Here is a 111565-nt window from a genome sequence, read left to right as displayed (position 1 = left end):
GGCCCGTTAGGGTGGCAGGCGCCGGACCCCTCTTCGAAAGGCGGTCGCCGAGATGCGCCGTGCCGCAGCCATTCTCCTCGCGGGAACCCTCGCCCTCACCGGTTGCTCCGACGAGCCCGCCGAGGTCACGGACGGCGACGTCGCCCGCATCGAGGGCAGCCTCGCGCGCGGCTCGGAGCTCGCCTGGGAGCTGACCCAGGCGGAGACGAGGGTCGCGGCCATGTGCATGCAGGACCTCGGCTTCACCGTCCACGACCGCAACCTCTTGCACGGCATGATGATCCCGAACCGCTTCGAGGGCTTCGCCTCGCCCTACGCCCGCATCCCCACGGTCGAGCAGGCCGAGAGGTTCGGCTTCGGCCACTGGGTCAACGCGACCGACACCGATGCGGCCCAAGCCATGCGCGAAGACCTGGACTACCTCGACTTCGCCGGCGCCGAACTGGGTTGGAACGACCCGGCCGAGCACGAGGAGTATGTGGAGTGGAAGGACCTGGGCGAGGAGTACCAGCGGGAATGGCTCATCGCCTTCCTCGGCCCGGAACGCCTCGCTTACCAGGAGGCCTTGAGCCACGGCCAGTGGGACTTCGACGACCTCGGCTTCCTGCCCACCCATGAGACGGTCAGCCGGTTCTACGGCGGCACGGGCGAGGCGCTCCCCGAGGAGATCGAACCCGTCGAGGACCCGACCGCCGCCGAGTTCGCCATGGCCCTCGACTTCGCCGAGTGCGCCGAGGACGCGGGCCTGCGCGACGGCGCCGAGGAGATGTGGGGCCGCATGTACGTGGAGCAGCTGATCGACCGCGAGGCCGAGGTCTACGTCTGGGAGCAGGAGATCGAGGGCTACCTCGCCAACGCCCAGGACCATCTCGCAGGCGATTAGCTGCGAAAACGCATACCGATCGGTCGATCGAAATATAATATGCAACAAAAGGTTGCGCGTTGCTGGACAGTCCGCTAGTCTTTGAAGCAACCAAAGGTTGCGAGAAGTTGCGAAAGGCGGCTGACGACATGACCGACATGAAATCGAGCAAGGCACCGGGCGAAGAGCTCGGCACCATCGAGCGGGAGCTCCACATCGACGCCGACCCCGAGGTCGTCTTCGACGTGGTCAGCAGCCCCGAGCACCTCACCGAGTGGTGGCCCGACGAGGCCCGCTACTCGTCCGTCCCCGGCGAGGCCGGACGCATCGGCTTCCGCAAGGACGACGGCGAAGGCATCACCTGGGAGCAGTTCACCGTCGTGGACGCCGCGCCCCCGCGCCACTTCTCCTTCCGCTGGACCCATCTCGAAGGCGAGAAGGCCGCGCCCGGCAACTCGTTCCTGGTCAGGTTCGACCTCGAACCGGCCGGAACCGGCACCCGCCTGCGCATGACCGAGTCCGGGTTCCGCGAACGCGGCTGGGACGAGGCCAAGATCGCCGCCGAGTACCACGCGCACGTCGACGGCTGGGGCCACTTCCTGCCGCGCCTGGTCTCCTACGGCGCCAAGGTCGGTTCGTCCCGATGAGCGCGATGGTGGACGACGACCTCTGGTCGGCCGTCGGCGATCCGACCCGCCGCCGCATGATCGACCTCCTCCTGGGCGAGGGCGGCGGCACCGCGACGAGCCTCAGCGAGCACCTGCCGGTGACCCGCCAGGCCGTCGCGAAGCACCTCGCGGTGCTCGACCGGGTCGGCCTGGTCCACGCCAGCACCAGGGGGCGCGAACGCCACTACCGGGTCGACGAGGACCAGCTCGCCCGCGCCGTCGCCCAGTTCACCGAGGTCGGCAACGCCTGGGACGCCCGCATGCAGCGCATCAAGCGCATCGCCGAGCGCATCCAGCGCGGTAGGGACGGCCTGGACGGCAAGGGCGGCAAGAGTGACACGGACAGCCGGCGAGCCGACACGGGCGGCCGACTGGAAGAGCCGGAACAACAGGACCGGCAAGAGCAGTAGAACGGCAAGAAGACCAAGAGCAGCACGACCAGAAACGACGGACACGACGAGAAAGGAACAAGAAGATGGTCGACATCCTTCACCGCACCGGTTTCGAGAACACCTCGACCGAGAAGGTCTACGAGGCCCTCACCACCCTGGACGGGTTGCGAGGCTGGTGGACCGGCGACACCACCGGCAAGACCGACCTCCACGACGTGATCGCGTTCCGCTTCCCCGACGGCGGCTTCGACATGAAGATCACCGAGCTGGCACCGGGCCGACGCGTCGAATGGGAGGTCGTCGGCGGGACGCCCGAATGGATCGGGACGAAGGTGCACTGGGACCTCAAGCAGGACGGCGACTGGGCGATCCTGCTGTTCAAGCACGAGGGCTGGCGCGAACCGGTCGAGTTCATGCACCACTGCTCGTCGAAGTGGGGGACGTTCCTCATCAGCCTCAAGCACTTCGTCGAGACCGGCAAGGGCGAGCCCGCGCCGAACGACGTGAAGACCGACAACTGGTAGCCCGAGCAGGCGTCCATACCGCTCGAACGCAGGAGAAGAGCGGACGCCGCGAGGAGACCACTAGCGCCACAGGCGCATTGAACGGCCGGTGGTCGGTGTTCGGCAGTTGCCGACCACCGGCCGCCGGCTCACGCGTTCGGACTCAGGTACGCCAGCAGGTCGTCCACCAGTTCCTGCGGTCCCGCACCGCCCTTGCCCTCGGCGGCCAAGTGCCCGGCGACGGCGAGGTCGGCCGCCCCGTGCGCCAGCGCGCGGAGCAGCGACGCCACGCGGACCGGGTCCCCAGGCGGCAGCGCGCCGGCCTCCTGCGCTGCGGCGACGAGTTCGACGAACGCGCCCTGCGCCGCAGTCGCGGCCTCCCCGAGCTCTTCCGAGTCGATGGTCCACGGCCCGAACACCAGCTTGAACCGCGCCGGATGAGCCAGCGCCCAACCGATGTAGTCGTGCAGCACGGTCCGCAGCGCCGCCTGCGGCGAATCCCTAAGGGCCGTCTCGCGCAGTCCCGGCAGCCGCGACCGCAGCTCCTGCGCCGCGACCGCCGCGAGCAGGGCCTCCTTGCCCGCGAAGTGCTTGTACGGCGCGTTGTGCGAGACCCCCGCCAGGCGGCCGACCTCCCGCAGCGTCACCGCCTCGACGCCGCCCTCGTCCAGGAGCCGGGCGGCGGCCTGCACCAGCGCATCACGTGTGGTGGACATGAGGACTCCCCGAGGTTGACAATGTCAACCTCATTGGCATAGGTTGACGTTGTCAACATTACTGGCGTCGACCGAACGCCGACTCCAAGGGGAGGGACCATGCCGCACCCGAAGACCGCCGTAGTCACCGGCGCCACCTCCGGCATCGGGGAATCGATCGCCCGCAACCTCGCCGCGCAGGGCGTGCGCGTCGTCCTCGTCGGACGCGACGACGACAGGCTCCACCGGTCGCGCCGACGCATCGAAGCCGAAGTCCCCGAGGCGGATCTGCGACTCGAACGCGCCGACCTGTCCCTGCTCGGCGAGGTCCGCGGCCTCGCCGATCGCCTGGCCGACCCGCCTCCGGACCTCGTCGTCAGCAACGCCGCCGTCATCGCCGCCATCGCCGACCGCACCTCCGAAGGGCATCAGCGGACCCTTGCCACGAACCACCTCGCCCCGTACCTCCTGCTGCGCTCCCTGGTGGGGCCCATCGGAACGCGACCCGCACGGTTCGTGGTGGTGGGCGCCTCGCCGCGCGGCCTGCGGCGAGTCCCGGTCGACCTCGACGACCTGGAGCTGCGCCGCGGCCTCGGCGGACCGCCGAGCCTGCGGCCGATGATCGCCTACGCGCGCACCAAGAACATGAACGCGATGTTCGTCTACGCGCTGGCCCGGCGGCTCGAGGGCACGAACATCACGGTCAACGGCGCGCACCCCGGCATCATCCGGGGGACCCGTCTCGGTGTGGACGAGCTTCGCGGGATGCTGCGGGTCTTCGCGGCGGGCTCGCAGCTGATCTCACCGGGAGGGCCCGAGGTCGGTGCCGACACTCCCACGTGGCTGGCCACCGCGCCGGAACTCGAGGGTGTCACCGGGCGGTTCTACGTGAAGCGCAAGGCCGTCGCCACCGCCGCGCACACCACCGATCGGGAACGCTGCGACCGGCTCTGGAACGAAAGCGCCCGTCTCGTCGGTTTGCAGGAGGACTTGTAAGAGGAAAGGCCCGCTCGCCGGCCGCGATAGTCCGGCTGCGGACGGCACGCGAGGGCCGGTCGATCCCCACCCGGATCGACCGGCCCTGCTGTGGGAGGAAGGTCTTCGCTCCCTTTTATTGGGGGAGTGCCGTTGTCAATCGTCGCCGGGATCGGCGACCTTGGCCCGGGCCTGCTCGAGGATCCACGGGCACCACTCGTCGCCGTTCCAGGCGCGGTTCCAGACCGGGACGTCTTCGGGGTCGTCGGTGAAGCGGCAGCATTCGCGCGGGCCCGCGCCGTCGTTCACGTCGATGAGGTACTCGGCCGGGCCGGGCGTGTAGCGGTTCGGGACCGGGGAGACCTGGTAGACGGAGAACGCCGCCGGGCCTTTGCGGAAGTAGCCGAGATGGCCGTCCACGCCGGGTTCGCCGTCCGAGCGGAGGTTCCACCGGTCTTCGGGACCGGTGCCCGAGGACGCGTGTTCAGCCTTCACAGAACCGCACCTCTCCGGGTCGTTTGGCGGGCAGGTCCGTGGAGCGGTTTGAGCGGTCGGGACGCTCGCCGAGCTTGCTGCCGTTGTAGAAGACCTTGAAGGCGGTGTCCTCGATCCAGACCTTCCAGTCGGGAGCGAACGTGCGCCAGCCCTGGCCCCAGGTGGCGTGCAGGCTGCCGGAGTTCAGTCCGGAGACGATGAGGACGAGGTCCGCGCAGTTGCCGTTCGCATAGACCTGGAACGAATCAGGGGTGGCAGGACTGGAGGCGCGGACGCTGAATTCGCTGTGCCCATCGGTGAATCGCCCGCGGTGCAAAGGATCGGGCTCCACTGACGCGGTTCGAGTTGTGTCGGCCATTCTGCATCACTCCACTTCGGATTCTGTCGGATCACCGACAGTTCTGGCCCGACGCTTGCGAATTGCGCTGGCGCGTGTGTTCGCCGGGTTCTTCCACTGTTTCGAGGCCTATGGCCGAGCCTCGAACTCCTTCAACCTACGGGCCGTGCAAGCCTCTGAACAGGCGATTCGTTCTGCGAGTTTGCAAGGGGGAGCTAATCATCCATAGCTTTCAGGGCTTCTTTTGTATGGATGTTCTTCGAGGGCATGGTTCCGAAGGGGTTGCGATGACAGATGAGTATCGCGTCGCAACGCAGTGTCATCATTGGTGGCCAGGAATGATTCCGCTTAGGCAGGAGGCAATCCACCTTGTCATCATCGAAGCTCGCAAAGTGGCTTCCGGGTCGGGAAGTCCGAGTCCGCCGACTTCAAAGGAAGCTCAGCCAGGCCGCTGTAGGCAAGTTCGTCAAGCGCACCGATCAGACCGTGTCGAAGTGGGAGCACGGCCTGAAGTGCCCCGATGTCGGCCAGATGTGGGCGCTCGCGGCCAATCTCGGCATGGACGATGAGCTGCGCGATTACATGATTCAGATCGCCGAGAACGAGCACGAGCAGAACTTCCAGGCCGACCGCCGCTTCAACGCGCTGTGCCTCAGCATGGCCGAGCGAACGAATCGCGTGATCCTGAAGTGGGAGACCAACTACATCCCTGGCATCGCCCAGACGTGGGCTTACCATTTCCACTTCGTGCTACCCGCGGCAGACGGGACACTCGAGCAGGCGAACCGTGGCTGGACTTTCAAGGATGAGCGCCAGACCACGCTACTTTGCCGCGCCGACTGTCCGCAGGTAAGGCTGCTCATCTCCTCATATGCGTTGGATAACCTGCGCTACCTCAGCGCGGCCGACCGTGATGAGCAGCTCGCGCGACTGCACGAGCTCGATGCACTTCCCAACTGGGAGATCAGGATCGTCGATGGCCCATACCCTGAGGGTGCGAATTCCTTCGACATCTACAAACCTGGGGGCGCAGAGTTCGGCAGCCCGCCTTTTGTCTACGCGGAGGTGTGGGATGCCAGCTGGTGCATCGAGGAACCCGACCGGATCGCGCGTTACGATGAACTCTGGCAGTTCCTCTGGCGCAAATCGATACCGTTGAGGGAGTTTCTGAATGACTGATGTGACTGCTTGGCGCAAGAGCACCCGCAGTGGCGTTGACAACAACTCCAACTGCGTGGAACTACGCCGGGCATGGCGCAAGAGTGCCCACAGCGGTGGCACCAACAGCTCAAACTGCGTCGAGGTTTCGCTGTGCGCCGATTCTGACGGCTTCCATGTCCGCGACTCCAAGCTCGGTGACGGCTCCCCGGTCTTCGACCTCACCTCCGCCGACCTCCGGAGCCTGCTCAGCCACGCGGGCTGAGGCAACCCAACTCAGACAACCCGAAGCGGCGCCCCTCCCGAGACCCCAGTCTCCGGGAGGGGCGCCGCTTATTACCTTGGCGGACAAGGCGAAAGGCTCCGAGTCCTCAACCTCGGGGCCTGGCCCGGCGATGAGCCGGGCGGCGCTCAGCTACAGCCCGTACTGGTACCACAGCTTCCAGACCGTACGGCCGCTGGAGTCCTTGGCCGATTCGCACCAGGCGACGATGTTGAGATCGGGGTCGGCCTGGAGTTCGCGTTGCTCTCGAGCGCAGTTGGAGTACAGCCTGTAGGTGCCGAACAGGATGGCCTGGATCGTGTAGTCGCCGGAGGCGCTCGAAGTCGTCTCGGTCTCGGCGACGGCCGGGGCCGCCGAAGCGGTGCCCGCCACGGCGAGACCCGTGAGGGTCGTCGCCATCGCGAACCCGGCGAGCAACGCCGAAGCCTTTCGCACGTTCCCCTTGAAAACACTGTTCATGGACATCGCGTTCCTTCCGCTGCAATGGTTCAGCCAGCTGCCGACCGCCTGGTGCGGATCGGACAAAACGGGCTGTCAACGCGTTCATTCTGGTTGCGGAAAGTGACCCGTACAAGGCGGAAGACCGGCGGAACAGCGGCAGGAACTCTCGAGCGGGCCGCTGACCAGCCAGACGAACTCGAAGCACCCCTTCCAGGCGACCTGGTCCTAGGCGGGCACGGTGACCGAGGTCGCGCAGGCATTGCACATGAAGGTCAATTCCACGACCCTCTTGTCCTCGAACCGCACGCCCATCTCGATGTTCGGATCGTCGCAGTCGTAGCACAGCCACGGTCCGCTGTCTCCTTGCCGCCCCGACTCGATGATCTCGTTCCAACGCTCTTCGTCCATGGCCGGGACTCTATCGAACGGGGTCGATGACCTGGTCAGGGACAGCGGCGCGGTTGCCCAGGGGCGCCGAGGAGGTCCGGTCCTCGGCGGTCGTCGCCGGCAGGCGGACACGTCCGGAATCCGGAAGGGGGTCTATGACGGGGTCGACGCTACTGCGCTCTGGCGCGGGTGCGCTGTGCTCTCAATCCGACGCCGGGCCCGATCCCGTGTACTCGGGCCACTTCTCGCGGTTCAAGTGGTAGGCCACCAGCGCATTCGCGTGACCGTGCCCCAGGCCGTGCTCGGCCTTGAGCCAGTCGACGTGCGCCTTGTGCCCGGTGAGACCGGCCGTGTTCAGTTCTTCGAGCCAGTCGGGGATCGGTCGTCCGTACGTATTCTCGATCGAGGGGAAGTACGAGAGTGGGCCTTTAGGCTGCGAGGTCATGTCGTTCCTTCGGTGGTGTGGCCGCCTTGCCGATCGAATCCGTTGGGGCGGAATGAAGCAGGGTGATGGTCTGGCCTGGCCCGGTCGGTCGGACCCGGCCCGAGCGTCGCGCTCGAAGCCGGGTCGCCTATCCGAATCCGGGGCACTAGCGCCCGGATCGGAGCACCTGGAGTGAGACCGCCGAGGCCCACAGCCAGATGACCGCGCCGCCCGCGAGCATCCAGCGGTAGTCCGCCGCCGCGAACGAGGCCGCATTCAGCGCCACGTAGGCCACCGGCACGATGTAGCAACTGATGCGCCAAGCGGTCTGGCCGTCGCGGCGGAAGCGCCGCGCGATCACGAAGCAGGCCACGATGAGTGTGAGGCCCGCCCCGGCGGGTGCGAACGAGTGCAGGATGCCGTGCCAGCTCAGTGCCGCCGGAGCGCCGTCGGGCGTGCCGATCGGGTAGCCGAACGACGGGTCGGCGACGAACACGCCGGCCCAGATCAGGGCGATGCCGTAGATGCCGAACAGCCGCGGCGTCCACTTCGCTCCCGGTCCGTCGGCGAGCGCCCGGCGCAGGCCCACGGCTCCGGCGACGATGAGCAGGCCGGACACGACGAAGTTGGTGATCTGGATCCATCCGAGTCCGCTGAGGCTCAACAGGCTCAAGGGGTGGACGACCGGGTCGAAGCCGTCGCGGGTCGCGGCCTGCACGATGGCGGCGCCCACGAACAGCGGTGCGGCGGCGACGCCGCAGGCGAGCAGGCGGCGCTCGGAGACGGAGGCCGATCGTGCGACGAGAGTGTCGGGTGAGGTGAGAGATGTGGCAGTCATGACGGGTGCTCCTTGGGGGAGGGTGGTGGTTCTGCCCGTATAGACGAAGCTGCGGCCGCGAATTCATCGGTCGCGGCGGACCAGGGCACGCGAAAAGCGGGCCGCGTTTCGCGGCCCGCCTTCGGGTGTTTCCTGGTTGGTCTGTGCGCGTTCGCCTTCAGCTTTAGCGCTTGTTGAACTTCTTGCGGGAGATGGCGTAGCCGAGGATCGCGAAGGCCAGGGCCCAGGCGATCGTCAGGACCAGGTCCTGGCCGTCGACCGCGGTGCCCGACAGCAGGCTACGGGTCACTTCGATCCACGGGGTGAAGGGCTGGTAGTCGGCGAAGTACCGCAGGACGGTCGGCATCGAGTCGGTGGGCACGAAGGCCGAGCCGAGGAACGGCATGATCATCAGGAACATCGGCGAGTTCGAGGCGGTCTCGACGCTCTTGGCGGTGATACCGAGGGCCACTGTCAGCCAGATCAGGCCGAAGGAGACCAGCGCGACGACGCCGACCAATCCGAGCCATTCGAGCGGGCCGGCCTCCGGGCGGTAGCCCAGGGCCGCAGCGACACCCAGGACCACGGCGATGCCGAGGAACGACTGGATCATCGAGCCGAGCACGTGTCCGGTGAGGACCGAGACCCGGGCGATCGACATGGTGCGGAAGCGGTCGATGATGCCTTCGGTCATGTCCATGGCCACGCCGATCGCGGTGCCCTGCACGATTCCCGCGAGCGTCATCATCAGGATGCCGGGCGTCACGTAGGCGAGGTAGGCGTCGCGGCCGCCGGTCGGGCCGCCGAGCCCGTCGCCGAGCGTCCCGCCGAAGACGAAGACGAACAGGAGCAGGAAGACCACCGGCATGCCGATGAGCATGATCGTCAGCGACGGATATCGCTGCATGTGCTTGATCTGGCGGCGGAGCATCGTGGAGGTGTCGGTCAGTGCGTAGGCGAGGGTGCTCATCAGAGGTTCTCCTTCTGGGCTTGCTGAGCGGTACGGGCGGTGGTGTCGTCGATGTCGGTGGTGGTGCCTGGCGGCGGTCTGGGATCAGGCCGCTTCGGCCGCGTGGCCGGTGAGCGCCAGGAAGACGTCGTCGAGGTCGGGCGTGTGGACGGTCAGCTCGTCGACCTCGATCGCCTCGCGGTCGAGCGTGTCGAGGATCTTGCGCAGCGAGTGGACCGAGCCGTCCGAGGGGACCTCGACCGTGAGCTGGTCGGCGTCCGAGCCCGAGGCCTCCAGGAGCTGCGCGGTGCGGGCGACGTCCCCGGCCTGGTGCACGCGCAGCCGGATGTGGCCGCCGGGGATCAGGCGCTTGAGCTCCTCGGAGGTGCCCTCGGCGACTAGCGTGCCGCCGTTGAGGACCGCGATCTTGTCGGCCAGCTCGTCGGCCTCCTCGAGGTACTGCGTGGTGAGGAAGATCGTGGTGCCGGCCTTGACCAGCTCGCGGATCGCCGCCCACACCGTCCGGCGGCCGGCCGGGTCGAGGCCGGTGGTCGGCTCGTCCAGGAAGATCACCTTCGGGTTCCCCATGAGGCACATGGCGATGTCGAGGCGGCGCTTCATGCCGCCCGAGTAGGTCGAGGGGGCGCGCTTGGCGGCCTCCAGGAGGTCGAAGCGCTCCAGCAGCTCCTCGGTGCGGCGCACGGTCTCGCGCTTGCCGAGGTGGTGCAGGCGCCCCATGAGGTGCAGGTTCTCCCGGCCGGTGAGCAGGCCGTCGACCGCGGCGAACTGGCCGGTGACGCCGATGAGCTTGCGGACCTCGTCGGCCTGCTTGACGATGTGGTTGCCGCCGACGAACGCCTCGCCGCCGCTGGCGGGGATGAGGGTCGTCAGGATGTTGACGGTGGTGGTCTTGCCGGCGCCGTTCGGGCCGAGCAGGGAGTAGATGGTGCCTTCGGGGACGGCGATGTCGACGCCCTTGAGCACGGCGTTGTCGCCGTAGGACTTGGTGAGGTTCCGGGCTTCGATCGCCAGGGGCTTCTGGGTGTTCATCGTTCCTCGCTTCGGTTCGCTGTGCCGCTGGGCGGCGGTGCTTGGTGGTGCGGTTCGTTCGTTCCGGTTCGGCTCGGCCTCGCCGGGCATGTGAGAACTTTGGCCGGTGCCGCTGACACGGCGCTGACACCGGCCTGACGCGCCCGGGCCGGTGCTGTCAGGCGGAGGTCCGGCCTGGTCGGCGGCGGGTAGAGGGTGAGGATCATGCCGAGGTCGAACATCGGGGAGCCTCACGCTTTCTGTGCATTGTGGACAATAGTTGGACGGATTGCGGCCCTTGAGGATTCGGGTTCGAGGGCGGCGTGGATCGGCGGCGTCCTCGGGCCGCGCCGCCGCTGTACGGGCACGGTTCGAGGGCACGGTCGGGCACCGGCACGGTGCCGGGTTCGTGCGGTGGTCGCGGTGCCTAAGGCGCCGGTGGAAGCCGGACTAGCGGCTCGGTCAGATGTCGAGGTCCTGGACCGGCGGCGCCTCGGCGCTGGCGGCGACCATCGAGTACAGCTCGGGCGGGATCTTCGCCTTGAGCTCGGCGAGCGTCTCGACCACTTCGAGCGTGGACTCCCCGGTGGTCGACCCGTAGAACTGCTCGCCCAGGCCGAGGAACTTGCGCCAGCCGGTTTCGGCGGTGACCTGGACGAAGTCGGGCGTCTTCTCCGTGTGGATCACGAACTTGCCCGACCGGGCGCGGTAGACGCGGCAGATCTCGGCGGTGTTGTTGTCCGAGCGGATCCACTCGCCCAGCTTGACGCCGGTGAAGCGCTGGCGCTGCCGCTTGCTGCCGGTGCCCGGGCCGACGCGGACGGTGATCTCCTCGTAGCCTTCGAGCCTGCCCTCCTCGGCGTCGACGTAGCGCTTGAGCGCCGTCGAGATGGCCTTGGACAGATTGCCGCCCGCGAGTTCCTGTGCCCGGTTGTACAGGTCCAGGTCCTTGTCGGCGACGTAGATCGTCTTGTTGGGCATGACGGCATCTTAACCTCCTTCCAGGGGCGTGCCTTGGTATACGTATAGACTATACGTATACGTAGTCCTTGGCAAGTCGGATCCCCGAGTTTTTTCGCAGCGGGGCGCCGCCGGCCCCCGCGGGCACGGAAAAGGGCGACCCGGTGGTCACCCACCGGGCCGCCCTCACGCGTAACCGCTCAGATCACATGGGAAAAGGATCTTCCCCAATGGGATCGGGCGTCAGACGCCCTTCTGCGCCGCCAGCTGCGTCAGCTGGGCCTTCACCGTCTCGAGCACGTCCGTCGAGGCCGTCGGCACCGAGAAGCGGATCGTCGAGTTCAGGTCCGGGGCCAGCAGCTCGGCCGAGTTGTCGGCCGCGAAGACCACGTCCGTGTTCGCCTCGCCCACGACGAAGACGACCTCCAGCTCGCGGATGCGCTCGTGGAACTCGCCCTCGGTCGCCCAGAACTCGACCTCCTGGTAGAACGGCACCGTCGCCCCCTGGATGGTGCCCAGCTCCAGGTCGGTCTCCTGGAACGCGAAGCCCAAGGCCTCCAACGCCTCCCAGACCGCCTTGTGCACCGGCAGCGCCTCGACCGCCAGCCAGTCCAGATCGCCCTTGTCCAGGGCCTGGTCCAGCGCCAGATGCGTCGAGACGCCGAGCTTCATGCCGCCGACGAGCGGGCGCACGTCGACGTTGTTGAACGGGGTCTCCCAGGGCACCTGGACCTCGAACGTGATCGGGTGGGCCGTGCCCTTGGTGAGGTCGAACTTCCCGGAGATCTCGGCCTTGAAGTAGTCGTGGACCGAGCCGGCCGCGTCTTCTCCCTTGCTGTCGTCCTCCACCAGGGCGGTGAACTCGATCTCGACGCTCTCGACGGAGGCGTCCACTTCGGCGCCGGAGATGCGCACCTCGCCCTTGAGGACCCCGCCGGGGACGACGTGCTTCTCGTGCAAGAGCGTGTCGACTTGGATGCCACTACCGAGAATGGCCTTGAGCTTGCTGAACACCATTGGGGCGGTTCCTTTCGGAGGATCGCGGGAACGTCGCGGGGGAAGACGGACAGGGGGCAACCGCATCGTATCCCGAATGCCCAGGGTGACGTGTGACAGATCCCCTGCGGCGCGTTGAAACGCATGGGGCGCAAAAGGAACTAAACAGTGCAAGTTCGAAACGGCTGCGATCCACGGTGAACCGAGACGGCGCCGCAGCGGCACCGGCCCGGCACCGACCGCGCTCCGGCTAGGCCTCGCCGTGCTTCTGCACGACCGGGATCGCCGGATCGCCGGGAGAGAGTTTCAAACCCTCCCAAGGGATCGAGATCAGACGCTGGCGAAGCAGCTCGCGCGACTCCTCCAGCGTCGGCTGCGGCGTCAGCTCGCCGCCGCGGAACAGCGGCACCTGGAGCCACTTGTCGCCCGGCTGCGACTCCGGCTTCCCCTGCGAGACCACGACCTCCTCGACCGCGGTGCCCGTCGGCTTGTGGCGGCGCACCGAGATCTTCCGGCCCCCGTTGGTGCCCTTGTGCTCCGAGCGCTTCGCGACCGGGCGGCCCTCCACTTCGACCAGCTTGTACACCAGCTGCGCCGTCGGCGCGCCCGAACCGACCACGACGGCCGTGCCCGCCCCGTAGATGTCCACGGGGGCCGCGGTGAGCGCCGCGATGGAGAACTCGTCCAGGTCGCCCGAGACCACGATCTTCGTGTCGTGCGCGCCCAGTTCGTCGAGCAGTTCCCTTGCGCCGGTCGCCATCACGTCGAGGTCGCCCGAGTCGATCCGGATCGCGCGCAGGCGCGGGCCCGCCGCCTCGATCGCGTTGCGGATGCCCTGCGTGATGTCGTAGGTGTCCACCAGGAGCGTCGTCTCGGTGCCGAACGCGTCGATCTGCGCCTTGAACGCGCCGATCTCCGAGGTGTGCAGGAGCGTGAACGCGTGCGCGCTGGTGCCCGAGGTCGGCACGTCGTAGCGGCGCCCGGCCTCCAGGTTCGACGTCGCCGCGAACCCGGCCAGGTACGCCGCGCGCGAAGCCGCGATCGCCGCCGCCTCGTGCGTGCGGCGCGAGCCCATCTCCAGGATCGGGCGCCCGCGGGCGGCCGTGACCATGCGCGCGGCCGCGCTCGCGATCGCCGAGTCGTGGTTGAGGATCGAGAGCGTCAGCGTCTCCAGCAGCACGCACTCGGCGAACGTGCCGGTCACCGTGACGATCGGGGAACCGGGGAAGTACAGCTCGCCCTCGGCGTAGACGTCGATGTCGCCCTTGAAGCGGTAGTCCGACAGCCACTCGGCCGTCGACTGCTTCACGACCCTGCGGGAAGTGAGGTCCTCCAGGTCCGAGCCGTCGAAGCGGAAGCGCTCGATGGCCTCGCGGAGCCGGCCGATGCCGGCGACCACGCCGTAGCGGCGGCCCGTCGGCAGGCGGCGCCCGAACACCTCGAACACGCAGGGCAGCTCGGCGGTCCCGTCCTTGAGGGCGGCCTCCAGCATCGTGTACTCGTAGTGGTCGGTGTACAGGGGCGTGCGGGGGAGCGTGACGGACATAGGGGTGAGCGTAATGCACCCCGCACAGCAGCGGGCCCCGTGCGCGAGCGCTGTTCACACGGCGGCGCGAGCGCGGTGCGCGACGCCCGGTTTATTCCCTCCCGTCGCAGGTCGCGAGCCTCGTCTCACGCTCTGAGCGAGGCCTATCGGGGGAAGGGCGCCGCGTGTACGCTTGCTTGCGTGTTGCGGATCGCTCATGAGCTGGTCGAGGCGATGGTCGCGCACGCCCGGGCGGACCACCCCGACGAGGCGTGCGGCCTCATCGCCGGCCCCGAAGGCACGGGAGAGCCCCAGAGGCACATCCCGATGATCAACGCCGCCCGCTCCGCGACCTTCTACGAGTTCGACGCCGAAGAGTGGAAGCAGGTCTACGACCGGATGTGGGACAACGACGAGGAAGTCGTCGTGGCCTACCACTCCCACACCCACACCGAGGCCTACCCGTCGCGCTCCGACACCGGGATCGCCTCCGAACTGGGCCTGCCCGGCGCGCACTACGTGCTCGTGACCACCAAGGACCCCGACATCGCCGAAGTCCGGTCGTACCGGATCGCCGACGGCGTCGTGAACGAGGAGCCCATCGAGGTCACCGGAGCGCCCGAGGCGGTGCAGAGCTACAAGTTCGCGCACACCCCCGACTCCACGGTCTACGACTGTCCCTGAGTTTGCGCCGGGGCCCCGGGCCCGCGGCATGCGTCATGCAGCTGCACGGCTGCGAACCAGACAGATCGAGCGCCCCCGAGGGCGGCTCTTCGAGTAAAGGGAAAACCAGTATGTCCATTGAAGTCCGCGTCCCCACCATCCTGCGCCCCCACACCGGCGGCCAGAAGCTCGTCACCGGCGAAGGCGAGACCCTCGCCGAGCTGTTCGACAGCCTCGACGCCCAGCACACCGGCCTCAAGGCCCGCGTCGTGACCGACGAGGGCGCGCTGCACCGCTTCGTGAACGTGTACATCAACGACGAGGACGTCCGCTTCATCGGCGGCCTCGAGGCGAAGCTCGCCGACGGCGACTCGATCACCATCCTGCCCGCCGTCGCGGGCGGCATGTAGCACCGGAAAGGGGCGACGAGCCGTGGCACGCTTCGAAGACATCACCGCGACCGTCGGCGAGACGCCGCTGGTCGGACTGCCGCGGCTGTCGCCCTCGCCCGAGGTCCGGCTGTGGGCCAAGCTGGAGGGGGCCAACCCGACCGGCTCGGTCAAGGACCGCGTGGCCGCCAAGATGATCGAGGCCGCCGAGGCCGACGGCCTCCTGACGCCCGGCGCGACCATCCTGGAGCCGACCTCGGGGAACACCGGCATCGCGGTGGCGATGCTGGCGCGGCGCAAGGGCTACAAGCTCGTCGCCGTCATGCCCGAGAACACCTCGGTCGAGCGGCGGCAGCTGCTGACCGCGTTCGGCGCCGATATCGTGTTCTCCCCGGCCGCGGGCGGGTCGAACGCGGCGGTCGCCAAGGCGCGCGCGATGGCCGCCGAGCGGCCCGACTGGGTCATGCTCAACCAGTACGCGAACCCGGCGAACGCCGCCGCGCACTACGAGGGCACCGGGCCCGAACTGCTGCGGGACCTGCCCGACGTCACGCACTTCGTGGCGGGCCTGGGGACGACCGCGACCCTCATGGGGGTCGGGCGGTACCTGCGCGAATACGCGCCGGGCGTGCAGATCGTGGCGGCCGAGCCGCGGTACGGCGAGCTGGTGTACGGGCTGCGGAACCTCGACGAGGGGTTCGTGCCCGAGCTGTACGACGAGAAGGTGCTCGACCGGCGTCTGAGCGTCGGGACCGAGGACGCGCTGCGGCGCACGCGCGAACTGCTCAGCGAGGAGGGCCTGTTCGTGGGGCTCTCGACCGGGGCGGTGCTGCACGCGGGGCTGGCGCTGGCGCGCGAGGCCGTGAAGGCCGGGCGCAGCGCGGACATCGCGATGCTGGTGGCCGACGGCGGCTGGAAGTACCTGTCGACGGGCGCCTACTCGGACGGACTGGACGACGCGGCGAACGCCCTGGACGGCCAGGTCTGGGCCTGAGCCCGGCCCCCGGGGTCGGGTGTGGCGGAACGCGGCGCCCCCCGTTTTGAGAATGACGCGAGGGTGCGACATGGTCGCGGCCCAGACCGGCCCCCGAGGTCGGGTGCGTCGCGACGCGGCTCCCCTGTTACAAGGGTGCGCGGCGGGTGCGACAGTTCGCGGCCGCACTGCGGCCGCCGCCGGCAAGCGGCGGATCGTTTTCCACCTTCGGGGGCGTGGGTCGCTCCGTTCCGGTGCGATCCTGAGGCGTCCTCAGTGGCTTGCTAGCCTGGCCGCATGAGTTCCGGCGACCAGAGCACCTTCACCATCGGCCAGGCCACGGGCCTGCCTCGTCAAAGTGAAGCGCCGCCAAAGGAGACCGGGCCACTCGCCGCCGTCCGCGCCACCGCGGCCCCCGCGCCTCCGGTCGACCCGGACAAGCCCGAGGCCCCCGCGGTCCGCCTGCGCCGCCTCGCCGGCGTCGCGGCCTGGGCGCTCGTGCTCGTGCTCGCCGGTGTGGCCTCCGCGATCGTGGGCCTCTTCCAGATCTTCGGCGACGGACCCGACTGGTTCACGCCCGCGTTCATCTCCTGCGGCGTCGCCGGCATGATGCTCGCCATGATGGCCTTCGCGACCGTGCGCTTCCGCGGCGTGCCCTGGATGTTCATGGCCGCCTCCACGATCACGCTCCTGGCCGCGTTCGTGATGCTGCGCCTGGCCTGAGCCCGCCGAGCGCGGACGGAGTTCTCCCACCCAGGGTGGGTAAAAACTAGACAGAGCACCGAAGCGCACCGGGCCCAGCCTCTACCCCGGGTCCGACGATCGCGTCCCGCGCTTGCTGTTTGTGTGTCGATCGCCACGTTGTCATTTTGGCGACATTCCCGTGCCGAGCAGGGGCGATCCAGGCCCGAATGGACGTACTCTCGGAGCCCATGAACGACGCGCCCATCGGGATCTTCGACTCCGGTGTCGGAGGCCTGACCGTCGCCAGGTCGGTCAGCGAACTGCTGCCCGCCGAGCGACTCGTCTACGTCGGCGACACCGCCCATGTCCCGTACGGTCCCAGGTCCATCGCCGAGGTCCGCAAGCTTTCGCTCGACGTCTGCGACCACCTGGTCGAACAGGAGGTCAAAGCGCTCGTGATCGCCTGCAACTCGGCCTCGGCGGCGAGCCTGGCCGACATCCGCGACCGCTACGACATCCCTGTCGTAGAGGTCATCCGGCCCGCCGTCCGCCGCGCCGTCGCCACGACGCGCACCGGCCGGGTGGGGGTCCTCGGGACGGTCTCCACGATCTCGTCGGGCGCCTACATGGACGCGTTCAACGCCGTCCCGGACGTCAAGGTGACCGCCGTCGCCTGCCCGGCGTTCGTGGATTTCGTGGAACGCGGTGTGACAACCGGCCGACAGCTCCTGGGCCTTGCCCAGGGGTACCTTGAGCCGCTACAGCAGTCCGACGTCGACACGGTCGTGTTGGGCTGCACCCACTATCCGCTGCTGACCGGACTCATAGGATTGGTGATGGGGGAGGACGTGACCCTGGTGAACTCGGGGAGCGAGTGCGCGCGTGAACTGTACCGCGTGCTCACGGAGCACGACCTGCTGACCTCTCGCACCGCGCCCGCCGAACACCGGTTCTTCGCGACCGGCGACCCGGAGGCCTTCACCAGGACCGCGCGCCGGTTCCTGGGAAACCTGTTCCCGAACGCTGCGGCGGCCGTACTGGACAAGGTGTGATCTGCCATGAAACTCACGGTCATCGGATGCGCGGGCTCGTTCCCTGCCCCCGACACGCCCTGCTCGGCCTACCTGGTGGAGGCCGGAGGGTACCGGCTGCTGATCGACTTCGGCACCGGATCGCTCGGTGAGCTGCAGAAGCACCTCGACCCGCATCTGATCGACGCCGTCATCGTCACCCACCTGCACGCCGACCACTTCTTCGACGCGTGCGCCTACGCCGTCATGCGCCGCTACGCGCCCGAGGCGCCCACGCACGCGCTGCCGATGTACGGGCCCGCCGGGGTCGGCGAGCGCATCGTCGCCGCCTACGGCGGCCAGGGCGAACTGTGCCACCCGTCCCTGCGGGACGTCTACGACTTCCGCGAGCTGCGGTCGGGCACCTTCGACCTGGGCCCGCTCACCGTCACCGTCGACCGCGTCGCCCACCCGGTCGAGACCTACGGCATCCGCGTCGAGCACGCCGGGTCGTCCCTGGCGTACACCTCCGACTCCGGGCCCTGCCAGGCCCTCGAATCGCTCGCGGCCCACAGCGACGTCCTCCTCGCCGAGGCCTCCTACCTGGAAGGCCGCGACAACCCGAAGGACGTGCACCTCACCGGCAAGGAGGCGGGGGAGTACGCCACCAAGTCCGGCGCCGCCCGCCTGCTCCTGACGCACCTGGTCGAGCCGTGGAACTCGCGCGAGCAGACCCTCGCCGAAGCCCGGGCCGCCTACACCGGACCGGTCGACGTCGTGCGCCCCGGCCAGGTCTACGAGTTCTGAGACGCCGCCGGCACTCGTACACGGGGTGCCGTCAGGGCCCGCAGCGGCCCGATTGGCACATTCTCGGGATACGGACGATGCGCAGCGGCCGTAGCGTCGAAGGATGTCGAGCGATGCCAACCCCCAGCAGTACGCGGGCCAGGCCGGTGGGCCTCCCCCGCAGTACCAGCAGCAGCCCCAGTACGGGCCGCCCCAGCAGCCGCAGTACGCGCCGCAGCCCCAGTACGGGCCGCCCCAGCCGAACCCGTACGTAGAGCAGGGCGCCCCGCAAGGACCCGGGCAGCCCCCCTACGTGCCGCCGGGCGGGTACGTCCCCGTCCCGCCGCCGCCCCCCGGGCGCGGGCGAGGCCCCAAGATCGCGGTCGCCGCGATCCTGTCGGTCGTGCTGCTGGCCGCCGTCGGCGCGGTCGTGCTGTTCAAGTTCGTCCTCGTCAAGGGCCCCGACCCGGCCGAGGCCTTCCCGTCGACCGCGTCGATGTACATGGAGGTCAACCTCGACCCCTCGTTCGACCAGACGCCGAAGCTCCTCGAGCACCTCTCGAAGTTCGACGACCTCGACTACGACTCCACCGACGACCTGCTGACCGATCTCCTCGAGGAGTCCGGCCTCGAAGGCGTCGACGCCGAAGAGGACCTCACCTCCTGGCTCGGCAACCGCCACGGCGTCGCCATGTGGCAGTACGAGGACCAGCCCTACGCCGTCGTGAGCCTCGCCAGCACCGACGCGGGTGCGGCCGAGGACGGCATGGCCGACCTCCGCGCCGCCGCCGGCGTCGAAGAGGACCAGATGGCCTACACCGTGGAGGACGACCACGTCCTCCTCGTCGCGGGCGAGACCGGCGCGGCCGACGCGCTCACCGCCGCCCAGAGCGAGGCCGGCGACGAGCCGCTCTCCGCCTCCGGCTCCTATGAGGAGGCCCGCTCCTGGCTCGACGGCGACCAGCTCGTCGTCTACTGGGTCGACATGGCCTCCGTCGGCGCCGTCGCCGAAGGCATGGGCGAAGAGGTCCCCGAGGAGTTCCTCGACCTCTACTCCGGACAGCTCATCGCCGGGTTCTCCGCCTTCGACGAGGGCTTCGAACTCACCTACCGGCTCTTCGGGTCCGAGGCCGACGCCTGGACCGGCTCCGAGGACCTCATGTCCGGCATGGGCGACCTGCCCGCCTCCGACTTCGCCGCGACCGCGTACATCCCCGAGAACATCGGCGACCTCGCCGAGGAGTGGACCGGCGCGTTCGAGGGCCTCTACGGCGGGGGCGAAGCCACCGCCGAGGCCACCGAGCCGAGCGTGGACGCTCAGCCGCTCACCGACGCCGAGTACACCGAGTACCTCGAACTCCAGACCTCCTACTACGACGGCACCATCAGCGCCGAGGACGAGGCCCGCTACCTCGAACTCGACTCCCGCTACTGGATGTACGGCACCGAGGCCGAGCCCTTCGAGTACGAGGACGACTACACCGACTACGGCCCCGACTTCGCGGCCATCGAGGAAGCGGTCGCCCAGTTCACCGACCTCCTCGCCGGCTCCAGCCTCAGCGTCGCCGGCAACTTCGACCCCGAAGAGGACACCGACCCCGAGTCCCTGTTCTTCTCCGCGCACCTCGCCGAGGACCGCGCGCAGGAACTCGTCGACGCGCTGAACGAGTACGCCGGCGAGGAAGGCCTCCCCGACGGCGTCGAAGTGGACGGCTCCGACATCTCCTACACCGGCCCCGAGACCGGCTCCGGAACGCTCGCCGACGACGCGCGCTTCAGCGACTTCGCCGACGTCGCCCCCTCCGAGTCCGCCATCGGCCTGTGGGTCGACCTCGACGCCGCCGCCGAGACCTACCCCGAGGACTTCGAAGGGGCCGAACCGCTCTCGGCCTTCGCGTGGGCCCACGGCAGCCAGGACGGCGACGGCACCGGCGTTCTGCGGCTCTACCTGAACGATTAGCACCAGAGTGGCGGGATCGGTCGCGCTAGGCTCGACGCGTGACCGATCCCGTTGCCCATCCCCTGGCCAAGCGCTGGCCTTCAGCGGCGAGACTCGTGGCCGAACCCGGTTCGGTCCGCACCCCGTTCCAGCGCGACCGCGCCCGCATTCTGCACTCGGCGGGCTTCCGCCGCCTCGCCGACAAGACCCAGGTCCACACCGCCGGGACCGACGACTTCCTGCGCACCAGGCTCACCCATTCGCTGGAGGTCGCCCAGATCTCCCGTGAGATGGGTTCCGCTCTCGGCTGCGACCCCGATGTCGTCGACGTCGCGGGCCTCGCCCACGACCTCGGCCACCCGCCCTTCGGGCACAACGGCGAGGACGCGCTCCACGAGGTCGCGGGCCCCTGCGGCGGCTTCGAAGGGAACGCCCAGACCCTCCGCGTCCTCACCCGTCTCGAGGCGAAAGTGGTCGACGACGATGGCCGCTCGGCCGGCCTGAACCTCACCCGCGCCTCGCTCGACGCGACGTGCAAGTACCCGTGGCGGGCCGACGCGGGCCTGCGCAAGTTCGGGGTCTACGAGGACGACCTGCCGGTCTTCGAATGGGTCCGCGGCGGCGCCCCCCGCGGCGCGAAATGCCTTGAGGCGCAGGTCATGGACTGGTCCGACGACGTGGCCTACTCGGTGCACGACGTCGAGGACGGCCTCCACGGCGGCTACATCAACCTCGCCAAGCTCATGGACGACGCCGACGAGCAGGCCGCCGTCTGCGAGGACGTCGCCGACCGCTACGCCGAGGAGTCCACCGCCTCCCTCAACGAGGCCCTGCGCGAACTCCTCCACGACCCGGTCATGGAGTCCCTGCACGACTACGACGGCTCGTTCGGCGCGATGGTCGCCCTCAAGGACTTCACCTCGAACATGGTGGGCCGCTTCGTGAACGCCGCCGCCCGCGCCACCAGGGACCGCTTCGGCGAGGGGCCGCTGCGCCGCTACGACGCCGACCTCGAGGTGCCCGAGCGCGAACGCGTCCAGTGCGCCCTGCTCAAGGGCATCGCCTGGCGCTACGTGATGCGCCCCAGGACCGACGAGGCCTGGTACACCCGCCAGCGCGAGATCCTCCACGACCTGGTCGCGCTCCTGTGCGACCGGGGCCCGGACGCGATGGAGCCCATGTTCGCCGAGATCTGGCACGAGGCGGGGGACGACGCCGCGAGGCTGCGCTGCGCCATCGACCAGGTCGCGTCGCTGACCGACGCCTCGGCCGAATCCTGGCACCGCCGCCTCACCGGCTCCTGATCCGAGAAAAATTGTTCAACCCGGCGTGTCCTCCGCCGTGCTGTACCCTTGTGTATATACATTCGCGGCATGGTAGATATCAAAGGAGGTGCGGTCATGACCCGCACTGTGATCGACCTCGATGACGACCTGCTCGCCGAAGTGAGCAAGGCGCTCGGCACCAAGACGAAGAAGGAGACCGTCAACACCGCGCTCAGGGAACTTCTTGAGACCCGGCGCCGCGCGATGGCGCTGACCCGACTGCGGGAGCTGGTTGCCGACGGAGCGATCGACACCGAATTCCTCATGGACAAGAGGAACTATCGTCCGTGACCCCAGCGAATTTCCTCATCGATACCAGTGTATTGACGAGACTGCTTCTCCCTGAAGGCAATCACTATGGATGGGACCGGGCAGCGGAAGCCGGTCTCATTGCACTGTGCATGCCGGTAGAACTCGAATTCCTACGAACCGCGAAGTCGCGGGAGCACGGTCGCCAGATCGAGGAGATCTTCCTCGGTCTGCTCGGCTGGGTCCCCGCCGATGAGCGAATGTTCGCGAGGGCTCGTGAGGTGCAGAAGGAACTCCTGAATCGCGGCCAGCATCGCGGTGCGAGTCCGATCGACCTGCTCATCGCGGCGACCGCGGAGCTTCACGATCTCACACTGCTCCACCTCGACAACGACTTCGAGTGCGTCGCGGCCGTCACCGGGCAAGCTCTCGAAAGATTCGGCCCGGAACAGGGGAGCTTAGGCGGAAGGGTCCTTCCAAGCCTGCTCAGCAGCTCGATGCGCTTCCGTCGCCTGATCGAATTCGCCGCGCAGGCCTCGTTTCAAGAGGTCCTGCGCGGCCTTCGTCTTCCGTCAGAGCCTGCGGAAGACCAGGTCGAAGATGTCCCGGCCCGCTTTGACGCCGCGGCGCTCGAACTTGGTGATCGGGCGGCGGTCCGGCCTCGGCGCGAAGCCCTCGGCGGTGTTCTCGTACGCCTCGTCGGCGGTCAGGACCTGGAGCATCTGCTCGGCGTAGTCGGCGATGTCCGTGGCGCAGTGGAGCAGCCCGCCCGGGCGCAGCAGGCCCGCCATCGTCTCGACGTGCTCGGCCCGGATGATGCGGCGCTTGTGGTGGCGAATCTTCGGCCACGGGTCGGGGAAGTAGACCCGGATCTCGTCCAGGGAGCCCGGCGCGATCCCGTTCCACAGCAGCGGCAGGGCGTCGCCCTGGTAGATCCGCAGGTTGTCGAGGCCGCGCTCGTCGGCGCGGGCCATGAGGTCGGCGATGCCCTGCGGGTAGACCTCGACGGCGAGCAGGTCCCGGTCGCGGTCGGCGTCGCACATCGCGGCGGCCGCCTCGCCGTTGCCCGAGCCGATCTCCAGGATCACCGGGGCGGTGCGCCCGAAGAGCTTCGCGAAGTCGATCCTGCCGTCCTCGGGCGTCCACTCCACGCCGAAGCGCGGCCAGAGACGCTCGAAGGCCTCGTCGTGGCGGGGCTTGTTGCGTCCCTGGCGGAAGTTGAACGTCAGGATGTGTCGGTGCTGCGGTTCCTCATCAGGCATAACCGGGCAAGTCTAGCCGTGTGGTGCGGCCCTCAGCGCTCCAGCTTGGCCGGGGCCTCGTACGAGCGGCCGCGCACGCCGGCGGGCCCGTCGGGGCGCCTCGGGTCCGGCCGCGGCGGCGGCGGGGGAGGCTCCTCGTCGCGCAGGGTGCCGTTGTCGAACAGGTACGACTCGCGCGGCTCGTCGTCCTCGGTGAAGTCGTCGCCGTCGGGCTGCTCCGGGACGTACGTGGGCGGGCCGACCTCTTCGTGCTCGGGCTCGGCCGTGATCATCGCCTTCGGCCGCCGCGCGGGGCGGCGCGCCTGCTTGGCCCGCTCGCGCAGGAAGTACACGTAGCCGCCGAGCGCCAGGACCGCGATTCCGGCGCCGATCCAGAAGCCCGGTCCGGCGATCACGACGCCGATCAGCTCCAGCACGGTCAGTGCGATGAGCACGTAGAGGATGCGGCGATGGCGGCGCCTCCACCATTCGGCGCGCATCTGCCGGAGCCTGGCCTGCTCGTGCATCTCGGGGTCCTCGCCGGTCAACGACTGGAAGGTCTCCAACCGTACCGAGTCCCCGCGACGCGTGCCGCGCCGCTCCCACCCGCGTGACTTCCCCTGGGGCGGAAGGTCTTGCGCTTCCATCAACTCGTCGAGTGAATTGTCCGGATCATCCAGTTTCACGGTCTGGTGCGACGTGGGACGCGAGGGCGAGTGCCCTTCCCGGTCGAGCACGCGGGCGTCAGAGGAGGCCCGGTCGGCGATCATCCGCTCGTCCGGGTCGTACCGGCGCACCAGCGCCGGGGTCAGGGCCAGCAGGGCCGTCGCGGCCAGCAGGGCCAATAGGACCGATGCGGGCATCGCTCACCTCCTCTGCGTCGTTCTCGGCTCCGTGCGCGTTACCCCAAGGTACGCAATCGCGTGACGCATTTCCGACACTTGACTGGAACCAGAACCCAAAGTCCCAATACCATCACGCCTGGTCACAATCGCATCACAATTAACGACTATGGCAGGTTTTTGCCCTAAACTCGCTGCAATGTCCAGTTCGCGCCGAAGCCTTGATCCGAAGCGCGCACCGGGCGCAACCTGAGGCGCTCTCGATCGTTACCCCAAGGGAGACATCGAAAACTCCTCAACTCGAACACCTTGCCCACGAGCACGGCCCGAGCCCCCCGATGGTACGAGCACGGCGCAACAAGGAAGGAGCACCGGCGAACGATGCCCGAGACCGTTCCCGCCGGCGATCCCCGCGGCCGAGAGGCAGGCCCCGAGCCGGACTCCGACGAAGCCCCCGAGACCCGCTCCGACCCCGAGCTCATCGCCGCCACCCGCGGCGGCGACACCACGGCCTACGCCGTCCTCTACGAACGCCACGTCCACTCCGCGCGCCGCCTCGCCCGCATCCTCTCGCGCGACCCCGCCGGCGCCGACGACCTCGTCTCCGAGGCCTTCGCGAAACTCCTCCACACCTTCCGCGAAGGCGGCGGCCCCGACCTCGCCTTCCGCCCCTACATGCTCCAGACCCTCCGCAACACCTTCTACGACCGCGTCCGCCGCGACAAGCGCGTCGAGTTCACCGACGACCTCTCCGCCCACGACTCCGGCGAGATCTACGTCGACCCCGCCGTCGAGGGCCAGGAGCGCCGGTACGCCGCGCTCGCCTTCGGCAAGCTCCCCGAGCGCTGGCGGATGGTCCTGTGGCACACCGAGGTCGAGGAAGACTCCCCGGCCAAGATCGCCACCATGCTCGGCATGACCCCCAACGGGGTCTCCGCGCTGGCCTACCGCGCCCGCGAGAAGCTGCGCCAGAACTACCTGACCGAGCACGCGGCCGACTCCCCGCGCGAGGAGTGCCGGTGGACCGTCGACCGGATCGGCGCGCGCGTGCGCGGCAAGCTCGGCGACCGGGACGTGCTGAAGATCGACGAGCACCTCGACTCGTGCGTCACCTGCAACCTGCTGTTCGCCGAACTGACCGAGCTGAACTCGGGCCTGCGCGGCGTGGTCGCCGGGGTCTTCCTCGGCGGTGCGGCGGCGCCGTACCTCGCGGCAGGGACCGCTTCGGCGGCCGGGCTCGCGGTCGGCGGCGCGCTCGCGTTCATATTCGCGCCCTTCGTGAGGGCGCTGAACTGGATCCGGCGGATCTTCCAGCAGCTCGGCACCAAGGGCACGGTCGCGACCGGCACGGCCGTCGCGGTGGCCGCGGTCGTGGCGGTCTTCGCGCTGACCGGCGACGAGGAGGAGCCGCCCGCGGCGGCCCCCGAGCAGGAGTTCATCCAGCCCGCCGAGGAGGAGGAGCCCGGGCCCGACCCGGAGGACTCCGCCGATCCGGACGATCCGGAACCCGACCCGGAGGACCCGGCCGATCCGGACGACCCCGAGCCCGACCCGGACGAGGAGACCCCGTCTGAGGCCGAGCCGGCCGCCTACGGGATCGAGCACGGCCTCGGCACCACCGGCCTCGTCGCGGGCGGCGAGGCGATCCTGCCGATCCGCCTGGAGGCGCCCGACTCGGGCGGCACCGCGGGCGGCGGCTACGCGCCGACCACGCACCGGGCTGAATCACTGGACACGACATCGCCGAACACTGCCGACGGGGCCCCGCGCGGGCTGGGCCAGGCGCCCGCCTCCGACCGCGTCACGCTCGACATCACCCTGCCCGAGGGGATAGGGCTCGCGTCCGAGACCGCCGACCCGGGCTGGACCTGCACCGAGGGCGACGCGGCGATCCACTGCACGATCCCGGCGATGCCCGACCCGGCCGAGGCCAACGTGCGCATCACCATCGACGAGGACGTCAGCGGCTACCAGACCTTCGAGGTCACCGTCGAGGGCCCGGGCATCAGCGGCACCACCGCGTTGCAGATCCCGATCGCTCCCGCGGGCAGCGACGTCGGCTACGCGAGCCTTGACGCGACCGGTGTGACGGCCGCCGGGAACACGTGGCTGACCTGCTCGATCCCCGGCTGCCGGGACGTGTCGCTGCTGGGCGGCGGCGACCGCTGGCCCATGAAGGCGTACAAGCCCGAGAACGCGCCCGCCGGGCGCGAGGGCGAGGCAGCGTCGGGCGCGGTCCTGGACGTTCCGGGCGGCGCCGAGATCGCGTGGGCCGGCCTGTACTGGGCCGGGGCGCACGAGGACCTGCCCTCGGAGGTCTCGCTCGCGGGGCCGGGCGGGTCGTGGAGCGGCGTCTCGGCCGACTCGACGCGCGACACGAGCCCCGGGGTGCAGGCGTTCGCGGACGTCACGGACCTCGTCTCGGGCGGCGGCGAGTACTGGGTCGCGACCGACAACCACCAGCTGCCGACCTCGGAGTGCGACCACTGGCCGATCGGCGGCGACGCGCACTGCCTGGACCGCCACTTCGCGGGGTGGTCGCTGACGGTGGTGTACGCCGAGCCGGGCGCGGCGGCGAAGGAGGTCGCCGTGTACGACGGCGCCCCGTCGGCCGACACCGAGATCGAGGTGGAGGACGGCGGCGCGGTGGACATCGCGGCGACGCTGTGGGGCGGTTCGGCCTACAGCCGCGGCGACTCGCTCACCGCGGGCGGGCAGTACCTGGGCGAGCCCGCGACCTGCCTCGCGCAGGGTGCGGTGAACGGCGAGCACTGGTACGCGTTCGGGGTGGATGTGAGCGTGTACGGGGCCGACCTGGGCGAGGACGCGGTGATCCGCTTCGAGCGGGGCGACGACCCGTTCATCATCGGCGTGGTCGCGGTCGCGGCGCCACTGGGCGACGATATGACCGGATAAGTCCAGTACCCGGGGTCGGGTGTGTCGGTTCGCGGTCGCCCCCGAATCAACGATGGCGCGGGGGTGCGACAGTTCCGGGGACGGCCCGAGGAACGTAGGGGCTCGTCCGGGAAACGTCCGGCCCCCGAGGTCGGGCGGGTCGCAACTTGGCTCCCCTTGTCACAAGGGTGCGCGGCGGGTGCGACAGTTCCGGGACTTGTCCGGGGATCATCCCGGGACCGTCCGCCCCCGAGGTCGGGTGCGTCGAGATTCGGCCCCCCTTGTTACAAGGGTGCGCGGCGGGTGCGACGGTTCGGATTTTCGGCGGTACCGCTCCCGCGCCGCGCCGGGTATTCTGGCGCGTGATGCCGACCTCGACTGAAGCCCCGCCCCCGACCCGCCGCGGTCTCGCGGGCCTGTACGCGCGAGCCGCCGACCTGCTCCGGCGCCACGCCGCCGAGCTCACCCGCTTCGCCGGCGTCGGCGGCACCGCGTACGTGATCGACATCGGGTTGTTCAACCTCATGTACCTGGGCCTCGACTGGTCCTACTGGTGGGCCAAGATCATCTCCACGATCGTGGCGATGAGCGTCGCCTTCATCGGGAACCGCCACTGGACCTGGCGCGAGCGCCGCGGCAGCGCCGCGGCCCACCGCCAGTACGCCCTCTACTTCTTCTTCAACGGAATCGGCCTGCTCATCTCCCTGGGCTGCCTGTGGGCCAACGAGGGCCTCGCCCAGGTCTGGCCCCAGTACTTCGACAACGAGCTGGCCGTGAACCTCGCCGCGAACTTCTTCGGCGTCGGCTTCGCGACGATCTTCCGCTTCTTCGCCTACCGCACGTGGGTCTTCCGCCATCCCCCGAAACTCGCCGAAGTCCCCGCCAACTGACGTCCCGCGAGCGTCCCCGAGGCCGCCAACTCACGGCCCCCGAGCCGCAAAGCAAGAGGCCCGCACCTGATTCGGTGCGGGCCTTTCACGTCGCTTCGTCGAATGCGCCCTCAGGCGCCGTCGGCGGAGTCGCCCGCGCGGCGCGAGCGGTCGTCCTCGGCGAGCTGGTACAGCAGGGCCTTGGTCTTGTCGACCCTCGGGACGTCCACGAGGTTGATCTCGCCGTCGTCGGAGGCCGAGTCGATGTTCATGTCGCCGAAGCCGAAGATCCGCTCCCAGACGTTCTGGGTGTAGGACACGGTGTTGACGCGGGCGAGCGGGATGTGGCGGCTCTCGCGGGTCACGAGGCCTTCGCGCCACATGATGCGCTGGTCGGTGATCACATAATGGGTGGAGCGCCAGCGGATCCACGGAATGACGGACAGCCAGATCAGGAGCACGAGGAAGATGACGACCTCGGCGAGCACGAGCCAGATCGCCCAGGACTCGTCGATCCTGGTCGTATAGGTGACGGCGATGGCGCCGATGGCGAGGAAGACCACGAACCACAGGACGGGGCCGACGCCTTCTTTCCAGTGCGGGCGGGTGTGGAGCTTGACCTCTTCGCCGCGGGCGAGTTGGTCGTCGGGATATCCCACTGCGGACCTCCAGGAGTGAGAAACGGGCGGGGGCGGTGTGAATTGTTCAAAAGCACAGTACAACACCCGGACTTCGGACCCTGGTCCCCGATTCCGGGTAGGGGCCGCCGGGCGGGGGGAACAGCCCGATCGTTCGCGTTGGGGCGGCGGCGTTCACGCCCCTACGGCACCCAGCCGTTCTTCGCCGCGTGCCAGCCGAGCTGAATGCGGGTGTCCACATCGGCCAGGTCCATGAGCTCGCGGACGCGCCGCTGCACGGTCCGCAGACCGATGCCGAGCTTCGCCGCGATCGACTGGTCGGTGAGCCCGGCGATCAGGAGCCCCAGCAGGACCGCGTCGTCCTCGTGGATCTGCCCGGCGTACCGGCCCTCGGCGCCGGTGGCCGCGGTCGAGGCCGGGATCCCGTTGAGCCACAACTGCTCGAACAGGGCCCCCGCCAGTTCCACGATGGGCCGGCTCCCGGTGACGATCGCCTTCGGGCTGCCCGCGCCCGGCGCCTCGATCACGGCGGTCCGGTCGTCCACGAGCAGGAGCTTGAGCGGCAGCCGCTTGGCGAAGCGCACCTCGTCGCCCGAGGACAGGGCGTGGCGCAGGTACTCGGCGTACGGGTCGATGTCGAGCACCATGCGGTCGAACAGGATCCGGTGGTCCACGCCCCGCTGCTGGAGGCCCAGGTGCAGTTCCTCCTCGGGCACCGGGAGCACCATCGGCGGCCTGACGAACGTGCGCAGGTGCCGTTCGGCGCCCGCCTTGAGCTGGCGCAGGCGCGAGCGGATCGCGACCGCGCCGGTCACGACCTCCCAGCTGCCCTGGTCGCCGCCGTTCGCGCCCGGCCCGGCCCGGTGGATCTCGAGGAGTTCGCGCAGCGCCTCGTATTCGCCCAGGACCTCGCCGAGCTGTGAGGCGATGCGCCCGCCCAGGACCGTGTCGGGGCCGACCGCGCGGAAGCGCGAGTCCGCGATCATCGTGGCGAAGCCGTAGTCGACCAGGCGCATGAGGAGGCTGCGGACGCGGGCGGAGGGGAGCCCGGACTCGGCGGCCAGCTGCGACACCGAGGCGTCCGCTTTGGACAGCAGGAGGCGGTAGAGGCCCTCGCCCTCGGCGTCGAGGCCCGTCGGGCCCGGCGGCTGCCGGGCCGGCCGGGTCTCGGGGTCCTCGTTGTCACGCGCCTGATCGGCCAAAACGCTGCTCCTCCGTCGTGGAAGCCCCTCGTTCGGAAGCCCTGTGCCGCACCGGTTCAGTCCTGCGGCCGCAAGTGGACGATGTCGCCCGCGGCGACCGTCTCCACCGCGCCCTCGCCGCCGTCGGCGGCGATCTGCAGGCAGCCTTCGGCGTCGATGCCGACCGCACGCCCGGAAAGCTTGCGGCCGTTCGGGAACGATACCGCGACCAGTCGCCCCAACGTGTCGGAGTTCCGGCGCCACGACTCGATCACCGCGGCAGGGCCGCGCTCGTTCCAGGCCGCGTACAGGGCCCCGACGCGCGCCAGGAAGTCGGCGGCGATCGTTGCGCGGTCGAGCTCGGTCGCCCCGGCGATGAGCAGCGACGTCCCCGTGGGCACCGGCAGCTCCTCGTCCGTCAGCGAGACGTTGAGGCCCGCGCCGACGATCACGGCCCCGCCCTCGACCTGCGCGAGGATCCCGCAGACCTTCCGGCCCTCGACGAGGACGTCGTTGGGCCACTTGAGCTTCGCGTCCACCCCGCAGACCGCCGCGAGCGTCTCCCGCAGGGCCACGGCGGTCACGATGCTCAGCGTCCCCCACTGCTCGCGCGGCAGCGTGGGGCGCAGCAGGAACGACATGGTCAACCCCGCGCCCGCCGGGCTCGTCCACTGCCGGTCCAGGCGCCCGCGCCCGGCCGACTGCTCCTCGGCGATGAGGACGCGGCCCTCCCCGGCCCCCTCCTTCGCGGCGGCGGCCAGATCCGCATTCGTCGATCCTGTGACCGGAACCACTTCAACCCCGGTCCAGAAGTCGGACTTCTCCGACAACAGCGACCAGAGCGCCTGCCGGTCCAGTGGCTTTCTCGTCGGTGTGCTCACGCACATAGCGTAGCCACAGGGAAGGCCGATACGATCCGAGTCGTGACCGACATCGATTTCCACACGACCGCCGGGCGGCTCGCCGACCTGGCAGAGCGCCTCTCGGAAGCGGCAACGGGGAACCCCCTGGCGATCGAGAAGCAGCACGAGAAGGGCAAGCGGACCGCCCGCGAGCGCCTCGAGCAGCTGCTCGACGAGGGGTCGTTCGTCGAGCTGGACTCCCTGCGCAAGCACCACTCGACCAGCTTCGGCATGGAGGCCAACCGGCCCTACGGCGACGGCGTCGTCACCGGCTACGGCACCATCGAAGGCCGCGAGGTCTGCGTGTTCGCGCAGGACTTCACCGTCCTGGGCGGCTCCCTCGGGCAGGTCTCGGGCGAGAAGATCACCAAGATCCAAGACCTCGCGCTGCGCACCGGCCGCCCGATCATCGGCATCTCCGACTCCGGCGGCGCCCGCATCCAGGAGGGCGTGGCCTCCCTCGGCGGCTACTCCGAGATCTTCTTCCGCAACGTGCGCGCCTCCGGCGTCATCCCCCAGATCTCGCTCATCATGGGCCCGTGCGCGGGCGGCGCGGTCTACTCGCCCGCGATCACCGACTTCACGGTCATGGTCGACCAGACCAGCCACATGTTCATCACCGGCCCGGACGTCGTCCGCGCGGTGACCGGCGAAGACGTCGGCATGGAGGAGCTGGGCGGGGCCCGCACCCACAACGCGGTCGCAGGCAACGCCCACTACCTCGCCTCGGACGAGGACGACGCGCTCGAATACGTCAAGCACCTGCTCTCGTATCTGCCCTCGAACAACCTCGACGAGCCGCCCGCGTACGAGTCCAAGGACTTCGAGCTCGACCTCACCGCCACCGACCTCGAACTCGACACGGTCATCCCCGACTCGGCCAACCAGCCCTACGACATGCACAAGGTGCTGGAGTCGGTGCTGGACGACGGCGAGTTCCTGGAGACCCAGCCGCTGTTCGCGAAGAACATCATCACCGGCTTCGGGCGCCTCGACGGCAAGCCCGTCGGCGTGGTCGCCAACCAGCCCATGCACTTCGCCGGGTGCCTCGACATCGACGCCTCGGAGAAGGCCGCGCGGTTCATCCGCTTCTGCGACGCCTTCAACATCCCGATCATCTCCTTTGTCGACGTCCCCGGATTCCTCCCGGGCACCTCGCAGGAGCACGACGGGATCATCCGCCGCGGCGCGAAGCTCATCTACGCGTACGCCGAGGCCACCGTCCCCAAGCTCACCGTCGTGACCCGCAAGGACTACGGCGGCGCGTACTGCGTCATGGGCTCCAAGGGCGTCGGCGCCGACCTCAACCTGGCCTGGCCGACCGCCGAGATCGCGGTCATGGGCTCGCAGGGCGCCGTCAACATCCTCTACCGCCGCGACCTCGCCAAGGCCGACGACGAGCAGGCCAAGCGCGCCGAACTCATGTCCGAGTACGAGCAGAAGCTCAACAACCCGTACGTCGCCGCCGAACTCGGCTACATCGACGCGGTCATCCAGCCGCGCGAGACCCGGGCGATGCTCGTGCGCGGCCTGCGCATGAACGCCTCCAAGCGCGACGAGCTCCCCGCCAAGAAGCACGGGAACATCCCGCTCTGAAGACGACAGGGAGGGCGGCGGCGCCGCTCGCGGCGCCCCCGCCGGGCCGCAACGCGAGCGCGGCCGCCGCCCTCCTCACGTCTCCTCACCCGATCCGGTGAGCCTGACACGCGTCCGGTCCGCACTACCGGGCGAAACCGCTTTGCCACGCGGGGCGGTGCGCACCACTCCCATCCCAAGAGTCCGATCCGGGTACCGTCTTATACAGCTGGGGGAAGCGGGACGAATTGTCCCGCCGGATGTTGGGAGTGGGCCATGACACCAATCGGAGGGATGCTGCCCGGGCTGCCGTCCCGGCGGTACGCCATATTGATCGACGTCGGCTACCTCTACGCGGCCGCCGCCGAACTCCTGCTCGACGCCACCTCCAGGCGCGACTACCGGGTCGACGCCGAGAAGCTCATCAAATCGCTCATCGAACGGGCCGCGCACACCCTCTCCGACGGTGAACTGCTCCGCCTGTACTGGTTCGACGCCGCCCGCGACCGGGTGCCCACCGTCGACCAGCGCGTCATCGCCAACATGGAATACGTGAAGGTCCGCCTCGGCAACCTCAACTCGCGCGGACAGCAGAAGGGCGTCGACGCCCAGATCCGCTCCGACTTGGAACTGCTCGCCCGCCACCGCGCCATCCACGAGGCGATCCTCCTCGCCGGCGACGAGGACATGGTCCCCGCCGTCGAGGTCGCCCAGGCCTACGGCGTGCGCGTCCACCTCTGGGGCGTCGAACCCCCGTACGGCACCAACCAGGCCGAACGGCTCGTATGGGAGTCGGACACCGTCCAGACCATCGAGTCCGAGGACCTGCGCGCCTACTTCACCAAGAGCGGCACCGCCGCCGCGGCCACCCTCGGCATGGTCGGGGCCCCGATGGCGCAGCCCGAGGTGCGGGTGCCGAGCCCGGCCGCGGTCTTCGGCCAGCGCCAGTCCGTGGCCGTGACCATGAACGCCGCCGAGGCGCTGGCCCAGGCCGAGTCCGCTCGGCCGAAGTTCGTCCGCACCACCCAGACCGGTGAGAAGCTCGACCCCGAGACGGTGCGCCAGATCGGGGAGTACGTGGGCCACAAGTGGCTCTTGACCCGGGGCGCCGACAACATAGCGGACCTGCTGCCGGGGCCGCAGCTGCCGACGGTCATCGACAAGGAGCTCCTGGTGGAAGCCGAGAAGGAACTCGGATACTCTCTACGCGACCACCCCGAAGCGCGGATCTGGGTCCGCGACGGGTTCTGGGAGCGGGTGCACCGCGAGTTCGACATCGACGACTGAAACGTCGACGACCGGGACATTGACGATTGCAGCGGCGCCGGGCGACGGCGCCGCCGAGGCACGGGCAGGAGCAGCACGATGGGTCTGGAGCTGAAGGTCCTCCGCGGGAACCCCACGGACGAGGAGCTCGCGGCGCTCGTCGGGCTGATCACGGCCCTGCCGCGCCCCGAAGAGGAGTCCGAGGCCCCGAGCCGCCGGGCCTCCTGGTCCAACCCCGGATTGAAGCTGCGGGTGCGCCGCTCCTGGCGCGAGACCTCCGTTCCGGCGCGCAAGGGTCTCGACCGTTGAGCAGGCCTTTCGTACTGGCTTCGCAGTCGCCTGCGCGGCGCGAGCTGCTGAGGGCCGCTGGGATCGAGCCGCTGGTGATCGTCTCGGGCGTGGACGAGAGCCGCGTCATGGGCGAGGACCCGGCCGAGCTGGCGTCGACGCTCGCCGAATTGAAGGCGCAGGCCGTGCTCGACCTGGTCGGCCCGGACTCGCTCGTGCTCGGCTGCGACTCGGTGCTGCACTTCGGCCGCGAGATCCTCGGCAAGCCCGAGGGCCCTGAGGAGGCGACCTCGCGCTGGAAGCGGATGCGCGGCAACTCCGGGATGCTCTACACCGGGCACTGCCTCATCGACACGACCGCCGACCGCCAGATCGTGCGCGCTTCGGGCACCGTGGTCCACTTCGCGGAGGTCTCCGACGAGGAGATCGCCGCCTATGTGGCGACGGGCGAGCCGCTGCACGTGGCCGGCTCGTTCACGCTCGACGGCTACGGGTCGGCGTTCATCGACCGCATCGAGGGCGACCCCGGCACGGTCATCGGACTGTCGATGCCGCTGCTGCGCAACATGCTCGGCGAACTGGAGATCGCGCTCCACGACCTGTGGAAGTAGGCGGCCCGGTTTGGGGGAGTCCCGGCTTCCCGGAGTTCCGGTTTTCAGGAGGCCCGGTTTCCGGGCAGGAGTGAACCGGCTCGGGGCGGAGGCCCCCCGGTTTCAAGCGTGCCTCAGGGGTACGACAATCCGGACCCTGTGGCGATAACGCGACATTCACTCGCTTGTAGAGCGCCCCCCGTTTTCAAGCGTGCTTCGCGGGTGCGACAGGTCGCGGCCGTCAGCGGCCGTCGTGGGGAGCTGATCGCGGTCATGCGACGGCGGTCATGCGACGTTGACTCGCCTGCGGCGGGTCCGGGTCGCCTCGCGCGCGTCGACCGCCTCCAGCTGCCATCGCCGCGCCGCTTCCAAGGTCGGGCCGCGCCCGTCCTCCAAGTGCGTCAAGGAGATCGCGGCCGCCCGGTCGGGGTCGGCCGCTTCGAGCGCTTCGAGGAGCTCGGCGTGCTCGGCGCGCTGGCTCTCGGGGTCGCGTTCGACGGTGAGGTGGAACAGCCAGCGCATGCGGGCCTCCAAGGGCCCCATGATCTGTCCGAGGAGCGGGTTGCGGGCGGCGGCGACGAGTTCGCGGTGGAAGGCCGCGTTCGCCTCGGTGCGGGCCTCGTCGCCCTCGCGCGGGCGGACGCAGTCGCGCAGGCGCCGCAGCGCCTCGGGGTCGGCGTGCTCGGCGGCGAGGCGAGCGGCGAGCGGTTCGAGGCCGGCGCGGACGTCGAAGAGGTCCTCGATGTCCTTGGGGGTCGGCACGGTGACGATGCTGCCCTGGCCGGGGACGGTGGTGACCAGGCCGTCGGTCGCCAGGCGCTGGAGGGCCTCGCGCAGGGGGATGCGCGAGACGTCGAACTCGGCGGCGAGGTCGCGTTCGATCAGCCGCGCGCCCGGGCGCAGCCCGGCGGTGACGATGCGCTCGCGCAGGGCCTGGTAGACCTGTTCGGCTCGGGTCATGACCTGTCTCTCCTACGGAACCGGCGGGTGGCCGGACTGTCGTCAAAGGTATACCGTCGAGAATAGTGGTATACCGTTAACTGCGGGAACCTGAGGCGAGAGGAACTGCACATGACCGACCTGCTGCTGCGCGACGCCCGGCTCTGGGGCCGCCAGGGACGCGCCGACCTGCGCATCGAGGGCGGCCGGATCGCCGCCGTCGGCGACGCGCTCTCCGGCGAGGGCGCCCGCGTCGAAGACCTCGGCGGCGCCGTCGTCATCCCCGGCCTGGTCGACTCCCACGCCCACGTCGACAAGACCCTCTGGGGCGGCCCCTGGGTCCCGCGCACCGCCGGCCCCGGTCTGGCCGCCGCCATCGCCTACGGCCGCGACCGCCGCGCCGAATTCGGCGTCCCCAACCCCGACTACATCACCGCGCTGCTCACCAACATGGTCGTCTCCGGCACCACCCACGCCCGCTCGCACGTCGACATCGACCCGGGCATCGGCATCGGCGCCGTCGAGGCCGTCCGCGAAGCCGCCGAACGCCTCGACGGGCGCATCGACGTCGAACTCGTCGCCTTCCCCCAGACCGGCGTCCTCGTCAGCCCCGGCACGGCCGATCTGCTGGAAGAAGCCCTGAAAGCCGGCGTCAAGACCGTCGGCGGCATCGACCCCGCCGGCTTCGACCTCGACGCCGAGAACCACCTCGACCTCGTCTTCGCCCTCGCCGCCCAGTACGGCGCCGAGATCGACATCCACCTCCACGACGGCGGCGACCTCGGCATCCACGAGTTCGACCTCATCATCGAGCGCACCAGGGCGCTCGGCTACGCCGGCAAGGTCACCATCAGCCACGCCTTCGCCCTCTGCGACGCCGACGACGCCACCCGCGCCCGCCTCATCGCGGACCTCGCCGAACTGCGGATCGGCCTGACCTCCGTGGCCCCCAAGAAGATCCTGCCCCTGCGCGAACTCGACGCCGCCGGCGTGACCATGGGCATCGGCAACGACGGCGTCCGCGACCTGTGGAGCCCCTACGGCACCGGCGACATGCTCCAGCGCACCCAGTGGTTCGCCCGCAACGCCGGATTCAGCCGCGACGCCGACATCGAACTCGCCCTCGAAGCCGCCACGTTCGGCGGCGCCAGGCTCCTCAAGATCGACGGCTACGGCCTCGCCGTCGGCGACACCGCCGACCTCGTCGCCGTCCCCGGACGCAACCCGTCCGAGGCAGTCCTGGAACACCACAAGCGCACCCTCGTGGTCAAGAACGGTCAGATCGTCGCCCGAGACGGCGCCCTCGTCTGAGCCTCACGCCTCGCGCCACTTGATGCTGCAGCCCGTCGACGGGTAGTGCGGCACCGGAACCGGCTCGCCCCTGCGGACCAGCTCGATCGCGGACGCCAGGTACTCCCCGGTGACGGGCACGCCGTTGCCCGGAGTCGAACCGTCGAACGCGCCCCGGTAGGCCAGCTTGCGATCGGGCCCGTAGAGGAAGAAGTCCGGCGTGCAGGCCGCGCCGTAGGCCCGCGCGACCTCCTGCGACTCGTCCGTCAGGTACGGGAACGTCCAGTTCGCGCGGGCCGCCTGCTCGGCCAGGCCCGCCGGCCCGTCCTCGGGGTGGCTCGCCGCGTCGTTCGGGCAGATCGCCACCACGTCCAGATCCGTCTGGCCGGACGTGAACGCGCCGAACGTCTGCTCGATGTGCCGCACGTAAGGGCAGTGGTTGCAGGTGAACGCCACCAGCAGCGCGTGGGAGTCGAAATCGGACAGCGACCGCAGGCCGCCGTCGAGGTCCGGCAGCGAGAAGTCCGGCGCGGGCGAACCGAGCGGGACCATGGTCGAGTTGAGGGCCACGAGAATCGCACTCCTGGAAGTAGACGGCGGTGGACTCCATCGTAGGGAGTGCGAAGACCCGGCACCAGAGGCGCGCGTCCCGCGACCCCAAACCGCTTGCGGCGCCGCGAAGCACTTCCTAAGCTGCACGAATGCCCCAGACGCCGCACCGTTACACCTCCCCGGACGAGGACTCGAGCCGCTGGCTCGACTTCCCCTCCCGCCCAGGGGACATCGTCATCAGCACCCGCTCCAAGCACGGCACCACCTGGACGCAGATGATCTGCGCCCTGCTCGTACTCCAGACCCCCGACCTGCCCGCACCGCTGTCCGAGATCTCGCCCTGGCTCGACTGGCTCGTCGTCCCCCAGGACGTCGTGCTCGCGCGGCTCCAGGCCCAGACACACCGCCGCTTCGTCAAGACCCACACGCCCCTCGACGGCGTCCCCATCCGCCCCGACACGCGGTACATCGTCGTCGCCCGCCACCCCCTCGACGCCGCCGTCTCCCTCTACCACCAGAACCTCAACCTCGACCGCGCCCGCATCAGGGAACTGACCGGCGCCCCCGAACCCGCAACGGCCGACGGCGAGGCCCCGAAGCCGAAGCCGACCCTGCGCCGATGGCTCGCCGAATGGACCACAGAGGAGGCCGACCCGCGCGAATGGCTCGACTCGCTGCAAGGCGTCATGTGGCACCTCTCCGACGCATGGTCGCGGCGCGAGGAGCCGAACGTGCTGCTCGTCCACTACGCCGACCTCGCCGCCGACCTCGACGGCGAGATGCGCCGGATCGCGGCCTGGCTGGAGATCGAGGTGGGGGAGGAGCGCTGGCCCGCGCTGGTGCGGGCGGCGACGTTCACCGAGATGAAGTCGAACGCGGAGCGGGTCGCGCCGGACCCGGCCGGGATCATGCGCAGCCGCGACGCGTTCTTCAGAAGCGGCACCTCGGGTTCGGCCCGCGACTTGCTGACCGGGGAGGAGCTGGCCGCGTACCGGCGGCGCGTCGAGGGCCTCGCGCCCCTCGACCTGCTGGAATGGCTCCACCGGCCTTAGCGCGGGCGCCCCGCCGGAAAGAAGTGCGGCGGGTGCTCCGCGCCTGTGCTGCGCACAGGTCTCCAGGCCGAGGGCCATGCTCTTGCTCACCTGGCCCGCAGCCCCGCCGGAAAGAAGTGCGGCGGGGCTCCAGGCCAGGTGAGTGGAGCCCCGCCGCCGGCCGTCTCGGCTACCCCACGTTGCCGGACGGCCTCCTGGTGATGGCGACAAAGTCTCTTGTCGAGCAGGCTTCGTCTTTGTCGCCGCGCCATCAGGTGCGTTGGAATCAGCGTAGAACTACCCATTCGACTTGCGAAGTCAAAAACCCGACAAATGCAGACATTGCTATTTGAGCATGAAAGTGGACGGACCGTCGCGCCCGGCGGTCACAGGATCATTCCATTGGGGACTATCTATCCTCCTGGGGATCTCCATGCCGTTCCCCGCGTTGGAAGATCCTTCCCGAGATCTCGACCTGGGCGATGCGCCGCAGCGCCTCGAAGATCGCGTCGCCCAGGACCGTGCCGATGACCATCGCCTCGAGAATCTCGTCGCGCTCCTCGCGGGTGCCGAGCAGACGGACGTCGAAATCGGCCACGATTTCGGCCGCGCGCGCGTACTCGCCGGTCAGATCGACCATGTCGATCAGCCCGAACTCGCGCAGCCGGCCGATCGCGTCCGCGAGCGTCCAGATGTAGCCGTGGTCGGGGTCGACGGACGCCCAGCCCTGGCGGCGCACGATGCCGCGCGCCGTCTCCAGGTCCTCGGCCGCGGGCTCCGCCGCCGGCACGCGGTGCTGCGACAGCGCCCGGCTCGCCACCCCGAGGGTGCTGTCGAGGTCGCGCCCTGGGTCCTCGATCTCGGCCAGCACCTCGCGCACCTTCGCGATCGGCACCGACCCGACCTCGACCATCGCGCGCACCAACCGCAGGCGCCGGACGTGCTCCTCGCCGTATTCGACCTGGTTGTGGCTGCGGCGCTCGCCGCCGGAGAGCAGTCCCTCGCGCACGTAGTACTTGATCGTGGCCGCGGGGACCCCCGTCCTCGCGCTCAGCTCTCCAATTCGCATGGCTCCTTCTTACCCGAACCGCGGTTGACCGCCGCTCGACATTAATGATAGCTTCACTATCGATAGTGTTACTCACATCAAGGAGCACCCTCTCATGGCCGCCACCCTCGACACGCCCACCCGACCCCCGAGGAGGCGCGGCCGCACCGCGGTCGTCGTCGTGGCGGTCCTCAGCGTCGCGATCGTCCTCTACGCCGTGCCCGCCTACCTCGTCCCCGACGTCGACTCGCGCGTCGGCATCCGCGAGGACGTGCCGATCCACCTGCCGTTCCTGGTCGTCCACGCCGCCACCGCCGGCATCGCGCTCCTGGTCGGGCCGTTCCAGTTCTTCGGCTCGATCCGCCGCGACCACCCGAAGGTCCACCGGACCATCGGCCGGATCTACCTCCTCGCCGGCGTCCTCCCCGGCAGCCTCTCGGGGATCGTGGTCGCCGTGCTCACCACGGCGGGGCCGATCGCGCTGGTCACGTTCGTGCTCCTGGACGTCTTCTGGTTCTACTCGGCGCTGCGCGCCTACCGGGCCGTGCGCGCCCGCGACTTCGCCGGGCACGAGCGCTGGATGCTGCGCAACTTCGCCGCGACGTTCGCGGCCGTGAACCTGCGCGTCTACCTGGGGTTGTTCATCGCCGCCCAGCTCCCGCTGCTCGAGGGGTACTACGGCGGGGACTTCGACGCGCTGTTCGGCGTCGCCTACACTTCGGCGGTCGTGTCCTCGATCGTGCTCAACCTCGTGTTCATGGAAATCTACTTGCGGCGCAAGCGAACCCGTAGCACGCTCGGGGCGAACGCCTGAGCACGCACGGAGGTACCGCATGGGCAGCGAGGACTACACCATCTCGTCCGATCCCGACCGCCTCGACCGCGACTGGATCCACGAGGCCATCTCGACCGACACGTACTGGGCGACCGGACGCAGCCGCGAGGACATGGACCGGGCCATCGAGCACTCCCTCCCGTACGGCCTCTACGACGGGACCGGCCGCCAGCTCGCGTTCGCGCGCCTGGTCACCGACCAGACCTACTTCGCGTGGCTCAGCGACGTCTACGTGGACCGCTCCGCCCGCGGCAAGGGCGTCGGCAAGCTCCTCATGCGCCACCTCGTCGAGGAGACCGAGAAGATGAACCTCAGGCGCGTCATGCTCGCCACCAGCGACGCCCAAGGGCTCTACGGCCAGTTCGACTTCACCGAGATCGACGACGACTACGCGTGGATGTACCGGGTGCGGCCCGGCCGCGACTAGACCACTGCCGGGGTCCGGCCCGGCGCCCGGGCGCCCCCGTCCAAAGGGTCGCAGCTAACTCCCGGGCCTCGATCGCCGAACGGCCGTCACCCCGACGCGCTAAGCTGGTGCGTTCCCGAATTCGAGCGAGGAGCGCAGTGTCCCAGGAACCAGGCCCCGCCGACGACCGAGACCCGCAGGACGTCGACGACACGACCCACGCCGTGCCCGAACCCGACCCCGCCAACACCCCCGAGCAGGAGATCGCGATCGAGCAGGGGTTCGTCGACCGCGTCTACGACCGCGTCGACGTCCTCCGGGGTGAAGCCGAAGGCAACCGCGACTCCGGTTACGCCCACCTCGCCGCCACCGTCCCCGGCGCTCAGTACGAGCGGGACGTCTTCGTCTACCGCGCCGCCCGGCGCATCGCCGACCTCGACTCCCAGCACGAGGGCCTCGTCTTCGGGCGCCTCGACTTCGACAACGGCAGCGTCCGCCACGTCGGTCGCCTCGGCGTCCGCGACGACGTCTACCGGACCCTCCTGGTCGACTGGCGCGCCCCCGCGGCCGCGCCCTTCTACCGCGCCACCGCCGTCGACCGCCAGGAGGTGGCGAGGCGCCGCGTCATCCGCTCCTTCGACCGCAGCGTCGAGGAGATCAGCGACGACCTCCTGAACGAGGACGCCGCCGAACGGCTGCCCGTGATCGGCGACGGCGCGCTCATGGCCGCCTTGGGCCGCAAGCGGACCGGCCGGATGCGCGACATCGTCGCCACCATCCAGGCCGAGCAGGACGCCGCCATCCGCGCCCCCGGGCGCGGGGCCACCATCATCACCGGCGGGCCCGGCACCGGCAAGACCGTCGTCGCCCTCCACCGCGCCGCCTACCTGCTCTACCAGGACCGCAGCCGCTACGAAGCCGCCGGCATCCTCGTCGTCGGCCCGTCCGCGGTCTTCATGAAGTACATCGGCCGGGTCCTCCCCAGCCTCGGCGAGGAGACCGCCGCGCTGTTCTCGCTCGGCGAGCTGTACGCCGGCGTCGAGGCCACCCGCCAGGACCGGCCCGAGGTCGCCGCCGTCAAGGGCGGCACCATCATGCTGCCGATCCTGCGCCGCCTCGTGCGCCAGACCCCGCCGAGCGCGCCCGCGGAACTGCGCATCGTCTACCGCGGCGACGTGTTCAAACTGGACACCGCCGAACTCGGCGCCGTGCGCGCCCGCGTCTTCGAGAAGGAGCCGCGCCCCAACCTCGCCAAGACCGAGGCCGGACGCGCCCTCCTGATCGCCTTGTGGCGCAAGATCAAACCGGTCGTCCCCGAGGCCGAGCCGGCCAAGTTCTCCCGCGACGTCGGCTCTCGCGGCGAGTTCCTGACCTTCCTCGACCACTGGTGGCCCGACCTCGACCCGGCCGAAGTCCTCGGCTGGGGCGGCGACGAGCGCCGCCTCGGGTCGGCCGCCGAAGGGCACCTGAAGCGCCACATGGTCGAATCGGTGGCCGCGTCCCTCCAGGAGAGCGACTTCTCCATCCCGGACGTGGCGCTCCTCGACGAGCTGCGCATCCTCCTGGGCGTCAAGCCCCAGTCGCGCGGCCGCGACCGCATCCGCACGTGGGACGGCATCCAAGAGGTCTCCACGACCCAGGACCGCTACTACGACCGGCCCGAACGCCAGGCCCGCGACGCGTTCTACGAGGACTACGCCCACGTCATCGTCGACGAGGCGCAGGACCTCTCGCCGATGCAGTGGCGGATGCTCGGGCGGCGCGGACGCGCCGCCGGGTGGACCGTCGTCGGCGACGAGGCGCAGTCGAGCTGGCCCCGCCCGAGGGAGAGCGCCGACGCCCGGCGCAGCGCCGTCCCGCGCGGGCGCGTGCACGAGTTCCACCTGACCAAGAACTACCGCAACTCCAAAGAGGTCTTCGAGTACGCGGCCGCCTGGGCGAAGCCGCGCCTGCGCGACATCGACCTGCCCGAGGCGGTGCGCGAGACCGAGGTGCCCGTGCGCGAGAAGAAGGTCGACGCCGACGCGCTGCTGCCCGAACTCGCGGGCGCCGTCGCCGAAGCCCTGGAAGCGGTCGAGGGCACCGTGGGCATCATCGCGCCGTACAGCCGCCACGGCGAGCTGGCCGGTCTGGTGCACGACGACCGCGTGACCCTGGTGGGGCCCTTGGAGTCCAAGGGCCTCGAGTGGGATGCGGTGATCGCGGTGGACCTCGAAGCGGTGGCCGAGGCCCACGGCCCGGGGGTCGCCTACGTGGTCCTCACCCGTGCGACACAGCGCCTGACCAGGATCGACCCGGCCTGACAGGTGTGCGGGGCGGTCGGCGGCGGCCGCCCCGGCCTATTCCTCCGGCGCCGCGCCGGGCTTGCGGTCGCTTCTCCTGACCATCCAGACGAGGAGGGCCGCGGCGATCACCCCTGGTCCTATGTGGACGAGCAGGACGCCGAAGAGGCTCGGTCCGCCCCAGTCGGCCTCGTAGCTCGACGGGTCGGAGAAGTCGATCACGAACGGCTCGATCAGGGCGCGCACGATGAAGTAGCCGCCGACGACGAAGGCGAGCAGCCAGAGGACTCGTTTCATGCTTCGACCCTAGTCGCCACGGGCGCCGCCTGGAGTCTCGCGACGGCGCCGACGACCAGGAGGAGCTGCGCCGCCGCGTACGTGCTCATCACCGCGAAGCCCTCGCCCGGGAGGTCGAAGCCGGCCACGCCCATGCCGAGGACCAGGTCCGAGACCACGAACAGCAGTCCGCCCAGCCCGGACACGAGGCCGAGGCCGCTCGCCGCCGCGCCCATCGACACCAGCAGGAGGCTGTACACCGCGACCGGGATCGCGAGCCCCTCCAGCCGCGGCCACAGGACCACGTTGGCGCCCAACCAGAACGCCAGGTAGCAGGCCGGGACCACCCAGCGCCGCCGCAGCGTTTCGAGCGCGCCGAGCTTCGCGAAGACCGCGATGTAGGCGATCTGCATGAGCCCGAACAGCGCCATGCCCGTCAGGAACGCGGGCGTGCCCTCCACGAGCAGCGCGATGTCGGCCGCGCAGGCGAGCACGAGGCCCGCGCCGAGCAGGCGCGGCAGGCGGCGGCCGGGGGAGACCGAGACGATCAGATAGCCCAGGAGCAGGAGCGTCAACGCGGGCTTGGTGACCCACCGGGCCTCGTCGAATCCGGCGGCGATGGCGGCGAGGTCGCCGGCGATGGCCGCGAGGAACGCCCACAGCCACGCGCGCGGCGGAACGCGGACGAGCAGCGACCGGATCAACAGGAGGGGAGGGCTCATGGGTGACGGAGCGTACCAGAGCCCGCGCCTCGCCGGGGCCGCTCAGTCGAGGTGCAGGTTGTTGATCGTCTCGGCCTGGACGACGTTGGTCGGGCCGGCGCCGTAGTAGTTGTTCTGGAACTTGACCTGCTGCCCGGCCTGGTCGGTGACCTGGATCGGCCTGCCGGCGAGTTCGCTCAACTCGCGGCGGAACTCGGGGTCGTCGGCGCACGCCCGCTCGATGGCGGCCGCGAGGGTCTCGGCCGGGACCTTGCCGGTCTCGGCGCGGAGGAGGACGAGCTCCTGCCCCGCGTCGCCGCTGAAGCGCTCCTTGACGAACCGGCCGGCGGCCACGACGCCCTTGGCGGCCTCCCCGGCGAGCGTTCCGGCGGCGGCGGTGGCGATCGAGAGCAGCATCGGGTCCATGTGGCCTCCTTCGGGGTTCTACACAGGGTAGTCGGCCCGGGCCCGCGCCGCGGCGCGCGAACGTGTGTTGTCGACGCGTGCGGTCACGCGAGCGGGCGACACGAGGGTGCTCGGGCGCGGTTCTTGTCGCACCCCCGCGGGAAGCTGGGACTACCTTTCCCCGGGTGGGTGGGGGTTAGGGATGGCATCCGCGAAGCGCTGCGCGCCAGGCGGACGCATCGGTCGTCAGTCGGTCGCCGCGGGCGGGTTCGCGGTCGTCGGCGTCAGGTTCCACAAGGTGATCGCGTGGCCTCCGTGCTCGTAGCCCAGGGCCGCGATCGACGCGGTGTCGATCTTGAACTCGCGGCCGTCCCTCGCCGGGCGGCCCAGCCACCTCGCCGCCGCCACCCGCAGGCTGTGGCCGTGCGCCACGAACGCCACGTCCCCGCGGTCCAGGAGCGGCTCGGCCTCGACCAGCGCCCGGTCGAGCCGCGCCGCGACCTCCTCGGCCGTCTCGCCGCCCTCGCCCCGGCCCCCGTCGGTCCACAGGGACCACCCCGGCGCGTCGGCCTGGATCTCCTCGGTCGTCAGGCCCTCATAGTCGCCGTACGCCCACTCGGCCAGATCCGGGATCACCGCGGTGACCTCCAGTCCGGCCAGGTCGGCGGTCACCAGCGCCCGCTTGCGCGGACTCGACCACACCGCCGCGAACTCGCGTCCCGCGAGCAACGGCGCCAGCGCCTTCGCCTGGGACACACCGTTCTCGGTGAGTTCCAGATCCGTGACCGAAGTGTGCTGCCCCGAAGCCGACCAGGTGGTCTCGCCGTGGCGGATGAGCACGATCTCTCCCATGACGCCCACCTTAGTGGGCGCCCGGCGCGGGCACGCGCGATCGCGCGCTCACAGCGCCCGCGCGAGGAACACGCCCATGTAACCGCGCTCGTCGGTCCAGCACGCCGCCGGCTCGAACCCGGTCGCCTGGAGCTGGTTCTCCAGCTCGCCGCGGTGGAACTTGGTGGAGATGCCCGTGTGGATCTCCTCCCCGACGCTGAAACTGACGTCCAGCGACAGCGCCGACAGGTCCACCGCCATCGGCTTCATCGCGCGCAGCCGCATGTCGATCGTCGCGGTGTCGTTGTCCCACAAGGCGATGTGCTCGAAGTTGTCCGGCTGGAAGTCGGCGTCGAGGCGGTGGTTGAGGACGTAGAGGACGTTCCGGTTGAACTCGGCGGTCACCCCGGCGGCGTCGTTGTAGGCGGCCAGGATGACCTCGGGGTCCTTGACGAGGTCGGCGCCGAGGAGGAACCAGTCGCCCGGCCGCAGCGCCTCCCGCAGATCGCGCAGGAACTGGCTGCGCTCCATCCCGGTGAAGTTCCCGAACGTCCCGCCGAGGAACGCGACCAGGCGGGTGTCGTGGTGGTCGGGCAGGTGCTGGAGGTGGCGGGTGAAGTCGCCGACGATGCCGCCGAGGTAGGCGTCCGGGTAGGCCGTGGCGAGTTCGAGCAGCACGTCCCGGACCTCGCCCTCGGCGACGTCGAAGGGCCAGAACGCGTCCAGGCGGCCCTGCTCGGCGATCGCGTCCAGGATCGGGCGGATCTTCTCGGCCCGTCCCGCGCCCAGCTCGATCACCGAGATCGGCGCCTCTCCGAGCGCGCCGGCGATCGAGGCGGCGTTGTCGCGGAGGATCGCGCGCTCGCTGCGGGTCTGGTAGTACTCGGGCTGGCGGGTGAGCTCGCCGAACATGGCCGAACCGCGGCCGTCGTAGTGCAGGCGCATGGGCAGGTGCTTGGGGTGCGAGGTCAGGCCGCGCTTGGCGTCGAGCCGGAGCGCCGCGTCGAGATCGCTCTCGTCGAGGCAGATCCGCAATTCGGGAGCAGGCACCACATGATCCTATGCCGTCCTTGTCCGAGTTACGGGCGAGTGAACGACCGCGTCAGGGCGCGCCGGGGACCGTGCACGCCTGGGCCGCGATCTGGCTCGCGTAGCGCAGGGCCGCGCCGACCACGGTCGGGTTGCCCCAGGCCGCGAGGCGGTCCAGGCGCATCCAGCCGGCGGACGTGAGCCAGCCGATGAGCCCGGAGGTGTAGGCGTCGCCCGCGCCGATGCGGTCGACCACGTCGACCTGCGGGGCGGCCGCCTCGGTGACGTGGTTGCGGTGGAAGGCCACCGAACCGGCGTCGCCGAGCGTCACGACCACCAGCTCGGGCCCGGCGCCGAGCCATTCGCGGGCGATCGCGTCGACCGCCCTGCCGGGGTAGATCCGGGCCAGGTCGCGCTCGGAGACCCGCACGAGGGTCGCGAGGCCGATGAGGCGCTCGGTGCGTTCGCGGACCTTCGCGGCCTCGCCCATGGCGCTGAGGCGGATGTTGGGGTCGAAGGAGACCGGGACGGCGCGGCGGGCGCGGTTCACCCAGTGCTCGATCGCGCGGGCCGAAGGGTCGAGGTAGGCCGCGAGGGAACCGAAGTGGACCAGGTCGACGCGGGCCGGGTCGGGCTTGGGCAGGGCCCTGCCCTCCCAGGCGAAGTCGGCGGTGCCGTTGGTCCAGTAGTCGTGGTCGGCGCGGCCGTCCTCGCCGACGACCGCGAGCGCCAGGGTCGAGGGCAGGTCGGTGCGGTGCAGCCAGTCGCGGCGCACGCCGGCCGCTATGTGCCGGCGCCAGATCTGGCGCCCGAAGTGGTCGCCGCCGACGGAGCCGATGAGCGCGGTGGGGACGCCGCGCCTGGCCAGGGAGGCCGCGGTGTTCGCGGGTCCGCCGCCGCAGGTGGGCCGGAGCTGTCCGCCGGGGGCGGGGACGAGGTCGATGACGTTCTCGCCTGCCACGAGGATCAACGGGGGGCTCCTTCCGATCGGGCGCGAGTGCCGCTGCGGTGAGGGTATTGCAGAGCCCGGACGGTCCGGAAGTCGGATTCGCGCCTCGGTGGGGGACGCGTCCGGGTTCGCGACGCCTTGGCGCCGAACGGTGCGGCCGAGAGGGCCGGTGCGGGAGCCGGGGTCCGGTTGCGGTTCGCGGACCGGCGGACCGGTCCAGGGGCGGACGCGCGCACTCCCGGGCCGCCTGGGGGACCAGGCGAACCGGGGTGCCGTCCGCCTCAACGATGCGGCCGGTGCGACTGCTGGGCCACGCCCGGGCGGGGCGGTGCGCCGCGCGGGCGGGCGGTCGTTCACGATGGTTCCATGTCCACCGAAGAGGTCAAGGTCGAAGCCGGGACCGCAGCCGAGACTGCGCCCGAGGTCGACGGCGGACCCGGCGGTTCGCCGGGCAGCGCTCCCGACGCCGCTCCCGGCACTGCCCGCGGCACCGCTGACGGCACTTCCGGCGGCGCCCGCAACGGCACCGCCGACGACGCCCCCGGCGGCGACGCCGCGGCGCGGGCCGAGGCGGCGAAGTCCTCGCGTCCGAAGCAGCGGCGGATGCGCGACATGGCGCTGTCGCTGGCGGTGCTGCTGATCCCGATCGGGCTCTTCTACGTCGGCTGGAACTGGGTCGCCTCGGACCGGCAGGTCAGCGTGGTCGACACGACCGAGCACTACGCGACCGCGGCCAGCCTCGGACTGACGGTGATCGAGCCGCAGCTCGGCGAAGACTGGCAGACGATCTCGACCGACCTGGCGGTCGAAGGCGAATTCGTCACCCTGCGGACCGGCTGGTACTCGCCCGAAGGCGACGGCCTCCAGCTGGCGCAGACCACGGGTCCGATCGAGGACGTCAACGAGGAGCTGACCGGCGCGGGAACGCCCGTCGAATCCGGCGGCGTCTCCTGGGCCTCGTACGAGTTGAGCAGCGGCGAGGCCTGGGTGGCCGAACTGGCCGGCGCCACCGTGGTCCTGACCGCCGAGCCCGACGGCGTCAACGAACTCCCCGACCTCGCCGAAGGCGTGGCCGAAGCCGTCGACGGCTAGGCCGCGCCCGGCCCGGTTCAGCCCTCGTCTTCGGCGTCCGGCTCGGTGCGGGCCTTCAGGCGCTCGCGTGCGCCTTCGAGATGCGACTGGCACAAGTCGGCGAGGGCCTCGCCCCGCTCCCAGAGCTGCAGCGACTCCTCCAAGGTCGCGCCGCCCGCCTCCAGCCGCTCGACCGTGGCCACCAGCTCGGCCCGGGCCTCCTCGTACGTCAACCGCTCGTCGCTCACTGCGCGTCGTCCTCCCTTGTCTCCGTGACCGTCTGCACGACGGCCGCCCGCAGCGACCCCGCCGCGAGCCGCACTTCGATGGCCTCTCCGGCGTCGGCCGCCTCCCGCAGCACCGCCCCCGACTCGGTGTCGGTGACGATCGCGTACCCGCGGTCGAGCGTGGACTGGGGCGAAAGCGCCCGCAGCCGCGCGCGCAGGTGCTCCAGGTCGTCGATCGACCGCTCCAGGCGCGAGCCCATCCGCGCGCGCATCCGGTGCGCCAGGTTCGCGACGGCCTCGCCGCGCGCCTCGAGCATCGTCTCGGGCCGGGCCAGCACCGGGCGCGCCCGCAACGCCGCGAGGTCGTCGGACCCCTTGGCGAGCTTCACATGCAACGCCTGTCGCAGCCGCGTGCGTGCGATGTTCAGGCCGCGCTGCTCCTCAGCGAGGTCGGGGACGACCTTCTTCCCGGCCTCCGTGGGGGTCGAGGCGCGCCAGTCGGCCACGTAGTCGAGGATCGGCGTGTCCGGTTCGTGCCCGATCGCGGAGATCACGGGCGTGGCCGCCTCGGCGACCGCCCGGCACAGCGTCTCGTCGGAGAACGGCAGCAGGTCCTCCATCGAACCGCCGCCGCGCGCGATGACGATGACCTCGACGTCGGGATCGCGATCGAGCTCGGCGAGCGCCGCGCACACCTCCGCGACCGCGCGCGGGCCCTGGACGGCGACCTCCCGGACCGCGAAGTCCGCGGACGGCAGCCGGGCCTTGGCGTTCTTGAGCACGTCGCGCATCGCGTCGGACTCGCGCCCGGTGATGAGGCCGATCCGGTAGGGCAGGAACGGCAGCGGCTTCTTGCGCTCGGCCGCGAACAGGCCCTCGGCGGCCAGGAGCTGCTTGAGCCGCTCCAGCCGCGCCAGCAGCTCGCCGAGGCCGACCTGCCGGATCTCGCGCACATGCAGCGACAGCGACCCGTTCTTGTCCCACCACTGCGCCTGCGCGCGGATCACGACCTGCGCGCCGTCGCGCAGCGGCGGATCGCACGCGGCGACCGCGCCGGTGAAGTCCACGACCCGCATCGAGATCTCGGCCGACGGGTCGCGCAGCGTCAGGTAGACGGTGCGGCCGCGGTGGCTGATCTCGGTGATCTGCCCCTCCGTCCACACCTCGCCCAGGCGCGCGAGCCAGTCGCCGATCTTCTTGGACACCACTCGCAGCGGCCAGGGGTTCTCGGCGCTCATCGGAGCGCCCGGTCCCGTGGCCGGCCGGGCCCCGGCCCCCGCATCGGCCCCGGCGGCGGGCTTCGCGGTCCCGCTTCGCACCTCGTCGGTCACGTGGCCAGCCTAACTGTGGGGTGTGACGAAACCGGGCGGCCGGTTACCATCGAGGCGTGGCAGACCCGAAGCGAGTGTTGTTGGCCAAGCCGCGCGGGTATTGCGCGGGCGTGGACCGAGCCGTGGTGACCGTCGAGAAGGCGCTGGAGCTCTACGGTGCTCCCGTCTACGTGCGCAAGGAGATCGTGCACAACCGGCACGTCGTCGAGACCCTCGCGGGCAAGGGCGCGGTCTTCGTCGAGGAGAACGAGGAGGTGCCGCCGGGATCGGTGGTCGTCTTCTCCGCCCACGGCGTGGCGCCCGAGGTGCACGACCAGGCCGCCGAGCGCGGCCTCAAGGCCATCGACGCGACCTGCCCGCTGGTGACCAAGGTCCACCAGGAGGCCCGGCGCTTCGCGCGCGAGGACTACGACATCCTCCTCATCGGCCACGAGGGCCACGAAGAGGTCATCGGCACCTCCGGCGAGGCCCCCGCGCACATCCAGCTCGTCGACGGCCCCGACTCCGTCGACGCCGTCACGATCCGCGACCCCGAGAAGGTCGTGTGGCTCTCGCAGACGACCCTGTCGGTCGACGAGACGATGGAGACCGTCGACCGGCTCAAGAAGCGCCTGCCGATGCTCCAGAACCCGCCCAGCGACGACATCTGCTACGCGACCCAGAACCGCCAGCAGGTGGTCAAGGACATCGCCGCGGACTGCGACGTCATGCTCGTGGTCGGCTCCAAGAACTCCTCGAACTCGGTGCGGCTCGTCGAGGTCGCGGTGCAGCACGGGGCCCGCAGCGGCCACCTCATCGACTTCGCCCACGAGATCGAGGACGCCTGGCTCGCCGGCGCCGCCTCGGTCGGGCTCTCCTCGGGCGCGTCCGTGCCCGACAACCTGGTGCAGGACGTGCTCGCCCACCTGGCCGAGCGCGGGTTCACCAGCGTCGAGGAGTTCGAGCCGGTCACCGAGAAGCTCACGTTCTCGCTGCCGCGCGAACTCGTCAAGGACCTCAAGAACGCGGAGAAGGCGAAGGCCGCCGCCGCGAAATAGCGTCCACCGGAGGTGGCGCTCCGGCGGCGCCCGCGCCCGTTTCGGGGTGAGACGGGCACTTTTCGGGGGACAGGCTCCCTCTTTCGGGTGACAAGAGCGCCGCGCGCGGGGATTCCTGTCGCACCCGCGCGGAAGGATCGGACTACCTTTCCCCAGGGAGGGTGGGGGTTAGGGACGGCATGAGGGCCTCGGGTCGAACGGGGCCCGGCCCTACCCGACTCGGACCCTACGGCAGCTCCCGCTCCGCGACCGCGTCGTCCCACGCCGGCTTCCTCGTCGGCGTCACCACCGGGTCCAGCCGCTCCGGCGGCTCGCCCGCGACCTCCAGCTCGCTGAAGCGCCGCGCCGTCACCAGCAGCCGCGACTCCACACTCGCCACCGCCGCGTTGTACGAACCCACCGCCGCCTCCAGCGACGAACCCAGCCGCGAGAAATGCCCCGCCACCGAACCCAACCGCTCGTGCAACTCCCGGCCCAACCGGTGCACCTCCTTGGCGTGCAACGCCAAAGCCTCCTGCCGCCACGTGTGCGCCACCGTCCGCAGCAGCGCCATCAACGTCGCCGGCGACGCGATCACCACCCCCCGCCCGAACGCGTCCTCCAGCAGCGCCGGATCCCCCCGCAACGCCGCGTCCAAGAACGCGTCCGCGGGCACGAACAACACCACCATCTCCGGCGTGTCATCGAACGCCCGCCAGTACTCCTTGCCCGCCAACGACTCCACATGCCGCCGCAGATGCCGCCCGTGCGACTTCAGCAACTCGTCGCGCAGACCCTCGTCCTCCGACTCCAACGCCTGCAGATACGACTGCAAGGGCGCCTTCGCATCCACCACCAGCGTCCGCCCGCCCGACAACCGCACCACCAGGTCCGGACGCACCCCGCGCCCGTCGACCATGCCGCTGTGCTGCTCCGAGAAATCGCAATGCTCCACCATCCCCGCGGCTTCCACGATCCGCCGCAACTGCACCTCGCCCCACTGCCCCCGCACCTGCGGCGACCGCAGCGCACCCAGCAGCCGACCCGTCTGCTCCCGCAGATCCTCCGACGTCTCCGCGACCCCCGACAACTGGATGCGCAACTGCGCGTACGCATCCACCCGCGCCCGCTCCACGTCCCCCAGACGGCTCTCATACCGCGCCAGCGTCTCCGCGATCGGCGCCAGCACCTCGCCCACCGCCTGCCGCGAATGATCCGTCGCCTCGTACGCGACGTTCTTCAACGTCGACTCCAACCGCCGCTCGTTGTCCGACGCCGCCTCCAACCGCGCCGTCGCCGCCGCCAACTCCGCCGACTGCCGCGACCGACCCGCGAACCAACCGCCGAAACCGCCCGCTGCCAGGCACACCACCGCCAATAGGACCCACGTCATAGGGGCCAGTCTAGGCGCGCGAGCACAGGTAGGCTCAGTACATGGAGCTGTGGTTGACCCTGCTGGTCGTCGCGATCGTCGTCATCTTCTTCGTCGTCCAGTCCAACAAGAAGCGCGCGCTGGCCGAACTCGCCGACGCCGAGGCCGAAGCCCGCCGCCTCTACGAGCGCCTCGGCGGCCAGACCATGAACCTCGTCGCCCCAGGCGACAACCTCCCGGCCGGACAGGCCCTCGCCGACGCCGGCGAGCGCTACACCGCCGCAGGTTCCCAACTCGCCGGCGCCGATACCATCAACCAGTACCGGCTCGCCGCCGAGACCTCCATCGAAGGCCTCCACTACGTGCGCGCCTCCCGGACCGCCATGGGCATCGACCCCGGCCCCGAGATCCCCACCATGCGCGGCCAGCGCCGCACCGGCGCGCTCACCGAACCCGTCCACGCCGAGGTCGAAGGCCGCACCTACAGCGGCTCCCCCGACCCCAGCGACGAGAACCGCCACTACTACCCGGGCGGACGCGTCGACGGCCGCCCCGTGCCCTCGGGCTGGTACAACACGCCCTGGTGGCAGCCCGCGCTGGCGGGCGCCGCGGGCGTGTTCGTCGGCATGATGGTCTTCGACGCGATGATCGCCCCCGCGTACGCGATGGGCGCGGTCGAAGGCGGCGACGCCTCAGGCGATGCCGGGGGCGACTCCGGCGGCGACGCGGGCGACTCCGGAGGGGACACCGGCGGCGATTTCGGCGGCGACTTCGGAGGCGGCGGCGATTTCGGCGGCTTCGAGTAACCCCAGCTAGACCACACAGGTCAGACCACGAAGGCCCCCTGCCGCTCAGCGGCAGGGGGCCTTTCTCCATGCCGTAAATCACCGCGCATGCAACCCAGGCGGGCCTTCAGGGCGTACCGCTTTCGGGGACCCCAAAGTGGAGTTACCCCAGCGAACACGTCCATAGTCACCAAATTCCTTCCTCTCGGAGACCACCCCCGGTCCCGCTGAAGAGCGGGGCCACCCCCAACAAGGAGAGTTCGTGACAGTTGCACAGCGGCGCTCGCGCCGCATCCTCGCCGCCGCCTTCGCAGGCGCGCTGGTCCCGGCGGCGCTGGCCACCGGCGCCTCGGCCGAAACACCCGAAACCGAGATCCAAGTCCTCATCGAGCAGAAGGTCGACCCCGCGCTCATCGCGGAGATCGACGGCAAGGGCGACGCGGAGCTGTGGCTCCTCTTCGCCGGAGCCCCCGACTACACCTCGGCGTTCGCCGCCGACGCCAAGACCGACAAGGGCACCGCCGCCGTAGCGGCGGCCAAGGCCTTCGCGGAGACCTCGCAGGCCGAGGTCGCCGCGACCCTGGAGGAGTCCGGGGTCGCCTACGAGTCCTTCTGGGGCGCTTCGGCGATCAAGGTCGAAGGCGGTGACGACCTGGTCGCCGACCTGGTGGCCTTCGACGAGATCGAGGCCATCCTGCCCGCACCCGAGGTCGAGCGGGTCGAGCCGATCACGCCCGGCGACAAGGGCGGGGACGAGTTCCAGACCTGGGACGCCGTGCAGACGGCGGCCGTCGAATGGGGCGTCGAGGAGGTGGGCGCTCCCGACGTGTGGGAGCAGGGCTTCACCGGCGAGGGCATCGTCGTCGCCAGCATCGACTCCGGCGTCCAGTACGACCACCCGGCGCTCGCGGAGCAGTACCGCGGCAACAACGGCGACGGCACGTTCACCCACGACTACAACTTCTACGACGTCGCCGACATGTGCGATACCGAGGCGCCGTGCGACTTCGACGGCCACGGCACCCACACCATGGGCACCATGGTCGGCGCCGAGGGCATCGGCGTCGCTCCCGGCGCGGAGTGGATCGCCGTCAACGGCTGCTGCCCCGACGAGGAGACGCTGCTGCGGGCGGGGGAGTGGATCGCCGCCCCCACCGACGCCGAGGGCCGCAACGCCGACCCGCTCAAGGCCCCGCACGTGGTCAACAACTCCTGGGGCGGTTACGGGTACGACCCGTTCTACGCCCAGGTCGTGGACCTGTGGCACGCCGCGGGCATCATCCCGGTCTTCGCGGCCGGCAACGGCGGCGACGCCTGCCTCACCATGGGCAGCCCGGGGATCTACGAGAACGTGATCGCCGTCGGCGCCTACAACGAAGCCGGCGTGATCTCCGACTTCTCCTCGCGCGGCCACGGCTGGGAGGGCACGGTCAAACCGGACCTGGCCGCTCCCGGCGAGGACGTCTACTCGGCGCTGCCGGGCGACGAGTACGGGCTCGCCAGCGGCACTTCGATGGCCGCACCGCACGTGGTCGGCTCGATCGCGCTGCTCTTGTCGGCCTCGCCGACGCTGGAAGGGGACTACGAGGCCGTCTACGAGACGCTGACGGGCACGGCCAGAGACGTCGACGACGACCAGTGCGGCGGCGACAAGGAGCTCAACAACGTCTACGGGCACGGCAAGATCGATGTCGAGGACGCCGTGGACGAGGCCCCGGCCGGCAAGTTCGGGTCCCTCTCGGGCGCCGTGGCCGACCAGGACGGCGAACCCGTCGCGGGCGTCCGGCTCGTCTTTGAGGGCGCCACGGTCCGCGAGACCGCCACCGACGCCGACGGCCTCTACGCCTTCGAGCGCATCCCCGCCGGGCGCTACCACGTCACCGCCTCGAAGTTCCTGTACGAGACGGTGACCGGTTCGGTCCGCGTGAAGAACAACGGCGAGGCGGTCTTCGACGTCGAGCTGCCGAAGCTGGAGACGCAGGTCGTCGAGGGCGCGGTCGTGGACGGCTCCGGGCACGGCTGGGCGCTGGACGCGACCGTCGAGACCGCCGGAGGCGAGGCCGCGGCCGCGACCGACCCGTTCACCGGCGCGTTCAGCCTCGAGATCCCCGCCGACGGCGACTGGCCGCTGACCGTGACCACCGACTACCCCGGCTACGACGTGGTCGTGGTCGACCCCGCCGACGCGGCCCTGGTCGAGGTCCCGATCGCCGCGAGCTGCATGGCCCCCGGTTACGGCTCCGACGTGTTCGACGAGCGCTTCGAGTCGCTGGAGATCCCGGCCGGCTGGGAGGTCGTCAACCACGGCACCGGCGACCCGTGGCTGTTCGACGACCCGTACCTCTACGAGAACGTCACGCCCGGCTCGGGCGGGTTCGCGCAGGCGAACGCCGACGCGATCGGTCCCGGGTTCACCACCGACACCGACATGATCACCGCGCCGTTCGACCTGTCCGCCGCGGAGAGCACGACCCTGTCGTTCGCGAGCTTCTTCCTGGACGACGGGATCGGCGGCGAGGCCGACGTGTCGGTCTCGGTCGACGGCGGCGAGACGTGGGAGCAGGTCTGGCACACCAATGAGGACCTCCTCGACACCATCGAGGAGATCGACCTCTCGGCGTGGGCCGACCAGACCGCGGTCCAGGTCAAGTTCCACTACACCGACCACGGGACGTGGGCCTGGCTGTGGGAGGTCGACAACGTCCGCGTCGGCTGCGGCGAGCTCGAAGGCGGTCTGGTGCGCGGCACCGTGACCGACGCGGGCTCCGGCGAGCCGATCGCGGGCGCGGTCGTCACCGACCCGGCCACCGGCAACGCCGCGGTGACCGGCGCCGACGGCGAGTACGTCCTCTTCACGAGCGCGGGGGCCGCGGCCCTCGAAGCCTCCCTGGAGGGCTGGACGACCGGCACCGCCGAAGCCGACGTCGAACTCGACGCCGTCGTGGGCGCCGACTTCGCACTGGAGGCCGAGGCCTAACGGCGCAACCGAAGCAGGGCCCCGGCGCACCGCGCCGGGGCCCTCTCGTTCCGTGCGGTTCCAATCGCTGAGTGTCACGGTCTCGGCGGCTCGAGTTACCGTCCTGATGGGAGTGTCGATCGACGTCCGGACTCAGGGATGAATCATCGCAATTCATGGCTTCGCCGGAGGGTTCGAGCGGTTCCGCTTGTGGGACAGATAGGGCGAGTGATTACCAATCGCCATAATGGCGTTGTAGGCAGCGCTGAAACCCTGGCGTCATAACCCATCACTTGATGAAGCAAACCTTCTTAAGTGATCTTAGTCACAACACAAGCCGGTACATACTGTTTCGATTCGCTTGACGCAGCGTTACGAACGCATTCATCGAACCGATCGCGATCCACCGGAACGGGAATCGTCCGAGTTCAGGGCATCTGTCGGCTCCGCCCGACCCGTCCGCGGCGGGCGTTTCATTCACTTCGGGCCATGCGGCCGTCACCCGCAAACTGTGAAATCACGACCGAAGTGTGCAAAGTGGGGTCTTGTGCGTTCCTTTGCGGACTGGCACCGTGTTCTCCGTGCTCCCCTCGCATCCCGGGGGGAGCCGTATCACGACCACACCCGCTTCGGCGCCGGAAACCCCCGTCCCGAGGCACCCCCAACAGAACAGGAGCCGTCGTGATCAAGTTGCAACGACGCGTGACTAGGGCTCTCGCGGCCTCGGCAGCAGGAGTGCTGGTGACGGCACTGCCCGGCACCGCCGCCTTCGCCGAGTCCGGAACCGACGCCCTCATCGACGAGAAGGTGGCGGCCGGCCTGCTCGCGGCCATCGAAGCCGAAGGCGAGGCCGAACTCTGGGTGCGTTTCGAAGGAGCCCCCGACTACAGCCCCGCCTTCGCCGCCGACACCAAGACCGAGAAGGGGTCCGAAGCCGTTGCAGCGGCTCAGGACTTCGCGGAGACCTCGCAGAAGGACGTGATCGACCTCCTCGACGAGGCCGGTGCCGAGTACGAATCCTACTGGGGTTCCAACACCGTCAAAGCCGTGGGAGACAAGGACCTCCTGGAGGACCTGGTCCTCCTCGACACCGTCGCCGCGATCATCCAGGCCCCCGAGTACTCGCTGGTCGAGCCGGTGGAGCCGCTGGTGGCCGACCCCGAGCCGAACGCGGTCGAATGGGGCCTGGAGAACATCAACGCCCCCGACGTGTGGGACATGGGCTACGACGGGACCGGCGTCGTCGTCGCGTCCATCGACACGGGCGTCGACTACGACCACCCGGCCCTGGTGAACCAGTACCGCGGCAACAACGGCGACGGCACCTTCAGCCACGACTACAACTTCTACGACGTGCAGAACCGCTGCACCGGCGACGCGCCCTGCGACACCGGCACCCACGGCACCCACACGATGGGCACCATGGTCGGCGACGACGGCGGCGCCAACCAGATCGGCGTCGCACCCGGCGCCGAGTGGATCGCCGTCAACGGCTGCTGCCCGAGCGCCGAGGCGCTCATCGAGTCCGGCGAGTGGATCGCCGCGCCGACCAAGGCGGACGGCACCTCGCCCGACCCGTCCAAGGCGCCCGACGTCGTCAACAACTCCTGGGGCACCACCGCCTCGGTCGACGACCCGTTCTACGAGGACGTCGTCGCGCTGTGGCACGCCTCCGGGATCATCCCGGTGATGTCGCTGGGCAACAACGGCGAGGACGGCTGCGAATCGGCCGGCTCACCGGGCCTGTACCCCGACGTGATCGGCGTCGGCGCCTACGACGTGAACAACGAGATCGGCTACTTCTCCGCCCGCGGCCCCGGCCGCGACGGGCAGGTCAAGCCCGACCTCGCCGCCCCCGGCGTCACGGTCCGCTCCGCGGCCCCGGGCACCGGTTACGCCAACGGGAGCGGCACCTCCATGGCCGCTCCCCACGTGGCCGGCGCGGTCGCGCTGATGCTCTCGGCCGCACCCGCGCTCGACGGCGACTACGACGCCGTCTACGAGGCCCTCACCGGCACGGCCATCGCGACCCCGAACGACGAGTGCGGCGGCACCGACGAGCTCAACAACGTCTTCGGCAACGGCCGCCTCGACGCGCTCGCCGCGGTCATGGCCTCGCCCATCGGCGCGACCGGCGCCGTCTCGGGCACCGTCACCGACGGCGACGGCGCACCCGTGGAAGGCGCGAAGCTGGTCTTCTCGGGCGAGTTCACCCGCACCGCCACCACCGGCGCGGACGGCACCTACTCGGTGCCGGTCCTCCCGACCGGCGAGTACGCCGTGACGGGCACCAAGTTCGGCTACGCCGACCTGACCGGTTCGGTCACCGTCGCCGAGGACGAGACCGCCGTGTTCGACGGCGTGCTCACCGCCGTCCCCTCCAGCACCGTCACCGGCACCGTCGTGGACGGCTCCGGGCACGGCTGGCCGCTCCCGGCGACCGTCTCCACCGTCGGCGGCGAGGTCACGACCACGACCGACCCGCTCACCGGCGAGTTCTCGATGACGCTCCCCGAGGGTGAGTGGGAGCTGGCCGTCGAGGCCGACTACCCCGGCTACCAGGAGGTCACCGTCGGCGTCGTCTCCGCCGCGGACCTGGAGATCGAGGTCCCGATCGCGGAGGGCTGCGTGGCCCCCGGCTACGGCTACGACCCGCTCGGCTCGGTGTTCGAAGGCGGCGCCAAGCCGACCGGCTGGACCGTGGTCGACCGCGGCACCATGGGCTGGGAGTTCGACAACCCGGGCGGGCGCAACAACCTGACGCCGGGCTCGGGCGGCTTCGCCATCGCCGACTCCGACGAGCAGGGCTCGGGCGGCAACCTCATGGACACCGACCTGATCTCGCCGATCTTCGACCTGTCCAGCGCCGACACCCCGACGCTGTCGTTCGGGACCGACTACTACAAGGGCTCGTACAACACCTCGGCCGAGGTCCTCGTCAGCGGCGACGGCGGCGAGACCTGGGAAGTGATCTGGGCCCCGACCGCCAACGCGCGCAACCAGACCGTCGAACTCGACCTGTCCGAATGGGCCGACTCGACCGAGGCGCGCCTGAAGTTCCACTACACCGACCGCACGACCTGGGCCTGGTGGTGGCAGATCGACGACGTGGTCGTCGGCGGTGCTTCCGGCTGCGGCCCGGTCGAGGGCGGCCTGGTGCGCGGCACCGTCACCGACCTCGACACCGGCGACCCGATCGAGGGCGCCGTGGTCACCCACAGCGCCTCGGGCAACACCGCGGTGACCGGGGCCGACGGCGGCTACTGGATGTTCGCCGCGGGCTCGGGCGCGTCCGAGTTCTCGGTCGTCGTCGAGGAGTTCGGCTCGACCACCGAGGAGGTGGCGGTGGTCCCCGACGCGGTGGTCAGCGCCGACTTCGCGGTGGGCTCGCCGAACATCACCGTCAACGCCACGACCCTGACCTCGTATGTGCAGCAGGGCGGTTCGTGGACGCAGTACCTGCGGATCACGAACACCGGCTCGGGCGACGGCGAGGTCAGCCTCGACATCGGCCACGGCAGCTTCACCATCCTCGGACACGAGAACCCGGACGACACGTCCTGGCTCACGGTCGCGGACGACTCGATCCTGGTCCCGGCCGGGGAGACCGTGCGCGTCGCGGTCAAGTCGAGCGCGACCGAGGAGGCCGGCGTCGACCAGCCGGGCACGTACGCGGCCCTGCTGACGCTGGACGTGGTCAGCCCGCACCCCTCGCCCACGGTGGCCGTCTCCATGGTGGTCGTGCCGAAGGCCGAGGAGGGCAAGCTCCTGGGCACCGTCTCCGCCGAGACCTGCGAGGGCACCACGGTCGCCGTGGCGGACGCGCAGGTCCAGATCCGCGTGGACGGCGGCGGCACCGAGCACCTGCTCGCCGGTGACGATGGACTGTACGAGTTCTGGTTCGAAGAGGACACGTACACCGTGATCGTCTCCAAGGACGGCTACGCGGCCGACTTCGCCACGGTCGACGTGCTCGCCGGCGAGGAGGCCGAATTGAGTTTCACCCTGGAGGAGCTCGGCTGCTGACGAACACCTGAACACCTGAACACCGGGCCCCCGCCGCAGCAGCGGCGGGGGCCCGTTCGCGCAGTCGCCCTTCGGCAGTCAGGCGCCGGGCACCGCGCTCACCACTCGGCGAAGGCGCCGTCCCTGCGGCGCCAGACGTCGTTGCGCCAGCGGTGGGGGTCCCGGGCGGCCTTGCGGACGGCGGCCTCGTCGACCTCGACGCCCAGTCCCGGCGCGGTCGGGCGCCGCACGTAGCCGTCGGTGAACGCGAAGACCGACGGGTCCACCAGGTAGTCGAGCAGGTCGTTGCCCTCGTTGTAGTGGATGCCGAGGCTCTGCTCCTGGATGAGGAAGTTCGGCGTCGCGAAGTCGACCTGGAGGCTCGAGGCGAGCGCGATCGGCCCCAGCGGGCAGTGCGGCGCGATCGCCACGTCGTAGGCCTCGGCCATGGCCGCGATCCGGCGCACTTCCGAGATGCCGCCCGCGTGCGAGAGGTCCGGCTGCGCGACGGCGATCCCGGTGGGCAGCACGTCGCGGAAGTCCCCGCGCGAGAACAGGCGCTCGCCGGTGGCGATCGGGATGGAGGTCGAGGCGGTGATCCGGGCGAGGTCGCGGGAGAACTCGGGCAGGACCGGCTCCTCCACGAACAGCGGCAGCAGCGGCTCCAGCAGGGGCAGGAGGCGCCGGGTCATGGCGGTCGAGAAGCGGCCGTGGAAGTCGAGGGCGAAGTCGAAGTCGTCGCCGACGGCCCCGCGCAGCTCGGCGAACTGGTCGACGATGCGGTGCACGACGGCGGGGGAGTCGATGTGCTCGAGCTGCGCCGCGGCGTTGCACTTGACGGCGTCGAAGCCGTTCTCCTTGGCGCGCAGCGCTTCTTCGGTGAGCGCCTGGACGGTGTCGCCGCCGATCCAGGAGTAGACGCGGACCTTGTCGCGGACCGGGCCGCCGAGCAGTTCGTAGACCGGCACGCCGAGGGCCTTGCCCTTGAGGTCCCACAGGGCCTGGTCGATGCCGGCGACGGCGCTGGAGAGGACGGGCCCGCCGCGGTAGAACCCGCCCTTGGTCATGACCTGCCAGTGGTCCTCGATGCGGCCGGCGTCGGCGCCGACGAGCCGTTCGGCGAAGGTGGCGACGACGCTCGCGACGGCCTCGGCGCGCCCCTCGACGATCGGCTCGCCCCAGCCGACGAGGCCGTCGTCGGTCTCGATGCGGACGAAGAGCCATCGGGGCGGAACGAGGAAGGTCTCGATTCTGGCGATGTTCAAAAGAACCTCATTCTCTTGTCGGATCGTCGCCGAGGGGATGGGTCCTCGCAGCCTCGACACGCCTCAGGGGCATCGGTCGGTCCCGTCCCGACGGGGATCGGCGGCGGGTCGACCATGGGCCAAGATAACCGCTTGCCACGCTTTCGGCCAGCCGAGGACGCGCCTTCACGGCGGCGGACCGAACGGCCGGCGAGGGCGTCGGTTCGGCGGCCCTCCTCGATCGCCGTCCGGCCGTTGACGAACACGTACGGCACCCCGGCGGCCTGCTGCCGCGGCTCATCGAACGTGGCCCGGGCGTCGACCGCCTCGGGGTCGAAGAGCACCAGGTCGGCCGCGAAGCCCTCCTTCACGAGGCCGCGGTCCTTCAACCCGAGAACCGCCGCGGGCCTGCCGCTCAGGTGCGCCACGCACTCCTCGACGCTCAGCAGCCCCAGCTCGCGGGTGTAGTGCCCGAGGTACCTGGCGAACGAGCCCCACGCGCGCGGGTGGATCTTGTCCCCGGCGAGCACGCCGTCGCTCGATCCGGTGTGGACGCCGTGCCGCATGATGGCCCGCACGTTCTCCTCGTTGCCCACGTGCATGAGGCAGCCGGTCCCGAAGTCGTCGCGCACCAGCAGGTCCAGGTAGAACTCCGCAGGCCGCCGCGCCCCGGCGGCCTCGGCGACCGGCCTGCCCACGAACCCCCGCAGCTCGGGCTTCGTGACGCTCGCGATCTCGTACCGCGACCAGTCCGCCGGGACGCCGTTCGCGCCGTCGGTGCCGGTCACGTCGAGTTCGTGGACGATCCGGGCCCTGGCCTCGGGATCGTTCAGCCGCTCCCTCAGGGCCGCATAGCCTCCCGCGAGCGACCAGCTCGGCAGCAGCGCCGCCAGCATCGTCATGCCCGGCAGGTACGGGTAGGTGTCGAGGCTGATCGCCAGGCCCGAGTCCAGGCCCTCGTCCACCAGCTTGAGGAGTTCCGCGGCCCTGCCCTCGTTGACCCGGTAGTTCAGGGTCGCGTGCGCCAGGTGCAGCGCGCAGCCCGACTCGGCGGCGATCTGGATCATCTCCGCGTAGCCCTCCATCGCGCCCGCGCCGTAACTGCGCTGGTGCGGGCCGAAGTAGCCGCCGTACCGGGCGACCACTCCGCACAGCTCCACGAGTTCGGCCGTGTCCGCGTACATGCCCGGCGTGTAGGACAGGCCCGCCGAGAGCCCGAACGCGCCCTCTTCCATGCCCTGGGCCACCAGCGCCTTCATGGCCGCCAGCTCGTCCCCGGTCGGCGCGCGGTCCTCCCATCCCATCGCCGCCATGCGGACGGTGCCGTGGGGGACCAGGTAGGCGGCGTTCACCGGGACGCCCCGGTCGAGCCGGTCGAGGTACTCGCCGACCGTGCGCCAGTCGTAGTCGACGTCCGGGCGCCCGTTCCAGGCGGCGATGGCCTCCCACATCTGCGGCGCGGTCGACTCGTCCACCGGCGCGTACGAGAGCCCGTCCTGCCCGAGCACTTCGAGGGTGCAGCCCTGGCCGAGCTTCGCGAGATGGTCGTGGTCGTCGAGGATCGCCAGTTCGGAGTGGGCGTGCATGTCGATGAACCCGGGGGCGAGGACCAGGCCGCCCGCGTCGATCACCGCGGCGCCCTCGAGCCGCCCGCCGATCGCGGCGACGCGCCCGTCCTTGACGCCGACCTCGGCCGCGAAGCGGGGCGCGCCCGTCCCGTCGGCGATCTCGGCACCGCGGATCACGAAGTCCATTGCGGCCACTGGACGCCTCCCTCACCTGGCACGAAGCGTCAGTCTACGTAGGCGAGGGCGTCGACCTCCACCAGCATCTCGGCCCTCGGGAGGGTGCAGATGACGGTGGTCCGGGTCGGGAACGGGACGCCCTCGGGGGTCTTCTCGGCCAGGAACGCCTCGTAGACCTCGTTCATCGCGGCGAAGTCGCCGCGGTCGGCCAGGTACACCCGAAGCGCCATCACGTCGCCCACGGTCGCGCCGCCCGCTTCGAGGATCGCCGCGACGTTCTCCAGGGTCCGGCGCGTCTGCGCCTTCACGTCGCCCGGGTGGAGGTACTCGCCGCTGGCCGGGTCGACCGGGCCCTGCCCGGAGACGGTCAGCAGCGGGCCCCTGCGGACGCCCTGCGGAAAGGCATGGGCGGGAGCGGGAGCGGCGTCGGTGCGAATCGCGAGTTTCTCGGTCATATAGTAAAGATACATTTCAGTTAAGGGCGGTGAGCGATGGACGAGACCCGACTGCGCGACCTCTACGACGACGTGCTCGACTGGCGCTTCAAGGGGATGCCCCCCACCCACCCCTCCCTCCAAGGCCCGGCTTCCCGCGGCCCCACAGTCGCGGAGTGGCTCGCCACCGGACCGCTCGCCGCCGAACTCGAAACCCCCGTGGTCCTCCTCTCCGCCCAAGCCCTCGACCACAATCTCGAGGCCATGGCCGCCTGGTGCGCCGCACGCGGCCTCGCCCTCGCACCCCACGGCAAGGCCACGATGGCGCCCCAGCTGTGGCAGCGCCAGCTCGGCGCCGGAGCCGTCGGCATCACCGTCGCGAACCCCTTCCAAGCCGGTGTGGCCCACCACTTCGGCGTGCCCCGCATCCTGATCGCCAACCAGGTCGCCGACCCCGCCGCGGTCGCTCGATGCAGCCTGTGGGCGCGCGAAGGCACCCGCATCGGGCTCTTCTCCGATTCGACGCAGTCGACCGACCTGCTCTCGCGCGCCGCGACCGCGCCGATCGACGTCCTCGTCGAGCTCGGGACCCCCGGCGGCCGCGCCGGCGCCCGGACCCGGGCAGCCGCCCTGGAGGTCGCCGCCGCGATCGAGGCCGCCCCCAACCTGCGCCTCGCGGGCGTCGCCGGATACGAGGGCGCGGTGACGGCCGGGACCGACGCGGCCGCGCTGGCGGCCGTCGACGACTATCTCGGCGAACTCGCGGCGCTGTTCGGGGCCTTGGACTTCGCGACCGACCGTCCGGTCGTCACCGCCGGCGGTAGTGCCTACTTCGACCGGGTCGCGGCCGTGCTCGGCCCGCTCGCGGACCGCGCCGAGGTCGTGCTGCGCTCGGGCTCGTACCTCGTCCACGACCACGGCTGCTACGCGCGCTGGACCCCGGCCGCGCGCGGCGGCGACGGGCCGGAGCTGCGACCGGCCCTCCAGGCCCGATCGCGCGTGCTGTCGCGCCCCGAGCCGGGCCTGGCGATCCTCGACGCTGGACGGCGCGACCTCCCGTTCGACCAGGACCTCCCGATCCCGCTGGGGCTCGAGGGCGACCCCGGTGCCGAGCCGGCGCACTGCCCGCAGATCAGCGACCAGCACCTGTTCCTCAAGGGAGCGCCCGGGCACCTGGCGGTCGGCGACACCGTCGCGTTGGGACTCTCGCACCCGTGCACGAGCTTCGACAAGTGGCGGCTGATCCCCGTCGTGGACGAGGAGACCGGCCGAGTGGTCGACGCGATCCGCACCTTCTTCTAATGCGGACCGTGTTCTAGCGAGGTTCGACCGACGATTCCCGGATCGCCTCGACGGCGGGCCGGTTGCCCGGCAGCCACGGCACCGAGTCCAGCGCCTCCGGCGCGAGCCAGCGCAGCTCGGCGTGCTCTTTCGCACGGGGCTCGCCGCCTTCGAGCGTCGCGAAGTAGATCCGCAGCAGGAACCGGCCGCCGCCGGTGAGGAGGTCGCCGCAGGCGCGGGGGCCGACCGCGATCTCGACGCCCAGCTCCTCGCGGCATTCGCGGCGCAGCGCCTCGGCCTCGGTCTCGCCGGGTTCGACCTTGCCGCCGGGGAACTCCCATAGTCCGGCGAGTTCGGGCGGGTAGGCGCGGGCGGCGGCCAGGATCTCCCGCCCGGCGCGGATGGCGGCGCCGACGACGACGCGCGGTTCGGCGGTGCTGGCTGCGTTCACCGGCCGGAGTCTATCGGCGGGCACGCCGCAGGCCTCGGCCGCGACTGGGGGAGGCCCCCGGTTTCCAACGCTAGCGGGGGGAACCTGAAGGGGAGCTGAAGAAGCGGGCCCGTACGAGTGACGGCAGGGCCGGGCGGGCGCCGTTGCCAGTTTGAGGGTGTTTCGTTATCTTTCGCGCGGCAGATTACGAACAGTGAGCATTACTGAGCAACCTGTTGTTCATACGTTCGGATGATGTCGCATGGACCGGGCGGACAGGAATCGTGTCCGGCGGCACAAAACCAGGCTGAAATCGCCTTAAAAATACCTGTTTGACCGGTTAATCCCATTTGCGAGTCTGGACAGAAGCTGAACGACGCGTAAGACTCGGTACAGAAATGATAAAGATCCGGCGACAATTCAGACACGAACGCCCCCCGTGTCCGTCGGAGCCGAATCAGACCAACCTTACTGATCGGTCGCAGCCCTGCTCCGGCAGGGCGCCGTTTTGCCCACCACGGCAGAACGGAAGGCGCCCAGGACGAATGGCGACGGTGCCATATGGGGAGAACGGAGCAAGACGACAACGTGCTGCTGGACGCACTGAGGGAGCTCAACAGTTGGGTAGCGGACGACGGCCGTCTCTCGCGGTCGCTGCCGCTCGACGATTCCCAGCACGCAGAGCTCGCCGAGCAGATCAAGATTTTCGCCGACACCCTGGGCGTCAGGCCCGACGTGTCGCGCACCGATGAGGCGACGCTCATCGTCCTCGCCCGTGAGGGCGGGTTCAGCCTCACCGACGTGACCTTCGCGGGCCGCGTCGAGACCGCCTACATCACCATCGCCGGAGACATGGCGGCCCAAGAGGACACGCATCTGTCCAAGGGCCGCTTCCGCTGGCTCAGGCGCAGCGAGTAATCCGCAGACCGACGGCGGATCGCGGGGACCCCCACCTCCCGGCGATCCGCCGCCGTCGTTCACCAGGGCCCGGCCGCTCGCGGCGGGGCCCGCCGGTCACGCCGGCGCCCTGACCTCCGGATCGGCGCCCTGCGCCGAACGCGCGCCGTCCACCGGCACCACCGCCCCGCTGATGAACGAGGCCCGCGCCGAGAGCAGGTACGCGACCGCCTCGGCGACCTCCGCGACGTCCCCGGCCCTGCCGATCGGATGCAGGTCCGCCATCGCCCCCGCGACCCGCGAGTACTCCTCCTCGCCCGCCTCCGTCAGCATCCGCAGCCGCTCGGTCGCGATCGACCCCGGTGCCACCGCGTTCACCCGGATGCCCCACGGGCCGTAATCGACCGCCAGCGCGCGCGTGAGCCCCTCCACGGCCGCCTTGGCCGTCGCGTACGGCAGCGCCCCGCGAACGGCGCGCTGCGCCTGATGCGAGGAGACGTTGACGATCGCCCCGGCGGTGCCCGCGACCCGGAACGCGGCCACCGCCGCGCCCGCCCCCGCCAGGCACGGCTGCAGGTTGCGCCGCACCAGCTCCGCGACGGCCGCCCCGCCCCGCTCATGGAGCCACGCGTCCTCGAACACCGCGGCGTTGTTGACCCAGCCGGTCAGCGTCCCGAGCGTCCCGGCGGTGGCCGCGGCCTGCGCGGCGACCGCGTCGTCCGCCGCGTCGCCGACGATCACCCACGCCAGCCCGTCGCGGATCGGGCCGTCGAGCCATCCCAGCCCTTCGTCGCGCAGCTCCACGACCACGACCGCGTGCGCGTCGGCGAGCAGCCGCTCGACGACCGCCCGTCCGATGCCCTGTCCGCCTCCGGTCACCACGGTGACTTCACGGTTCATCCCAACACCTCCGAGAGGGCGCCGCGGCGCGGATCGCGGCGGCGTCACGCATCACCGTGCCCGGAAACCGCCTTTCCTACACGCGGCCCAGCTCAGGGGATGATGTCCGACCGGCCCTCCCACGAGCCGTGCTCGGACAGCGGCCGGAAACGCAGCGTCGTGAACTCGTGGTGGAAGTCGCGCCGGTCCCGCTCCGCCATCGCCTCGCTGTGGCGGCGGGCGGCGTCGCCCTCGCCCCGTCCGAAGACCATGCCCGTCATCGCGCGGGCGCTCGTCCAGACCGAGAACGTCGAGACGGTTCGGAACGGCCGCATCGCCGCGAGCGCCAGCGTCGTCTCGGGATGGTCCCGGACCTGGCGTTCGACCGGCCTGCCCCAGCGGATGAACCGCGGCAGTTCGGGCAGGCGCACCCGCGCGAGCGTCACCGCGACGATCGGCTCGCCCGGATCCGCGCGCTCGGCCTCGGCGGGAAGGTGCGCCAGTTCCCCGACCGCGCCCCAGCGGCGCAGGAACTCGAGCCTGACATGCCATCCGCCGCTGAGCGTCCGGCCGAACGCCCGCTGCGCGAGGAAGTCCTCGAGCGCCGCCTCGTCCTCCCACTCGGCGAACACCGCGAGGTGGCGCAGCTGCATCCGGCGCGGGGACACCACGGGCGCGCCCAGCTGCATCCCGACGAGGACCTCGAGGTGTCGCAGGCCCGGTGCCGAGGGCGGACGAAGGAGCGCGCCGAGGGACTCGCGCAGCGGCGCCCGCACGAGATGGAACGAGTGAATGCTCATGGAGACGATCCAACCCGAGATCGCGCCGGATTGCGAGGCGCCGACCGCCGCAATGCGCCGAGGCGCCGTCCCCGCCCCGCATTTCGGCGGCATTCGGCAGCGTCCCTTCACGGAGCATCGACAGAGGTCGCGCCTCCCGCCCGACCGCTCGGGGCCGTGCGGCACCGGCTCCCCGGCCGTGTCTCGCGGGCGATCGGCGTACAGTCGAGGCAGGAGCTGACTTGAGTTCCCTGATGATGGGAATCCGGATGTCCGGCACCACTCGCACTTCCTCCGCCGCGCCCGCCGTGTCATCGAACGGCTCGCCGAGCGACGGCCTCCTCACCCTCGGACTGCTCGCGGGCTCTTCGATGGAGAACGAGCGCCGCCTGCCGATCCACCCCCACCACCTGGACCGGATCGACCCCGAACTGCGCGCGCGGATGACCGTCGAGCGCGGCTACGGCGCCGACTTCCAGCTCGAATCCGGCTACCTCGAGTCGCGCGTCGGCAGGGTCGCCGAACGCTCCGAGGTGCTCGAATCCGCCGACGTGCTGCTGCTGCCCAAACCGCAGGCCGTGGACGTGGCGGCGATTCCCGAGGGCCGCGTGCTCTGGGGTTGGCCGCACTGCGTGCAGGACGCCGGCATGACGCAGACGGCGATCGACCGGCGGCTCACGCTGATCGCCTTCGAGGCGATGAACCACTGGACCAAGCGGGGCGACTTCAGCCTGCACGTGTTCCACAAGAACAACGAACTCGCCGGCTACTGCTCCGTGCTGCACGCGTTGAGCCTGGTCGGCTCGACCGGCGACTACGGGCCGCGGCTCAGCGCGGTCGTCATCGGCTTCGGCGCGACCGCGCGAGGCGCCGTGACCGCGCTCAAGGCGCACGGCATCCACGACATCCAGGTCCTCACGCAGCGCGGCGTCGCGGCGGTCGGCTCGCCGATCCACACCGCGCACATCACCCAGCTCAACACCGACGAAGGCCCGACCCACCTCAGCGAGGTCCTCACACCGGCGGGCGACGTCCTGCTCCCGGAGTTCCTGGCCTCGCACGACATCGTCGTCAACTGCACGCTCCAGGACGTCGCCGCGCCGCTGACCTACCTGAGGACCGAGGACCTCAAGCGCTTCGCCTCGGGAAGCCTGATCGTCGACGTCTCGTGCGACCTGGGGATGGGTTTCGACTGGGCGAGGCCCACCACCTTCGACGAGCCGATGTTCACCGTCGGCATGGGAGTGGACTACTACGCCGTCGACCACAGCCCGTCGTACCTGTGGAACTCGGCGACCTGGGAGATCAGCGAGGCGCTCCTGCCGTTCCTGCGCACGGTCATGGAAGGGCCGGCGGCGTGGGCGGAGGACCTCACCGTCTCCCGAGCGATCGAGATCCACGACGGCGTGATCCGGAACCAGAGCATCCTGAGCTTCCAGGACCGCGACCCGGCCTATCCGCACGCCCGGGCCGCCTAGGCGCCGCGCGCCGGCGGCACCCGGTGGCGGGCGCTACACGTTGAAGCGGAACTCCACCACGTCGCCGTCGACCATCACGTAGTCCTTGCCCTCCATGCGGACCTTCCCGGCGGCCTTGGCCGCCTGCATGGTCCGGGCCTCCATGAGGTCGTCGAACGAGACGATCTCGGCCTTGATGAAGCCGCGCTGGAAGTCGGTGTGGATCTCGCCGGCGGCCTCGGGCGCGGTGGCGCCCTTCTTGATCGTCCAGGCGCGGCTCTCCTTCGGCCCGGCCGTCAGGTACGTCTGGAGCCCCAGGGTCTCGAACCCCACGCTCGCGAGGCGGTCCAGGCCCGGCTCGCTCTGACCGGTCGACTCGAGCAGCTCGCGGGCCTCGTCCTCGTCCAGGTCGATGAGCTCGGACTCGAACTTCGCGTCGAGGACGACCGCCTGCGCCGGGGCCACCATGGCGCGCAGCCTCGCGGCCAGGTCCTCGTCGGCGACCTGGTCTTCGTCGACGTTGAACACGTAGATGAACGGCTTGGCCGTCAGCAGGTGCAGGTCGTACAGCAGCTCGGTGTCGAGCCCGGCGGCGAAGACCGTCTTGCCGGCGTCGAGCACCTCCTGGGCGGTCTTGACCGCTTCGAGCTTGGCCCGGGCGTCCTTGTTCATGCGCGCCTCGCGCTCCAGGCGCTTGACGGCGTTCTCGACCGTCTGGAGGTCGGCCAGGATCAGCTCGGTGTTGATCGTCTCGATGTCGTCCACGGGAGAGACCTTGCCGTCCACGTGGGTGACGTTGCCGTCCTCGAAGACCCGCACGACCTGGGCGATCGCCGAGGTCTCGCGGATGTTCGACAGGAACTGGTTGCCCTTGCCCGCGCCCTCGGACGCGCCTTTGACCAGGCCGGCGATGTCGACGAAGGTGACCGTCGCGGGCAGGATCTTCTCGGATTCGTAGATCTCGGCGAGCTTCGGCAGCCGGTCGTCGGGGACGGCGACCACGCCGACGTTGGGCTCGATCGTCGCGAACGGATAGTTCGCCGCGAGGATGTCCGAGCGGGTCAGCGCGTTGAACAGCGTGCTCTTGCCGACGTTGGGCAGGCCGACGATACCGATGCTGAGTTTCACGAGGGTCAAGTCTAGGCGGCGCCCCGCCGCGGCGGCGAGGCGCGAGGGCTGAATGGAGTGGGCGCCCACCCCCGGGGCCGGGGTGTCGGGCGGCGGGTTCGCACTCGGCCGGGGCCGGGCGCCCACGAACGGGGGCGGCGTCAGGCCGCCAGCAGGCCGATTCCGAGGGTGAGGGTGCCGGCGGCGAGGCTTGCGGCGCCGACGAACAGGAGCGCGACCGCCTTGTTCGGTTCGGTGCGGCCCTTGCCCGCCATGGCGGCGAAGAACCCGCCGGACATGAGGATCGCGGCGGCCGGGATCGCGGCGCGGGCGACCCAGCCCCAGAAGCCGGCGAGGCCCGAGGCGTCGGCGAGGACCAGCGCGACCAGGCTGAGGATGACGAGCACGCCGGCGTGGGCGTGACCGGCCCGGGAGAAGGACTTCTGGAACTCGGTGAAGGGCACCTTGCCGCTGGCGACCCGGACCAGGAACGTGCCGCCGAACTCGATGGTGACGACGGTGAGGAGGACGACGCCGGCCAGGATCCGGGAGGCGTCGCTCAGCGCGATGGACGTTTCGAACATCAGGGGCTTCCAATCGTGAGTGGCTCTGGAGACCAACGTACGCAGCGGTCTTGACAGTGTCAAGTTGTTCCGGGAGATCGCCCTCGTGTTGTTTGACACTGTCAAGATTCGCGCTAGGGTGGTGCCGTGACCGATCGCTACCATCACGGCGACCTCCGCCGCGCCCTCATCGACGCGGCCGTCGAGGCCGTCGGCGAGGCCGGGCCCAGCGCCCTGAGCCTGCGCGCCGTCGCCAAGCGGGCCGGCGTCTCCCACGCCGCCCCGGCCCACCACTTCGGGGACAAGGCCGGGCTCCTGACCGCCGTCGCCGCCGAGGGCTTCGACCGGTTCGCCGACGCGCTGGAAGCGGCCTGGAGGGACTTCGGCGAATTCGGCGCGGTCGGCGCCGCCTACGTCCGCTTCGCCATCGACCACCGGCCCTATTTCGAGGTCATGTTCCGACCCGAGCTCGTCCACACCGACGACCCCGACCTGCTGCGCGCCGAGGCCCGGTCGAGGGAGGCGCTCCACCGCGGCTCGGGCGGGGCCGGTTCGGGCGCGGCGTTCAACGCGGCCGCGCTGGGGGCCTGGTCCCTCGCGCACGGCTTCGCCGAACTGCTCATCGCGGGCAACTTCCCGCAGGCGGTGAAGGACGACCCGGAGGCGGCCTTCAAGGCGGTCGCGAGGGCGACCGGCGAGATCCGCGACTGACACGTCACACCAAACTAAGTTGCGCACAACTGAGTTGTGCACTATTGTTCTCTTCATGGACGCGACACCACGACTGGGCGAGCAGGCCTGCTTCGCGCTGTACACCGCCTCCCGGGCGGTCATCGGGCTGTACCGTCCGATGCTCGACCGGCTCGGGCTGACCTACCCCCAGTTCCTGGTCCTCATGGCCCTGTGGGAGGCCGACGGCCGCACCGTCACCGCCCTCGGCGACGCCCTCCAGCTCGACTCCGGCACCGTCTCGCCGCTGCTCAAGCGCCTCGAGGCCGCCGGCTTCGTCGAGCGCCGCCGCGGTTCGACTTCCAGCGGTGGCGACGAGCGCCGCGTCACCGTGCACCTCACCGAGTCCGGCGCCGAACTCGAACGCCGCGGCTGCGAGATCACCCAGGTCGTCGGGACCGCCTCCGGCATGTCGTACGAGGACCTGATCGCCCTGCGCGACAAGCTCAACGAGTTCACCGAAGCCATCCGCACCCGCGAGAACGCCACCGACTGACCGCCGGCACTCCGGCCGACGCCAACCGACCAAAAGGGGAAACACCATGGAACCGCTCTACGTCGCACACGCCACCTCCTCGGGCGCAGGCCGCGAGGGCCACGTCGCCACCGACGACGGCCTCATCGACCTCGACCTCGCCATCCAGAAGGAGCTCGGCGGCCCCGGCGGGAAGACCAACCCCGAGCAGCTGTTCGCGGCCGGCTACGCCGCCTGCTTCCACAGCGCGCTCCAGGCGGTCGCCCGCGCCGCCAAGGCCGACCTCGGCGCCTCCACCGTGGAGGCCAGCGTCGGCATCGGCAAGGAGGGCGAGGGCTTCGGCCTCAACGCGATCCTCGAGGTCTCGACCCCGGGCGCGCCCCGCGAGGTCGCCGAGGCGCTGGTCGCCAAGGCCCACGAGCTCTGCCCGTACTCCAACGCCACCCGCGGCAACATCGTCGTCGAGATCGACCTGGTCCAGGTCGCCGGCGAGTAGTCCTCTCCAGGGGACGGTGAAAGGGGCGGGCCATCGCGATGCGATGGCCCGCCCCTCGAACGTGAATGCGGGTCAGTCCTTCGCGCTCGGGGCCTTGCCCTTGCGGAAGATCTTGCGGCCCAGCCACACCAGCGGGTCGTAGCGGTCCCCGGCGACGCGCTCCTTCATCGGGATGATCGCGTTGTCGGTGATCTTGATGTGCTCGGGGCACACCTCCGTGCAGCACTTGGTGATGTTGCACAGCCCCAGGCCCTGCTCGTCCTGCGCCGCCTCGCGCCGGTCCTCGCGCGCGTCCAGCGGGTGCATGTCCAGCTCCGCGGCGCGGATGAACAGGCGCGGACCCGAGAACGGCTCCTTGTTGTCCTCGTGGTCGCGCACCACGTGGCAGGTGTTCTGGCACAGGAAGCACTCGATGCACTTCCTGAACTCCTGGCTGCGCTCCACGTCGACCTGGCTCATCCGGTACTCGCCCGGCTTGAGGTCGGCGGGCGGCGAGAACGCGGGCATCTCCCGCGCCTTCGCGTAGTTGAACGACACGTCGGTGACCAGGTCGCGCACCACCGGGAACGTCCGCAGCGGCGTGATCGTGACCGTCTGCCCCTCCTCGAAGAGGTTCATGCGGGTCATGCACATCAGCCGCGGCATCCCGTTCACCTCCGCCGAGCACGAGCCGCACTTGCCGGCCTTGCAGTTCCACCGCACGGCCAGGTCCGGCGCCTGCTCCGCCTGGATGCGGTGCACGACGTCGAGGATCACCTCGCCCTCGTTCTCCTCGACGTCGAACTCGGCGAAGTCGCCGCCGTCCGCGTCGCCCCGCCACACCCGGAAGGTCCTCGTGCTCATCAGGCGTCCTCCACCGTCGTCGTCGAAGGGTCAGTCGAAGGGTCGGTCGTCGAGGAGCCGTACTCCTCGGGGGTCATGTACTTGGACAGCTCGGTCGTCTCGAACAGGCCCAGCAGCTCCGGCGTCATCGTCGGGACCGGCTGGCGCGCCAGCCGAACCCCGCCGTCGGCGAGCGTCGCGACCAGGTTCGTCTTGCGCCACTCGGGGTTCATGCCGGGCGCGTCCTCGCGGGTGTGCCCGCCGCGGGACTCGTCGCGCTCCAGGGCGGCCATCGCGGTCGCCACCGAGCAGACGTACATGTTCCGCAGGTCCAGGGCCAGGTGCCAGCCGGGGTTGTACGCCCGCCCGCCCGCGGCCGTGACGTTGTCGATGCGTGACTTCAGCGCCGCCAGTTCGGTCAGCGCCTCCTCGAGCTCGCCCGCGCGGCGGATGATGCCCACGAGGCGGCCGTTGATCGCCTGCATCGCGTCCTGCAGCGCGAACGGGTTCTCCCCGTCGTTCCCGAAGGGGCGCAACGCGTCCTCGCTCGCGGCCGCGATCTCCTCGTCGGTGAGCTTCGGCGGCTCGGCGGCCGAGGCGTGCGCGGCCGCGTACTCGCCGGCCCGCTTGCCGAACACCAGCAGGTCCGAGAGCGAGTTCCCGCCCAGGCGGTTCGAGCCGTGCATCCCGCCCGAGACCTCGCCCGCGGCGAACAGGCCCGCCACCGACGACGCCGCCGTGTCCGGGTCGACCTCGATGCCGCCCATGATGTAGTGGCAGGTCGGGCCCACCTCCATCGGCTCGGCCGTGATGTCGACGTCGGCCAGCTCCTTGAACTGGTGGTGCATCGACGGCAGCCGCTCGCGGATGTAGTCGGCGCTGCGCCGCGACGCGATGTCGAGGTAGACGCCGCCGTGCTCGGTGCCCCGGCCCTCCTTGACCTCCGAGTTGATCGCCCGGGCGACCTCGTCGCGCGGCAGCAGCTCCGGAGGCCTGCGATTGTTGTCGGGGTCGGTGTACCAGCGGTCGGCCTCCTCGGGGTTGTCGGCGTACTGCGCCTTGAACACCTCGGGGATGTAGTCGAACATGAACCGCTTGCCCTCGGAGTTCTTCAGGACCCCGCCGTCGCCGCGCACCGACTCGGTGACGAGGATGCCGCGAACCGAAGGGGGCCAGACCATCCCGGTGGGATGGAACTGGATGAACTCCATGTTGATCAGCGACGCGCCCGCGCGCATCGCCAGCGCGTGCCCGTCCCCGGTGTACTCCCACGAGTTCGAGGTGACCTTGAACGAGCGCCCGATCCCGCCGGTCGCGAGCACGATCGCCGGGGCGGCGATGGCCGTGAAGCGGCCGGTGCCGCGCCGGTACCCGAAGGCGCCCTTGACGGCCCCGCCGTCGGTGAACAGCTCGGTGATCGTGGTCTCGTCGATGATCCGCAGCCGCTCCTCGGCCTCTCCGGCGGCCTCGTCGTCCTGCTGGAGCGAGACGAGCTTCTGCTGGAGGGTGCGGATGAGTTCGAGGCCGGTGCGGTCGCCGACGTGGGCGAGGCGCGGGTACTCGTGGCCGCCGAAGTTGCGCTGGCTGATCTTGCCGTCGGCGGTCCGGTCGAACAGGGCCCCGTAGGTCTCCAGCTCCCAGATCCGGTCGGGCGCCTCCTGCGCGTGGAGTTCGGCCATCCGGTAGTTGTTGAGGAACTTGCCGCCGCGCATGGTGTCGCGGAAGTGGACCTGCCAGTTGTCGTTCGCGTTGACGTTGCCCATGGCGGCGGCCGCGCCGCCTTCGGCCATGACGGTGTGCGCCTTGCCGAACAGGGACTTCGAGATGACGATGACGCTCTTGCCGGCCAGGCGGGCCTCGACGGCGGCGCGGAGTCCGGCGCCGCCGGCGCCGATGATGAGGACGTCGCAGGCCAGGTGCTCGACGTCGTTGATGTCGTTGTCGCTCATGCCGTCCCCTTATCCGATGAAGCGAAGGTCGTCGATCCAGCCGGCGGCTACGGCCATGACGTAGAAGTCGGTGAGCGCCAGGGAGGCCAGGGTGATCCAGGCCCACATCATGTGGCGGCCGTTGAGCGCGCTGGAGATCGTCCACAGCCGGTACCGGACCGGGTGCTTGGAGAAGTGCTTGAGTTTGCCGCCCATGATGTGGCGGCACGAGTGGCAGCCGAGGGTGTAGCACCACAGCAGGACGACGTTGGCGATCAGGACGAGGTTGCCCAGGCCGAAGCCGAAGCCGTCGGGGGAGTGGAAGGCCAGGACCGCGTCGTACGTGTTGACCACGGAGATCGCGAAGGCGAGGTAGAAGAAGTACCGGTGGAGGTTCTGCCCGATGAGGGGGAAGCGGGTCTCGCCGGTGTACTTCGCGTGCCCGTCGGGGACGGCGCACGCGGGCGGCGAGAGCCAGAAGGACCGGTAGTAGGCCTTGCGGTAGTAGTAGCAGGTGAGCCGGAAGGCCAGCAGGAACGGCAGGCTCAGCGCGGCGAAGGGGATGAGGGGGTGGTCGGGCAGGAACCGTCCGAAGTGGGCGGAGTCGGGGACGCAGCCGTCGGAGACGCACGGGGAGTAGAACGGCGTCAGGTAGTGGTAGTCGGCGACCCAGTAGTCGCCTTGGTAGAAGACCCGGAAGGTCGCGTAGGCGACCCAGGCGGTGATGCCGAGGACCGTCAGGATCGGGCCCTTCCTCCAGTTGTCGATCCGGAGGTTCCTCGCGCCGATGGCGGCGCGCGGTGGTGAGGAGACGGCAGTGTCGTCCGTAGTGGTCATCGGCGCCCATCCTTGGCGAAGCTGGCGGGCCGCGTGACGGGCCCAGTGCAGTTGTCCTTCATCGAGCACGGGCTGCGGCCCGTCAGCGCAGAATAGCCCCATTACCGCACTCAGGAACCATGGGGTGCATCACAATTGCGAGCATTCTTCTTGGTGGGACAGTAGATTGCGAAGTTTGCTTCGATGGATCCATCGTGGCCGGTGGGGCTCGAGTGCCGCGTGTTGTCGGTGCGCGCGGCTAGGCTTGGCCGCATGAGCGCTCGCGGGATCATGTTCGTCCACGCCCACCCCGACGACGAGACCGTCGGCACCGGCGCGACCCTCGCCCACTACGCCGCCCGGCCCGAGGTTCACCTGACCGTGGTCACCTGCACCCTCGGCGAGGAGGGCGAGGTCCGCGTCCCCCGCCTCGCCGGTCTCGCCGCGGACGAGGCCGACCAGCTCGGGGGCTACCGCTACTGGGAGTACCGCCAGGCCACCGCCGCGCTCGGCGTGACCGACACCCACTTCCTCGGCGGCCCCGGGCGCTACCGCGACTCCGGCATGATGGGCCTGCCCTCCAACGGCCACCCCCGCGCCTTCTGGGGCGCCGACGTCGACACCGCCGCCGCCGACCTCGTGGCCCTCGTCCGCGACCGCGCCCCCGAAGTCCTCGTCACCTACGACCCCGACGGCTTCTACGGCCACCCCGACCACATCCAGGCCCACCGCGTCGCCATGCGCGCCGTCGACCTCGCCGCCGACCCCGCATGGCGCCCCGACCTCGGACCGGCCCACGACATCCGCAAGGTCTACTGGACCACCATGCCCCGCAGCGTCATCGAAGCCCAGTTCGCGGCGTTCGCCGGCGCCACCGACAACCCCTTCGCCGACGCCGCCTCCGCCGACGACCTGCCCTTCGGCGTCCCCGACGGAGAGATCGACGCCTGCGTCAGCGCCGACGAGGAGGCCACCGCGAAGAAGCGCGCGGCCATGGCCGCCTACGCGACCCAGATCGCCCCCGGCGACTGGCTCGACGTCATCGGCGACAAGCTCGGGGACGCCGCGCTCGCCGCCGAGCACTACCGCCTCGTCAAGGGCGAGCGCGGCCCCGGCGCGGGCGAGCACGGCTGGGAGGCCGATCTCCTGGCCTGAAGGCGGTTCGCGAACCGCCGGCTCGGGTATCCTGACGCCCGATATGGACGATATACTGGCACAACTCGCCCCCCTCGGCCTCGCCCTGCTCCTCGGCATCCTCGTGGGCGCCGAACGCGAATGGCAGGGCAAGCCCGCGGGCATGCGCACCCACGCCCTCATCGCCGTCGGCGCCTGCCTGTTCGTGCTCGCCGGACGCTACGGCTTCGGCGGCATCGAACCGGGCACGCCCGGCGTCGACCCCGCGCGCATCGCCGCGCAGGTGGTCACCGGCGTCGGCTTCCTCGGCGCGGGCGTCATCTTCTTCCACCGCAACCTCCTCCACGGCATGACCACCGCCGCCTCGATCTGGTCGACCACCGCGGTCGCCATCGCGTGCGGCGCGGGCCTGTACTGGGCGGCCGTGGCGGTGGCCGTCGCACAGCTCGTCGTCGTCGCGGGACTCGCTCCGGTCGAGAACGTCATCGCCCGCCACGCGAGGCACACCGGGCGCCTGCGCGTGCGCTACTCGGCCCCCATGAAGCTCCGCGACCTGCTCGCCGCGTGCACCGAGCGGGGGTTCAACGTCACCGAGATCGACAACGAGGACGAGAACGGGGACACCGACGGCGACGGGGACAGCGACGCGCGCTCCACGCAGCTGACGCTGAACGGGCGCGGCTCGATCCGGGACCTGACGGCGCACCTGACCGCGAAAGAGGGCATCGAGCGCGTGAAATACCAGGAGGAGATCACCAACGGCGGCGTGTGAACGGCGCCCGGGTTCCCGATGCGACTGCCTCTGACCTGGGGCTTCGGCGCCCCAGGCAGGATTCGAACCTGCGACCATCGGATTAGAAGTCCGGTGCTCTATCCAGCTGAGCTACTGAGGCACGGCGGGGACGCACCGATGGCGCCGCGCCGGTGCAAGAATACCCGGCCGTCGGCCGCTTCGGGGAATTGGGGAGACGAATCCAGGGCACGGATACGGGGCGTCGCAAGAACACCCCAAACGATTCTCCACGACGCCCCGGAATTGCTGACCCACATCAATGAGTAGTCCCTGCGGCCGTGAGTGTCAAGCGCCGCGCGAGGGGTTGACGCCGATTCGTTACCTCGACCTATGTGGGCGGCAATGCCCGCTATGCGTCCCGACTGGTTGGGCCCCTTGCGGACAACGAGGGTGAAATCCGGCACCTACCGGCCGGTCACCCTGCGTCGCGGACCCGGAGCGGCTGCGGCCCTGCCGGTCGCGGGACCGAACGCACCTGGCGTCGGCGTGCCACACTTGCACCAGATCCAACCGTGAGGAGCGGGCATGAGCGACGAGCAGCCGAACACCGGAGACGGATCGACGCCGGAAGAGGACACCCCGGGCGGCGAGGACGCGCAGGCCGACAACCGCGTGGCGGAGGTCCGCGACACCCCCCGCGGCCCGATCCACCTGCGCGGCATATCGACCCGGGCCTGGGAGCACCCCGCCGACCGCGGCGCGCTGGTCGCCCTGCGGGAGCTGAAGGGTTTCGACCTCGTCGTGCGCAAGTTCTCCGGCGCGATCTCCGAGCGGGCGCTGCGCCTGAGCCTCGTCGGCTCCTCGATCCGCGTCGACCGCCACCAGTACTCGCGCGTCCACGCCGCCTACCTCGCCGTCGGCGCGGCCCTGGACGCCACCGACCTGCCCGACCTCTACGTCACCCGCAACCCCGACCTCGGCGGCATGTGCATCGGCATCGACAAGCCGGTCATCGTCATCAACTCCGGCTCGCTCGACCTCCTCGACGAGACCGAGCTGAAGTTCCTCCTCGCCCACGAACTCGGCCACGCCCTCTCCGGCCACGGCCTCTACCGGACCCTCCTGATGGTCCTGCTGCGCCTGACCACCTCGGTCGCGTGGATCCCCGTCGGCGTGGTCGGCCTGCGCGTCATCACCGCCGCGCTCTACGAGTGGAGCCGCAAGTCCGAGCTGTCGGCCGACCGGGCCGGCGCGCTGGCCGTCCAGGACCCGGCCGCGGCCGTGCGCTTCATGGCGAAGATGGCCGGCGGCGGCGACCTCCACGACGTCGACACCGCGGCGTTCCTGGAGCAGGCCAAGGAGTTCGAGACCGGCGGCGACCTGCGCGACAGCTTCCTCAAGCTCATGCTGCTGGAGCAGCGCAGCCACGACTTCGCCGTCGCCCGCGCCGCGGCCCTGAAGACCTGGATCGACGACGGCGAGTACCGCGACTACCTCGCTGGGGACTACCCCAAGCGCGACGACGACGCCGACGCGTCGATCACCGCCGAGGCCAAGGCCGCCGCGAAGTCGTACAAGGACCTCTTCGAGACCTCCGGCGACCCGCTCGCGAAACTGATCCGCAAACTCGGCGGCCGTCCCTGACGGCAACCCTGACAACGAGGAACGGGGCCCGGCTCGATGCCGGGCCCCGTTCCTCTCTCGTCGCTAGCGCCGGAGCTTCTGGAGCAGCAGCGTCTCGGCCACGCAGACCCGCTCGAACATCGCGATGTCGAGGGACTCGTTGGGGCCGTGCGGGTTGGAGTACTGGTCCTCCACGCCCGTGACCAGGATCGCGGCCTCGGGGAACAGCTCCTGGAACGTCGCGATCATCGGGATCGAACCGCCGATGCCGATCTCCACGGGCTCCGTGCCGTCCCACGCCTCGGCGAACGCCTCCCGCGCCGCGTCGTAGGCGGGCCCGGTCGTGTCCACCGCGCACGGGTCGCCCAGGCCGCCCTCGGGCGTCACCGTCACCGTCGCACCCCACGGGGCGTTCGCCTCGAAGTGGGCCCGCACCGCCTTGAGCGCGTTCGCCGCCGAGTCGCCCGCGGCGAGCCGGAACGAGACCTTCGCGCGCGCCGTCGGCTGGAGCGCGTTCGCCGACTCCGCCGCCCCCGGCCCGTCGATGCCGAGCACCGTCGCGGTCGGCTTCGACCACAGGCGCTCGGTCAGGCGCCCGGTCCCGATGAACTCGGTGCCCGGCAGCATCCCCGCCTCGTGGCGCAGCGCGGCCTCGTCGTAGTCCAGGTCGCTGCTCTTGCCCGTGACCAGGCCCTCCACGGCCACATCGCCGTGCTCGTCGTGCATGGTGGCGACCAGGCGCGCGAGCGCGGTGAGCGCGTCGGGCACCGGCCCGCCGAAGATTCCCGAGTGCACCGCGACCTTGAGGACCGCGACCTCGACGTACACGTTGACGACTCCGCGCAGGGTCGTGGTCAGCGCCGGGACCTCGGTCCGCCAGTTGGTCGAGTCGGCGATCACGACCACGTCGGCCGCCAACAGCTCGCGGTGGTCGCGCAGCAGCCCCTCCAGGGTCGGCGAGCCGAACTCCTCCTCGCCCTCGATGAGGAGCTTCACGCCCACCGGCGGCTTCCCGCCGAAGGCGCGTAGCGCGGCGACGTGCGCCATCACCCCCGCCTTGTCGTCGGCGACGCCGCGCCCGTACAGGCGCCCGTCCCGCTCGACCACCTTGAACGGGTCCGGCTGCTCCCACAGCGACTCGTCGCCGACCGGCTGGACGTCCTGGTGGGCGTACAGCAGCACCGTCGGCTGGCCCGCGGGCGCGGGGAAGTGCGCGTACACGCTCGGCTGCCCCGCACCGTGGACGAGCTGCCGCGTCTCGGCGGCGCCGGCCTCCTCGAGGAGGCGCTGGACGGCGCTCGCGCCCCGACGGACCGGCTCGTGGTCGAGTCCTTCGAAGGCGATCGCCGGGATCTCGACGAGGGCCTCCAGGTCGGCGCGCACCGCGGGCATCGCGGCGCGCACCGCATTCACTACATCGCTCATGAGGCGCAATCCTATGCCCGTCTAGACTCGGCCGCGTGATGCAGCGATACCGGTTCGTCCTCGCCCCGCGCTGGGTGGGCCTGACCCTGGCGGGCGTGGTCGTCATGGTCGTCTGCGCGCTGCTCTCGCAGTGGCAGTGGGACCGCGCGGTCGGCCGCGCCGCCGCCAACGAGGTCATCGCCGAGAGCCGCGAGGCCGCCCCCGTGGACGAGACCCTCCCGGCCGGGCAGTCCCTCGACCCCGACGTCCGGTGGACGCTCGTGGAGGCCACCGGCGTCTACGACGCCGAGCGCGAGACCGTCTTGCGGGCCCAGACCAACAACGGCCTCAACGGCTTCGAGATCGTCACCCCCCTGGTCCTGTCCGACGGCACCGCGATCCTGGTGGACCGCGGCTTCGTCGCCTCCGAGAGCACCGGCGAGGTCCCCGACTACCCGGCCCCGCCCTCCGGCGAGGTCACCGTCACCGGCCGCGTCTACGAGTACGAGGACGAGGGCGGCTCGGTCACCGAGGCCGACGGCCGCCTCGAGTCGCGGCGGCTGAGCGACACCATGCTCCAGCCGCACCTCGACCACGAGCTGCGCGCCGCCTGGATCGCCGACCTCGAGCCGACCGAGGGCCTCACCGCCCTCGAGACGCCCGCGTTCAAGGACTGGCAGAACTACTCCTACGCCGTCCAGTGGGCGCTGTTCGCGGCCATGGTCCCGGTCGGCTGGATCGTGCTCGCGCGCCGCGAGCGCAAGGAGCTCGACGCCGAAGCCGCCGCCGAAGGCGAAGAGCCCGCGGACGGCGAAGCGGCCCCGCCGGAGACCGGCGAGGCCGCTGCGACATCCGCGGAGACGGCCCTCAGTCCTTCCCCTCGAACTGGATCTGACGCGACGGGGCCTTGAACGATTCCACCGGTTCGCCCTCCAGCGCCTCCCTGAAGATCGTCCCGGCCGTCTCCTTCGAGACGGTCGAGTTCGACTTGCCCACCGAGTTGAAGATGTAGTCCGGGTCGGCCATGAACGCGCCCACCGTCAACTGGGGCGTGTACCCCAGGAACCACGAGGTCCGGTCGTCGTCGGTGGTGCCGGACTTGCCCGCGACGGGCCGGTCGGCCAGCTGGCCCACGACCGGCGAGGTGCCCCACGCCCCGCACTGCGCGCCCGACCGGGCGGTGTCGGTGACGCACCGGCCCGCGTCGGTCGCGGCCCGGGCGACGTCCTCGTCCAGCTCCTGGTGGCAGCGCGGCGTGGCCGCGTCGAGCTCCTGGCCGTTCGGGTCGATGATCCGCATGGCCGGAATCGGCTCGCAGTACTCCCCTTCGGCGGCGAGCGTGTTGAACACGTTGGTCATCTCGATCGGCTGCACGTCGGAGACGCCGAGCGTGAACGGCCCCCAGCCCGAGCGCCGCTCCTCCGAGGCGTAGTACGCGTCGCCCTCGCTGCGCCACTGCAGGCCCATCCGCTCGGCCATCTCCACGGTCTTGTCGGCGCCCACGCGGTCGATGAGCTGCGCGAAGTACGTGTTCACCGACATGCCGAACCCCGACCACATGTCGCGGTTGCCCGCCATCGCCGCCGAACTGTTCTTCGGGCACCAGTTCCCGCCGCACGCCGTCGTCGCGGACACGAAGCTCGTGCGCACCTGGTTGGGGGAGTTGATGTTGTAGTCGAGCGGATAGCCCGCGTCGAGCGCGGCGAGCATCGTGAAGATCTTGAACGTCGACCCGGCCTGGTAGCCGCCCGTCGAGCCGCCGCCGAGCACCGGGTTCACGGTGTTCGGATAGTTGCCCTTGCGGTCGAAGGACGGGTTGGAGTGCGGGCCGTTGTCGCTCTGGTCGTACGAGAAGACCCGGTTCAGGCCCATGGCCTTCACCCTCCCGGTGCCGGGCTCCATCACCACCGCGCCGTGCGCGAGCTTGGAGTCGGCGTCCTTCGCGTCGTTGACGGTGTCGTCGGCGATCTGCTGGATCTCGGGGTCGAGCGTGGTGATGATCGTGTACCCGCCCTGGCGCAGCTCCCGCTCGCGGTCGGCCGGGGTCGGCCCGAAGGCGTCCTGCTCCCTCCACCAGCGGCGGAAGTAGTCGCAGAAGAACCCGTACTCGGCCGCGGAGCCCTCGGAGCCCATGCACGAGTTCGGAGGGTCGGAGACGTCGAGCTCGATCGGCAGGCCGCGCACCTCCGAGGCGTCGCCGCGCGACAGGTAGTCGATGTCGACCATCCGGTCGAGCACCCAGTTGCGGCGGTCGAGCGCGTCGGTGCCGTCGGCGCTGATCGGGTCGTAGGCCGAGGGCGCCTGCACGAGCCCGGCGAGCATCGCCGACTCCTGGAGGTTCAGCTCCGAGGGGTGCTTGGAGAAGTAGACCTGCGCCGCGGCGAAGATCCCGTACGCGTTGTGCCCGAAGTAGGCCTGGTTGAGGTAGCGCTCCAGGATCTCGTCCTTGGTGAGCTGCTCCTCGACGGCCATCGCCAGGCGCGCCTCGGTGAGCTTGCGCGTCGCGGTCTGCTCGGTCGCGGCGATGACCTCGTCGATGGACTCGGCGTTGAGCTGGAGCGCGCCGCGCACGTACTGCATGGTGATGGTCGAGGCGCCCTGCTCGACCCCGCCGGAGTTGTTGTTGGCGACGAAGGCGCGCACGATGCCCCGGTAGTCCACGCCGTTGTGGTCGTAGAAGCGCGAGTCCTCGGCGGCGACCATGGCCTGCTGCATGACCGGCGCGACCTCGTCCAGCGTGACGTGGCGGCGGAACTCGTCGTAGAACAGGCTGATGAGCGTCTCGCCGTCGGAGGCGTAGACGTAGGAGGTCAGCGGCGGGTCGGTCTCGGTGACCTCGACCGAGAGCGTGTCGATCTGGCTGAACCCGGCCTTCGCGCTCAGGCCGGCCATCGCCGCCAGCGGAAAGAGCAGGGCGGCTATCGCCAGTCCGGCGAGCAGACTGGTGCGCAACAGGGCGTATACCCCCTCGGCGGGCGGTCCGGGACTGTCGCTCCCGTGTGCGGACAGTCCGGGCACACGGTGCTGGCGGGGTCGATCGCGCATATATCCAGCCTAGGTCACATGCGCGGCCGCAAGGTGAAAAAACTCATGTGGGCCGGTATCGCTTTCATGAAGGGCCCGAATGCAAAAGGCGCTCACATCACTCCTGCCTGTCCCGCACCGCCGGTTTCGCGTAACAGGCTCGCAACGCGCCGGTTAGATGTCCGCGATGAAACCTGCCTACGCTTGTCGCAGTTTCACGGGCCGCCGGTTCTCCAGACGGCGCCCGAGGTGAGTGCTGAGGAGGCACACGTGTCGGTCTACGAGGTCGGTCTGCGCTTGCGCGGCAAGACGGTGCTCGTCGTCGGCGGCGGCTCGATCGCCGGACGCCGGGTCCCCCGCCTGCTCGCCGCGGGCGCGCGCGTCCGCCTCGTCGCCCCCGAGGCGACCACCACGCTCACCGACTACGCCGCCGCCGGCGAGCTCCGGTGGGAGCGGCGCGAGTGGCGCTCCGGCGACGGCGACGACGCCTGGTTCGTGCTCGCCGCGACCGACGACCCCGCCGTCAACGCCGCCGTCGCCGCCGAGGCCGAAGCCGCCCGCACCTGGTGCGTCCGCGCCGACGACGCCGAGGCCTCCGACGCCTGGACCCTCGCCCAGACCGCGTTCGACGGCGTCTCCGTGGCCGTCTCCGCCTCCGGCGACCCCCGCCGCGCCGCCTCGATCCGCGACGCGATCGGCGCCGCCCTGCACGCCGGCGACCTCGACGCGCCCCGCACCCGCACCGCCCCTCGGGCGGGCGTCGCCCTCGTCGGCGCCGGCCCCGGCGACGCCGACCTCATCACCCTCCGCGGCCTCGAACTGCTGCGCCGGGCCGAAGTGGTCGTCTCCGACCGCCTCGCCCCCCAGGAACTGCTCGACATGCTCGGCGACGACGTCGAGATCGTCGACGCCGCGAAGCTCCCCTACGGGCGCCACACCACCCAGGAGCAGATCAACGCCGTCATGGTCGAACGCGCCCTCGAAGGCAAGTTCGTGGTCCGCCTCAAGGGCGGCGACGGCTTCGTGTTCGGCCGCGGCGCCGAAGAGCTCGACGCCTGCGTCGAGGCCGGCGTGCCCGTCGAGGTCGTCCCCGGCCTGTCCTCCTCGATCGCCGGACCCGCCGCCGCGGGCATCCCCGTCACCGAGCGCGGCGTCGTCCACGACTTCACCGTCGCCACCGGCCACGTCCCGCCCGGGCCCCAGAGCAAGGTCAACTGGGAGGCGCTCGGCGCCGGGAACGGCACCGTCGTGCTGCTCATGGCCGTCAAGAACCGCGGCGCGATCGCCGAGGCGCTCATCGCCGGCGGCCGCAGCCCCGACGCCGCCGTCCGCATCGTCGAGAATGCGACCACCAAGAACCAGACCGTCCGCGAATGCGTCCTTTCCGACCTCGGCGTCACCGAAGCGCACCACCCGGCCGTCATCGTCATCGGCGACGTCGCCGCCCGCGCCCGAACGCTCCCGAGGACCGACCGGGATCGGTGAGTATTCGCAGGTAGGACCCGATTTCGCGGCGGCGCCGGAGTTTCACTCCGATGCCGCCGCAGTTTTACCTAATCCACTCTTTACAAGGACGAACACAGGCCGTAATATTCGTCCATCAACAGCGCGGCGATCGCCGCGTCTGCCACCGTGGTCACCTTCTGTACCACCGGTGTACTTCCATTCGGGCGGGCGCTCCCGCTGACCCTTTTTGTCCTTTTTGGAGTGTGCATGCGCATCCGTGAGTTCCCGGCCGAGCTCGCTTCGCGGCTCAAGGTCGCCTACGCGGTCCGCAACGTCGACCTGACGCTGCCCGGCCTGACCCTGGTCGACGAATGCGCGCCCCGACCCGGCCATATCCTGGTCGCACGGGTCGACGCCATCGGCCACCACAACTGGCTCGAGCTCGCCACCGGCCGCAAGGCCGCCATCTACCCGGGCGACGAGGTCCTCCTCGCCTTCGGCGAGCGCTACGCGCCCGACCAGTACGAGTCCCGCATCCCCGACGTCCTCGGGACCTCCGTGGACCTGGTCGCCGCCGGCGGCGTCGCCGGCGAAGTCCTCTCACGCCACGGCGACATGCGCCCCCCGACCCGCCTGGAGCCCGTCGGCGTCCTCGCCGACCGCGAAGGCGTGCCGATCGACCTGCGGCGCTTCAACATGCTCGCCCCGTTCGGACTCGGCGACCACCCGCCCGTGGTCTGCGTCGTCGGGACCTCCATGAACGCCGGGAAGTCCACCACCGCCGCCTCCGTGATCCGCGGCCTGTCCCGCGCGGGCCGCCGCGTCGCCGGCATCAAGATCACCGGCACCGGCGCCGGCGGCGACCCCTGGATGTTCCGCGACTCCGGGGCGGTCGTCGCCGCCGACTTCACCGACGGCGGCTACCCGACCACCGCGGGCGTCCCCGTCCCCGAACTGGCCGAACTCGCCCAGACGCTCTACCACCACGCCGCCGCGCACGACGTCGACGCCGTGGTCATGGAGATCGCCGACGGCATCCTCCAAGCCGAGACCTCCGCGCTCCTGGAGCACCCGCTCGTGCGCGAACTGGTCGACGGCGTGGTCCTGGCCGCGGCCGACGCCGCGGGCGCCCGCTACGGCGCCCAGCACCTGCGCGGCCTGGGCCTGCCGGTGATCGCCGCCTCCGGGAAGCTCACCCAGTCCCAGCTGGCGATCCGCGAAGCGCTCGCCGGCATGGACAGCCCGGTCTACACGCCCGGCGACCTCGCCGAAGCGCACGTGGCCCTGGAGATCCTGGCCCTGGCCGGAGTCGCCCGCGCCCGCCGGGCGGGAGTCCTCGAACTCGGCGAAGCGGCCTAGCGCCGGCCCTTGAAAGCGGTTGTCGGCAGTGCCGCCTCGGCGGCGTTCGCGAACGGTGAACGAGCGGAGCGCGCTGCCACGGCACGAGAGAACACTGCATGAAGAACGACTGAACGAACACCGGGCGGGCGGCGCGGCCGACGCGCCGTCACGCCGACTCCGCGGCGGTCCGGGCCGCGGCTGGCGCTACGTGTCGGTAACCTGACCGGCTTGCGCCACTTCGGGAGACCCGCGACCGATACCGTCTTGTGACAGTGGCAGCCTAGTCCCTATTGCGCACGCGAATTAGGCTCGGGTCCGTGTGGTGTCCTCACGGGCGCCGACCAGGGCCCGAACGGCATCCTCGCTCCCGCCCCCAGCGGGTCCGCGAACCGCCGACGCCCGGACAAGCTGATCCCGCAGAGGAACCCCCCGTATGACCACTCGCAACGTCGACGCCCGGCGACTCAACGTCAAGGGCCTGCTCATCGCGATCGGACTGCCGGTAGTACTCGTCGGCGCCCTCGTCGCCACACTCCTGGGCACCGGTGCCTTCAGCCGGGAGAACCAGGGCGAGGACGCCAGCCTCTGGCTGTGGACGACCCCGGCCGGCGAACTCGCCCGCGTCAACGGCCTCACCGCCGCCACCGACGTCCGCTTCGAACTCGAGGACGCCGCCGGCAACGCCGTCCAGGTCGAGCAGACCGACTCCCACCTCATGCTGCGGGAGATCGCCACCGGCAAGGTCTCCGCGATCGACCTGTCCACCCTCGAACTCACCGGCGAGGCCGAGACGGCCCCCGGTGAAGGCGTCCGCCTCGCGCTCGCCGACGAGGGCGCGTTCATCATCGACCAGACCCAGGGCCTGGTCAACCAGGTCGACCCGTCCACGCTCACCGCGATCGGCGACCCCCTCCAGTTCCCCGCGGGCCTCACCGGCGGCGCGTTCGACGCCGCCGGCAAGCTGTGGATCGGCGTTCCCCGCGAAGGCACCATCGTCCAGATCGAGCCGCGGGAATCCGGCGCGAAGGCCCTCGGCACCGAGGTCGTCGCCGAGCCCCGCCAGGAGCTCGCGCTCACCGTCCTCGGCGACGGCGTGGCAGTCCTCAACTCCACGGTCAAGAAGATGACGACGATCCGCTCCGACGGGCGCCGCTCCGAGACCGACATCGAGCTGGCCGGCCCGGCCGAGACCGCCGACACCAGCCCGGGCACCATCGCCTCGGTCACCGTGACCGACCCGCCCTCGGTCGTCACCGTCAACGACGACCAGACCCGCACCTTCGACATCGCCGCGGGCGCCTCGAACCTGCTCGGCGCCTCGGTCGAATTCCACCAGCGCATCTACGTCCCGGACGGCGCCTCGGGGCTCGTCTGGGTCTACGACCTCGACGGCAACGAGCTCGACCGGATCGAGATCGACTCCGGCAACGGCCCCGTCGAGCTCTACCACACCGGCGACACGCTCTTCGCGAACGCGGTCAACACGAACGCGGCCGTCGTCGTCTCCTCCGACGGCAACGCGCGCCAGGCCGACAAGGACCGCGACGACATCCTCGGCGGCGACGCACCGCCCGAGGACGAGACCGGCGGCGACGAAGGCGACGAGGACGGCAACGACGAGTCCGCCCCCGAGATCGGCCCGCCCGGCGCGGTCACCAACCTCGACGGCACCGTCGGCGACGGCCTCATCAACCTCTCCTGGGACGCCGCGCCCAACAACGGCTCCGCGCTGACCAAGTACGTGGTCGAGGGCGCGGGCGAGACCTGGGAGATCTCCCCGAGCCAGCGCGTCCTGGAGATCGGCGACCTCGACAACGGCTCGCCGTACACCTTCACCGTGACCGCCCACAACGCCGAGGGCGCGGGCGACACCGTGACCTCGCCGTCGATCACGCCCTCCGCGGACGTCCCCGACCCGGTCGGCGCGGTCGAGGCCACCGCGAACCCGGACGGCACCGTCACCGTGAAGTGGGACGAGGCCGACGGCCAGGGCAACGACGTCTCCGGCTACCAGGTCGAGTCGGTCTCCGGCAACGGCGAGCGAACCGTCGCGGGCCAGTCCGACGGGACCGAGTTGGTCGTCCCCGCCGGCTCGCTCGAATACGGGGTCCAGTACGCCTTCCAGGTCACGACCCTTTCGGGTGCCGCGGCTTCGGCGCCCTCGCCCTTGTCGGCCTCGGTCGTGCCGTTCAATGTGCCCAACGCGCCCGGCGATCTGATCGCCCAGACCTCGGGCTCTGCCGCCGGCACGATCGACGTGGCCTGGAGCCAGCCGTCCAACAACGGCCGCGACATCCAGAAGTACATCGTGCGAGCCGGCACGCAGACCGTGGAGGTCCCCAGCGGCACCACGGCGAGCCTGTCCGGCTTCGGCAACAACGAGCAGGTGAGCGTCTCGGTCACCGCCGTGAACGAGGCGGGCGAGTCCGAACCGGCGCAGACCACCTCGAACACCATGAGCGCGCCGACGGTCCAGATCCAGAACCACGAGTCGCTGGCCAACCAGATCAACCTCACCCTGGCCATCGACGACGGCGGCAGCAGCGACGCGCAGTGCACGCTGCTGAGCGACGGCGTGAACGAGCAGACCGGCAGCTGCCCGGACGTCTTCGCGGTGACCGGCCTGTACGCCTCGACGGGCTACTCCTTCCAGATCCGGATCTCCAACCCGGCGGGCGAGGCCACCTCGTCCACCTACAACGCCTCGACCAAGGCCATCAACGGCAAGGTCTACTTCAGGTGCGATGAGGGGTACGACACTCCTTCCGGCTACTGCGACTCGGTCGACGGGGTCAGTGTCTACTCGCAGCCCAGCCAGTCCGGCAACTCAATCGGCACGACCAACACTCCGACCAGCTACAAGGCGTACTGCTGGACCACCGGCGATGCGAGCATCCCGCCCCGTGGAACCGAGAGCGGCCAGGAGGTCGACTATCACCCCGGCAAAGACGCCTCGAACAAATGGGTGAAGATCGACTACGCTTCCAACGCGTACATCCCCTTCGTTTGGTTCAACATCGACGGCGTCGGGAAGAACTCCACCGGGGACCTCCCGGAGTGCTAGCAGGAGAGATGAATGCACGACACCGAGCAGACCCACCCGCTGCGAGTGCCTAGGAGCATGCAGCAGCAGCAGGTCACGCTGGGCGCCGCGCAGGCCGAATCGTTCGCGACCGCCTTCGAGCGGCTGGGCGCGGCGATCGACACCGTCGTGCTCGGCAAGCAGGAGGTCGTGCGCCTGGCGCTGACCGCCATGTTCGCCGAAGGCCACATCCTCCTCGAAGACGTGCCCGGGACCGGCAAGACCACGCTGGCCCGGGCGATCGCCGCCGCCGTCTCCGGACAGTGGCGGCGCATCCAGTTCACGCCCGACCTCCTGCCCTCCGACGTCTCGGGCGTCACGATCTTCAACCAGGCCAGCGGGGCCTTCGAGTTCCATCCCGGCCCGGTCTTCGCCAACATCGTGATCGCCGACGAGATCAACCGGGCCAGCCCCAAGACCCAGTCAGCGCTCCTGGAGGTCATGGAGGAAGGCCGCGTCACCGTCGACGGCAACCCGCACTCGGTGCCCCAGCCGTTCCTGGTCGTCGCGACCCAGAACCCCGTCGAGATGGACGGCACCTACCGGCTCCCCGAAGCCCAGCTCGACCGCTTCCTCGTCAAGCTCTCCGTCGGCTACCCCGTCGAGGCCGCCGAGATCGAGGTCCTGCGCGGCACCCACCAGCGCAGCCCCGAGCACCTGCCGTCCGTGGTCGACACCGACACCGTCGCGCAGATGGCCGAGATGGCCAAGCACGTCTACATCGCCGAGCCGCTGTACGCCTACCTCGTGCAGCTCGCGAACGCGACCCGCAACCACCCGCAGACCGCCGTCGGCGTCAGTCCGCGCGGGCTCATCGCCCTGACCCGGGCCGCCAGCGTGTTCGCGCTGTCCCAGGGCCGCACCTACATCATCCCCGAGGACGTGAAGGCCCTCGCCGGACCGGTGTTCTCGCACCGCATCCAGCTCGCCCCCGACGCCGCCATGCGCGGGGCCACCGGCGCCGGCGTCGTCGCCGACGCCTTCGAGCAGGTGTCGGTCCCGCTCCCCGCCTCGGCGGCATGAGCGACGCCGCTCCGGCCACCGTGCCCGAGCCGGACCCCGCCGACCCGACCGCGGCGTCCGGTCGCGCCGAACGCCTCGGGAACCTCGCCCTGGCGGTGCCGGTCACCGGGCGCGGCGTCGGCCTCGCCGTCGCCGCCGCACTGCTCCTGGCCGCGGGCTGGGTCTGGGGCTACCCCGAACTCGCCGCCGTCGGCGCGGCCGCCGCGCTCGCGTGCGTCGCCGCCGGCTCCGTGATCGCCGCCAGGCCGCGACTCGAGGTCCAGCGCGAGGTCGTCCCCGACCGCGTCTCGGTGGACCAGACCGCCACGGTCCGCCTCACCGTCCGCAACACCGGGCGCTGGCGCTCGGTCAACGCCCGGGCCGTGGACGCCTACGGGGGGACCGGCATCGAGACCCGCCGGGTCGCCGTCCCGCTGGCGCGCCTGCGCCCCGGCAAGAGCGCCGGGGCGAGCTACCCCGTCAACGCCGAGCGCCGCGGCGTGGTCGACGCCGGGCCCCTCGGCATCGGCAAGCGCGACCTCCTCGGCCTCGCCGCGACCGCCGGGAACTTCGGACCGACCGCGCGCCTGTGGATCCACCCGCGCCTCCACCAGCTCGGACGCACCCCCGACGGCCTCGCCCGCTCCCTCGAAGGGACCGCCGACAAGGTCGAACAAGGCTCGCTCACCTTCCATGCGCTGCGCGAATACGTCATCGGGGACGAACTGCGCCACGTCCACTGGCGCACCTCCGCGCGCATCGGCAAGCTCATGGTCAAGGAGCACCTCGACACCTCGCTGCCGACCGTGGCCATCGCGATCGACGACCGCGCAGCCAGCTGGCCCGACCCGCCGCCCTTCGAGGCCGCCTGCGAGGCCGCCTACTCGATCCTCACCGCCTGCTTCCGCGCCGAATACCACGCCGCCCTCGTGCCCGCCTCCGGCGCCCAGGTCTCCGGCGCCGGGCGCGACTCCTACGGCGACCTCCTCGCCGAACTCAACCCCGACGCCGCCGACAGCCTCGACGTCTACGTCGCCCGCCTCACCGCCGCCCGCTACGGCGACACGCTCGTGTGGATCACCGGGACCGAGCCGCCCACCGACCGCCTCGCGTCCCTCAAACGCTCCTATCCGACGGTGATCGCCGTCCACCTCGCGACCGGACTCCCCACCTCGGCCGCGCTCGCGGGCGGCCTGCCCACCATCCGCGCCGCCGACGGCGAGCAGTTCGCCGCGGCCTGGAACAACGGCGGGACCCGGCTGTGAACGAGACCCTGCCCCCGCCGCTGATCGAGCGGACCCCGCCCGCGCCCCGCCGCGCCAGGCGGGCCCGCTACCGCCTGCGCGTCGCCACCGTCGCGGTCTGCCTCACGCTCATGTGCGCCCTCGCCGGCGCCGTGGCCGGGCGCATCTACCACGGGCAGCTCCTCGCCCTCCTCGTCGTTGGGGCCGCCTTCGCGGCCTTCGCGATCGGCTTCGCGCTGCGCAACCGGCCCGCGTTCCTCGCGCCGAGCGCCTCCGCCACCGGACTGGCCGCCTACCTCCTCGGCGCCATCGTCCTCACCAGCGACGGCGCCGACCCGCTGGGCACCGAGATCGTCGACGCCCTCGTCAACGCCGTGCCCCGCACGCTGACTGCGCTCATCCCGGTCGAGCCCGCACCGGACACCGTCGTCGTCCCGGTCTTCCTCTCCTGGCTCGCCGCGACCCTCGCCTGCGAGTTCGCGATCCGCTACGGCCGCACGCTCCTGGGCTGCCTGCCCCCGACCCTGCTGTACGCCGCCGGGCTCTACCTCGTCGGCCCGAACGCCGCCCCCGGGACCCTGTACGCCGTCGCGTTCTGCGTCCTGGCCGCCGCCGCGCTCGCGGTCACCGCCGCCCCGCCCGAGCGCCGCCCCGACCGCGACGCCCAGGTCGACGGGCCCGCGCCCTCGCGCACCCCCGCCCTCATCGGCGCGGTCGTCACGACCACCGTGCTGGTCGCGGCCGTCGCCGTCCTCGGCCCGGCCGTCGCCCGGCTCGTCACCACCAGCCCCGGCGACCCCCGCGAGTTCGTCGAGCCCCCGCAGCTCACCGACATCGACCTCAACCCGCTCGTGCGCATCGCCGAATGGGCCAAGTACCCCGACCAGGAGCTGTTCATCGCCGACACCAGCGCGGACGCGTGGATGCGCCTGGCCGTCCTCACCGAATACGACGGCACCACCTGGCAGGCCACCGGCGACTTCCGCACCGCCGGGACCGTGATCCCCGGCGCGGGGGAGGCCGACTACAGCGCCGACGTCGAGATCATCGAGCTCGGCGGCAAGCTCGTTCCCGCCGCCGCCGACCCCGCGACGGTGACCGACCTGCCGATCGCCGTCAACCTCTACACGAGGTGCCTGCTCACGCCCGACGGCCTCGCCACCGGCTCGAAGTTCCACGTCGACTCCGCGCTGGTGCACACCGATCCGGCCGCCGCCGAGACCGCCCGGGCCGACCTCTCGGACGCGGCCACGGTCGCCGTCCCGATGGGCACCCCCGAGATCATGGCGACGATCGCCGACTACATCAACACCGAGTACGACACGCCCTATGCGAAGGCCCAGGGCCTCGCGGACTTCCTCGGCCAGCACTACGCGTTCGACCCCGAGGCCCCCTCGGGGCACGACCTGCCCGCCCTGGGGTTCTTCCTCGCCAGCCCGGTCGACGCCGGCGGCCAGCGGGGCACTTCGGAGCACTTCGCCGCGGCCTACGCCGTCATCGCGCGCCTCATCGGGCTGCCCAGCCGCGTCGTCGTCGGCTTCGACGTCCCTGAAGGCGCCAGCACCGTGACGGCCGCGCAGGGCCTGGCCTGGCCCGAGATCGCCTTCGACGGCGTCGGGTGGGTCCGCTTCGACCCCATGCCCGCCGCGGGCGCCGTCCCCGTGCCGCCCGAGGACACCCTCGAGCAGATGGAGGAGGAGACGCCGAGCCCCGAGGAGGCGTCCGGGGGCGGCGGCGAGGCCGAGGACTTCAACGATGAGGCGCTGGAGCAGGACGGCGACTTCAACGACGAGGCCGGCCAGGAGGACTCGGGTCTGCCGGTCTGGGTCTGGTACGCGGCGGCCGCGCTGCTGCTGGCCTGCGTGCCGCTCGCGTTGAAGGCCCGCAGGGCGCTGCGGCGCCGCCGCAGGCTCAGCCGGGGGAGTCCCGCCGAACGCGTCGCCGGAGCCTGGGCCGAAGTGCTGTCCGAGGCGGCCCGCGCGGGCGTGAAGGTCCCGGGCCACGCGAACGCCGAGGAGGCCGCCGCCCGGTTGGCGGTCCTCGCAGCGGACATCGGCGTATTGCCCAGATTGGTCAACGCCGCGGCTTTCGCCCCGGGGGCGGTCGCGGAGGAGGACGCCCGCGCCGCGGCACAGGTGGCCGAGGCCTATCCGCGGAGCGTCCGGCACCAGGTAAAACGGTGGAAACGCTTCCTTACTTGATTTGTGCCGCTTCGTGCTTGACAATTCCATACAAATGCCGCTTGAGGTGGGGCGATCCCAGTCCGTGGCAATCACCTGGCAGACTGTGACGTATGGAGAACCCCTTCTTCTCTGTCCGTTTTCGCGGATACGACCGAGCCCAAGTCGACCGTGCCGTCGCCAGAATCCGCACCGCAACGGATGCCGGCGCGCCCCCACACCCCGATTCGCTGACCAATCTCGGCTTCCAGCTGACCATGCGCGGATATGACACGGGGGAGGTCGACGAGTACTTCGCCGAAGTCGCGAGATCGCTGCGCGGCAGCTAGTCTGGTTGCGTGACCGCCCAGGACCCGTACCCCAGCACGCAGCAGCCCGCAGGCCCGCCGAACGCGGCGCCGCAGGGCCCCCCGCAGGTCCAGGGCCAGTACATGCAGTACCAGGCGCCCCCGCCTTATTACCACCCCTACCCCGCACATCCGGTCTGGCAGCCCGTCCCGGCGCCGGTCATGATCGACGGGTACTACATGGTGCAGCCGCGGCTGCGGCCGATCTTCTCCGGCCCGGCGATCGGTTCGCTGGCGGCGGGCATCGGCGGCGTCGTCGGCGCCTTCGTCGGACTGGTCTCGGCGGCCTTCAGCCCGTGGACGGGCGTGGCGTTCTTCATGTTCGGCATGCTCTTCGGGATCGGTTCGGTGTCGCTCGCGGTCTTCGCGACGCGGCAGATCCGCGCGTCGCAGGGCGGCGTCTCGGGCCGCGGCGTCGCGATCACCGGGCTCGTGATGGGCCTTGTGGCGTGCCTGTTCGCGGCGCTCGCCGGCCTGATCGCGCTGATCGGCCTCAACTGACGAACGCGAACGGCGGCCGTCCCCACTCGGGGCGGCCGCCGTTTCGCCGTGCTCAGCAGTAGGTGTCGAGGTGCGATTCCATCGCGGAGGCCTCGGCGGAGTCCACGCTCAGGTCGTAGAGGTGCTTGACGTGGATCCAGGCCTTGACGTAGTCGCAGCGCAGCCCGGCGGTGTCGACGGGCATCCACTCGGCCGGGTCGTAGTCGCTCTTGGAGCTGTTCGCCGAGGTGGTGGCGACCCACAGCTGCGGGGAGTCGACGTCGTTGGCGAAGGCCTCGCGCTCGGCGGTGGTCCAGGCCCACGCGCCCGAGGCCCAGGCCTCCGACAGCGCCACGACGTGGTCGATAGTGGCGTTGGAGACCGTGGAGGTCCAGGAATTGTCGAAGTCCGACTGCCACGAGCCGGAGTCGGGCTGGCAGTCCGAGCCGGTCTCGACGTCGGTGCCGTCGCGCTTGAGCACGTACTGGCGGGCCGTGCAGCCGTCGCCGACGCTCGACCAGTGCGGGAAGAGGTCGCGGTCGTAGGAGTCGCCGTGGGACTCGGCGGCGACGGTGAGCCCGGCCAGTTCGGTGTAGGCCGTGGCGGTCGAGGGGATGCCCGGGGGCCGGACCGCCTGGGCCGGAGCCGAATCGAGGACGAGGACCGTGATGACCGCGACCGAGGCCGCCGCGAGGAGTGCGACGGCGCGCTTCGCGGCGCGCTTGGCTGCTTGCATGGATGCTCCTGTGGGGGAAGGGATCGCTGCGGACTCAGGGGGACCATTAGATCGACGGACGCGAATGCTCCGGCCGACCAGGAATCATCGAATCATGGGATGTCAGCCTGACGCAAGGGGCGAAGGCAAACTTTTACGTACGAGACATGGCAAACTTACGCAAGTGTTGGAATGCGGACATTCCGGCTCGCGGACTTGCGATTGCGAAGGCGGGCAACTGGGTACAATCTCGACATGACGATCAGCGGTTCTGAAGCCCTCCTCGACGGCCTGGCCATCGGCCACCTGCCCGACCGCCTGGGGGCGGCCTCGGACTTCGAGTTCGAATGGGGCGAGGTGCAGTTCGTCCAGCGCGTCTGGGAGACCGAAGTGGACCCCGGCGTCTGGCGCGTCGACCTCCAGGTCCAGGTGCTGCGCGGCGCCGGCCTCACCGACCTCGACGCGCTGCGGGACTTCCTCGTGGAGTACCACGAGCGCGGGGACGACTGGAAGGCCGAGCCGTTCGGCGCCGACGGCCTCGCCTCGGGCCGCGAGGTCGCCCGGCTCCTGGCGCCGTCCCTCGCGGTCGAGGTCCGGGACCCGTTCGAGCGGCAGGGGATCGACGCCGTCAAGACCGTCGCCGCCGCCGTCAGGCCCGCCTGAGGCGAGTCGGGTCAGTCGAGCTCGCCGCGCCACGGCGGGTTCGCGCCCGCCCGCGAGCAGGTGATCGCCGCGACCTTCGAGGCGAACCGCACGGCCTCGCGGGCCTCGTCCGCGGTGAGGAGGCCCAGGTCATCGGGCCGCAGCCGCCCGTTGCGCGAGAGCCAGTCGAGCAGGGCCCCGCTGAAGGAGTCGCCCGCGCCGACCGTGTCGACCATGTCGGCCTCGGCGGCCGGCACCGCGAACGACTCGCCGCCGGCCCGCACGAGCGAGCCCTCGCCGCCGCGGGTGACCACGACGAGCTTGCGGCCCTTCCGGATCCAGCCCTCAGCCAGCTCGCCCGGGTCGGCGCCCGGGTAGATCCACGCCAGGTCCTCGTCGGAGACCTTCACGATCGCGCTGAAGGCGAGCCACCGCTCCAGGCGCTCGCGGAACGCCGCCCGGTCGCCCAGGAGCGCGGGCCGCACGTTCGGGTCGAGGCTGATCGTCGCGCCCGTGCTCTGGCCCGCGAGCCATCGCTCCACAGTGGTCCCGCCCGGGTCGAGGGCGAGCGCGAGGGAGCCCGCGTGGATCGCGTCCAGGCCCGGCTCCTTCGGAAGCTCGGCGATACGCCACTGCCAGTCCGCGGTGCCGTCCACGTGGAACGCATAGCTCGCCCCGCCGCCCTCGGCGACCGACACGATCGCCAGGCTCGTCGGCTCCTCGGCGTCCACGATCCAGCGCAGGTTCACCTCGGACTCGGCCAGGTGCGTGCGCAGGAGCCTCCCGAACGCGTCCGAGGACAACCGCCCCAGGAACCCCACGTCGGAGCCCAAGCGGCCCAAGGTGACCGCGACATTCATGGGACTCCCGCCCGGGTGCGCCACGGGATGCCGGGCGTCGGCCGCGGCGACCTCCAGGTCGATCAGGGCCTCCCCGATCACACCGATCATGCGCGCACCAGCCTCTCGATCCGTCCCGCCGTCGCGGAAGCCGATGATAACCGCCCTCCCGCCCCGAGGGGCGCGACGCGAATCATCGGGGGACTCGCGACCGACAGGGAGGGAGCTTCCATCAAGGCCCTTGCAACCCGCTCGCCTGGCCGGGCGGGTTCCTGGCGAACAGGTTGCGGCGGTAGGCCTCGCCTAGGCCGAGCACCCGGACGGTGCCGGCGTCGGGACGGCGCAGGCCGTCGACGCACTCGACGGTGGTTGTCTTCCCCGCGCCGTTCGGCCCGAGGATGCCGAAGATCTCTCCCTTGTCGACGGTGAACGACACTTCGGCCACGGCGACCTTGTCGCGGTACTGCTTTCGAAGGCTCTCGACCTCTATGACGGACATGTGCTCGCCCTTCTGCGCGATGCGGTGATGACACCGTCAACGATGCTGGTCGGCGCCGTCCGCCGCATCGCTCCACCGACTCCTGGATCGGACGACGGGCCGTATCGCCCGAACGGCGCGGCCATCGCCCGAACGGGCGATGCGGCGGCGTCGTGTCGCACGCGCGATTCGGGGGCGACCGCTCGACCGGCGGGTTCAGTGCGCGGGAACGGAGACGCAGACGAGCGCGGTGTCCTCCAGCGCCTCGACCTCGCCCGGTGAATCCTCCGGGACATGGAGGAAGCCGCCCGGACCGATCTCCACCTCGCTCCCGGCGCTGCGGATGCGGATCCGGCCGTGCACGACGACCCACACCTCCTCGTAGGGGGCGGGGAGGTCGGCGCGCTCGCCGCGGCCGAACCGCGCCGAGTACGCGCTGAGCGGGCCGCCTTCGGCCTGCTCCACCGCGGGGGTGATGGAGATCCGGCGATCGCCGAAGCGCAGCGTCCGGTCGTTCTCCTCCGTATCGAAAACGCGAACGAGGGCATCGGTCATGGCCACTCACCTCTTGCGGGTCGTGTCGGTCAGTTCTGGGTGCATCGCAGGTCGGATGCGGCCCGGTCGAGGAGGCGGGGGCCGGGTTCGGCAGGACCTTCGGCCCCCTCGTCCCGGGGTCGGTCGCCCTCGTCGAGACGGGCCCGTCGCAAGCCCCAAAAAGCCACGGCGGCAAGCAGAGTGAATCCGACCGCGGCGACGATGTAGGTGTCCCGGGTGGCGATCGCGAACGCCGCGGCGGCGGCGTCCGCGACCTGCCCGGCCAAGTCGGGCGGCAGCGCCTCGGCAGCGGCGAGGGCCCCGCCGATGCTCTCGGCGCTCTGGCCCGCCGTCGCCGCGTCCAATCCGGTCGGCAGCGAGTCGCGCACCGCGCCCGAGTAGCTCAGGTACGCCACGGTGCCGCCCATGGCAAGCCCCGCCGTGTTGCCCAGACTGCCGCTGACGTCCTGCATCCCCTGCGCCGTACCGGTCTGCGAGGCCGGGGCGCTCGCCAGCACCACGTTCGTGCCGATCGCGAACACCGGCGCCATGCCGATCGCCACGACGCAGGAGGCGCCGACCAGCGCCGCGGTCGACGCCTCGGGTCCCGCGGGCACCACGAACAGGACCCCGACCGCACCGACCGCGGCGGTCAACGCGCCCAAGCCGATCGCGTGACCGGGGCGGAGCCGGCGCAGCAGCACCGGCGAGGCGGCGGTGGCCGCCACCGACACCAGCGCCGGCACCACCAGCCACGCCCCGGCGGTGAGCTGCGAGTGGCCGGACACCACCTGGAGGTGCTGCGCGAACTGGAGATCGGCCCCGGCGCTGGCGGTGATCACCAGCCAGAGGCACAGCAGCGCCGTCGAGAACGACGCCGACCGGAACAGGGCCAGGTCCAGCAGCGGTTCGGCCAGCGTCCGCTGCCTGCGCAGGAACGCCGCGATGAGGACGACACCCGCCGCGACGGCGAGGCCGCGCCACGGGCTCCATCCGTGGGCCGCGAGTTCCTGTCCGCCGTAGACGAAACCGGCGATGCCGAGCGCCGACAGGCCGATGCTCGCGCCGTCGATCCGCCCCTGTCCGGTGCCGCCGGCGCCCGGCAGCAGGCGCCAGGCGCACGCGACCCCGAGGGCGATCGGCACGTTGAGCAGGAAGATCGCGCCCCACCAGAAGTGCTCGAGCACGAGTCCGCCGAGCGGCGGCCCGAGCGCCATGCCGCCCGAGAACGCGGCCATGAGCAGGGCCACGGCGACCGAGAACCGCCGGTCGGAGGGGAACATCCGCCGCAGCAGCGCCACGGCCGCCGGTGCGAGCGTCACCGTGGCGGCCCCGAGGAGCATCCGGGCGAGGATCAGCACCTCGATCGAGGGGGAGGCGGCGGCGAGCGTGGAGGCGGCGCCGTACGCGAGCAGCCCCACGAGCAGCAGGCGGCGGGGCCCGAAGCGGTCCACGAGGCGGCCGGCCGTCAGCACGAGGCTCGCACCGGCGATGTCGCCGATGTGGAGGACCCACAGCTGCTGCGTGCCGGAGGGGAGGAGTTCGGCGGCGATGGTCGGCATCGCCAGGAAGAGCACCGACATGTCCACGGCGGTCATGAAGATCGGGATCGACAGGACGCCGAGGCCGATCCAGGCGGCGGATCCGGCGCGGTCGACCGGGGGTACAGGGGATGGGGGTGCTGCTCCGCGCATCATTGCGCCTTCCGTCGATTTACGGTACGCTACGTACCGTATTGATTATATCCGGGGAGGCGTCGTGCAAGCAGCTCTTCCGGCCCGGGGCCGACCTCGCAACGAGCACATCGACGCGGCGGTCCTCCAGGCCACCGCGTCGACGCTCGACGAGATCGGCTACCGGGGCGTGGCGATCGAGGACGTCGCGCGGCGGGCGGGCGTCAGCAAGAGCGCGATCTACCGCCGCTGGCCCAACCGCCGCCGCCTGGTGCTCGCCGTGCTGGAGGACCGGCTCGGCCGCATCGAGCCGCCCGACTCCGGCTGCACCCTGTGCGACCTCCACGAGTGCCTGGTGCTGGTGACCCAGGCGTTCTGCCGCCTCGGCGCGGGCACGCTCGCCCAGCTCGCCGCCGACGGCGCCGGCGACCCCGACCTGCACGACGAACTCATTGAAGTCGTCTTCGAACCGCCGCGCCGCGCCGTCCACCGCACGCTGTTCGAAGCGCGCCGGCGCGGCGACCTCAGAGATGACGTCGACCTCCCGCTGACCGTCGACGTCCTGTCCTCGCTGACGTTCTACGGGCTCCTGCTCGGCCGCGACCCGATGGAGCCCGACGAGATCGAAACCGTCGTCACCACCATGCTCCGCGGCATCGCCGCCGACGCCGATCTCCTGCTGCGCGAATACGTCCGGCACGAGCGGCACGAATCCGCTCCCTGACAGGCGGCCACGGGGCGGTGGGCCGCGTTCGCCGCGGCGGACGGCGCGACGAGGGGGCCGGGATGCGCTACGGCTGGGAAGCGGTGTCGGTGCCCGTCCCCCGGTCGGGGGCCCGTCCGGGGCGCCCGCTGCTGCAGAACTCATGTTTCATCTATTGCTCATTCGTATGAGGAGATGGTAAGAATATTGAGGCGAGCATCAGTGACGGTGCTTCCGTACTCAATCAGAACGATCGCGAGGCAGAGTGAGCGGCGATGGCGAGTAGAGGGCGAGCTCCCCGGCAGAGCGACATTGCGCGGGTTGCGGGCGTCACGCAGTCCACGGTCTCGCTCGTGCTCAGCGGTCGGGCCGTGGCGGAATCGATCCCGCGGGCGACCCAGGACCGCGTCTTCGCGGCTGTGAAGGAGCTGCAGTACGTCCCGAACGTCGCGGCGACCTCGCTGCGCGGGGGACGCACGGGCCTGATCGGCGTTCATACGTTCGAGCCGGTGTTCCCCGTGGCGTCCGACGACTACTACAACCCGATTCTGGTGGGGATCGAAGAGCAGGCCGTCGAGCTGAAAGTCGACCTCGTGCTGTTCGCGTCCACGCAGGGGAATGACGGCATCCGCAGGATCTATGCGAATGGGACGAACCGCCTCCGCCTGGCCGACGGCGCGGTGATGCTGGGTATGGAGCAGAACGAAGAGGACCTGGTTCGCCTGGCGGCTGAACAGTACCCGTTCGTTTTCATCGGGCAACGAGGCGGCGCGAGTGCGCAGCGGCCTTATGTGGCTCCGGACTATCACAAGGCACTCGCCTCGGCGCTCGATCCGCTCGCCGAGGCGGGGCATCGTCGCATCGCATACCTCGGCGAGTCCGTACGGCGCAGCCCGCAGGAGGCGCGCTATGAAGGCTTCCGCGCGCATGTCGCACGTCTGGGTCTCTCCTCCGGCGAGCCTCGGTTCCTCGCGCTCGACGAGCTGAACGCCGACGTTCTCCACGACATCCTCCGGGACGGCTCCACCGCGTTGGTGATCGAGCACCACGACCCCGCAACGCGCGCCGCCGCGATCGTTCGCGAACTCGGCCTCGACATCCCCCGGGACCTGTCGATCGTGGTACTCGACACCGTGCCCGACGGATCACCGGCCCGCGCCTGGAGCCAGATCCGGATGCCGCGCCGTGCCCTCGGCCGCCGCGCCATCTCCATGCTCGTGGAGTTGCTCGACGGATCGATCCCCAACACCTACCACGAACTGCTGCCGGTCGATCCCCCCTCGACGGCGAGCATCTCCAGCCCCTAGACGTTCCGACCATCCCGATTTGAACGGGCTACACCCCGAACCAAGACCGAGTAGTCCGTACTCATACGAAAAAGGAGATCCGATGAAGACACACCTACCAAGACGAGCCCCCCGGTGGAGGAGCGTCGCCGCGCTGGCTCTCGGCGGAGTCCTGCTGGCCGGATGCACCTCGCCGCCCTCGGACGGCGGTGGGATCGAGGGCGAGACGTTGACCGTGTGGTTCCCCGGGACCAATCAGGCCGAGATCGACCTCGTCACCGGCCCGATCGCAGAGGCGTTCGAGGAGGAGACCGGCGCGAAGCTCGACGTCACGTTCGTGGACTGGGGCGACCTGTCCACGAAGCTGAACGCCGCGTTCGCCGCCGGGACCGCCCCGGACGTGTTCGGACACGGTCCGGCCGCGATCGCCGACTTCGTCGTCAACGAACGACTCGAGCCCCTCGACGACTATCTCGCCGAACTCGAGCCGGCCGACGTCGAGGACATGGCCGCCGCTCTACCGGGAGGTCAGGTCGACGGTGCGCAGTACCTGATGCCTCTGTCCATGCAGGGCAGCCTGATCGTTTACGACGCGGCCGACTTCACCGACGCCGGCCTCGACCCCGACGCACCGCCGACGACGTGGGAGGAAGTGCGCGCCGTCGCGGAGGACCTCACAGTGCGTGACGGCGACACCATCACCCGCTCCGGCCTGCTGATGCCCAGCCAGGCGATCGGGCGGCAGCAGACCTTCGCCGCGCTGCTCGGATCGGCGGGGGGATCCCAGCTGAACGAGGAGGGCACCGAGGCCGCATTCGACTCCGAGCAGGGCGTTCAGGCGCTCGAGTTCTTCACCGAACTGTTCGCGGGTCCCGACGCCGTCTCGGCGGACCTCGGCGCGGACTACATCAACGCGCCCGCCGCGCAGCAGCCGATCGTGCTCGACACGGCGGCGATGATGATCCAGTCGGCCAGTGGCGCGAACCAGATCATCGCCGCAGCCCCCGAACTGGACCTTCGCGTGATGGACGCGCTGCCCTTCGAGGGGCAGGATGCGGGTTCCGCCCTGGGAGGATCCGGTCCCGGTCTGATGATCAATGCCGACAGCGAGCTGAAGAACCTCGCGTGGGCGTTCATCTCGCACCTGCTCGAGCCTGAGGTCAGTGCCGAGTACACCGAAGGCATCGGCGCGGTGCCGGTACGCGCATCCGCGGCGGAGACCGCCTACGTGCAGGACAGTCCGGCGCTCCAGGTGTTCATGGCGAACGCGTCGGACTTCGAACCCAACCCGAACGTTCCGGGATGGGTCCAGGCACGCGACACCTTGGACAAGTATCTCGAGCAGGCGTTGAACGGTGTCCTTTCGGCACAGGAAGCGCTGGACCAGGCGGCCCAAGAGGTCGACATGGTCCTCGAATCGAGCCGGTAGGAGCTTCTCGTCGTGTCGACAAGCACACCGTCCCCCATGGGCGAGGCGACGACCTCGCCCGTGGGGGGCGTACCCAGCCCCCCGGCGTCAGGACGGCGACCCCGCCGCTGGAGCCGCATCCAGATCGTCGGCCTGCTGTTCGTGCTTCCAGCGGGCCTGTACATCCTGATCTTCCAGATGATCCCCGTCGTCTACGGGTTCGTCCTCAGCTTCACCGAGTACAACCCCATCCGCCGAGGCGGGCCCGAGTTCACCGGTCTCGACAACTACGCCGAACTCGTCGGCGACCCCGAGTTCGGCAAGGCACTGCTGATGACCGGTCGGTACGTGCTGCAGGTGCTGCCGGCGACCGTCGTGATCGCCCTCGTTCTCGCGCTGTTGGTGAACCGACCGTTCCGCGGAGTGGGCCTGTTCCGTTCCGCGCTCTACCTTCCGCACATCGTCTCCCTCACCGTCGTGAGCATGGTCTGGCTGTGGATGTACTCCCCGAGCGGCCTGTTCAACGACATCCTCACCAGGTTCGACTTTTCTCCGCAGACGTGGCTGCTGGATGCCGACACCGCCCTCAACGCCGTGTCCGGCATGCGGATCTGGAAGGCGCTCGGCAGCAACATGGTGCTGTTGCTGGCAGGGCTCCAGTCCATCCCCCGCGACCTGTACGAGGCGGCTCGCGTCGACGGTGCCGGTCGATGGAAGACCTTCCGCTACGTGACGCTGCCGGGGCTGCGGCCGATGCTCGTGTATGTCGTGGTCATGGACATCATCTTCCTTGCGCAGGGCTTCGCCGAGGTCTACGTCCTCACCAAGGGCGGGCCTCTGGGGTCGACGACGACCGTGAACTTCCTGATCTACACCGAGGCGTTCCAGTACAACCAGTTCGGATCGGCGTCGGCGATGGCGTTCGTGCTCTTCGCGTTCATCGTCGGGTTCTCCGTGCTCTCCGTCCGTTCGCTTGTGGGGAGGCAGAAGTGACAGGCACCCGATCGGCGGCCATGACGTCGCCGCGCACGAGGAGGATCAAGGGCACGTCGCAGGTGCCGGCGATGATCTTCCTCTACATCCTGTCGTTCTTGGTGGTCATACCCTTCGTCTGGATGATCAGCCTGGCGTTCACCCCGAACCATGAGGCATTCGGCTCGGTTTCGCTGATCCCCGCCAATCCCACCTTGGAGAACTTCGGCACGGCGTGGATCGACGCGAACCTCGGGCGGGCCATGTTCAACTCGCTGCTCGTCGCCGTCGCCGTCGTGGCATGCAACTGCGTGTTCTCGGTTCTCGCCGGCTACGCGTTCGCGCTCATGCCCTTCCCAGGCAGCTTCGGGATCTTCCTCGGGATCCTCGCCACCACGGCGATCCCCGTCTCCGTGACCCTCATACCTCTGTTCCTGATGGCGCGCGGGATACCGCTGGCGGGAGGCAACGACATCCTCGGGCAGGGCGGCAGCGGACTCCTCGACACCCTGGTCGGCGTCATGCTCCCCTACCTGATCCTGCCGATGAACATCTTTCTCGCCCGGCAGTACTTCAGCACCTCGCCCCCGGAGCTCGCGGAGGCCGCTCGAATCGACGGTGCCAGTGAGTGGCGCATCTTCCGCTCCGTCTACCTGCCGCTGGCGAAACCGCTGGTCGCCGTCGTCGCGATCTTCTCCTTCGTCGGAGTGTGGGACGACTTCCTCTGGCCGCTGGTCGTGACCAACACGGAAAGCTCCCAAACCGTGCAATTGGCGCTCGCCCGGTTCCTCGCCAGCGGCAACATCCAGTACGGCCCGCTGATGGCCGGCGCTGTCATCGCGACGATCCCGGTCGTCATCCTCTTCCTGTTCAACCAACGCGCCTTCGTGTCCGGACTTGCCGACGGCAGCGTCAAGGGCTGACCGGTCCGATTCCTCCCGAAAGGAAACCTTGTGCATACCAGTGCCATCTCCACCGATCTCCTCGTCGTCGGCGGGGGGCTCGGAGGCGTCGCGGCGGCGTTGACCGCCGCGAAGCTCGGACTCCGCGTCGTCCTCGCCGAGCGTTCGACTTGGCTCGGCGGGCAGTTGTCCACACAGGCCGTGCCGCCCGACGAGCACCAGTGGATCGAGACCTCCCTGACCTCGCCCAGCTATCGGGCGTTGCGGGAGACGATCCGCGGCCACTACCGCCGTGCGTACCCCCTTACGAAGCAGGCCGCCGACATCGAGCACCTCAACCCGGGGATGGGCTTCGTCTCTCGCCTCTGCCATGAGCCGCGGGTGGGCGCCCTGGCGATGGAGGAGACCCTCTCCGCGCACATCGCCTCCGGAGCGATCACGGTACTGCGTGAGCACACCGTGATCGAGATTCTCCGAGAAAGCCGACGAATCACTGCGGTGACACTGAGCGGGCCGAGCGGTGATCGGATCGAGGTGCACGCGATTGTGGTCGCCGACGCCACGGAGGAGGGCGATCTCATCGAGCCGGCAGGGCTCCCGGTCGTCATCGGTGCCGAAGGGCGGGACGAGACGGGGGAACTGCACGCCCCCGACGTCGCCGACACCCTCGACCAGCAGGCGGTCAGCTGGTGCGTCGCCCTGGAGTTTCGGCCGGGGGAGGACCACACGATCGCCCGGCCCGACGACTACGACCACTGGCGGGAGACCAGCGACCCCCGCTGGCCCGGCTCCCAGCTGTCGTGGACGGACGTCGTCCCCGAGACCCTCCAGCCGCGGGTGCGTCCGCTGTTCGCGCAGTCTCCCGAGCAGGCGATCCACACGCGCGCCGAGGACCTCTGGCAGTACCGGCGGATGCTGTCCAGGCACATGTTGGACGCGTCGTTCACCGGTGGGGAGATCACTCTGGTGAACTGGCCGCAGATCGACTACTGGGAGCTGCCGCTGCACGGTGTGAGCCCGGAGGAGCGCGAGCGGGCGCTGGAGGGCGCACGATCCCTGACCCGCAGTTTCCTGTACTGGATGCAGACCGAGGCACCCCGCCACGACGGAGGGACCGGCTACCCGGAGCTGCGTCCCCGCGGTGACGTCACCGGTACCGCCGACGGATTCGCGAAGGAGGTGTACGTCCGGGAGTCGCGGCGCATCCGTGCGCTGTTCACCGTCACCGAGGGGCACATCGGCCGCCAGATGCGCGGTGTCGACGCGGGAAGCGAGATCTTCGCAGACAGCGTCGGCACCGGCTACTACCGGATCGACCTGCACCCCAGCACGTCTGGACGCAACTACGTCGACATCGACTGCTTCCCGTTCCAGATCCCCCTCGGCGCCCTGATCCCGGCGGACGCCGACAACTTCGTCGCCGCGAACAAGAACATCGGCACCACCCACATCACCAACGGCGCCTACCGGCTGCACCCGGTCGAATGGTCGATCGGCGAAGCCGTCGGCGCCCTCACCGCACGGGTCGTGGCGACCGGGCTGAACCCGGCGCAGATCCGAGAGGACCCGCAGCAGCTCGCGCAGTTGCAGCGCGTCCTCACCGACGACCTCGGGGTGACGCTCGCGTGGCCGGAGGAGATCCGTACCGGCGGACCCGCGTTCGACCGCGTTCCGACGAACGCTGTCGCCGAGGCTCCGGCGCACCCGCAAGTCTCGGTGTAGCGGCAATGCTCACCGAGCACTACTGCACGCGTCCGTACCGCGCCGTCTTCGACCGCGACAAAGGAAGAAGCACGTCATGAAGATGCAGCGAACCGACCTCCGAGACGGCTGGACCCTGGCCCACCTGGATGGACTCACGCCGGCCGGCATGCCTGTCGCGCAGGTCCCGGCAGAGGTTCCCGGCACCGTGCACACGGCGTTGCACGCCGCCGGATGCATCGAGGACCCGTACCTGGACGATCAGGAGGCCGCGCAGCGATGGATCGGCCGGTCGCGCTGGCGGTACCGCACCGCGTTCGATCTGGATGACCTCGGCCCGGGACTGGACCTCGTCTTCGAGGGCATCGACACTGTCGCCGCGGTCCGACTGAACGGCAAGGAACTGGGCCGCTCCGAGAACATGCACCGCAGCTACCGGTACGACATCCGCGACGCCGCCCGGCACGGGCCGAACCTGCTGGAGGTCGACCTCGAGTCGCCGGTTCGGGAGGCCGATCGACGCTCGCTGGAACTGGGATACCGCCCGCACGTCAATCCGCACCCGTTCAACGCGCTGCGCAAGATGGCCTCCAGCTTCGGGTGGGACTGGGGCATTGACACGGCGAGCGTCGGCATCTGGCGTCCGGTGCGGGTGGGGCGATGGACCGCGCGGCTGAACGACGTGCGCCCCGTGACACGCGTCGACGGCCCCCGCGGACACGTCGCCCTGCACGTCGAGGTCGACCGCACCGACCGAGACCGCCGCCTCGCCGTCGCCGTCACGGTCGGCGACCGTACGACTCGCGCCGAGCTCGGCACGGACACCGATCGCACCGTGGTCGAAGCCGAGATCCCCGACGTGCAGTTGTGGTGGCCGCGGGGACATGGTGATCCGACGCTCTACGACGTCCATGTCGCGCTGCTCGACCTCAGCGACCCCGCAGGCGAGACCGTGCTGGACGATCGCAACCACCGCATCGGGTTCCGCACCGTCCGCCTCGACACGACGCCCGACGATCACGGCACCCCCTTCACTCTGCGAGTCAACGGCCGTCGAATCGAGGTGCGCGGTGCCAACTGGATCCCGGACGACGCCTTCCCGCATCGCGTGACCCGCGACCGCTACGCGACCCGGATCGGCCAGGCCGAGTTCGGTGGACTGAACCTGCTGCGCGTCTGGGGCGGGGGCATCTACGAGTCCGACGACTTCTACGACCTCTGCGACGAGAGGGGGATCCTGGTGATGCAGGACTTCCTGTTCGCGTGCGCGGCCTATGCCGAAGACGAACCACTGCGCAGTGAGGTCGAAGCCGAAGCACGGGAGGCGGTCACCCGACTCGCCTGGCATCCGTCGCTGGTGATCTTCAACGGCAACAACGAGAACCTCTGGGGTCTGCACGAATGGGGGTACCTCTCCCGGCTGGACGGCGCCACCTGGGGCGCCTGGTACTACTACGATCTGCTGCCGAGGATCGTCGCCGACCTCGCACCGCAGATCGGATATACGCCTGGAAGCCCTTTCACCCCGGCAGGCAGCGGACTGGGCGACGACCCGGATCACAACGATCCGCATCAAGGCACGATGCACATCTGGGACGTGTGGAACGAGAAGGACTACACGGCCTATCGGGACTACACGCCGCGGTTCGTGGCCGAGTTCGGCTGGCAGGCCCCACCGACCTGGGCGACGCTGACACGCGCGATCTCCGACGACCCGCTCACCCCGGAATCGCCGGGCATGATCGTCCATCAGAAGGCGGTCGGCGGCAACGACAAGCTCACCGACGGGTTGCTCCCACATCTGCGACTGCCGAACGACATGTCGGATTGGCACTGGGCGATGCAGCTCAACCAGGCGAACGCCGTCCGCACCGGCATCGGGTGGTTCCGCTCCCGTGCACCGGTCTGCTCCGGCAACATCGTCTGGCAGCTCAACGACAGCTGGCCGGTGACCTCGTGGTCGGCCGTCGACGGCGACGGGCGCCCGAAGCCGCTGCTGTACGCGCTGCGGCACGTCAACCGGGAACGGCTGCTCACCGACCAGCCCGCCCCGGACGGTCTCGAGGCGTCGATACTCAACGACACCGACCGGCGATGGACCGGCGAGCTGCTCCTAGAGCGCAGAGACTACGACGGCGTCGTTCTGGCGGGTACCGCGGTGCCGGTCGCCGTCGAACCCCGCGGCGCCCAGCGGGTCCCGATCCCGCGCGAGATCGGCACCGCCCTCGCTCCCGAACGGGAACTGGTCGTCGCATCCCTTCACGGGACCCGAGACCTCTGGTTCTTCGCCGAGTACCGAGACAGCGAGCCGGCGACGTTCGACGCCCAGGCGATCCGGGTTCCAGAGGGGTATGAACTGACCGTCCGGGCCCGGACACTGATCCGCGATCTCACGCTCCTGATCGACAAGCTCGACCCCGCCGGGTTCGTCGACGACGCTCTCAACACGCTGCTGCCCGGGGAACACGTGAAGCTGCGGATCGAAAGCGACGCAGCACTCGATCTCGAAACCCTTGTGGCCCCGGACGTGCTCCGGTCCGCGAACCAGTTGGCCTCCCCCGGCCCGGAACGCGGCTGAGCGACCGGGTTTGGAGACCGCACCCCGCACGACCCTTGCCCGGCACAACACCGTAACGACCCAATCGATGCACCCCCACCCTCTAGGAGGTTGATCATGGAAGATCAGTCCGTCCCGTCAGTGTTTCGCTCGTCGACGACCCGCAGGCAAGCCCTCATCGGCATGGCCACGGGAACCGTGGCATTTGCACTGGCGCTGAACACGCCACCGTCCGCGGCCACGGCTGCTGCCGCGGGGCCGCTGGCCGACGTCGCGCCGCTGCCGGCGGGCGCCCCCGATCGCGCGCTCTTCGCTGCGGCCGAACAACGTCTGGCTCCCTACCTGGCAGTGCTGGCCCCGCTGGCCAACGGTGTGGAGGACGCGGATCCGGACACCTACGGGTTCATGCGGGGCGGGTTCTGGCGATCGCCGGCGCCGACCTTCAACGCCCGAGTGCAGGAGAACGTCTTCACGCTCTCGTGGTTCCACGCGAACACCCGCAGCTGGAACCCCTACGCGGGGGATCCGGCACTGCTGGCGCGCCTGGACGCCGCCATCGGCCACTACCTCAGACTGCAGAAGCCGCAGGGGTGCTGGCCGGAGTACTCGGCCGGAGAACTGTCGCGGCCCGCCACCGCGTTCGCGCTCGGCTTCCTCACCGTCACGCTCATCGAGCTCCAACGTGCCGACGCCCTGCCCGATACTCAGGCCGACATCATCACCGCGCTCCGCACCGCCGCGGACTGGTTCCTGGATCCCGCCAATCCGACCGTCTGGTCGAACCCCATCCCGTACACCAACCAAGTCGCCGGTGGGCTGCTCGGAATCGCAGAGGCGCTGCCGCTGCTCGGCGATCCCACACTGGCAGACCGGCTGAACGAGCGGATCGACGTGCTCGCCCGTGACGGCCTGAGCCCCGTCGGCTACTTCTACGAGCAGAACGGCAACGACTTCGGCTACTCGGTCGGCGTCATGACGCCCGACCTGGCCGCACTGTACGAGACCACCGGCTCGCCCGTCGTCAAGCGACTGCAAGAACGCTACTTCGAGTGGGTCCGGTACAACTTCGTTCGTGAACCCGACGGCGCGGGCTGGTTCTGCAACGTCGCGACCTCTTCGCGCACATCACTTTTCATCCTCGACGACGTGAAGGACGACAGCTACAAGGCCGATATCAACGCGCTGTGGACATCCAGCATCCCGATCTCCGCCGCCTTCACGACGTCACGAGAGGACAAGGCGGCGCTGAGGGCCGCCTGGGCGGCATCGACCGCGCCGGTCGCCCCGCCGCCCGCCGCTGGGACCGATCCTCAGGTGGTGCGCCTGTCCACCTACCCGGAGGGGTTCCCCACCCGTGCCAAGAAGAACGCCGCCATCAGCACCATGCCCTACCTGGCCTCGGACGACTTCGTGGAGTTCCGCACCGATCCCCGCGGACAGCAGCACCTCTTCGTCCGCAAGCCGAAGTACTACTTCGGCGGCTTCTTCGGCACTCGCCCCACATCGCGGGTGCAGGCCGGCTTGAGCTTCCTCTGGCATCCGGATGCCGGGATGGTGTTGTACGGCTCGAACAACGGCGTGGAGAACTGCTGGGGCACCCACCGCTCCAACCAGTACACCAGCATCGACTCCAACGGGAACCTGGCCGCCCGCTACTTCGAGGGCGATCCGGCGCGGAACGACGAGCTCGCACTGGACGAGGTGAACACGGCCGTGAGCCTCGGCGTCCGCTACGCACCGCTGGACGGCCGACTGACCAAGGACGCCCAGTTCCGTGCGGACGCCCTCCGGATCAAGGTGACGGCGCGTGAGCATTCGACCGAGCGCCTGCCCTTCGTCCTGCGCAGTGATGACCGACTGACGTTGCTCGGTGCGAGGGAGACCGAGTGGGTCCCGGGCGTCGACGTCTCCGGTGAAGGCACCGGGCTGCGCGTCCGTCGCGGGAACACCGATGTGGTCATCAAGTGGAACACGACACTGCTGGTTCGGCTGGTGCCGAAGACGCAGACCTACTTCAAGGACGCCTCCCGACGCCAGCACATGCTTCTCCTGCCGTTCGGCACCGCGTTGGAATACACCATCCGCTTCGCGCCGGTTCGGCCGCCGGCGGGAGGCCTGCGTCTGGGATCGCCCCCACCGCCTCCTACTCTCTAAGAACTGGTTTCAAGTTCGTTGGCGATCGGACTGGTTGTCCGGTGCAGGGTTTCGGGTTTGCTCGTTGAACGGGCATGGCGAAGCCTTGGGAGATTGATGAAGGCCTGTGGGCGCGGATCGCGGCGCTGTTGCCTGAGCATCGCCCCGGGTCACGTGGTCCGGTGCCGTTGGATGACCGGAAGTGCCTGCAAGGCGTCCTGTTCGTGCTCTATACCGGGATCAACTGGAAGCACCTGCCACCTGAACTCGGCTTCGGATCCGGCATCACCTGCTGGAGGCGGTTCCGCCGCTGGTGCGAGGCCGGAGTCTGGGACCGGCTCCATCGTCGCTTGCTGTCCGAG

Annotated in this window: 105 protein-coding genes, 1 tRNA gene and 3 pseudogenes; 61 read left to right on the top strand and 48 right to left on the bottom strand. The window is 70.3% G+C overall.

Annotation, left to right across the window (positions count from 1 at the left end):
• Positions 1-52 precede the first annotated feature (52 nt).
• From BLQ63_RS24085 to BLQ63_RS24070, 4 genes are all read left to right on the top strand, one after another.
• Positions 53-883 (top strand): hypothetical protein, encoded by an 831-nt coding sequence (locus BLQ63_RS24085; protein WP_091040083.1) that lies wholly within the window; start codon positions 53-55, stop codon positions 881-883.
• A 128-nt stretch (positions 884-1011) separates the two neighbouring features.
• A complete protein-coding gene (locus BLQ63_RS24080; RefSeq protein ID WP_218125472.1) occupies positions 1012-1509 on the top strand; it encodes an SRPBCC domain-containing protein in 498 nt (165 codons plus the stop codon).
• Positions 1506-1940, top strand: coding sequence for an ArsR/SmtB family transcription factor (locus BLQ63_RS24075; protein ID WP_091040082.1), 435 nt, complete (start codon positions 1506-1508; stop codon positions 1938-1940). The genes BLQ63_RS24080 and BLQ63_RS24075 overlap by 4 nt, the downstream gene beginning before the upstream one ends.
• Positions 1941-2005: 65 nt before the next feature.
• A complete protein-coding gene (locus tag BLQ63_RS24070) occupies positions 2006-2446 on the top strand; it encodes an SRPBCC family protein (RefSeq protein ID WP_091040081.1) in 441 nt (146 codons plus the stop codon).
• 128 nt (positions 2447-2574) lie between these two features.
• On the opposite strand, the gene BLQ63_RS24065 is transcribed toward BLQ63_RS24070, so the two are convergent.
• Complete coding sequence (locus BLQ63_RS24065) at positions 2575-3141, bottom strand: TetR/AcrR family transcriptional regulator (protein WP_091040080.1); 567 nt, start codon at positions 3139-3141, stop codon at positions 2575-2577.
• Positions 3142-3240: 99 nt separating this feature from the next.
• On the opposite strand from BLQ63_RS24065, the gene BLQ63_RS24060 reads away from it, so the two are divergent.
• Positions 3241-4116 (top strand): SDR family NAD(P)-dependent oxidoreductase, encoded by an 876-nt coding sequence (locus BLQ63_RS24060; RefSeq protein ID WP_091040079.1) that lies wholly within the window; start codon positions 3241-3243, stop codon positions 4114-4116.
• Between the two features lie 135 nt (positions 4117-4251).
• Here BLQ63_RS24060 and BLQ63_RS24055 read toward each other — a convergent pair whose 3' ends face one another.
• The gene (locus BLQ63_RS24055) at positions 4252-4590 is read right to left on the bottom strand and encodes a hypothetical protein (RefSeq protein WP_091040078.1); all 339 of its coding nucleotides are present in this window, start codon (positions 4588-4590) and stop codon (positions 4252-4254) included.
• Positions 4580-4948, bottom strand: coding sequence for a hypothetical protein (locus tag BLQ63_RS24050; protein WP_143015063.1), 369 nt, complete (start codon positions 4946-4948; stop codon positions 4580-4582). Before BLQ63_RS24050 ends, BLQ63_RS24055 begins: the two co-directional genes overlap by 11 nt.
• Before the next feature lie 348 nt (positions 4949-5296).
• On the opposite strand from BLQ63_RS24050, the gene BLQ63_RS24045 reads away from it, so the two are divergent.
• Positions 5297-6106 (top strand): Scr1 family TA system antitoxin-like transcriptional regulator, encoded by an 810-nt coding sequence (locus BLQ63_RS24045; RefSeq protein ID WP_091040076.1) that lies wholly within the window; start codon positions 5297-5299, stop codon positions 6104-6106.
• Complete coding sequence (locus tag BLQ63_RS24040) at positions 6099-6350, top strand: DUF397 domain-containing protein (protein WP_091040075.1); 252 nt, start codon at positions 6099-6101, stop codon at positions 6348-6350. The genes BLQ63_RS24045 and BLQ63_RS24040 overlap by 8 nt, the downstream gene beginning before the upstream one ends.
• Positions 6351-6500: 150 nt before the next feature.
• Here the strand turns inward: BLQ63_RS24040 and BLQ63_RS24035 are convergent, their stop codons facing one another.
• The 9 genes from BLQ63_RS24035 to BLQ63_RS23995 form a co-directional block, all read right to left on the bottom strand.
• On the bottom strand, positions 6501-6827 hold the full coding sequence (locus tag BLQ63_RS24035) for a hypothetical protein (protein ID WP_143015062.1): 327 nt from the start codon (positions 6825-6827) through the stop codon (positions 6501-6503).
• A gap of 207 nt (positions 6828-7034) precedes the next feature.
• Positions 7035-7217 (bottom strand): hypothetical protein, encoded by a 183-nt coding sequence (locus tag BLQ63_RS24030; protein ID WP_091040073.1) that lies wholly within the window; start codon positions 7215-7217, stop codon positions 7035-7037.
• A 181-nt stretch (positions 7218-7398) separates the two neighbouring features.
• Positions 7399-7641, bottom strand: a complete 243-nt coding sequence (locus BLQ63_RS24025) for a DUF4287 domain-containing protein (RefSeq protein WP_091040072.1) — start codon at positions 7639-7641, stop codon at positions 7399-7401.
• A 145-nt stretch (positions 7642-7786) separates the two neighbouring features.
• Entirely contained in the window at positions 7787-8458 is a 672-nt protein-coding gene (locus BLQ63_RS24020; protein ID WP_091040071.1) for a DUF998 domain-containing protein, read from the bottom strand.
• Positions 8459-8621: 163 nt separating this feature from the next.
• A complete protein-coding gene (locus BLQ63_RS24015; protein WP_091040070.1) occupies positions 8622-9407 on the bottom strand; it encodes an ABC transporter permease in 786 nt (261 codons plus the stop codon).
• 84 nt (positions 9408-9491) lie between these two features.
• Entirely contained in the window at positions 9492-10436 is a 945-nt protein-coding gene (locus BLQ63_RS24010; RefSeq protein WP_091040069.1) for an ATP-binding cassette domain-containing protein, read from the bottom strand.
• Between the two features lie 441 nt (positions 10437-10877).
• Positions 10878-11396 carry an EXLDI protein gene (locus BLQ63_RS24005; protein ID WP_091040068.1) on the bottom strand — a complete coding sequence of 173 codons (519 nt, stop codon included), beginning with the start codon at positions 11394-11396 and terminating at the stop codon, positions 10878-10880.
• 222 nt (positions 11397-11618) lie between these two features.
• On the bottom strand, positions 11619-12392 hold the full coding sequence (locus BLQ63_RS24000; RefSeq protein ID WP_177155082.1) for a sporulation protein: 774 nt from the start codon (positions 12390-12392) through the stop codon (positions 11619-11621).
• A 229-nt stretch (positions 12393-12621) separates the two neighbouring features.
• Positions 12622-13917, bottom strand: a complete 1296-nt coding sequence (locus BLQ63_RS23995) for a nicotinate phosphoribosyltransferase (RefSeq protein WP_091040066.1) — start codon at positions 13915-13917, stop codon at positions 12622-12624.
• Positions 13918-14097: 180 nt separating this feature from the next.
• On the opposite strand from BLQ63_RS23995, the gene BLQ63_RS23990 reads away from it, so the two are divergent.
• From BLQ63_RS23990 to BLQ63_RS29900, 10 genes and pseudogenes are all read left to right on the top strand, one after another.
• Positions 14098-14580: a M67 family metallopeptidase gene (locus BLQ63_RS23990; RefSeq protein ID WP_281188178.1), complete on the top strand. Its 483-nt coding sequence runs from the start codon at positions 14098-14100 to the stop codon at positions 14578-14580.
• 110 nt (positions 14581-14690) lie between these two features.
• Positions 14691-14969, top strand: coding sequence for a MoaD/ThiS family protein (locus BLQ63_RS23985; RefSeq protein WP_091040064.1), 279 nt, complete (start codon positions 14691-14693; stop codon positions 14967-14969).
• Between the two features lie 22 nt (positions 14970-14991).
• A complete protein-coding gene (locus BLQ63_RS23980) occupies positions 14992-15942 on the top strand; it encodes a PLP-dependent cysteine synthase family protein (protein ID WP_091040063.1) in 951 nt (316 codons plus the stop codon).
• 276 nt (positions 15943-16218) lie between these two features.
• Positions 16219-16644, top strand: a complete 426-nt coding sequence (locus BLQ63_RS23975; RefSeq protein ID WP_091040062.1) for a hypothetical protein — start codon at positions 16219-16221, stop codon at positions 16642-16644.
• Positions 16645-16853: 209 nt separating this feature from the next.
• Positions 16854-17657 carry a glutamate racemase gene (gene murI / locus BLQ63_RS23970; protein ID WP_091040061.1) on the top strand — a complete coding sequence of 268 codons (804 nt, stop codon included), beginning with the start codon at positions 16854-16856 and terminating at the stop codon, positions 17655-17657.
• Positions 17658-17663: 6 nt separating this feature from the next.
• A complete protein-coding gene (locus BLQ63_RS23965) occupies positions 17664-18422 on the top strand; it encodes an MBL fold metallo-hydrolase (RefSeq protein WP_091040060.1) in 759 nt (252 codons plus the stop codon).
• 103 nt (positions 18423-18525) lie between these two features.
• On the top strand, positions 18526-20361 hold the full coding sequence (locus tag BLQ63_RS23960) for a hypothetical protein (RefSeq protein ID WP_143015061.1): 1836 nt from the start codon (positions 18526-18528) through the stop codon (positions 20359-20361).
• A gap of 38 nt (positions 20362-20399) precedes the next feature.
• On the top strand, positions 20400-21644 hold the full coding sequence (locus tag BLQ63_RS23955) for a deoxyguanosinetriphosphate triphosphohydrolase (protein ID WP_218125471.1): 1245 nt from the start codon (positions 20400-20402) through the stop codon (positions 21642-21644).
• 96 nt (positions 21645-21740) lie between these two features.
• Positions 21741-21956 (top strand): type II toxin-antitoxin system VapB family antitoxin, encoded by a 216-nt coding sequence (locus BLQ63_RS23950; protein ID WP_091040058.1) that lies wholly within the window; start codon positions 21741-21743, stop codon positions 21954-21956.
• Positions 21953-22372 (top strand): annotated as a pseudogene (locus BLQ63_RS29900) (PIN domain-containing protein); the annotation flags it as partial. The gene BLQ63_RS23950 and the pseudogene BLQ63_RS29900, both read left to right, overlap by 4 nt.
• 114 nt (positions 22373-22486) lie before the next feature.
• On the opposite strand, the gene trmB reads toward BLQ63_RS29900, so the two are convergent.
• Both trmB and sepX read right to left on the bottom strand, forming a co-directional pair.
• A complete protein-coding gene (gene trmB / locus BLQ63_RS23940; protein WP_091040057.1) occupies positions 22487-23176 on the bottom strand; it encodes a tRNA (guanosine(46)-N7)-methyltransferase TrmB in 690 nt (229 codons plus the stop codon).
• 32 nt (positions 23177-23208) lie between these two features.
• Complete coding sequence (sepX, locus tag BLQ63_RS23935) at positions 23209-24018, bottom strand: divisome protein SepX/GlpR (RefSeq protein ID WP_143015060.1); 810 nt, start codon at positions 24016-24018, stop codon at positions 23209-23211.
• Positions 24019-24378: 360 nt separating this feature from the next.
• Between sepX and BLQ63_RS23930 the strand changes: the two genes are divergently transcribed.
• Together BLQ63_RS23930 and BLQ63_RS23925 are read left to right on the top strand one after the other, a co-directional pair.
• A complete protein-coding gene (locus BLQ63_RS23930) occupies positions 24379-26913 on the top strand; it encodes a sigma-70 family RNA polymerase sigma factor (protein WP_091040055.1) in 2535 nt (844 codons plus the stop codon).
• Between the two features lie 344 nt (positions 26914-27257).
• A complete protein-coding gene (locus BLQ63_RS23925) occupies positions 27258-27782 on the top strand; it encodes a GtrA family protein (RefSeq protein WP_091040054.1) in 525 nt (174 codons plus the stop codon).
• Positions 27783-27892: 110 nt separating this feature from the next.
• Here BLQ63_RS23925 and BLQ63_RS23920 read toward each other — a convergent pair whose 3' ends face one another.
• The 3 genes from BLQ63_RS23920 to BLQ63_RS23910 form a co-directional block, all read right to left on the bottom strand.
• Positions 27893-28420 (bottom strand): PH domain-containing protein, encoded by a 528-nt coding sequence (locus BLQ63_RS23920; RefSeq protein ID WP_091040053.1) that lies wholly within the window; start codon positions 28418-28420, stop codon positions 27893-27895.
• Between the two features lie 161 nt (positions 28421-28581).
• Entirely contained in the window at positions 28582-29601 is a 1020-nt protein-coding gene (locus BLQ63_RS23915; protein ID WP_091040052.1) for a hypothetical protein, read from the bottom strand.
• A 56-nt stretch (positions 29602-29657) separates the two neighbouring features.
• Positions 29658-30461, bottom strand: a complete 804-nt coding sequence (locus BLQ63_RS23910) for a biotin--[acetyl-CoA-carboxylase] ligase (RefSeq protein ID WP_218125470.1) — start codon at positions 30459-30461, stop codon at positions 29658-29660.
• A 33-nt stretch (positions 30462-30494) separates the two neighbouring features.
• Between BLQ63_RS23910 and BLQ63_RS23905 the strand changes: the two genes are divergently transcribed.
• From BLQ63_RS23905 to BLQ63_RS23890, 4 genes are all read left to right on the top strand, one after another.
• The gene (locus BLQ63_RS23905) at positions 30495-32078 is read left to right on the top strand and encodes a carboxyl transferase domain-containing protein (RefSeq protein WP_091040106.1); all 1584 of its coding nucleotides are present in this window, start codon (positions 30495-30497) and stop codon (positions 32076-32078) included.
• A 255-nt stretch (positions 32079-32333) separates the two neighbouring features.
• Positions 32334-33344 (top strand): NYN domain-containing protein, encoded by a 1011-nt coding sequence (locus tag BLQ63_RS23900; RefSeq protein ID WP_218125467.1) that lies wholly within the window; start codon positions 32334-32336, stop codon positions 33342-33344.
• 78 nt (positions 33345-33422) lie between these two features.
• On the top strand, positions 33423-33632 hold the full coding sequence (locus BLQ63_RS23895) for an acyl-CoA carboxylase subunit epsilon (protein WP_091040050.1): 210 nt from the start codon (positions 33423-33425) through the stop codon (positions 33630-33632).
• Complete coding sequence (locus BLQ63_RS23890) at positions 33629-34222, top strand: Maf family protein (RefSeq protein ID WP_091040049.1); 594 nt, start codon at positions 33629-33631, stop codon at positions 34220-34222. The genes BLQ63_RS23895 and BLQ63_RS23890 overlap by 4 nt, the downstream gene beginning before the upstream one ends.
• 264 nt (positions 34223-34486) lie before the next feature.
• Here the strand turns inward: BLQ63_RS23890 and BLQ63_RS23885 are convergent, their stop codons facing one another.
• A complete protein-coding gene (locus BLQ63_RS23885; protein WP_091040048.1) occupies positions 34487-35161 on the bottom strand; it encodes a GntR family transcriptional regulator in 675 nt (224 codons plus the stop codon).
• A 111-nt stretch (positions 35162-35272) separates the two neighbouring features.
• On the opposite strand from BLQ63_RS23885, the gene BLQ63_RS23880 reads away from it, so the two are divergent.
• Positions 35273-36451, top strand: a complete 1179-nt coding sequence (locus BLQ63_RS23880) for an amidohydrolase (RefSeq protein WP_091040047.1) — start codon at positions 35273-35275, stop codon at positions 36449-36451.
• A 3-nt stretch (positions 36452-36454) separates the two neighbouring features.
• Here BLQ63_RS23880 and BLQ63_RS23875 read toward each other — a convergent pair whose 3' ends face one another.
• Positions 36455-37000, bottom strand: a complete 546-nt coding sequence (locus BLQ63_RS23875; protein WP_091040046.1) for a thioredoxin family protein — start codon at positions 36998-37000, stop codon at positions 36455-36457.
• A 131-nt stretch (positions 37001-37131) separates the two neighbouring features.
• Between BLQ63_RS23875 and BLQ63_RS23870 the strand changes: the two genes are divergently transcribed.
• Positions 37132-38034 carry a sulfotransferase domain-containing protein gene (locus tag BLQ63_RS23870; RefSeq protein WP_091040045.1) on the top strand — a complete coding sequence of 301 codons (903 nt, stop codon included), beginning with the start codon at positions 37132-37134 and terminating at the stop codon, positions 38032-38034.
• Between the two features lie 388 nt (positions 38035-38422).
• Here BLQ63_RS23870 and BLQ63_RS23865 read toward each other — a convergent pair whose 3' ends face one another.
• Positions 38423-39082, bottom strand: a complete 660-nt coding sequence (locus tag BLQ63_RS23865; protein WP_091040044.1) for a MerR family transcriptional regulator — start codon at positions 39080-39082, stop codon at positions 38423-38425.
• A gap of 94 nt (positions 39083-39176) precedes the next feature.
• On the opposite strand from BLQ63_RS23865, the gene BLQ63_RS23860 reads away from it, so the two are divergent.
• The 3 genes from BLQ63_RS23860 (at position 39177) to BLQ63_RS23850 (ending at position 42605) form a co-directional block, all read left to right on the top strand.
• Positions 39177-39875 (top strand): DUF2306 domain-containing protein, encoded by a 699-nt coding sequence (locus BLQ63_RS23860; protein WP_091040043.1) that lies wholly within the window; start codon positions 39177-39179, stop codon positions 39873-39875.
• A 19-nt stretch (positions 39876-39894) separates the two neighbouring features.
• Positions 39895-40323, top strand: a complete 429-nt coding sequence (locus tag BLQ63_RS23855; RefSeq protein ID WP_091040042.1) for a GNAT family N-acetyltransferase — start codon at positions 39895-39897, stop codon at positions 40321-40323.
• 137 nt (positions 40324-40460) lie between these two features.
• Positions 40461-42605: a HelD family protein gene (locus BLQ63_RS23850; protein ID WP_218125465.1), complete on the top strand. Its 2145-nt coding sequence runs from the start codon at positions 40461-40463 to the stop codon at positions 42603-42605.
• A gap of 36 nt (positions 42606-42641) precedes the next feature.
• Here BLQ63_RS23850 and BLQ63_RS23845 read toward each other — a convergent pair whose 3' ends face one another.
• From BLQ63_RS23845 to BLQ63_RS28620, 6 genes are all read right to left on the bottom strand, one after another.
• The gene (locus tag BLQ63_RS23845) at positions 42642-42881 is read right to left on the bottom strand and encodes a hypothetical protein (protein ID WP_091040041.1); all 240 of its coding nucleotides are present in this window, start codon (positions 42879-42881) and stop codon (positions 42642-42644) included.
• Positions 42878-43582 (bottom strand): lysoplasmalogenase, encoded by a 705-nt coding sequence (locus BLQ63_RS23840; RefSeq protein WP_091040040.1) that lies wholly within the window; start codon positions 43580-43582, stop codon positions 42878-42880. Before BLQ63_RS23840 ends, BLQ63_RS23845 begins: the two co-directional genes overlap by 4 nt.
• Before the next feature lie 42 nt (positions 43583-43624).
• Positions 43625-43987 carry a hypothetical protein gene (locus tag BLQ63_RS23835; protein ID WP_091040039.1) on the bottom strand — a complete coding sequence of 121 codons (363 nt, stop codon included), beginning with the start codon at positions 43985-43987 and terminating at the stop codon, positions 43625-43627.
• A gap of 225 nt (positions 43988-44212) precedes the next feature.
• Positions 44213-44818, bottom strand: coding sequence for a histidine phosphatase family protein (locus tag BLQ63_RS23830; protein WP_091040038.1), 606 nt, complete (start codon positions 44816-44818; stop codon positions 44213-44215).
• A gap of 48 nt (positions 44819-44866) precedes the next feature.
• The gene (egtD, locus tag BLQ63_RS23825) at positions 44867-45847 is read right to left on the bottom strand and encodes an L-histidine N(alpha)-methyltransferase (protein ID WP_091040037.1); all 981 of its coding nucleotides are present in this window, start codon (positions 45845-45847) and stop codon (positions 44867-44869) included.
• A 52-nt stretch (positions 45848-45899) separates the two neighbouring features.
• Complete coding sequence (locus BLQ63_RS28620; protein WP_245681075.1) at positions 45900-46787, bottom strand: carbohydrate kinase family protein; 888 nt, start codon at positions 46785-46787, stop codon at positions 45900-45902.
• 354 nt (positions 46788-47141) lie between these two features.
• Here BLQ63_RS28620 and BLQ63_RS23815 point away from each other — a divergent pair, with 354 nt between their 5' ends.
• A complete protein-coding gene (locus BLQ63_RS23815; RefSeq protein WP_177155080.1) occupies positions 47142-47867 on the top strand; it encodes a DUF4245 family protein in 726 nt (241 codons plus the stop codon).
• A 17-nt stretch (positions 47868-47884) separates the two neighbouring features.
• Here the strand turns inward: BLQ63_RS23815 and BLQ63_RS23810 are convergent, their stop codons facing one another.
• Together BLQ63_RS23810 and xseA are read right to left on the bottom strand one after the other, a co-directional pair.
• Positions 47885-48094: an exodeoxyribonuclease VII small subunit gene (locus BLQ63_RS23810; RefSeq protein ID WP_091040034.1), complete on the bottom strand. Its 210-nt coding sequence runs from the start codon at positions 48092-48094 to the stop codon at positions 47885-47887.
• Positions 48091-49311, bottom strand: a complete 1221-nt coding sequence (gene xseA, locus BLQ63_RS23805) for an exodeoxyribonuclease VII large subunit (RefSeq protein ID WP_091040104.1) — start codon at positions 49309-49311, stop codon at positions 48091-48093. The genes BLQ63_RS23810 and xseA overlap by 4 nt, the downstream gene beginning before the upstream one ends.
• A 149-nt stretch (positions 49312-49460) precedes the next feature.
• Between xseA and BLQ63_RS23800 the strand changes: the two genes are divergently transcribed.
• The gene (locus BLQ63_RS23800; protein WP_091040033.1) at positions 49461-50441 is read left to right on the top strand and encodes a 4-hydroxy-3-methylbut-2-enyl diphosphate reductase; all 981 of its coding nucleotides are present in this window, start codon (positions 49461-49463) and stop codon (positions 50439-50441) included.
• A gap of 226 nt (positions 50442-50667) precedes the next feature.
• Here BLQ63_RS23800 and BLQ63_RS23795 read toward each other — a convergent pair whose 3' ends face one another.
• Positions 50668-51813, bottom strand: a complete 1146-nt coding sequence (locus tag BLQ63_RS23795) for a DNA recombination protein RmuC (protein ID WP_091040032.1) — start codon at positions 51811-51813, stop codon at positions 50668-50670.
• 41 nt (positions 51814-51854) lie between these two features.
• Between BLQ63_RS23795 and BLQ63_RS23790 the strand changes: the two genes are divergently transcribed.
• The 3 genes from BLQ63_RS23790 (at position 51855) to BLQ63_RS23780 (ending at position 59559) form a co-directional block, all read left to right on the top strand.
• On the top strand, positions 51855-52598 hold the full coding sequence (locus BLQ63_RS23790) for a hypothetical protein (protein WP_091040031.1): 744 nt from the start codon (positions 51855-51857) through the stop codon (positions 52596-52598).
• Between the two features lie 241 nt (positions 52599-52839).
• A complete protein-coding gene (locus BLQ63_RS23785; RefSeq protein WP_091040030.1) occupies positions 52840-55554 on the top strand; it encodes a S8 family serine peptidase in 2715 nt (904 codons plus the stop codon).
• A 720-nt stretch (positions 55555-56274) separates the two neighbouring features.
• Positions 56275-59559, top strand: coding sequence for a S8 family serine peptidase (locus BLQ63_RS23780; RefSeq protein WP_177155079.1), 3285 nt, complete (start codon positions 56275-56277; stop codon positions 59557-59559).
• A gap of 98 nt (positions 59560-59657) precedes the next feature.
• Here the strand turns inward: BLQ63_RS23780 and dgoD are convergent, their stop codons facing one another.
• From dgoD to BLQ63_RS23765, 3 genes are read right to left on the bottom strand one after another with little or no spacing between them, the layout of a single operon-like run.
• A complete protein-coding gene (gene dgoD / locus BLQ63_RS23775) occupies positions 59658-60803 on the bottom strand; it encodes a galactonate dehydratase (RefSeq protein WP_091040028.1) in 1146 nt (381 codons plus the stop codon).
• A complete protein-coding gene (locus BLQ63_RS23770) occupies positions 60800-62536 on the bottom strand; it encodes an N-acyl-D-amino-acid deacylase family protein (protein ID WP_091040027.1) in 1737 nt (578 codons plus the stop codon). Before BLQ63_RS23770 ends, dgoD begins: the two co-directional genes overlap by 4 nt.
• A 38-nt stretch (positions 62537-62574) precedes the next feature.
• The gene (locus BLQ63_RS23765) at positions 62575-62982 is read right to left on the bottom strand and encodes a RidA family protein (RefSeq protein ID WP_091040026.1); all 408 of its coding nucleotides are present in this window, start codon (positions 62980-62982) and stop codon (positions 62575-62577) included.
• Positions 62983-63018: 36 nt separating this feature from the next.
• On the opposite strand from BLQ63_RS23765, the gene BLQ63_RS23760 reads away from it, so the two are divergent.
• On the top strand, positions 63019-64263 hold the full coding sequence (locus BLQ63_RS23760) for an alanine racemase (RefSeq protein WP_091040025.1): 1245 nt from the start codon (positions 63019-63021) through the stop codon (positions 64261-64263).
• Positions 64264-64276: 13 nt separating this feature from the next.
• On the opposite strand, the gene BLQ63_RS23755 is transcribed toward BLQ63_RS23760, so the two are convergent.
• Positions 64277-64693 carry a (deoxy)nucleoside triphosphate pyrophosphohydrolase gene (locus tag BLQ63_RS23755; RefSeq protein WP_091040024.1) on the bottom strand — a complete coding sequence of 139 codons (417 nt, stop codon included), beginning with the start codon at positions 64691-64693 and terminating at the stop codon, positions 64277-64279.
• A 540-nt stretch (positions 64694-65233) separates the two neighbouring features.
• Here BLQ63_RS23755 and BLQ63_RS23750 point away from each other — a divergent pair.
• Positions 65234-65590: a hypothetical protein gene (locus BLQ63_RS23750; protein ID WP_091040023.1), complete on the top strand. Its 357-nt coding sequence runs from the start codon at positions 65234-65236 to the stop codon at positions 65588-65590.
• Between the two features lie 96 nt (positions 65591-65686).
• Here the strand turns inward: BLQ63_RS23750 and BLQ63_RS23745 are convergent, their stop codons facing one another.
• Together BLQ63_RS23745 and BLQ63_RS23740 are read right to left on the bottom strand one after the other, a co-directional pair.
• A complete protein-coding gene (locus BLQ63_RS23745) occupies positions 65687-66469 on the bottom strand; it encodes an SDR family NAD(P)-dependent oxidoreductase (protein WP_091040022.1) in 783 nt (260 codons plus the stop codon).
• A gap of 92 nt (positions 66470-66561) precedes the next feature.
• Positions 66562-67248 carry a hypothetical protein gene (locus BLQ63_RS23740; RefSeq protein WP_091040021.1) on the bottom strand — a complete coding sequence of 229 codons (687 nt, stop codon included), beginning with the start codon at positions 67246-67248 and terminating at the stop codon, positions 66562-66564.
• Positions 67249-67496: 248 nt separating this feature from the next.
• Here BLQ63_RS23740 and BLQ63_RS23735 point away from each other — a divergent pair, with 248 nt between their 5' ends.
• Entirely contained in the window at positions 67497-68705 is a 1209-nt protein-coding gene (locus tag BLQ63_RS23735; protein ID WP_091040020.1) for a N(5)-(carboxyethyl)ornithine synthase, read from the top strand.
• A 33-nt stretch (positions 68706-68738) separates the two neighbouring features.
• On the opposite strand, the gene ychF is transcribed toward BLQ63_RS23735, so the two are convergent.
• Both ychF and BLQ63_RS23725 read right to left on the bottom strand, forming a co-directional pair.
• Positions 68739-69812, bottom strand: coding sequence for a redox-regulated ATPase YchF (gene ychF, locus BLQ63_RS23730; protein ID WP_091040019.1), 1074 nt, complete (start codon positions 69810-69812; stop codon positions 68739-68741).
• 140 nt (positions 69813-69952) lie between these two features.
• A complete protein-coding gene (locus BLQ63_RS23725; protein WP_091040018.1) occupies positions 69953-70375 on the bottom strand; it encodes a hypothetical protein in 423 nt (140 codons plus the stop codon).
• A 126-nt stretch (positions 70376-70501) separates the two neighbouring features.
• On the opposite strand from BLQ63_RS23725, the gene BLQ63_RS23720 reads away from it, so the two are divergent.
• The 3 genes from BLQ63_RS23720 to BLQ63_RS23710 are packed head-to-tail and all read left to right on the top strand — an operon-like array spanning position 70502 to position 72054.
• Positions 70502-71065 (top strand): TetR/AcrR family transcriptional regulator, encoded by a 564-nt coding sequence (locus BLQ63_RS23720; RefSeq protein ID WP_091040017.1) that lies wholly within the window; start codon positions 70502-70504, stop codon positions 71063-71065.
• A 55-nt stretch (positions 71066-71120) separates the two neighbouring features.
• Complete coding sequence (locus tag BLQ63_RS29725; protein WP_091040016.1) at positions 71121-71579, top strand: MarR family winged helix-turn-helix transcriptional regulator; 459 nt, start codon at positions 71121-71123, stop codon at positions 71577-71579.
• A gap of 46 nt (positions 71580-71625) precedes the next feature.
• Complete coding sequence (locus tag BLQ63_RS23710; protein WP_091040015.1) at positions 71626-72054, top strand: organic hydroperoxide resistance protein; 429 nt, start codon at positions 71626-71628, stop codon at positions 72052-72054.
• Positions 72055-72141: 87 nt separating this feature from the next.
• Here BLQ63_RS23710 and BLQ63_RS23705 read toward each other — a convergent pair.
• The 3 genes and pseudogenes from BLQ63_RS23705 to BLQ63_RS23695 all read right to left on the bottom strand — a co-directional run.
• A pseudogene (locus BLQ63_RS23705) lies at positions 72142-72897 on the bottom strand (succinate dehydrogenase/fumarate reductase iron-sulfur subunit); the annotation flags it as partial.
• Complete coding sequence (locus BLQ63_RS23700) at positions 72897-74825, bottom strand: fumarate reductase/succinate dehydrogenase flavoprotein subunit (RefSeq protein ID WP_091040013.1); 1929 nt, start codon at positions 74823-74825, stop codon at positions 72897-72899. The pseudogene BLQ63_RS23705 and the gene BLQ63_RS23700, both read right to left, overlap by 1 nt.
• Before the next feature lie 9 nt (positions 74826-74834).
• Positions 74835-75641 (bottom strand): hypothetical protein, encoded by an 807-nt coding sequence (locus BLQ63_RS23695; RefSeq protein ID WP_091040012.1) that lies wholly within the window; start codon positions 75639-75641, stop codon positions 74835-74837.
• 252 nt (positions 75642-75893) lie between these two features.
• Between BLQ63_RS23695 and mshB the strand changes: the two genes are divergently transcribed.
• Both mshB and BLQ63_RS23685 read left to right on the top strand, forming a co-directional pair.
• The gene (gene mshB, locus BLQ63_RS23690) at positions 75894-76775 is read left to right on the top strand and encodes an N-acetyl-1-D-myo-inositol-2-amino-2-deoxy-alpha-D-glucopyranoside deacetylase (RefSeq protein ID WP_091040011.1); all 882 of its coding nucleotides are present in this window, start codon (positions 75894-75896) and stop codon (positions 76773-76775) included.
• A 43-nt stretch (positions 76776-76818) separates the two neighbouring features.
• Positions 76819-77526 (top strand): MgtC/SapB family protein, encoded by a 708-nt coding sequence (locus BLQ63_RS23685; RefSeq protein WP_091040010.1) that lies wholly within the window; start codon positions 76819-76821, stop codon positions 77524-77526.
• Between the two features lie 47 nt (positions 77527-77573).
• On the opposite strand, the gene BLQ63_RS23680 is transcribed toward BLQ63_RS23685, so the two are convergent.
• A tRNA-Arg gene (locus tag BLQ63_RS23680) sits at positions 77574-77647 on the bottom strand.
• Positions 77648-78072: 425 nt separating this feature from the next.
• On the opposite strand from BLQ63_RS23680, the gene BLQ63_RS23675 reads away from it, so the two are divergent.
• A complete protein-coding gene (locus tag BLQ63_RS23675) occupies positions 78073-79131 on the top strand; it encodes a M48 family metallopeptidase (protein WP_091040009.1) in 1059 nt (352 codons plus the stop codon).
• Positions 79132-79194: 63 nt separating this feature from the next.
• On the opposite strand, the gene BLQ63_RS23670 is transcribed toward BLQ63_RS23675, so the two are convergent.
• Positions 79195-80535 (bottom strand): dipeptidase, encoded by a 1341-nt coding sequence (locus tag BLQ63_RS23670; protein WP_091040008.1) that lies wholly within the window; start codon positions 80533-80535, stop codon positions 79195-79197.
• A gap of 38 nt (positions 80536-80573) precedes the next feature.
• Here BLQ63_RS23670 and BLQ63_RS23665 point away from each other — a divergent pair, with 38 nt between their 5' ends.
• Complete coding sequence (locus BLQ63_RS23665) at positions 80574-81425, top strand: SURF1 family cytochrome oxidase biogenesis protein (protein ID WP_245681074.1); 852 nt, start codon at positions 80574-80576, stop codon at positions 81423-81425.
• On the opposite strand, the gene BLQ63_RS23660 is transcribed toward BLQ63_RS23665, so the two are convergent.
• On the bottom strand, positions 81382-83559 hold the full coding sequence (locus tag BLQ63_RS23660) for a transglycosylase domain-containing protein (protein WP_091040006.1): 2178 nt from the start codon (positions 83557-83559) through the stop codon (positions 81382-81384). The genes BLQ63_RS23665 and BLQ63_RS23660 overlap by 44 nt on opposite strands.
• Positions 83560-83808: 249 nt before the next feature.
• Between BLQ63_RS23660 and cobA the strand changes: the two genes are divergently transcribed.
• The 8 genes from cobA to BLQ63_RS23620 all read left to right on the top strand — a co-directional run bounded on the left by cobA (position 83809) and on the right by BLQ63_RS23620 (position 94681).
• The gene (cobA, locus tag BLQ63_RS23655) at positions 83809-85023 is read left to right on the top strand and encodes a uroporphyrinogen-III C-methyltransferase (RefSeq protein WP_245681070.1); all 1215 of its coding nucleotides are present in this window, start codon (positions 83809-83811) and stop codon (positions 85021-85023) included.
• A gap of 228 nt (positions 85024-85251) precedes the next feature.
• Positions 85252-86343 (top strand): hypothetical protein, encoded by a 1092-nt coding sequence (locus tag BLQ63_RS23650; protein WP_091040005.1) that lies wholly within the window; start codon positions 85252-85254, stop codon positions 86341-86343.
• Between the two features lie 415 nt (positions 86344-86758).
• On the top strand, positions 86759-89389 hold the full coding sequence (locus tag BLQ63_RS23645; RefSeq protein ID WP_091040004.1) for a fibronectin type III domain-containing protein: 2631 nt from the start codon (positions 86759-86761) through the stop codon (positions 89387-89389).
• 12 nt (positions 89390-89401) lie between these two features.
• Positions 89402-90430 carry an AAA family ATPase gene (locus BLQ63_RS23640; protein ID WP_218125464.1) on the top strand — a complete coding sequence of 343 codons (1029 nt, stop codon included), beginning with the start codon at positions 89402-89404 and terminating at the stop codon, positions 90428-90430.
• Positions 90427-91674: a DUF58 domain-containing protein gene (locus BLQ63_RS23635; RefSeq protein ID WP_091040002.1), complete on the top strand. Its 1248-nt coding sequence runs from the start codon at positions 90427-90429 to the stop codon at positions 91672-91674. The genes BLQ63_RS23640 and BLQ63_RS23635 overlap by 4 nt, the downstream gene beginning before the upstream one ends.
• Complete coding sequence (locus BLQ63_RS23630; protein ID WP_091040001.1) at positions 91671-93854, top strand: transglutaminase domain-containing protein; 2184 nt, start codon at positions 91671-91673, stop codon at positions 93852-93854. Before BLQ63_RS23635 ends, BLQ63_RS23630 begins: the two co-directional genes overlap by 4 nt.
• 92 nt (positions 93855-93946) lie before the next feature.
• A complete protein-coding gene (locus BLQ63_RS23625) occupies positions 93947-94162 on the top strand; it encodes a DivIVA domain-containing protein (RefSeq protein WP_091040000.1) in 216 nt (71 codons plus the stop codon).
• A 9-nt stretch (positions 94163-94171) separates the two neighbouring features.
• Positions 94172-94681, top strand: a complete 510-nt coding sequence (locus BLQ63_RS23620; protein ID WP_091039999.1) for a DUF4190 domain-containing protein — start codon at positions 94172-94174, stop codon at positions 94679-94681.
• Between the two features lie 52 nt (positions 94682-94733).
• Here BLQ63_RS23620 and BLQ63_RS23615 read toward each other — a convergent pair whose 3' ends face one another.
• Positions 94734-95396 carry an HNH endonuclease family protein gene (locus BLQ63_RS23615; protein ID WP_091039998.1) on the bottom strand — a complete coding sequence of 221 codons (663 nt, stop codon included), beginning with the start codon at positions 95394-95396 and terminating at the stop codon, positions 94734-94736.
• 234 nt (positions 95397-95630) lie between these two features.
• On the opposite strand from BLQ63_RS23615, the gene BLQ63_RS23610 reads away from it, so the two are divergent.
• Positions 95631-96038 (top strand): hypothetical protein, encoded by a 408-nt coding sequence (locus BLQ63_RS23610; protein ID WP_091039997.1) that lies wholly within the window; start codon positions 95631-95633, stop codon positions 96036-96038.
• Between the two features lie 11 nt (positions 96039-96049).
• Here the strand turns inward: BLQ63_RS23610 and BLQ63_RS23605 are convergent, their stop codons facing one another.
• From BLQ63_RS23605 to BLQ63_RS23590, 4 genes and pseudogenes are all read right to left on the bottom strand, one after another.
• Entirely contained in the window at positions 96050-96967 is a 918-nt protein-coding gene (locus BLQ63_RS23605) for a carbohydrate kinase family protein (RefSeq protein ID WP_091039996.1), read from the bottom strand.
• A gap of 193 nt (positions 96968-97160) precedes the next feature.
• Positions 97161-97355, bottom strand: a pseudogene (locus BLQ63_RS23600) (ATP-binding cassette domain-containing protein); the annotation flags it as partial.
• Between the two features lie 195 nt (positions 97356-97550).
• Positions 97551-97889, bottom strand: coding sequence for a cupin (locus BLQ63_RS23595; protein WP_091039994.1), 339 nt, complete (start codon positions 97887-97889; stop codon positions 97551-97553).
• Positions 97890-97918: 29 nt separating this feature from the next.
• Positions 97919-99562 (bottom strand): MFS transporter, encoded by a 1644-nt coding sequence (locus BLQ63_RS23590; protein WP_218125463.1) that lies wholly within the window; start codon positions 99560-99562, stop codon positions 97919-97921.
• Between the two features lie 64 nt (positions 99563-99626).
• Between BLQ63_RS23590 and BLQ63_RS23585 the strand changes: the two genes are divergently transcribed.
• From BLQ63_RS23585 to BLQ63_RS23545, 9 genes are all read left to right on the top strand, one after another.
• Complete coding sequence (locus BLQ63_RS23585) at positions 99627-100265, top strand: TetR/AcrR family transcriptional regulator (RefSeq protein ID WP_218125462.1); 639 nt, start codon at positions 99627-99629, stop codon at positions 100263-100265.
• Between the two features lie 254 nt (positions 100266-100519).
• The gene (locus BLQ63_RS23580; protein WP_091039992.1) at positions 100520-101551 is read left to right on the top strand and encodes a LacI family DNA-binding transcriptional regulator; all 1032 of its coding nucleotides are present in this window, start codon (positions 100520-100522) and stop codon (positions 101549-101551) included.
• A gap of 82 nt (positions 101552-101633) precedes the next feature.
• A complete protein-coding gene (locus tag BLQ63_RS23575) occupies positions 101634-102959 on the top strand; it encodes an ABC transporter substrate-binding protein (RefSeq protein WP_091039991.1) in 1326 nt (441 codons plus the stop codon).
• A gap of 12 nt (positions 102960-102971) precedes the next feature.
• Complete coding sequence (locus tag BLQ63_RS23570; protein WP_143015059.1) at positions 102972-103931, top strand: carbohydrate ABC transporter permease; 960 nt, start codon at positions 102972-102974, stop codon at positions 103929-103931.
• Positions 103932-103951: 20 nt separating this feature from the next.
• Entirely contained in the window at positions 103952-104833 is an 882-nt protein-coding gene (locus BLQ63_RS23565; RefSeq protein WP_091039989.1) for a carbohydrate ABC transporter permease, read from the top strand.
• Between the two features lie 30 nt (positions 104834-104863).
• Positions 104864-106534, top strand: a complete 1671-nt coding sequence (locus tag BLQ63_RS23560) for an FAD-dependent oxidoreductase (protein WP_091039988.1) — start codon at positions 104864-104866, stop codon at positions 106532-106534.
• A 76-nt stretch (positions 106535-106610) separates the two neighbouring features.
• Positions 106611-109091 carry a glycoside hydrolase family 2 protein gene (locus tag BLQ63_RS23555; protein ID WP_091039987.1) on the top strand — a complete coding sequence of 827 codons (2481 nt, stop codon included), beginning with the start codon at positions 106611-106613 and terminating at the stop codon, positions 109089-109091.
• 96 nt (positions 109092-109187) lie between these two features.
• On the top strand, positions 109188-111224 hold the full coding sequence (locus BLQ63_RS23550) for a hypothetical protein (RefSeq protein WP_143015058.1): 2037 nt from the start codon (positions 109188-109190) through the stop codon (positions 111222-111224).
• A gap of 74 nt (positions 111225-111298) precedes the next feature.
• A partial coding sequence (locus BLQ63_RS23545; RefSeq protein ID WP_143015057.1) for a transposase occupies positions 111299-111565 on the top strand: 267 nt, incomplete at its 3' end.

The organism is Glycomyces harbinensis (assembly GCF_900101745.1).
GTDB lineage: Bacteria > Actinomycetota > Actinomycetes > Mycobacteriales > Micromonosporaceae > Glycomyces > Glycomyces harbinensis.
The sequence above is the reverse complement of the archived record's forward strand: the minus strand, read 5'-3'. Positions and strand labels throughout refer to the sequence as shown.

Excerpts from the sequence above, each read along its gene's own strand:
- BLQ63_RS24025 (WP_091040072.1), bottom strand. The coding sequence starts at position 7,641 with ATGACCTCGCAGCCTAAAGGCCCACTCTCGTACTTCCCCTCGATCGAG.
- BLQ63_RS23840 (WP_091040040.1), bottom strand. The coding sequence starts at position 43,582 with ATGAGCCCTCCCCTCCTGTTGATCCGGTCGCTGCTCGTCCGCGTTCCG.
- BLQ63_RS23595 (WP_091039994.1), bottom strand. The coding sequence starts at position 97,889 with ATGACCGATGCCCTCGTTCGCGTTTTCGATACGGAGGAGAACGACCGG.
- BLQ63_RS23750 (WP_091040023.1), top strand. The coding sequence starts at position 65,234 with ATGGGGAGAACGGAGCAAGACGACAACGTGCTGCTGGACGCACTGAGG.
- BLQ63_RS23575 (WP_091039991.1), top strand. The coding sequence starts at position 101,634 with ATGAAGACACACCTACCAAGACGAGCCCCCCGGTGGAGGAGCGTCGCC.
- BLQ63_RS23925 (WP_091040054.1), top strand. The coding sequence starts at position 27,258 with ATGCCGACCTCGACTGAAGCCCCGCCCCCGACCCGCCGCGGTCTCGCG.
- BLQ63_RS24085 (WP_091040083.1), top strand. The coding sequence starts at position 53 with ATGCGCCGTGCCGCAGCCATTCTCCTCGCGGGAACCCTCGCCCTCACC.
- BLQ63_RS24065 (WP_091040080.1), bottom strand. The coding sequence starts at position 3,141 with ATGTCCACCACACGTGATGCGCTGGTGCAGGCCGCCGCCCGGCTCCTG.
- BLQ63_RS24030 (WP_091040073.1), bottom strand. The coding sequence starts at position 7,217 with ATGGACGAAGAGCGTTGGAACGAGATCATCGAGTCGGGGCGGCAAGGA.
- BLQ63_RS24050 (WP_143015063.1), bottom strand. The coding sequence starts at position 4,948 with ATGGCCGACACAACTCGAACCGCGTCAGTGGAGCCCGATCCTTTGCAC.
- BLQ63_RS23790 (WP_091040031.1), top strand. The coding sequence starts at position 51,855 with ATGGAGCTGTGGTTGACCCTGCTGGTCGTCGCGATCGTCGTCATCTTC.
- BLQ63_RS23740 (WP_091040021.1), bottom strand. The coding sequence starts at position 67,248 with ATGAGCATTCACTCGTTCCATCTCGTGCGGGCGCCGCTGCGCGAGTCC.
- BLQ63_RS23835 (WP_091040039.1), bottom strand. The coding sequence starts at position 43,987 with ATGGACCCGATGCTGCTCTCGATCGCCACCGCCGCCGCCGGAACGCTC.
- BLQ63_RS23695 (WP_091040012.1), bottom strand. The coding sequence starts at position 75,641 with ATGACCACTACGGACGACACTGCCGTCTCCTCACCACCGCGCGCCGCC.
- BLQ63_RS23645 (WP_091040004.1), top strand. The coding sequence starts at position 86,759 with ATGACCACTCGCAACGTCGACGCCCGGCGACTCAACGTCAAGGGCCTG.
- BLQ63_RS23700 (WP_091040013.1), bottom strand. The coding sequence starts at position 74,825 with ATGAGCGACAACGACATCAACGACGTCGAGCACCTGGCCTGCGACGTC.
- BLQ63_RS23745 (WP_091040022.1), bottom strand. The coding sequence starts at position 66,469 with ATGAACCGTGAAGTCACCGTGGTGACCGGAGGCGGACAGGGCATCGGA.
- BLQ63_RS23895 (WP_091040050.1), top strand. The coding sequence starts at position 33,423 with ATGGGTCTGGAGCTGAAGGTCCTCCGCGGGAACCCCACGGACGAGGAG.
- BLQ63_RS24015 (WP_091040070.1), bottom strand. The coding sequence starts at position 9,407 with ATGAGCACCCTCGCCTACGCACTGACCGACACCTCCACGATGCTCCGC.
- BLQ63_RS23845 (WP_091040041.1), bottom strand. The coding sequence starts at position 42,881 with ATGAAACGAGTCCTCTGGCTGCTCGCCTTCGTCGTCGGCGGCTACTTC.
- BLQ63_RS23885 (WP_091040048.1), bottom strand. The coding sequence starts at position 35,161 with ATGACCCGAGCCGAACAGGTCTACCAGGCCCTGCGCGAGCGCATCGTC.
- BLQ63_RS23640 (WP_218125464.1), top strand. The coding sequence starts at position 89,402 with ATGCACGACACCGAGCAGACCCACCCGCTGCGAGTGCCTAGGAGCATG.
- BLQ63_RS23710 (WP_091040015.1), top strand. The coding sequence starts at position 71,626 with ATGGAACCGCTCTACGTCGCACACGCCACCTCCTCGGGCGCAGGCCGC.
- BLQ63_RS23665 (WP_245681074.1), top strand. The coding sequence starts at position 80,574 with ATGCAGCGATACCGGTTCGTCCTCGCCCCGCGCTGGGTGGGCCTGACC.
- BLQ63_RS23765 (WP_091040026.1), bottom strand. The coding sequence starts at position 62,982 with ATGACCGAGAAACTCGCGATTCGCACCGACGCCGCTCCCGCTCCCGCC.
- BLQ63_RS23670 (WP_091040008.1), bottom strand. The coding sequence starts at position 80,535 with ATGAGCGATGTAGTGAATGCGGTGCGCGCCGCGATGCCCGCGGTGCGC.
- BLQ63_RS23830 (WP_091040038.1), bottom strand. The coding sequence starts at position 44,818 with ATGGGAGAGATCGTGCTCATCCGCCACGGCGAGACCACCTGGTCGGCT.
- BLQ63_RS23795 (WP_091040032.1), bottom strand. The coding sequence starts at position 51,813 with ATGACGTGGGTCCTATTGGCGGTGGTGTGCCTGGCAGCGGGCGGTTTC.
- BLQ63_RS23950 (WP_091040058.1), top strand. The coding sequence starts at position 21,741 with ATGACCCGCACTGTGATCGACCTCGATGACGACCTGCTCGCCGAAGTG.
- BLQ63_RS23865 (WP_091040044.1), bottom strand. The coding sequence starts at position 39,082 with ATGCGAATTGGAGAGCTGAGCGCGAGGACGGGGGTCCCCGCGGCCACG.
- xseA (WP_091040104.1), bottom strand. The coding sequence starts at position 49,311 with ATGAGCGCCGAGAACCCCTGGCCGCTGCGAGTGGTGTCCAAGAAGATC.
- BLQ63_RS23995 (WP_091040066.1), bottom strand. The coding sequence starts at position 13,917 with ATGTCCGTCACGCTCCCCCGCACGCCCCTGTACACCGACCACTACGAG.
- BLQ63_RS23855 (WP_091040042.1), top strand. The coding sequence starts at position 39,895 with ATGGGCAGCGAGGACTACACCATCTCGTCCGATCCCGACCGCCTCGAC.
- BLQ63_RS23615 (WP_091039998.1), bottom strand. The coding sequence starts at position 95,396 with ATGCAAGCAGCCAAGCGCGCCGCGAAGCGCGCCGTCGCACTCCTCGCG.
- BLQ63_RS23660 (WP_091040006.1), bottom strand. The coding sequence starts at position 83,559 with ATGCGCGATCGACCCCGCCAGCACCGTGTGCCCGGACTGTCCGCACAC.
- BLQ63_RS23685 (WP_091040010.1), top strand. The coding sequence starts at position 76,819 with ATGGACGATATACTGGCACAACTCGCCCCCCTCGGCCTCGCCCTGCTC.
- BLQ63_RS23725 (WP_091040018.1), bottom strand. The coding sequence starts at position 70,375 with ATGTTCGAAACGTCCATCGCGCTGAGCGACGCCTCCCGGATCCTGGCC.
- BLQ63_RS23975 (WP_091040062.1), top strand. The coding sequence starts at position 16,219 with ATGAGTTCCGGCGACCAGAGCACCTTCACCATCGGCCAGGCCACGGGC.
- BLQ63_RS29725 (WP_091040016.1), top strand. The coding sequence starts at position 71,121 with ATGGACGCGACACCACGACTGGGCGAGCAGGCCTGCTTCGCGCTGTAC.
- BLQ63_RS24040 (WP_091040075.1), top strand. The coding sequence starts at position 6,099 with ATGACTGATGTGACTGCTTGGCGCAAGAGCACCCGCAGTGGCGTTGAC.
- BLQ63_RS23770 (WP_091040027.1), bottom strand. The coding sequence starts at position 62,536 with ATGGACTTCGTGATCCGCGGTGCCGAGATCGCCGACGGGACGGGCGCG.
- BLQ63_RS24000 (WP_177155082.1), bottom strand. The coding sequence starts at position 12,392 with ATGGTGTTCAGCAAGCTCAAGGCCATTCTCGGTAGTGGCATCCAAGTC.
- BLQ63_RS23985 (WP_091040064.1), top strand. The coding sequence starts at position 14,691 with ATGTCCATTGAAGTCCGCGTCCCCACCATCCTGCGCCCCCACACCGGC.
- BLQ63_RS23565 (WP_091039989.1), top strand. The coding sequence starts at position 103,952 with ATGACGTCGCCGCGCACGAGGAGGATCAAGGGCACGTCGCAGGTGCCG.
- BLQ63_RS23900 (WP_218125467.1), top strand. The coding sequence starts at position 32,334 with ATGACACCAATCGGAGGGATGCTGCCCGGGCTGCCGTCCCGGCGGTAC.
- sepX (WP_143015060.1), bottom strand. The coding sequence starts at position 24,018 with ATGCCCGCATCGGTCCTATTGGCCCTGCTGGCCGCGACGGCCCTGCTG.
- BLQ63_RS23930 (WP_091040055.1), top strand. The coding sequence starts at position 24,379 with ATGCCCGAGACCGTTCCCGCCGGCGATCCCCGCGGCCGAGAGGCAGGC.
- BLQ63_RS23675 (WP_091040009.1), top strand. The coding sequence starts at position 78,073 with ATGAGCGACGAGCAGCCGAACACCGGAGACGGATCGACGCCGGAAGAG.
- BLQ63_RS23580 (WP_091039992.1), top strand. The coding sequence starts at position 100,520 with ATGGCGAGTAGAGGGCGAGCTCCCCGGCAGAGCGACATTGCGCGGGTT.
- BLQ63_RS23960 (WP_143015061.1), top strand. The coding sequence starts at position 18,526 with ATGTCGAGCGATGCCAACCCCCAGCAGTACGCGGGCCAGGCCGGTGGG.
- BLQ63_RS24080 (WP_218125472.1), top strand. The coding sequence starts at position 1,012 with ATGACCGACATGAAATCGAGCAAGGCACCGGGCGAAGAGCTCGGCACC.
- BLQ63_RS24070 (WP_091040081.1), top strand. The coding sequence starts at position 2,006 with ATGGTCGACATCCTTCACCGCACCGGTTTCGAGAACACCTCGACCGAG.
- BLQ63_RS23965 (WP_091040060.1), top strand. The coding sequence starts at position 17,664 with ATGAAACTCACGGTCATCGGATGCGCGGGCTCGTTCCCTGCCCCCGAC.
- BLQ63_RS24005 (WP_091040068.1), bottom strand. The coding sequence starts at position 11,396 with ATGCCCAACAAGACGATCTACGTCGCCGACAAGGACCTGGACCTGTAC.
- BLQ63_RS23815 (WP_177155080.1), top strand. The coding sequence starts at position 47,142 with ATGTCCACCGAAGAGGTCAAGGTCGAAGCCGGGACCGCAGCCGAGACT.
- trmB (WP_091040057.1), bottom strand. The coding sequence starts at position 23,176 with ATGCCTGATGAGGAACCGCAGCACCGACACATCCTGACGTTCAACTTC.
- BLQ63_RS23610 (WP_091039997.1), top strand. The coding sequence starts at position 95,631 with ATGACGATCAGCGGTTCTGAAGCCCTCCTCGACGGCCTGGCCATCGGC.
- BLQ63_RS23550 (WP_143015058.1), top strand. The coding sequence starts at position 109,188 with ATGGAAGATCAGTCCGTCCCGTCAGTGTTTCGCTCGTCGACGACCCGC.
- BLQ63_RS23590 (WP_218125463.1), bottom strand. The coding sequence starts at position 99,562 with ATGCGCGGAGCAGCACCCCCATCCCCTGTACCCCCGGTCGACCGCGCC.
- BLQ63_RS23760 (WP_091040025.1), top strand. The coding sequence starts at position 63,019 with ATGGACGAGACCCGACTGCGCGACCTCTACGACGACGTGCTCGACTGG.
- mshB (WP_091040011.1), top strand. The coding sequence starts at position 75,894 with ATGAGCGCTCGCGGGATCATGTTCGTCCACGCCCACCCCGACGACGAG.
- BLQ63_RS24060 (WP_091040079.1), top strand. The coding sequence starts at position 3,241 with ATGCCGCACCCGAAGACCGCCGTAGTCACCGGCGCCACCTCCGGCATC.
- BLQ63_RS23555 (WP_091039987.1), top strand. The coding sequence starts at position 106,611 with ATGAAGATGCAGCGAACCGACCTCCGAGACGGCTGGACCCTGGCCCAC.
- BLQ63_RS24075 (WP_091040082.1), top strand. The coding sequence starts at position 1,506 with ATGAGCGCGATGGTGGACGACGACCTCTGGTCGGCCGTCGGCGATCCG.
- BLQ63_RS23625 (WP_091040000.1), top strand. The coding sequence starts at position 93,947 with ATGGAGAACCCCTTCTTCTCTGTCCGTTTTCGCGGATACGACCGAGCC.
- BLQ63_RS23880 (WP_091040047.1), top strand. The coding sequence starts at position 35,273 with ATGACCGACCTGCTGCTGCGCGACGCCCGGCTCTGGGGCCGCCAGGGA.
- BLQ63_RS23650 (WP_091040005.1), top strand. The coding sequence starts at position 85,252 with ATGCGCATCCGTGAGTTCCCGGCCGAGCTCGCTTCGCGGCTCAAGGTC.
- BLQ63_RS23735 (WP_091040020.1), top strand. The coding sequence starts at position 67,497 with ATGTCCGGCACCACTCGCACTTCCTCCGCCGCGCCCGCCGTGTCATCG.
- BLQ63_RS24020 (WP_091040071.1), bottom strand. The coding sequence starts at position 8,458 with ATGACTGCCACATCTCTCACCTCACCCGACACTCTCGTCGCACGATCG.
- BLQ63_RS23605 (WP_091039996.1), bottom strand. The coding sequence starts at position 96,967 with ATGATCGGTGTGATCGGGGAGGCCCTGATCGACCTGGAGGTCGCCGCG.
- BLQ63_RS23860 (WP_091040043.1), top strand. The coding sequence starts at position 39,177 with ATGGCCGCCACCCTCGACACGCCCACCCGACCCCCGAGGAGGCGCGGC.
- BLQ63_RS24035 (WP_143015062.1), bottom strand. The coding sequence starts at position 6,827 with ATGAACAGTGTTTTCAAGGGGAACGTGCGAAAGGCTTCGGCGTTGCTC.
- BLQ63_RS23635 (WP_091040002.1), top strand. The coding sequence starts at position 90,427 with ATGAGCGACGCCGCTCCGGCCACCGTGCCCGAGCCGGACCCCGCCGAC.
- murI (WP_091040061.1), top strand. The coding sequence starts at position 16,854 with ATGAACGACGCGCCCATCGGGATCTTCGACTCCGGTGTCGGAGGCCTG.
- BLQ63_RS24010 (WP_091040069.1), bottom strand. The coding sequence starts at position 10,436 with ATGAACACCCAGAAGCCCCTGGCGATCGAAGCCCGGAACCTCACCAAG.
- BLQ63_RS23870 (WP_091040045.1), top strand. The coding sequence starts at position 37,132 with ATGCCCCAGACGCCGCACCGTTACACCTCCCCGGACGAGGACTCGAGC.